General features: G+C 64.7%; 95 protein-coding genes, 1 tRNA gene and 1 pseudogene (1 of these 97 only partly in view). 47 read left to right on the top strand and 50 right to left on the bottom strand.

The annotated features are described in order from the left end of the window. Positions 1-178, top strand: the end of a protein-coding gene (locus FHT02_RS12820) for a class I SAM-dependent methyltransferase (RefSeq protein WP_184088163.1). 551 nt of this gene lie to the left of the window's left edge; 178 of the gene's 729 nt are visible here — the last part of the coding sequence; its start codon lies beyond the left edge, outside the window; its stop codon occupies positions 176-178. 22 nt (positions 179-200) lie between these two features. On the opposite strand, the gene FHT02_RS12815 is transcribed toward FHT02_RS12820, so the two are convergent. Beyond that, a complete protein-coding gene (locus FHT02_RS12815) occupies positions 201-1,226 on the bottom strand; it encodes a glycosyltransferase family 2 protein (RefSeq protein ID WP_184088162.1) in 1,026 nt (341 codons plus the stop codon). A 457-nt stretch (positions 1,227-1,683) separates the two neighbouring features. Here FHT02_RS12815 and FHT02_RS12810 point away from each other — a divergent pair, with 457 nt between their 5' ends. After that, positions 1,684-2,436, top strand: coding sequence for an SDR family oxidoreductase (locus FHT02_RS12810; RefSeq protein ID WP_184088161.1), 753 nt, complete (start codon positions 1,684-1,686; stop codon positions 2,434-2,436). A gap of 208 nt (positions 2,437-2,644) precedes the next feature. Here FHT02_RS12810 and FHT02_RS12805 read toward each other — a convergent pair whose 3' ends face one another. Both FHT02_RS12805 and FHT02_RS12800 read right to left on the bottom strand, forming a co-directional pair. Then, positions 2,645-4,732: a RelA/SpoT family protein gene (locus FHT02_RS12805; protein ID WP_184088160.1), complete on the bottom strand. Its 2,088-nt coding sequence runs from the start codon at positions 4,730-4,732 to the stop codon at positions 2,645-2,647. Positions 4,733-4,926: 194 nt separating this feature from the next. Then, positions 4,927-6,135: an LL-diaminopimelate aminotransferase gene (locus FHT02_RS12800; protein WP_184088159.1), complete on the bottom strand. Its 1,209-nt coding sequence runs from the start codon at positions 6,133-6,135 to the stop codon at positions 4,927-4,929. Between the two features lie 123 nt (positions 6,136-6,258). Here FHT02_RS12800 and FHT02_RS12795 point away from each other — a divergent pair, with 123 nt between their 5' ends. From FHT02_RS12795 to clpS, 3 genes are all read left to right on the top strand, one after another. Next, the gene (locus FHT02_RS12795) at positions 6,259-7,992 is read left to right on the top strand and encodes a PHA/PHB synthase family protein (RefSeq protein ID WP_184088158.1); all 1,734 of its coding nucleotides are present in this window, start codon (positions 6,259-6,261) and stop codon (positions 7,990-7,992) included. 115 nt (positions 7,993-8,107) lie between these two features. Continuing rightward, complete coding sequence (locus FHT02_RS12790; RefSeq protein WP_184088157.1) at positions 8,108-8,839, top strand: phasin family protein; 732 nt, start codon at positions 8,108-8,110, stop codon at positions 8,837-8,839. Positions 8,840-9,024: 185 nt separating this feature from the next. Next, entirely contained in the window at positions 9,025-9,363 is a 339-nt protein-coding gene (clpS, locus tag FHT02_RS12785; RefSeq protein WP_184088281.1) for an ATP-dependent Clp protease adapter ClpS, read from the top strand. A gap of 377 nt (positions 9,364-9,740) precedes the next feature. Here the strand turns inward: clpS and FHT02_RS12780 are convergent, their stop codons facing one another. After that, positions 9,741-10,445 (bottom strand): Crp/Fnr family transcriptional regulator, encoded by a 705-nt coding sequence (locus tag FHT02_RS12780; protein WP_184088155.1) that lies wholly within the window; start codon positions 10,443-10,445, stop codon positions 9,741-9,743. A 148-nt stretch (positions 10,446-10,593) separates the two neighbouring features. On the opposite strand from FHT02_RS12780, the gene murA reads away from it, so the two are divergent. After that, positions 10,594-11,877 (top strand): UDP-N-acetylglucosamine 1-carboxyvinyltransferase, encoded by a 1,284-nt coding sequence (gene murA / locus FHT02_RS12775; RefSeq protein WP_184088153.1) that lies wholly within the window; start codon positions 10,594-10,596, stop codon positions 11,875-11,877. 171 nt (positions 11,878-12,048) lie between these two features. On the opposite strand, the gene FHT02_RS12770 is transcribed toward murA, so the two are convergent. Further along, positions 12,049-14,385, bottom strand: a complete 2,337-nt coding sequence (locus FHT02_RS12770; RefSeq protein ID WP_184088151.1) for a GH92 family glycosyl hydrolase — start codon at positions 14,383-14,385, stop codon at positions 12,049-12,051. 148 nt (positions 14,386-14,533) lie between these two features. Between FHT02_RS12770 and FHT02_RS12765 the strand changes: the two genes are divergently transcribed. Further along, positions 14,534-15,430, top strand: coding sequence for an iron-containing redox enzyme family protein (locus tag FHT02_RS12765; protein ID WP_184088149.1), 897 nt, complete (start codon positions 14,534-14,536; stop codon positions 15,428-15,430). Positions 15,431-15,493: 63 nt separating this feature from the next. Here the strand turns inward: FHT02_RS12765 and FHT02_RS12760 are convergent, their stop codons facing one another. From FHT02_RS12760 to lgt, 5 genes are all read right to left on the bottom strand, one after another. Then, positions 15,494-16,810: a cystathionine gamma-synthase family protein gene (locus FHT02_RS12760; protein WP_184088147.1), complete on the bottom strand. Its 1,317-nt coding sequence runs from the start codon at positions 16,808-16,810 to the stop codon at positions 15,494-15,496. A gap of 303 nt (positions 16,811-17,113) precedes the next feature. After that, a complete protein-coding gene (gene pgeF, locus FHT02_RS12755; RefSeq protein WP_343056940.1) occupies positions 17,114-17,875 on the bottom strand; it encodes a peptidoglycan editing factor PgeF in 762 nt (253 codons plus the stop codon). Continuing rightward, positions 17,872-18,378 (bottom strand): GNAT family N-acetyltransferase, encoded by a 507-nt coding sequence (locus FHT02_RS12750; RefSeq protein WP_184088145.1) that lies wholly within the window; start codon positions 18,376-18,378, stop codon positions 17,872-17,874. The genes pgeF and FHT02_RS12750 overlap by 4 nt, the downstream gene beginning before the upstream one ends. After that, entirely contained in the window at positions 18,375-19,439 is a 1,065-nt protein-coding gene (locus FHT02_RS12745; RefSeq protein WP_184088143.1) for a class I SAM-dependent methyltransferase, read from the bottom strand. Before FHT02_RS12745 ends, FHT02_RS12750 begins: the two co-directional genes overlap by 4 nt. A gap of 14 nt (positions 19,440-19,453) precedes the next feature. Then, positions 19,454-20,338, bottom strand: coding sequence for a prolipoprotein diacylglyceryl transferase (lgt, locus tag FHT02_RS12740; RefSeq protein ID WP_343056939.1), 885 nt, complete (start codon positions 20,336-20,338; stop codon positions 19,454-19,456). A 109-nt stretch (positions 20,339-20,447) separates the two neighbouring features. Between lgt and FHT02_RS12735 the strand changes: the two genes are divergently transcribed. From FHT02_RS12735 to FHT02_RS12720, 4 genes are all read left to right on the top strand, one after another. Continuing rightward, the gene (locus tag FHT02_RS12735; RefSeq protein WP_184088139.1) at positions 20,448-22,685 is read left to right on the top strand and encodes a xanthine dehydrogenase family protein molybdopterin-binding subunit; all 2,238 of its coding nucleotides are present in this window, start codon (positions 20,448-20,450) and stop codon (positions 22,683-22,685) included. Further along, entirely contained in the window at positions 22,682-23,680 is a 999-nt protein-coding gene (gene hemH / locus FHT02_RS12730) for a ferrochelatase (RefSeq protein WP_184088137.1), read from the top strand. The genes FHT02_RS12735 and hemH overlap by 4 nt, the downstream gene beginning before the upstream one ends. Positions 23,681-23,717: 37 nt before the next feature. Beyond that, a complete protein-coding gene (gene phbB / locus FHT02_RS12725) occupies positions 23,718-24,440 on the top strand; it encodes an acetoacetyl-CoA reductase (RefSeq protein ID WP_184088135.1) in 723 nt (240 codons plus the stop codon). Positions 24,441-24,668: 228 nt separating this feature from the next. Next, entirely contained in the window at positions 24,669-25,655 is a 987-nt protein-coding gene (locus tag FHT02_RS12720; RefSeq protein ID WP_246352384.1) for an esterase-like activity of phytase family protein, read from the top strand. 151 nt (positions 25,656-25,806) lie between these two features. Here FHT02_RS12720 and rpmB read toward each other — a convergent pair whose 3' ends face one another. Then, positions 25,807-26,106, bottom strand: a complete 300-nt coding sequence (gene rpmB / locus FHT02_RS12715; RefSeq protein ID WP_184088131.1) for a 50S ribosomal protein L28 — start codon at positions 26,104-26,106, stop codon at positions 25,807-25,809. A gap of 201 nt (positions 26,107-26,307) precedes the next feature. Here rpmB and FHT02_RS12710 point away from each other — a divergent pair, with 201 nt between their 5' ends. Genes FHT02_RS12710 through FHT02_RS12700 form a run of 3 tightly spaced genes read left to right on the top strand, consistent with a single transcriptional unit; the run spans position 26,308 to position 27,247 of the window. Continuing rightward, positions 26,308-26,571 carry a hypothetical protein gene (locus FHT02_RS12710; protein ID WP_184088129.1) on the top strand — a complete coding sequence of 88 codons (264 nt, stop codon included), beginning with the start codon at positions 26,308-26,310 and terminating at the stop codon, positions 26,569-26,571. Continuing rightward, entirely contained in the window at positions 26,568-26,759 is a 192-nt protein-coding gene (locus FHT02_RS12705) for a YqaE/Pmp3 family membrane protein (RefSeq protein ID WP_343056938.1), read from the top strand. The genes FHT02_RS12710 and FHT02_RS12705 overlap by 4 nt, the downstream gene beginning before the upstream one ends. Positions 26,760-26,818: 59 nt before the next feature. After that, positions 26,819-27,247 carry a nucleoside deaminase gene (locus tag FHT02_RS12700; RefSeq protein WP_184088127.1) on the top strand — a complete coding sequence of 143 codons (429 nt, stop codon included), beginning with the start codon at positions 26,819-26,821 and terminating at the stop codon, positions 27,245-27,247. A gap of 44 nt (positions 27,248-27,291) precedes the next feature. Here the strand turns inward: FHT02_RS12700 and FHT02_RS12695 are convergent, their stop codons facing one another. Then, entirely contained in the window at positions 27,292-27,942 is a 651-nt protein-coding gene (locus tag FHT02_RS12695; protein WP_184088125.1) for a YiaD family glycine zipper/OmpA-like lipoprotein, read from the bottom strand. 156 nt (positions 27,943-28,098) lie between these two features. Here FHT02_RS12695 and FHT02_RS12690 point away from each other — a divergent pair, with 156 nt between their 5' ends. Further along, positions 28,099-29,397 carry a hemolysin family protein gene (locus tag FHT02_RS12690; protein ID WP_184088123.1) on the top strand — a complete coding sequence of 433 codons (1,299 nt, stop codon included), beginning with the start codon at positions 28,099-28,101 and terminating at the stop codon, positions 29,395-29,397. 17 nt (positions 29,398-29,414) lie between these two features. Here the strand turns inward: FHT02_RS12690 and FHT02_RS12685 are convergent, their stop codons facing one another. Continuing rightward, the gene (locus FHT02_RS12685) at positions 29,415-30,056 is read right to left on the bottom strand and encodes a hypothetical protein (protein ID WP_343056937.1); all 642 of its coding nucleotides are present in this window, start codon (positions 30,054-30,056) and stop codon (positions 29,415-29,417) included. A gap of 179 nt (positions 30,057-30,235) precedes the next feature. Here FHT02_RS12685 and FHT02_RS12680 point away from each other — a divergent pair, with 179 nt between their 5' ends. Beyond that, entirely contained in the window at positions 30,236-30,820 is a 585-nt protein-coding gene (locus tag FHT02_RS12680; protein WP_184088121.1) for a DUF4142 domain-containing protein, read from the top strand. A gap of 10 nt (positions 30,821-30,830) precedes the next feature. After that, positions 30,831-32,174 (top strand): L,D-transpeptidase scaffold domain-containing protein, encoded by a 1,344-nt coding sequence (locus FHT02_RS12675; protein WP_184088119.1) that lies wholly within the window; start codon positions 30,831-30,833, stop codon positions 32,172-32,174. Between the two features lie 60 nt (positions 32,175-32,234). Here the strand turns inward: FHT02_RS12675 and FHT02_RS12670 are convergent. Further along, a pseudogene (locus FHT02_RS12670) lies at positions 32,235-33,003 on the bottom strand (SDR family NAD(P)-dependent oxidoreductase). A gap of 164 nt (positions 33,004-33,167) precedes the next feature. Then, positions 33,168-34,433: a phosphoribosylamine--glycine ligase gene (gene purD, locus FHT02_RS12665; protein ID WP_184088117.1), complete on the bottom strand. Its 1,266-nt coding sequence runs from the start codon at positions 34,431-34,433 to the stop codon at positions 33,168-33,170. Here purD and xseA point away from each other — a divergent pair. The 3 genes from xseA to FHT02_RS12650 are packed head-to-tail and all read left to right on the top strand — an operon-like array spanning position 34,432 to position 36,865. Beyond that, positions 34,432-35,811: an exodeoxyribonuclease VII large subunit gene (gene xseA / locus FHT02_RS12660; protein ID WP_184088115.1), complete on the top strand. Its 1,380-nt coding sequence runs from the start codon at positions 34,432-34,434 to the stop codon at positions 35,809-35,811. The genes purD and xseA overlap by 2 nt on opposite strands. Before the next feature lie 17 nt (positions 35,812-35,828). Continuing rightward, positions 35,829-36,026: a DUF2093 domain-containing protein gene (locus FHT02_RS12655; protein ID WP_184088113.1), complete on the top strand. Its 198-nt coding sequence runs from the start codon at positions 35,829-35,831 to the stop codon at positions 36,024-36,026. Continuing rightward, complete coding sequence (locus FHT02_RS12650) at positions 36,023-36,865, top strand: M23 family metallopeptidase (protein WP_184088111.1); 843 nt, start codon at positions 36,023-36,025, stop codon at positions 36,863-36,865. Before FHT02_RS12655 ends, FHT02_RS12650 begins: the two co-directional genes overlap by 4 nt. Here the strand turns inward: FHT02_RS12650 and FHT02_RS12645 are convergent. Next, positions 36,862-37,404 (bottom strand): hypothetical protein, encoded by a 543-nt coding sequence (locus FHT02_RS12645; RefSeq protein WP_184088109.1) that lies wholly within the window; start codon positions 37,402-37,404, stop codon positions 36,862-36,864. The genes FHT02_RS12650 and FHT02_RS12645 overlap by 4 nt on opposite strands. 197 nt (positions 37,405-37,601) lie before the next feature. On the opposite strand from FHT02_RS12645, the gene FHT02_RS12640 reads away from it, so the two are divergent. From FHT02_RS12640 to FHT02_RS12630, 3 genes are all read left to right on the top strand, one after another. Next, positions 37,602-40,751 carry a TonB-dependent receptor plug domain-containing protein gene (locus FHT02_RS12640; RefSeq protein WP_184088107.1) on the top strand — a complete coding sequence of 1,050 codons (3,150 nt, stop codon included), beginning with the start codon at positions 37,602-37,604 and terminating at the stop codon, positions 40,749-40,751. A 177-nt stretch (positions 40,752-40,928) separates the two neighbouring features. Further along, positions 40,929-42,389, top strand: a complete 1,461-nt coding sequence (locus FHT02_RS12635; protein ID WP_184088105.1) for a putative 2OG-Fe(II) oxygenase — start codon at positions 40,929-40,931, stop codon at positions 42,387-42,389. A 9-nt stretch (positions 42,390-42,398) separates the two neighbouring features. Further along, positions 42,399-44,273 carry a tetratricopeptide repeat-containing sulfotransferase family protein gene (locus FHT02_RS12630; RefSeq protein ID WP_184088102.1) on the top strand — a complete coding sequence of 625 codons (1,875 nt, stop codon included), beginning with the start codon at positions 42,399-42,401 and terminating at the stop codon, positions 44,271-44,273. Between the two features lie 42 nt (positions 44,274-44,315). On the opposite strand, the gene clpB is transcribed toward FHT02_RS12630, so the two are convergent. From clpB to FHT02_RS12615, 3 genes are all read right to left on the bottom strand, one after another. Beyond that, a complete protein-coding gene (gene clpB, locus FHT02_RS12625; protein ID WP_184088100.1) occupies positions 44,316-46,895 on the bottom strand; it encodes an ATP-dependent chaperone ClpB in 2,580 nt (859 codons plus the stop codon). Positions 46,896-46,969: 74 nt separating this feature from the next. Then, positions 46,970-47,869 (bottom strand): poly(ADP-ribose) polymerase family protein, encoded by a 900-nt coding sequence (locus tag FHT02_RS12620; protein WP_184088098.1) that lies wholly within the window; start codon positions 47,867-47,869, stop codon positions 46,970-46,972. Next, positions 47,866-48,546, bottom strand: coding sequence for an eCIS core domain-containing protein (locus FHT02_RS12615; protein WP_184088096.1), 681 nt, complete (start codon positions 48,544-48,546; stop codon positions 47,866-47,868). The genes FHT02_RS12620 and FHT02_RS12615 overlap by 4 nt, the downstream gene beginning before the upstream one ends. 174 nt (positions 48,547-48,720) lie before the next feature. Between FHT02_RS12615 and FHT02_RS12610 the strand changes: the two genes are divergently transcribed. The 3 genes from FHT02_RS12610 to FHT02_RS12600 all read left to right on the top strand — a co-directional run bounded on the left by FHT02_RS12610 (position 48,721) and on the right by FHT02_RS12600 (position 52,394). Then, on the top strand, positions 48,721-51,579 hold the full coding sequence (locus tag FHT02_RS12610; protein WP_184088094.1) for a M16 family metallopeptidase: 2,859 nt from the start codon (positions 48,721-48,723) through the stop codon (positions 51,577-51,579). 14 nt (positions 51,580-51,593) lie between these two features. After that, on the top strand, positions 51,594-51,893 hold the full coding sequence (locus FHT02_RS12605; protein ID WP_184088092.1) for a hypothetical protein: 300 nt from the start codon (positions 51,594-51,596) through the stop codon (positions 51,891-51,893). Between the two features lie 294 nt (positions 51,894-52,187). Beyond that, positions 52,188-52,394, top strand: coding sequence for a hypothetical protein (locus tag FHT02_RS12600; protein ID WP_184088090.1), 207 nt, complete (start codon positions 52,188-52,190; stop codon positions 52,392-52,394). A gap of 247 nt (positions 52,395-52,641) precedes the next feature. Here FHT02_RS12600 and FHT02_RS12595 read toward each other — a convergent pair whose 3' ends face one another. The 3 genes from FHT02_RS12595 to gpmA all read right to left on the bottom strand — a co-directional run bounded on the left by FHT02_RS12595 (position 52,642) and on the right by gpmA (position 55,098). Further along, complete coding sequence (locus tag FHT02_RS12595; protein ID WP_184088088.1) at positions 52,642-53,727, bottom strand: 5-(carboxyamino)imidazole ribonucleotide synthase; 1,086 nt, start codon at positions 53,725-53,727, stop codon at positions 52,642-52,644. After that, positions 53,724-54,209: a 5-(carboxyamino)imidazole ribonucleotide mutase gene (purE, locus tag FHT02_RS12590; RefSeq protein ID WP_184088086.1), complete on the bottom strand. Its 486-nt coding sequence runs from the start codon at positions 54,207-54,209 to the stop codon at positions 53,724-53,726. Before purE ends, FHT02_RS12595 begins: the two co-directional genes overlap by 4 nt. Positions 54,210-54,411: 202 nt before the next feature. After that, positions 54,412-55,098 carry a 2,3-diphosphoglycerate-dependent phosphoglycerate mutase gene (gene gpmA, locus FHT02_RS12585; protein WP_184088084.1) on the bottom strand — a complete coding sequence of 229 codons (687 nt, stop codon included), beginning with the start codon at positions 55,096-55,098 and terminating at the stop codon, positions 54,412-54,414. Positions 55,099-55,172: 74 nt separating this feature from the next. Between gpmA and FHT02_RS12580 the strand changes: the two genes are divergently transcribed. Beyond that, entirely contained in the window at positions 55,173-55,898 is a 726-nt protein-coding gene (locus FHT02_RS12580) for a dienelactone hydrolase family protein (RefSeq protein WP_184088082.1), read from the top strand. Positions 55,899-55,910: 12 nt separating this feature from the next. Here FHT02_RS12580 and FHT02_RS12575 read toward each other — a convergent pair whose 3' ends face one another. Further along, positions 55,911-56,159: a glutaredoxin domain-containing protein gene (locus FHT02_RS12575; RefSeq protein WP_184088080.1), complete on the bottom strand. Its 249-nt coding sequence runs from the start codon at positions 56,157-56,159 to the stop codon at positions 55,911-55,913. 75 nt (positions 56,160-56,234) lie between these two features. Here FHT02_RS12575 and FHT02_RS12570 point away from each other — a divergent pair, with 75 nt between their 5' ends. Further along, complete coding sequence (locus tag FHT02_RS12570; protein WP_184088078.1) at positions 56,235-57,089, top strand: type 1 glutamine amidotransferase; 855 nt, start codon at positions 56,235-56,237, stop codon at positions 57,087-57,089. Here the strand turns inward: FHT02_RS12570 and FHT02_RS12565 are convergent. The 3 genes from FHT02_RS12565 to FHT02_RS12555 are packed head-to-tail and all read right to left on the bottom strand — an operon-like array spanning position 57,086 to position 59,279. Next, positions 57,086-57,544, bottom strand: a complete 459-nt coding sequence (locus FHT02_RS12565) for a GNAT family N-acetyltransferase (RefSeq protein WP_184088076.1) — start codon at positions 57,542-57,544, stop codon at positions 57,086-57,088. The two genes, FHT02_RS12570 and FHT02_RS12565, sit on opposite strands and share 4 nt — an antisense overlap. Further along, positions 57,544-58,662: a M14 family metallopeptidase gene (locus tag FHT02_RS12560; RefSeq protein ID WP_184088074.1), complete on the bottom strand. Its 1,119-nt coding sequence runs from the start codon at positions 58,660-58,662 to the stop codon at positions 57,544-57,546. Before FHT02_RS12560 ends, FHT02_RS12565 begins: the two co-directional genes overlap by 1 nt. Beyond that, a complete protein-coding gene (locus tag FHT02_RS12555; protein WP_343056936.1) occupies positions 58,659-59,279 on the bottom strand; it encodes a DUF4136 domain-containing protein in 621 nt (206 codons plus the stop codon). The genes FHT02_RS12560 and FHT02_RS12555 overlap by 4 nt, the downstream gene beginning before the upstream one ends. 177 nt (positions 59,280-59,456) lie before the next feature. On the opposite strand from FHT02_RS12555, the gene ykgO reads away from it, so the two are divergent. Beyond that, positions 59,457-59,582, top strand: a complete 126-nt coding sequence (gene ykgO / locus FHT02_RS12550) for a type B 50S ribosomal protein L36 (RefSeq protein WP_010543750.1) — start codon at positions 59,457-59,459, stop codon at positions 59,580-59,582. 5 nt (positions 59,583-59,587) lie between these two features. Next, the gene (locus FHT02_RS12545; protein ID WP_184088072.1) at positions 59,588-60,202 is read left to right on the top strand and encodes an HAD family hydrolase; all 615 of its coding nucleotides are present in this window, start codon (positions 59,588-59,590) and stop codon (positions 60,200-60,202) included. Between the two features lie 90 nt (positions 60,203-60,292). Here FHT02_RS12545 and pyk read toward each other — a convergent pair whose 3' ends face one another. After that, positions 60,293-61,759, bottom strand: a complete 1,467-nt coding sequence (gene pyk, locus FHT02_RS12540) for a pyruvate kinase (protein ID WP_184088070.1) — start codon at positions 61,757-61,759, stop codon at positions 60,293-60,295. A 72-nt stretch (positions 61,760-61,831) separates the two neighbouring features. On the opposite strand from pyk, the gene FHT02_RS12535 reads away from it, so the two are divergent. From FHT02_RS12535 to ruvC, 4 genes are all read left to right on the top strand, one after another. Continuing rightward, on the top strand, positions 61,832-62,203 hold the full coding sequence (locus FHT02_RS12535; RefSeq protein ID WP_184088068.1) for a DUF1244 domain-containing protein: 372 nt from the start codon (positions 61,832-61,834) through the stop codon (positions 62,201-62,203). 130 nt (positions 62,204-62,333) lie between these two features. Next, positions 62,334-62,570, top strand: a complete 237-nt coding sequence (locus tag FHT02_RS12530) for a DUF2312 domain-containing protein (RefSeq protein WP_184088066.1) — start codon at positions 62,334-62,336, stop codon at positions 62,568-62,570. 119 nt (positions 62,571-62,689) lie between these two features. Further along, positions 62,690-63,433 carry a YebC/PmpR family DNA-binding transcriptional regulator gene (locus FHT02_RS12525; protein WP_184088064.1) on the top strand — a complete coding sequence of 248 codons (744 nt, stop codon included), beginning with the start codon at positions 62,690-62,692 and terminating at the stop codon, positions 63,431-63,433. 244 nt (positions 63,434-63,677) lie between these two features. Further along, entirely contained in the window at positions 63,678-64,163 is a 486-nt protein-coding gene (ruvC, locus tag FHT02_RS12520) for a crossover junction endodeoxyribonuclease RuvC (protein WP_184088274.1), read from the top strand. 36 nt (positions 64,164-64,199) lie between these two features. Here the strand turns inward: ruvC and FHT02_RS12515 are convergent, their stop codons facing one another. Further along, positions 64,200-66,722, bottom strand: coding sequence for a family 20 glycosylhydrolase (locus FHT02_RS12515; protein WP_184088062.1), 2,523 nt, complete (start codon positions 66,720-66,722; stop codon positions 64,200-64,202). A 142-nt stretch (positions 66,723-66,864) separates the two neighbouring features. Between FHT02_RS12515 and FHT02_RS12510 the strand changes: the two genes are divergently transcribed. From FHT02_RS12510 to FHT02_RS12500, 3 genes are all read left to right on the top strand, one after another. Next, on the top strand, positions 66,865-68,022 hold the full coding sequence (locus FHT02_RS12510; RefSeq protein WP_184088060.1) for an acyltransferase family protein: 1,158 nt from the start codon (positions 66,865-66,867) through the stop codon (positions 68,020-68,022). A gap of 230 nt (positions 68,023-68,252) precedes the next feature. Next, a complete protein-coding gene (locus FHT02_RS12505; RefSeq protein WP_184088058.1) occupies positions 68,253-71,414 on the top strand; it encodes a TonB-dependent receptor in 3,162 nt (1,053 codons plus the stop codon). Between the two features lie 95 nt (positions 71,415-71,509). Then, positions 71,510-73,012, top strand: a complete 1,503-nt coding sequence (locus tag FHT02_RS12500) for a tryptophan halogenase family protein (RefSeq protein WP_184088056.1) — start codon at positions 71,510-71,512, stop codon at positions 73,010-73,012. A 25-nt stretch (positions 73,013-73,037) separates the two neighbouring features. On the opposite strand, the gene FHT02_RS12495 is transcribed toward FHT02_RS12500, so the two are convergent. Together FHT02_RS12495 and FHT02_RS12490 are read right to left on the bottom strand one after the other, a co-directional pair. After that, complete coding sequence (locus tag FHT02_RS12495; RefSeq protein WP_184088054.1) at positions 73,038-76,448, bottom strand: glycosyl hydrolase 2 galactose-binding domain-containing protein; 3,411 nt, start codon at positions 76,446-76,448, stop codon at positions 73,038-73,040. 137 nt (positions 76,449-76,585) lie between these two features. After that, positions 76,586-76,676: transfer RNA gene (locus tag FHT02_RS12490), tRNA-Ser, on the bottom strand. A gap of 77 nt (positions 76,677-76,753) precedes the next feature. Between FHT02_RS12490 and FHT02_RS12485 the strand changes: the two genes are divergently transcribed. Continuing rightward, positions 76,754-77,629, top strand: coding sequence for a peptidylprolyl isomerase (locus FHT02_RS12485; RefSeq protein ID WP_184088052.1), 876 nt, complete (start codon positions 76,754-76,756; stop codon positions 77,627-77,629). A 173-nt stretch (positions 77,630-77,802) separates the two neighbouring features. Here FHT02_RS12485 and FHT02_RS12480 read toward each other — a convergent pair whose 3' ends face one another. Genes FHT02_RS12480 through FHT02_RS12465 form a run of 4 tightly spaced genes read right to left on the bottom strand, consistent with a single transcriptional unit; the run spans position 77,803 to position 81,294 of the window. Beyond that, positions 77,803-78,396, bottom strand: coding sequence for an ABC-type transport auxiliary lipoprotein family protein (locus FHT02_RS12480; protein ID WP_184088050.1), 594 nt, complete (start codon positions 78,394-78,396; stop codon positions 77,803-77,805). Positions 78,397-78,404: 8 nt separating this feature from the next. After that, positions 78,405-79,373 (bottom strand): MlaD family protein, encoded by a 969-nt coding sequence (locus FHT02_RS12475; RefSeq protein WP_184088048.1) that lies wholly within the window; start codon positions 79,371-79,373, stop codon positions 78,405-78,407. Next, on the bottom strand, positions 79,373-80,188 hold the full coding sequence (locus FHT02_RS12470) for an ABC transporter ATP-binding protein (protein ID WP_184088046.1): 816 nt from the start codon (positions 80,186-80,188) through the stop codon (positions 79,373-79,375). Before FHT02_RS12470 ends, FHT02_RS12475 begins: the two co-directional genes overlap by 1 nt. Continuing rightward, on the bottom strand, positions 80,188-81,294 hold the full coding sequence (locus FHT02_RS12465; protein ID WP_184088272.1) for an ABC transporter permease: 1,107 nt from the start codon (positions 81,292-81,294) through the stop codon (positions 80,188-80,190). The genes FHT02_RS12470 and FHT02_RS12465 overlap by 1 nt, the downstream gene beginning before the upstream one ends. Positions 81,295-81,376: 82 nt before the next feature. Here FHT02_RS12465 and FHT02_RS12460 point away from each other — a divergent pair, with 82 nt between their 5' ends. Together FHT02_RS12460 and FHT02_RS12455 are read left to right on the top strand one after the other, a co-directional pair. Further along, a complete protein-coding gene (locus FHT02_RS12460; RefSeq protein ID WP_184088044.1) occupies positions 81,377-82,048 on the top strand; it encodes an HAD family hydrolase in 672 nt (223 codons plus the stop codon). A gap of 52 nt (positions 82,049-82,100) precedes the next feature. Continuing rightward, positions 82,101-82,571, top strand: a complete 471-nt coding sequence (locus FHT02_RS12455; protein ID WP_184088042.1) for a pyridoxamine 5'-phosphate oxidase family protein — start codon at positions 82,101-82,103, stop codon at positions 82,569-82,571. A gap of 74 nt (positions 82,572-82,645) precedes the next feature. Here the strand turns inward: FHT02_RS12455 and FHT02_RS12450 are convergent, their stop codons facing one another. The 3 genes from FHT02_RS12450 to FHT02_RS12440 form a co-directional block, all read right to left on the bottom strand. Then, a complete protein-coding gene (locus FHT02_RS12450) occupies positions 82,646-83,851 on the bottom strand; it encodes a DUF445 domain-containing protein (RefSeq protein WP_184088270.1) in 1,206 nt (401 codons plus the stop codon). An 88-nt stretch (positions 83,852-83,939) separates the two neighbouring features. Continuing rightward, positions 83,940-87,083, bottom strand: a complete 3,144-nt coding sequence (locus FHT02_RS12445; RefSeq protein WP_184088040.1) for an efflux RND transporter permease subunit — start codon at positions 87,081-87,083, stop codon at positions 83,940-83,942. A gap of 13 nt (positions 87,084-87,096) precedes the next feature. After that, on the bottom strand, positions 87,097-88,299 hold the full coding sequence (locus tag FHT02_RS12440) for an efflux RND transporter periplasmic adaptor subunit (protein WP_184088038.1): 1,203 nt from the start codon (positions 88,297-88,299) through the stop codon (positions 87,097-87,099). A 303-nt stretch (positions 88,300-88,602) separates the two neighbouring features. On the opposite strand from FHT02_RS12440, the gene FHT02_RS12435 reads away from it, so the two are divergent. After that, complete coding sequence (locus FHT02_RS12435) at positions 88,603-89,319, top strand: SIMPL domain-containing protein (RefSeq protein ID WP_184088036.1); 717 nt, start codon at positions 88,603-88,605, stop codon at positions 89,317-89,319. Positions 89,320-89,434: 115 nt separating this feature from the next. Here the strand turns inward: FHT02_RS12435 and FHT02_RS12430 are convergent, their stop codons facing one another. The 3 genes from FHT02_RS12430 to FHT02_RS12420 form a co-directional block, all read right to left on the bottom strand. Then, positions 89,435-89,686 (bottom strand): GlsB/YeaQ/YmgE family stress response membrane protein, encoded by a 252-nt coding sequence (locus tag FHT02_RS12430; RefSeq protein WP_184088034.1) that lies wholly within the window; start codon positions 89,684-89,686, stop codon positions 89,435-89,437. Positions 89,687-89,886: 200 nt separating this feature from the next. Beyond that, a complete protein-coding gene (sciP, locus tag FHT02_RS12425) occupies positions 89,887-90,186 on the bottom strand; it encodes a CtrA inhibitor SciP (protein WP_184088032.1) in 300 nt (99 codons plus the stop codon). Positions 90,187-90,216: 30 nt separating this feature from the next. Further along, complete coding sequence (locus tag FHT02_RS12420; protein WP_184088303.1) at positions 90,217-90,468, bottom strand: hypothetical protein; 252 nt, start codon at positions 90,466-90,468, stop codon at positions 90,217-90,219. Between the two features lie 210 nt (positions 90,469-90,678). Here FHT02_RS12420 and mnmA point away from each other — a divergent pair, with 210 nt between their 5' ends. Continuing rightward, the gene (gene mnmA, locus FHT02_RS12415) at positions 90,679-91,788 is read left to right on the top strand and encodes a tRNA 2-thiouridine(34) synthase MnmA (RefSeq protein WP_184088030.1); all 1,110 of its coding nucleotides are present in this window, start codon (positions 90,679-90,681) and stop codon (positions 91,786-91,788) included. A 28-nt stretch (positions 91,789-91,816) separates the two neighbouring features. On the opposite strand, the gene FHT02_RS12410 is transcribed toward mnmA, so the two are convergent. From FHT02_RS12410 to pdxH, 3 genes are read right to left on the bottom strand one after another with little or no spacing between them, the layout of a single operon-like run. Next, positions 91,817-92,611, bottom strand: coding sequence for a PhzF family phenazine biosynthesis protein (locus FHT02_RS12410; protein WP_184088028.1), 795 nt, complete (start codon positions 92,609-92,611; stop codon positions 91,817-91,819). After that, positions 92,611-93,531: a cation diffusion facilitator family transporter gene (locus FHT02_RS12405; RefSeq protein WP_425506439.1), complete on the bottom strand. Its 921-nt coding sequence runs from the start codon at positions 93,529-93,531 to the stop codon at positions 92,611-92,613. The genes FHT02_RS12410 and FHT02_RS12405 overlap by 1 nt, the downstream gene beginning before the upstream one ends. Positions 93,532-93,575: 44 nt before the next feature. After that, positions 93,576-94,151 (bottom strand): pyridoxamine 5'-phosphate oxidase, encoded by a 576-nt coding sequence (pdxH, locus tag FHT02_RS12400; protein ID WP_184088026.1) that lies wholly within the window; start codon positions 94,149-94,151, stop codon positions 93,576-93,578. A 134-nt stretch (positions 94,152-94,285) separates the two neighbouring features. On the opposite strand from pdxH, the gene ku reads away from it, so the two are divergent. The 3 genes from ku (at position 94,286) to FHT02_RS12385 (ending at position 100,389) form a co-directional block, all read left to right on the top strand. Further along, the gene (gene ku, locus FHT02_RS12395; protein WP_184088024.1) at positions 94,286-95,215 is read left to right on the top strand and encodes a non-homologous end joining protein Ku; all 930 of its coding nucleotides are present in this window, start codon (positions 94,286-94,288) and stop codon (positions 95,213-95,215) included. Positions 95,216-95,220: 5 nt separating this feature from the next. Further along, the gene (ligD, locus tag FHT02_RS12390) at positions 95,221-97,755 is read left to right on the top strand and encodes a DNA ligase D (protein WP_184088022.1); all 2,535 of its coding nucleotides are present in this window, start codon (positions 95,221-95,223) and stop codon (positions 97,753-97,755) included. Between the two features lie 111 nt (positions 97,756-97,866). Beyond that, positions 97,867-100,389, top strand: a complete 2,523-nt coding sequence (locus FHT02_RS12385; RefSeq protein WP_184088020.1) for a response regulator — start codon at positions 97,867-97,869, stop codon at positions 100,387-100,389. A 65-nt stretch (positions 100,390-100,454) separates the two neighbouring features. Here the strand turns inward: FHT02_RS12385 and FHT02_RS12380 are convergent, their stop codons facing one another. From FHT02_RS12380 to FHT02_RS12360, 5 genes are all read right to left on the bottom strand, one after another. Beyond that, entirely contained in the window at positions 100,455-101,420 is a 966-nt protein-coding gene (locus FHT02_RS12380) for a 2-hydroxyacid dehydrogenase (protein ID WP_184088018.1), read from the bottom strand. A 296-nt stretch (positions 101,421-101,716) separates the two neighbouring features. Beyond that, positions 101,717-103,306: a TniQ family protein gene (locus FHT02_RS22235; RefSeq protein ID WP_425506437.1), complete on the bottom strand. Its 1,590-nt coding sequence runs from the start codon at positions 103,304-103,306 to the stop codon at positions 101,717-101,719. Then, complete coding sequence (locus FHT02_RS22230) at positions 103,219-104,961, bottom strand: TniQ family protein (RefSeq protein WP_425506438.1); 1,743 nt, start codon at positions 104,959-104,961, stop codon at positions 103,219-103,221. Before FHT02_RS22230 ends, FHT02_RS22235 begins: the two co-directional genes overlap by 88 nt. 109 nt (positions 104,962-105,070) lie before the next feature. Beyond that, the gene (locus tag FHT02_RS12365) at positions 105,071-106,261 is read right to left on the bottom strand and encodes a TniB family NTP-binding protein (protein WP_184088012.1); all 1,191 of its coding nucleotides are present in this window, start codon (positions 106,259-106,261) and stop codon (positions 105,071-105,073) included. Further along, complete coding sequence (locus FHT02_RS12360; RefSeq protein ID WP_184088010.1) at positions 106,248-106,751, bottom strand: hypothetical protein; 504 nt, start codon at positions 106,749-106,751, stop codon at positions 106,248-106,250. The genes FHT02_RS12365 and FHT02_RS12360 overlap by 14 nt, the downstream gene beginning before the upstream one ends. 2,272 nt (positions 106,752-109,023) lie before the next feature. Between FHT02_RS12360 and FHT02_RS12355 the strand changes: the two genes are divergently transcribed. Next, positions 109,024-109,716, top strand: a complete 693-nt coding sequence (locus FHT02_RS12355) for a hypothetical protein (RefSeq protein ID WP_184088008.1) — start codon at positions 109,024-109,026, stop codon at positions 109,714-109,716. Positions 109,717-110,127: 411 nt separating this feature from the next. On the opposite strand, the gene FHT02_RS12350 is transcribed toward FHT02_RS12355, so the two are convergent. Further along, positions 110,128-111,036 carry a LysR family transcriptional regulator gene (locus FHT02_RS12350; protein ID WP_184088006.1) on the bottom strand — a complete coding sequence of 303 codons (909 nt, stop codon included), beginning with the start codon at positions 111,034-111,036 and terminating at the stop codon, positions 110,128-110,130. On the opposite strand from FHT02_RS12350, the gene FHT02_RS12345 reads away from it, so the two are divergent. Beyond that, positions 111,029-112,108 carry a nitrilase-related carbon-nitrogen hydrolase gene (locus FHT02_RS12345; RefSeq protein WP_425506436.1) on the top strand — a complete coding sequence of 360 codons (1,080 nt, stop codon included), beginning with the start codon at positions 111,029-111,031 and terminating at the stop codon, positions 112,106-112,108. The genes FHT02_RS12350 and FHT02_RS12345 overlap by 8 nt on opposite strands. A 303-nt stretch (positions 112,109-112,411) precedes the next feature. Here the strand turns inward: FHT02_RS12345 and FHT02_RS12340 are convergent, their stop codons facing one another. Further along, a complete protein-coding gene (locus tag FHT02_RS12340) occupies positions 112,412-113,644 on the bottom strand; it encodes a S41 family peptidase (RefSeq protein WP_184088002.1) in 1,233 nt (410 codons plus the stop codon). Between the last annotated feature and the right edge of the window lie 302 nt (positions 113,645-113,946).

Below are 113,946 nucleotides of genomic sequence, written 5' to 3'. Positions count from 1 at the left end.
GGCGGTCGCGGCGCGCTTTGCCGGCAAGCTGATGGGCAAGGACGACAGCGACGATTCGCCGCCGCCCAAGCCGCTCAATGCGCTGTTTCAAACGATCTTCGGCCTGGAGCGGCACTTGGTCGGCCGCGTGCCGCTGACGCCGGGCCTGTCGCTGATCGTATTGGCGACGCCGAAGTAACGTCCCCCTTCTTGGACTGCGCTTACTCGGCAGTTTCGCTTCGCACCGACTGCGGCGAAACCCGCACCTCGCCTGAATCCTCGAAGCGATAGCCGAGTGAGGCGTGGCCTTTAACCGGCCCGGCGACGTCAGCGACTAGGTAAAGCGGCCGCCGCTTCGATTCGACGTACAGCCGCCCAAGATACTCGCCGATCATCCCCAGCACGAACATCTGCACGGCGCCTAAGAACACCACCACCAGCATGGTCGATGTCCAGCCCTGCACGGCATTGCCCATCAGCCAGCCGACCAGGATGTAGAGCATCAGCAGCAGCGACGCCCCGGTCAGCAGCAATCCGACATGGCTGGCAAAGCGCAGCGGCGCAGTGGAAAAGCCAGTGATCGCGTCGAGCGCGAAACGCACCATCTTGCCCAGCGGATATTTGGTCTCGCCGGCATGCCGCTCATGCCGGTCATACACGAACGGCAGCTGGCGAAAGCCGACCCATGCGACCATTCCGCGAATGAAGCGCGCCTGCTCAGGCAGCGACAGGAATGCGTCGAGCGCACGCCGGGTCATCAGGCGGAAATCGCCGGTGTCGAGCGGGATAGGGGTGTCGGTGATCCGGTCAAGCATGCGGTAGAACACGGCCGCGGTCAGCTTCTTGAACAGGCTCTCGCCTTCGCGCTTGCGGCGCACGGCGTAGATCACATCCGCGCCTTGGGCATGCATCAACTCGCGCATTGGCCCCAGCAGCTCGGGCGGATCCTGGAGGTCGGCGTCGATGATCAGGATTTCTTCGCCGGCGCACAGGTCCAGCCCGGCGGTCAGTGCCAGCTGGTGACCATGGTTGCGCGACAGGTTGATCGCCACCAGGTGCGGGTCCGCCGCGGACAACCGCTGCATCACGCTCCAGCTCCCATCGCGCGACCCATCGTTGATCAGGACGATCTCGTAATCCTCGCCCACGACGTCGCGCGCAGCCGCCGAGATCCGGGCGTGTAACATGTCGAGACACCCTTCTTCATTGTAGCAGGGTACGACGACGGAAAGTTTGGGCCGCTTCATGGGCGCGCTGTCTAGCGGCTCACACCGGCCCCGTCGATTCCGAAGCGGCGGTGGCGGCATGTCGGGGACCGGCTGATGCGACGCTCGCTGTGCTGCACGGGGGCGTTGTTATCGGAGTAGCTGCACGTTCAGGAAGCCCGATACCGCTGTGGATGCATAACTCCAGGTGGTCGCTTCCACCCAATTGCGGACGTTCAAGCGGGCAATTCAAGCCGCTAATGAGCGGTCAACCGCCCACCGGAGACTTGGACGCTTCTTTCTGTCCCGATGGCGGTTTGGGGAAAACGGATTGCGCTTGTCGCTTCCAGCCTGATTGGCAGGGCCGATTTCCTGCTGAGCGTTTCGTTTTTGGGGCGTCGACCTCGCACCGGGTCCAAAAGCAGTTAGAAGACAGGGAACGGGACGAACGCAACGGCAAGGCTCGCTAGCTGTGCGGCTTCAACAAAGGAGCCGATGAATGAAACTGCTGGGCGGTAAGGTAGCCATCATCACGGGGGCCAGTTCGGGCATTGGGAAAGCGGCCGCGCTGCTGTTCGCCGCAAACGGTGCGTCCGTGGTGCTCGTTGCCCGGCGGCGAGCGCCACTGGACGCCGCCGTCGATGAGATCAAGGACCGCGGTGGTCGTGCGCTCGCGGTCGTTGGAGACGTCACGGAAGAGCGAACACATGATGAGGCTGTCGCTGCCGCACGAGCGACGTTTGGCGGTTTGCACATCGCCTTTAACAATGCGGGACTGGTGGGAGCGTTGGCACCGCTGGCAGAAATCGAACCGCAACAATGGTCAGAGGTCCTGGCTGCAAATTTGACTGCAGCGTTTCTCGGCACCCGATCACAGATCCCCGCCATGATCGAGCAGGGGGGCGGCGCGCTCGTTTTCACGAGCAGCTTCGTCGGCAACAGTGTAGGATTGCCCGGCATGGGTGCCTATGGAGCAGCGAAGGCAGGCCTTCTTGGCTTGGTCCGAGGCATAGCGGCCGATTATGCATCAACCGGCATCCGCGCAAATGCACTACTGCCTGGTGGCACGGCTACCGACATGGCCGGGGATGATGCCCAACGCGATTGGGCTGCCGGTCTCCATGCAATGAAGCGGATCGCTCAACCCGAAGAAATTGCCCAGGCAGCACTGTTCCTAGCCTGCGACATGTCCAGCTTCGTTACAGGATCAGCGCTCTGGGCTGACGGCGGCAACGCAGCGGTTAAACTGTAACCATCCTCCAGAACCGCAGCTTCCAAGCGTGACTGCTTGGATGCCATCCGGTCTCGCCATCGCTTGCGGTGACCTGGCATCGGCGCGGGTCGCCTCTCATCGCACCGCAAACATGGCCTCAGGAAACTGATACTGGCTTGACACATCATCCTTTTCCGGACGGCCCGCAATTCACCCGGACACCGACCTTTTCAGGGAGGTGCGCCAGTTAAATCCGCTCAGCCTCGCTGACTGCGTCGGCTGCCCGCAGGCCCGCCAGCAGCCGCATCAGATGTGCGGCGTTGCGGACTTCCAAGTCGAGGGTGTTGGTGTGAAAGGTCGTGTCGCGGCTATCCATGCGCAGACCGAGGATATTGGCCTTGTGCTGGCCGATCAGTGTGGCGACCGCGCCCAGCGCGCCGGGCTCGTTCTTGAGCGTGATCGAGATGGTGGCTGTGCCGCCTTCGGCCTTGTCGCCCCATGTCAGGTCGACCCAGTCCTCTTCCTCAGTGTCAGCAAGGGCCGCGCAGTCGATGCGGTGCACCTCGATCGGCTGGCCTGCGCGGCGGACGCCGATAATCCGGTCACCCGGCACCGGACGGCACCCGTCGGAAAAGCGGAACGCGACACCGGGGGTCAGCCCCTTGATGTCGATCGCATGACTTTGTGGCGGCATTGCGTGGTCGGCACCTTCAGCCGATCCCGGCATCACTGCGTCCATGACCTGCGCGTCGGTCACCTGGCGCTTGGCGATCGCCTCCATCAACGCGCCCTCATCGGCACATTTCAACCGCTTCAGCGCGTCGCCGAGTGCACTCTCCCCAGGCGGGGTGGGTAGGCGCTGGACGATTTCGTCGTAAAGCTTGCGGCCGAGTGCGAGCGTCTCGTCGCGCTCCCTGTGGCGGATGTGCCGCCGGATCGCCGCGCGGGCCTTGCCGGTAATCGCAAAGTTCAGCCAATTGGGCTGCGGCTCCTGTGCCTTGGACCGCAGGATCGAAACCTGATCGCCTTGGGCGATCTCGGTACGCAGCGGGACGACCTTGCCGTTGATCTTCGCGCCGACTGCCTGATCGCCCAGATCGGTGTGCACCGCATAGGCAAAGTCGATCGGGGTCGCGCCCTTGGGCAGCTGGATCAGCTCGCCCTTTGGCGTAAATGCGAAGATCCGATCCTGGTACATCGCCATGCGTGTATGCTCGAGCAGCTCTTCGGGGCTCTCGGCATGTTCCAGGATCTCGATCAGGTCTCGGATCCAGCTGACCTGCGTATCGGGGCGCACTGCGCCCTGCTTGTAAGCCCAGTGCGACGCGACGCCGAATTCGGCCTGCGCGTGCATGTCGCGGGTGCGGATCTGGATTTCCACGCGCGTATCGCCGGCGTGCATGATTGTGGTGTGCAGCGATCGGTAGCCGTTGCGCTTGGGGGTCGAGATGTAGTCCTTGAACCGCCCCGGCACCATCGGCCAGCGGCGGTGGATCACGCCGAGAGCGCGATAGCATTCCTCTTCGGTATCGACGATCGCGCGGAACGCCATAAGGTCGCTCAACTGCTCCAGGCTGACATGCCGCTCCGACATCTTCTTCCAGATGGAAAAAGGATGCTTTTCGCGTCCGCTGACGTCGGCTTCGATGCCGCCGCGGGCAAGAAGCTGGTTTACGCCGGCCGCGATCGTGGTGATGCGGTCTTCACCTTCGACCCGCAGCGACTCCAGTCGCTTGGTAATCGACTCATAGGCTTCAGGCTCGAGCACCTTGAAGGCGAGCGTCTGCATCTCCTTCATGAACTCGTACATGCCGATCCGCTCCGCGAGCGGGGCGTAAATATCCATCGTCTCGCGTGCGATGCGTCGCCGCTTGTCCTCCTTTTTGATGAAGTGCAGCGTGCGCATGTTGTGCAGCCGGTCGGCGAGCTTGACCAGCAGCACGCGGATATCGTCCGACATCGCCAGCAGGAACTTGCGCAGATTCTCCGCGGCGCGCTCGCTCTCGGTCTGCGCCTCGATCTTGCTGAGCTTGGTCACGCCATCGACCATGCGCGCGACATTCGCACCGAACAGCCGCTGGACTTCCTCCGGCGTCGCAACCGTATCTTCGATCGTGTCGTGCAGGATCGCCGTGGCGATCGTCTCGTCGTCCAGATGCAGGTCGGTCAGGATGCCTGCGACTTCGATGGGGTGGCTGAAATAAGGGTCGCCATTGGCCCGCTTCTGTGTCCCATGCGCGTTGACCGAGAAGACATAAGCTCGGTTGAGCAATGCCTCATCGGCGTCGGGGTCATAGGACAGGACCCGGTCTACAAGTTCATACTGGCGCAGCACGGTATCTAAATGGGGCCGCGAGCGGCTGATTTGCAATGAAATAGCGCGCGCTTCAGCCGCTTAGTGCCACCAATCGCGCGCGCACCGCGTCCGACACCGGTCTGGATCGCTGGCCGGTGGAGTCGATAGGGACGTTCACGATCTCCACTTTCGCGTGCAGATCGCCGGTCCGGGCGATCACACGACGTTGATCGTCACCCCGCCTTGCTGGACGGGACGTTGACGCCCATTGACTGGAGATACTTCTTCACGTTGCGCGCCGCCTGGCGCAGGCGCTGCTCGTTCTCGACCATGGCGATGCGGACATAGCCTTCGCCATTCTCGCCATAGCCGACACCCGGCGCCACGGCGACTTTGGCATGGGTCAGCAACTGCTTGGAGAACTCCAGCGACCCAAGATGCGCCAGTGCTGGCGGCAGCGGCGCCCAGGCGAACATCGACGCTTGGGGGGAGGGAATGTCCCAGCCCGAACGGCCAAAGCTCTCCACCAGCACGTCGCGGCGCTTGTGATAGAGTTCGCGGTTCTTCTCGACGATGTCCTGGGGGCCGTTGAGCGCCGCCACCGCCGCGGCCTGCACGGGCGTGAAGGCACCGTAATCGAGATAGGATTTCACCCGCGTCATCGCGGCGATCAGATGCTTGTTGCCTACCGCGAAGCCGATCCGCCACCCCGCCATCGAATAGGTTTTGCTGAGCGACGTGAACTCGATCGCCACGTCCTTGGCGCCCTCTACCTGCAGGATTGAGGGCGTCGGCTTCCCGTCATAATAAAGCTCGGAATAAGCGAGGTCGGAGATGATCCAGACCTTGTTCTCACGCGCCCAGGCGACCAGGCGCTCGTAAAAGGCAAGGTCCACCGTCTCCGCGGTCGGATTCGACGGATAGTTGATCACCAGGATGCTCGGCCGCGGCACGGTGAAGTTCATCGCCCGCTCTAGACTCTCGAAATAGGCGTCGTCGGGCGTGGTCGGCACCGCGCGGATCGTCGCGCCGGCGATGATGAAGCCGAAGGTATGGATCGGATAGCTTGGGTTCGGCGCCAGGATCACGTCGCCCGGCGCGGTGATCGCGGTGGCGAGGCTCGCCAGCCCTTCCTTGGAGCCCATGGTGACGACGACTTCGCTCTCTGGGTCGACGTCGACGCCGAAGCGGCGGCCATAATAATTCGCCTGCGCGCGGCGCAGCCCCGGAATGCCCTTAGACTGCGAATAGCCATGCGCGTCGGGCTTGGCCGCGACTTCGCACAATTTGTCGATCACGTGCTGCGGCGGCGGCAGGTCCGGATTGCCCATGCCCAGGTCGATGATGTCCTCGCCGCCTGCGCGCGCCGCGGCCCGCATCCCGTTCACTTCGGCGATGACGTAAGGCGGCAGGCGCTTGATGCGGTAGAACTCTTCGGACATGTCCATCTCTTCGCTGGAGGGCGGCACCCGAACGCGCCGCCCTTGCGTTGATACGGCATATGCACAGTTTCGGGAACGCCGAGTTGCACGGGCTGTCACGAAAGCGACGCGGGAGACAAACGCATGGCCGATACCATCACGCCGACGCCAAGCCTGGAGGAACTCCAGCACTGGACCTGGGTGCTCGGCCGCGCGCAGCAGATGATGCTGGAAAACGGCTTCGACCTGGCCACGGCCAAGCCCGCCGACAATCCCTACGCCGCGATGTTTGACCCCAGCGCCGCGATGCGCGCGGGCGCGGATTTCTGGGCCGACACCATGCAGCTGTGGCAGCGCTTTCTGGACCCTGCCCACGCGCAGCCGTTCGAGGAGACCCCCGAGCAGGCGAGGGACAGGCGGTTCAAGGCGCCGCAGTGGCGCGAGCAGCCGGTGTTCGATTTTCTGCGCCAGAGCTACTTCACGCTCGCCGACCACCTGTTGAAGGGCGTCGATGCGCTGGAAGGTGTGGATCCGCACCAGAAGGAGCAAATCCGTTTTGCGACCAGGGGCTTCATCGACGCGATGAGCCCGACCAACTTCCCGGCCACCAACCCCGAAGTGTTGGAGCATCTGGTCGACACAAACGGAGAGAGTCTGCTCAAGGGCCTGGGCAACATGCTGAACGACTTGGCCAAGGGGCAGCTGACCCAGGTCGACCCGCACGCCTTTGAGATCGGACGAAATTTGGCGGTCACGCCGGGCAAGGTGGTGAAGCGGACTCCCTTATACGAGCTGATCCAGTACACCCCGGTCACCGCCCAGGTCTTTCGCACTCCGCTGATCATCTTTCCGCCCTGGATCAACCGCTTCTACATCCTGGACCTATCGCCCGAGAAGAGCCTGATCCGCTGGGCGGTGGAGCAGGGGATCACCGTGTTCGTCGTGTCGTGGAAGTCGGCCGACGCGACCATGAAGGACGTGGTGTGGGACGATTATGTCGAGCATGGTCAGATCGACGCGATCGACACCGTGCGCGGGCTGCTTGGCGTCGAGGGAGTTCACGCGGTGGGCTACTGCGTCGCCGGCACCACGCTTGCCGCCACGCTGGCGGTGCTGGCGGCGCGCGGCCAGGCGGACAGGGTCAAGAGCGCGACCTTCCTCACCGCGCAGGTGGACTTCTCCGAATCGGGCGACCTGCGCCTGTTCGTCGACGACGATCAACTGGCGATGATCCGCAGCCTAGGCGCCGAAGGGTTCCTGGACGGGCGCTACATGGCGGCGACCTTCAACCTGCTGCGGGGGCGCGACCTGATCTGGAACTATGTCACCAACAATTACCTGATGGGCCGGGATTATGTGCCGTTCGACCTGCTTCACTGGAACTCGGACGTCACCAACCTCCCGGCTAAGTGGCATCTGAGCTACCTCACCGACTTCTATCGCGACAACAAGCTGGTGAACCCCGGGGCAATGGCGATCGGCGGCACGCCCATCGATCTGGGGCAGGTGACCACGCCCACCTATGTCCAGGCGGGCCGTGAGGACCACATCGCTCCGGCGCAATCGGTGTGGAAAATCACCCACCACTTCAAGGGACCGCTACGTTTCGTGCTCGCCGGGTCGGGTCACATCGCGGGCGTGGTGAACCCTCCCTCGTCAGGGAAGTATCAATATTGGACCAATGACGCGCAGGCCGGCTCGCTCAGCGAGTTCCTGGCTGGGGCGCAAGAGAACAAGGGAAGCTGGTGGCCGGACTGGGCAGGCTGGATCGCCGCGCGCGATCCGCACAAGGTAGATGCATCGGGCGCACGCATCCCGGGCGAGGGCGCGCTCCCCGCGATTGAGGATGCGCCGGGAGCTTATGTACGAACCCGCTGAAAAGCCGCGATTTTCACAAGTAAAATAGTGTTGCTGCGCCGCACAACGCACTTGCGGAACATGCACGCGAATAGTACATGTTGCGACGCAGCATTCATCCAGAGGACCGAGTCGCATGGCTACCAACGGACCAAAGGCGGGCAAAGGCGCGCGCACCAGCAAGCCGATCCTCTCCGTGGCAGAGGCTGCCGTTCCCATTGCCGAGAAGTCCGCGCCGGATTCGGTGATCGAGGCAGCCGCCCCGATCAACCGTTCAGGACCGGTCCCGGCAGTGGCTGCGTCGCAGGAAGTACCCGAAACTGTTGAAGCCACGGCAATGCAGGCTCAGCCCGCCGCCGTGCAGACCATCAACGAAGTCGTGGCCGCCGAGGGGCTGGTGCGCGACAGCATCGTCAAGGAAGTCAGCACCATGGACACCACCGTCGAGAACAACGGCGCGAAGGCGCACGCACTTTTCACCGATTTCAACGACCGCACCCGCGCGGCCGTTGAGAAGTCGACTAAGCTCGCCGAAGAAGCCGGTGAGTTCGCCAAGGGCAATCTGGAGGCGCTGGTCGAGTCGAGCCGGATCGCCGCCAAGGGTCTGGAGAGCTTCGGCCAGGACGCCGCCGACTATGGCCGCAAGTCGTTCGAGAACGCCACCTCGGCGATGAAGACGCTGTCGACGATCAAGTCGCCGACCGAGTTCTTCAAGTTCCAGAGCGATTTCATGCGCGGCATGTTCGACGCGTATGTCGCCGAGACCTCCAAGAACACCGAAGCGATGATCAAGCTCGCCGGTGACGCGGCGCAGCCGCTGTCGAACCGCGTTGCGGTCGCCGTCGAAAAGGTGAAGACTGCGGCCTGAGCCGTTCACGTCCGAACACGAAAGGGCGGTTGCCACTCGGCGGCCGCCCTTTTCCGTAATGGATCCGCGCAGCACGCTCATCGGGCGACGACACACGCACTTAAGCGCGCCGCCGCCTTGCCTCTGTCCCATCGACGCCATATTTTCACAGCGTGATGATCGAACCAGAAAATTCCGTGATCAAAATGGCCGAGGACGGCGATCATGACGATGGCCGCGACGGCCGTGACCCCTCGGTGGGCCTCGCGACTCGCACCCGCAGCCGCACCAAAAAGCCTACGCCATACCGCGTGCTGATGCTCAACGACGATTATACGCCGATGGAGTTCGTCGTGCTGGTGCTTCAGCGGTTTTTCCGCATGACGATGGAGGAAGCGACGCAGGTCATGCTCCATGTCCACCAGCGCGGCGTCGGTGTGTGCGGCGTGTTCAGCTATGAGGTGGCGGAGACCAAGGTGACGCAGGTGATGGACTTCGCCCGGCAGAACCAGCACCCCCTGCAATGCACGCTGGAAAAGGCGTGAGCACTTAGGGTTTCGCGTGGGCGGCGGTTGCGATGGTTCGCGCCGTACCTTGAACGTCGACACCCGCAGGCATTGAGCTGGTTTGCAGCACCCCTGTTCACCGGCGAAGGCCGGGGCCCAGCTACGATGCGGTTTGCGAGGGCTGCCTCTGCTTCCTGGCTTGGCGAAGCTGGACCTCGGCCCCCTCCAGGGAACTGCTTCCGTTCGGGCTGCTGGCGGCAAGTGCGCCTGTTTCGCGCGCGAAGGAGGAGTGATCCTTCCTTTGTCTCCCGGGCTTGAGCCGGGATCCCGCTTCTTCTTCTGTTTGCCCAAGGCAGCGGGACCCCGGCTCAAGGCCGGAGTGAAGTAGGAGACAATATGACGTTAGGTCTGCACCCTCAGGCCGCTGGTAGCCAGCTGAGATCCAGCCCCTCATACCGGTTCACATAGTTGGCCGCACGCGCCAGGGCGCGTTCGTCGACCAGCGTCACCTTGCCGGCCTCGCGCGCGATCAGCCCGTCTTCTTCCAGCTGGCGCAGCATGCGGTTGACGTGCACCGCAGTCAGGCCGGTAGCGTCGCCCACCTCTTCCTGCGTCAGGCCCAGGGCGAACACATTGGCGATGCTCTTGTCCGACACGCGTAGTCGGTTACGCAGCTCTAGCAACAACGCAGCCACGCGCGCCTTCGCGCTGGTGCGGCCCAACGCTGCCAGACGGTCGGTCAGGGCCACGCGTTCGATCTGCGCATGCACCATGATCATTGCCGACAGACGCGGGTGCGCAGTCATGATTCCGGCCAGCGCCGTGCGGTCGAACGGCGCGACGGTGCAATCCGACAACGCTGCCAAAGTCTCGGGCGCTTCTCGATAGATCGCGCTGGACATGCCGAGCATGTCGCCCGGGAACAGAAAGCGCAGGATTTGCCGGCTGCCATCGTCCAGCAGGACGTAGCTCATCATCAGGCCCTTGCGGAGGATGAACATCTCGCCGCAGGGCTCGTTTTCACGCTGAAGCACCGCCCCGCGACGCACTTGCCGCTGGCGTGACTCGAGCTTTTCCAACGTCGAACGCTCGTCGGACGTCAGTTCAACAAGCTCGCTCAATATCTCAGCGAAACAACTAATCGCCACGCTCTTCGCTTCCCCCACCGCCGATGCAAAGCAGTACCTTGGAATCAATGCATTAAAGTCGATCAATGCCCATCAACGGCCTGCCGCTTGCACCGCGCTCGGGAGCGAGTAGAAGCTCGGCATGGACCGAATTCTCATCCGCGGCGGCAACCGCCTTTCCGGCAAGATCACCATCTCCGGCGCGAAGAACGCTGCGCTCACGCTGATGCCCTGTGCCTTGCTGACCGATGAACCGCTGACACTGCGGAACCTGCCACGCCTTGCAGACGTGGACAGCTTCGGACATCTACTGAATGTCCTAGGTGCGTCGACGGCAATCGAAGGTACCCGGCCCAATGAATTCGGTCGCGTGATGACCGCGCGCGCGGGCAATCTCAGCTCCACCGTCGCCCCCTACGACATCGTCCGGAAAATGCGCGCTTCGATCCTGGTGCTCGGCCCGCTGGTAGGCCGCGCGGGCGTGGCGACAGTGTCGCTGCCTGGCGGCTGTGCGATCGGCAACCGCCCGATCGACCTGCACCTCAAGGCCCTGGAAGCAATCGGGGCCGAGATCGAACTGGCGGCCGGTTATGTGAAGGCGACGGCGCCGGGCGGGAGGTTGCGGGGTGGCGAGTATCGCTTCCCGGTGGTGTCGGTTGGCGCAACCGAGAATGTGCTGATGGCGGCGGTTACCGCCCGGGGCACCACGGTGCTCGACAACGCCGCGCGCGAGCCCGAGATCGTCGACCTGTGCAACCTGCTGGTCGCGATGGGCGCCTCGATCGACGGCATCGGCACCGAGCGGCTGGTGATCGAAGGACGTGAGCGGCTGCACGGCGCGACCTACAGCGTCATGCCCGACCGGATCGAGGCGGGCAGCTATGCTTGCGCTGCGGCGATCACCGGCGGCGACCTGGAACTGGTCGGGGCGGCGGCGGGCGACATGCGCGCGACGCTGGACGCCTTGGTCGAAGCCGGCATCACCGTCGAGGAGCGCGCCGATGCGATCCGCGTCGCCGCGCCGGACGGCATCCAGCCGCTGACGCTGTCGACCGCGCCGTTCCCAGGTTTCGCCACCGACATGCAGGCGCAGTTCATGGCGATGCTGTGCATGGCGCAGGGGACGAGCACCCTCACCGAGACGATCTTTGAAAACCGCTACATGCATGTGCCCGAACTGGCGCGCATGGGCGCCGACATCGCCGTCAATGGCCGCACCGCAGAAGTGCACGGCGTCAAGAAGCTGACCGGGGCTCAGGTCATGGCAACCGATCTGCGCGCGTCGATGAGCCTGATCCTGGCCGGCCTCGCCGCCGAGGGCGAAACGCAGGTCAACCGAGTCTATCACCTCGACCGTGGCTATGAAGGGCTCGAAGAGAAGCTTCAGCAGGTCGGCGCCGACATCGAGCGCGTAGGCGACGGCTAACGAAACAAACACCTTCCCCTCCCTGTAAGGGAGGGGATCAGAGGGGTGGGTACAGAAAAGGCCGAGGCTCGATGCCTCGGCCTTTTCTTTTGTCTCGCGCTGTTGGAGAGCGCTGCGCGCGCGCACCCCCAGCCCCTCCTTCCTCCCCCGGCAGGGAGGAAGCGCATTTGCTCAGCGTGCCGTACTCATCGAATAAGGCCGCGCCGCCTGACTGGTGCCCCAACTCTTGTTCGGGATCGCCTGCATGGTGAAGCGCAGTTCGCCGCCGGTCATTAGCTCCTCATGCCGCAGAAAGCTGCGCTCCAGCGGCTTTCCATTCAGCGTCACACGCCCGACATAGTGGTTCGCGTCGGACAGTCCGTCTGCCACGACAGTGAAGCGCCGGCCATTGGGCAGGTTCAGCGCCGCGCGTGAAACAAACGGTCGGCCGATCACATACTCGTTGGACCCCGGCGCGACGGGATAAAAGCCCAGCGACGTGAACACGAGCCAAGCCGACATCTGTCCAAGATCGTCATTGCCCGACAACCCGTCGGGCGTCGGCTTGTATTGGCTCTCAACGATCTGCTTCAGCCGCTCCTGCGTCCGCCAGGGCTGGCCGGCATAGCTGTACAGATACGCCACATGGTGGCTCGGTTCGTTGCCGTGGATATATTGGCCAATCAGTCCTGCAATGTCCTCGGCATGGCTGTAGTCGACTTTGGAATTGTCGAACTCGAACATCGCGTCGAGCTTCTTCACCGCCGCCGCGTCGCCGCCCAGAAGCTTGAACATCGCCGCCTGGTCCTGCGGCACGAACCAGGAATATTGCCAGGCATTTCCCTCGGTATAGTCGCTGCCATAGTTGATCGCGGTGGGATCGAACGGCACGCGGAAGCTGCCATCGGTCTTGCGTGCGCGCAGGAAGCCGGTTTTCGCGTCGAAGCTGTTGCGCCAATTGCCAGCACGCTTCTCGAACTCTGCCGCCACGTCGCTTTTGCCTAATGCGCGCGCCATCCGGGCAATGGTCCAGTCGTCATAGGCATATTCGACCGTCTTCGACGCCGCCTCGGGCTCGCGGTCGATCGGTACGTAGCCAAGCTTCATATAGTCGCCCAGACCGCCATAAGGCGCGTAGCGCGCGCTGGCGGTCATCGCGTCGAGCGCCTTGGCGGGATCGAAGCCGCGCACGCCCTTCAGATACGCGTCGGCGATCACCGGCACCGCGTGATAGCCGATCATCGTCCAGGTCTCGCGCCCCTGGAACTGCCACACCGGCAGGATACCGAACGGGCTCGCCTGCTGGCTTGCGATCAGCGAGTTGACGAAGTCGGCGTTGCGCTGCTCGGGCTGGACCAGCAGCAGCAGCGGGTGCTCGGCGCGGAACGTGTCCCACAGCGAAAAGGTGGAATGAAAGGTGAAGCCCTTCGCCTGGTGCACCTGATCGTCCGGGCCGCGATAGCGTCCGTCCGCGTCCGACAGCACGCTCGGTGCGACGAGGGTGTGGTAGAGCGCCGAGTAGAAGGTCTTGCGCATCGGCGCGGGGGCGTCGACCTCAACGGCGCCAAGTGCCTGTTCCCAGGCCTTGCGCGTCGTGGTGCGGACCGTGTCGAACCCGCCGACTTCGCTGTCCAGATTGGCGACCGCGCCGTCCTCGTCGACGCTGGAGATCGCCACCTTCACTTCGAGCGGCCGGTCGAGCACGCCGAAGTCGAGCCGGGCGACAAGCGCAGTGCCGTGGAGTTGGGCGGCATCGTCGGCGCCCCGGCTGGGTCCCTGAAAGCCCTTATACGGCACCTGTTCTTCGCGATTCAGAAAGGCGTGGCCGGTCAGCGGAGCGGAAGGGCGGATCGCGAAGTAGAGCTTGCGCCCCGGTGCCCAGCCGCGCGTCTCGCGCATGCCGGTGATCGTGCCGTCGGGGCGCAGCCTTACGGTCGACCACAGGATTTTCCCGGGATAATTGTACAGCGAACTGCGCAGGTCGAGCAGCAGGTGCGCCGCCTTGCCCGCCGGAAAGGCGTAGCGCTGGACGCCCACCCGCGTGCCGGCGGTCATCTCCGCCCGCACGCCGCTATCCGCCAGGGTGACGGCGTAATAGCCCGGCTGCGCGGTTTCGCTGGCATGGTCGAAGCGCGAGCGATAGCCCGACCCCGGCTGCTTGGCGTCGCCCGGCTCTAGCACCACCGTGTCGCCAGCGACCGGCATCATCAGGAAGTCGCCCAGGTCCGAATGCCCCGCACCCGAAAAGTGCGTCATCGAAAACCCCTGGATCGTCGGATCGTCATAGCGATACCCCGCGGCGTGCCCGTAGCATTCGCGGATCAGGCAGCCGGTGTCGGTGTCGGGGCTGAGTTGCACCATGCCAAAGGGGGCGACGGCGCCGGGAAAGGTGTGCCCCTCGCCGCCCGTGCCGACGAACGGATCCGCCGCTGCATAAGGCGTGCCCCCGGTCTCCTGCGCAGCCAAGGGCGTGGTGGCGAAGGCGAGGGCGGCGAGCGCCGTGGCGGCGCAGCGGAACTGGTGGCTCATGCGTACGTTAGAGCATGACGGCGACTCTGTTCCAAGCGTGTCATATTGCGCTTGCGTTACAGGTACTTGGTTCATGCTGCTTCCTTGGCCCCCGGAACCAACCGCGCCTTCTGCCGGTTCTGACCGTTAGCAGGAGAGAGACTTCACCATGGCTACACGTATTCGCGATCTCCGAGACGCATCGGGTTCGCAGTTCCTGACCGACAGTTTTCAACGCGGGCTCGCCCATTGGAATCGCGAGCGGCTCGAGCCCGGCTTCCCGAGCGACGACTGGCAGCGCACGTTCGATCGCGACCTGCGCATGCAGCGGCTGGAAGGCGCGTTCCTTGAGGAACTGCGCGCCGAAGTCGCCGACGAAGCCGCTGCCGCCCCGACCGACGTCGAAGGGTTCATCGCTTGGTTCGAGGATCTGAAGCAGGTCGGCCCCGGTCAAGGCGACCCGCTCTTCCCCTGGCTGGCGGAGACAGCAGACAAGGAAGAACTGCGCTGGTTCTTTGAACAGGAAGCAGCAGGCGAGGCAGGCTTTGACGATCTCGTGGCGATGACGCAGGTCAAGCTGCCCACCCGCCCCAAGCTCGAGCTCGCCCGCAACTATTGGGACGAGATGGGCCACGGCACCGAAAAGGGCATGCACGGCCCGATGCTCGACGCGCTGGTCGACACGCTCCAGGTCGAGCCGGTGATCGAGAACACCGTGTGGGAAAGCCTGTCGCTTGCCAATGCAATGACGGCGATGGCGACCAACCGCCGCTATGCGTGGCATTCGGTCGGCGCACTCGGCGTGATCGAGCTCACTGCCCCGATCCGCGCGGACCTCGTTGCTAAGGGTCTCAAGCGCGTCGGCCTGACGCCGAAGGAGGCGCGCTACTTCACCCTTCACGCCGTGCTCGACGTCAAGCACAGTGAGGACTGGAACCGCGAAGCCATCCGCCCCGCAGTGGAGGAAGACCCCCGCCGCGCCACCGCCATGGCCGAAGGCGCGCTGATCCGCCTGAAGTGCGGCGAGCGCTGTTTCGAGGCGTACCGCGCTCACCTTTGGGGCTGAACGCTCGCTTCAGCGCTGAACAAAACACCCCGTAGCTTGCCGCTCCGGGGTGTTTTTCCATCTTCAAACCGCCTTCAGTGCCTCCTCGAAGTCGGCGATCAGGTCGTCGGCATCCTCTACGCCGATCGAGATGCGCACGAGGTTGTCGGTGATCCCCAGCGCCTGCTTGCGCGCTTCGGGCACCGACAGGTGCGTCATCCCCGCCGGGTGGCTCGCCAGCGTTTCGGTGCCGCCCAGCGACACGGCGAGCTTGGCGATCTTGAGAGCGTCCAAGAACGCGAAGGCCTCGGCCTCGCCACCCTTCAAATAGAGCGAGAAGGTCGATCCCGCGCCGGTGCAGTGCCGGCGATAGATATCGGCCTGGCGCGCATCGTCGCCGCGCTCCAGGAAGCCTAGATAGCCGACCTTCTCGACCTTCTCATGCCCGGCCAGGAACTCGCACACCTTGGCGGCATTCTCGCCCGCCCGGCTCATCCGAAGCTCCAGCGTTTCCAGGCTGCGCAGCAGCATCCAGGCGGTGTTGGGATCGCAGATCGTGCCGATCGTGTTGCGCATCGAACGAATCGTGTTGATGTGCTCCTTCGATCCCAGCACGCCGCCTGCGACCAGGTCCGAATGCCCGCCGGCATATTTGGTCAGCGAGTACACGACGATGTCGGCGCCCTGGTCGAGCGGCTTGGCCCAGAGTGGACCCAGAAACGTGTTGTCGATCGCGATCGGCGGCTTGTTGGCGCCGGTGAAGATCGCGTCGCGGCTGGCCGCCACGGCTTCGACGTCGACCAGCGCGTTGGTCGGGTTTGCCGGGCTTTCCAGATAGATCAGCGCGACATTGCCGCTCGCCGCCTTGCCCAGCACCGCGTCTATCTCCTCGCGGGTGGCGCCTGCCGGGAAGTCGAGCCAGTGGATGCCGAAGCGGCCCAGGATGCGCGCGATCAGCGTCTCGGTCGCCGCATAAAGCGGCCCGGAATGGACGATCGTGTCACCGGGCTTGACCATCGACAGGAACAGCGTCGCAATGGCCGACATGCCGCTGGAAAAGGCCAGCGCGTCCTCGGCCTCTTCCCACAGCGCCAGGCGGTCCTCCAGGATCTCCTGGTTCGGTCCATTGAAGCGCGAATAGACCAGCCCCTCGGCGCCGCCCGGGCGCTTGCCGGTTACGCCCTCGAAGTGGCGCTTGCCCGCCGCGGCATTGGGGAACACGAAGGTCGAGGTAAGGAAGATCGGCGGCTTAAGCGATCCCTCGGAAAGTACGGGATCATAGCCATGCCCCATCATCAGCGTCGATGGCTTCAACTTGCGTCCGCCGACGTGCTCGACATTGGCCTTGGGCCGGCGCCGGGGGGTGCCGCCGGTCAGGTCGGCTTCGGTTTCGTCGGTCATGATGCTCTCCGCTATTCTGGATCGTGACAAGTGTAACGATCACCGACGCGGTTTCTACCCACCTGATCTCGGATCAGCGGGGCACGGTGTCGTGCGCAGGTTCAAATCCTCCCCTGCTAGGGGGAGGGGGCGCGCATAGCGCGACGGAGGGGTGTCCTCGGTTCGGCTGAAGCCGGACGCGCAAGCGGGGATGCCCCCATCAGCCCTGCGGGCTGCCACCGCTCCGCCGGGAGAGGATTTCAGTGCTTCCTCGGTTCCCCGGCCCTCGCCGGGAAACTTGGATGTGCGGCAGCTTCTTAAGCCTCAGCCCAGTCCGATGATCGAAATCTGGCGGCCATAATCCGGCTCGCCCCGATGCGTCGCGCGGCGGTAGCTGAAGAAGCGGTCGGCATCGCCATAGGTGTCGAGCCCCAGCATCTCGACCGTCTTGACCCCCGCCGCTGCCAGGCGGTGGGCGACATAGGCTTCCAGATCGAACCGAAAGTGCCCGGGCTTGCCGTCGGCGAAGAAGCGTTCGTTCTCCGGCTCGGCGTCGGCAAAGCGTCGGAAAAAGCTTTCGTCCACTTCATAGCTCGCTCGGGCGATGCAGGGGCCGATCGCCGCCGCCACGCGTTCACGCCGCGCGCCCAGCGCTTCCATCGCGGCCAGCGTCGAATCGGTCACCCCGCCGATCGCGCCCTTCCACCCGGCATGCGCCGCGCCGATCACGCCGGCCTGCCTGTCGGCGAACAGCACCGGCGCGCAATCGGCGGTGAGGATGCCCAGCGCGAGGCCTGGCCGATTGGTCACCAGCGAGTCGGCGCGGGGCCGCAGCCGCTCTTCAAAGGGGCTGAGCACCGTCACGGCGTCCGCCGAATGCACCTGGTACAGCGTCACCAGCGTCGAACCCGGCAGCACCGCGTCCCGTGCGCGCCGGCGATTCTCCTCGACCACCGCCGGATCGTCCTGCGACCCTGTCCCGACGTTCAGCCCGGCGTGCACGCCCTCCGAAACACCGCCACGCCGCCCGAGAAAACCATGCGCCACGCCGTCCAGCGCCCGTGCGCGGATCACCTTGACGTTCACAGCGTCAGGCTCATGAGGCGGTCGTCATCGATATGGTTGCCGACGCGAAACTCGTAACGGCCGATTTCTACGAAGCCGTGCCGTTCGTAGAAGCGCCGTGCGCGATGATTGTCGACGTACACGCTCAGCACCAGCCGCGCTCCGCCTTGCGTCCGCGCCTTGCCGATCGCCCAGTCCATCAGCGCCTGCGCCGCGCCGGTGCCTTGGCCGCGTTCGAGAAGATACAGCTGGCGCAGTTCGATCGTCGGCGGGCCGGGCTCGACCGGCAGCGACACCGGCCCGATTTTGCAAAAGCCGATGGCCCCGGCTTCGTCCTCGGCCAGCCGGGCGGCCATCCCTGGCCTCGCCAGCTCCGCCGCCCACGCCTCGGGCGTGAACCCGCCCAGAAAAGCTGCCAGATCGTCCGGCTTGTAGAGGCTTCCAAAGGTTGCGACGAAACTCGTGCGGAAAATCGCGTCGATCGCGGGCAGATCGGCCGCGCTGGCATCGCGGTACCGGATCATGCGAACCCCGCCGGCACCGGCCAGCCCGGCGCGGTCAGCGCCATGACCTTGAACAAGTCGCCCATCGCTTCGTCGCCGATCAGCCTGTCGCGGTCCGCCGCCAGTTGCTCGGCACGCTCCGGCGCGGCCCGCGACAAAGCCTCGGTCCGTGCTTCGATGCCCAGCGCCTTTAGGAACGCGCCCTGCGTCACCGCGCCATGGACCACCATCCCCTCGGCCTCCGCGGCTTCCTTCAACGTGCCGAAATCGACATGCGCGGTCAGGTCGGCTTCGCCTGGCGCGTCGAAGGGATTGGCATATTGATGGCCGCGAACGGCCTGCAACGTGTCGCCGATCGCCGGCCCTTCATAGCCATAGTCGATGATCAGCGCCGCGCCGCCCTGCTTCTCCAGCCGCGCCGCCAGCCCGCGCAGTATCGCGACGCTGGCCGGTGAGGTCTCCAGGATCGAGCCGGCTGCCGCCTCGCGCAGGGGTTTCGGAATGATCATGTCGAAGCTGCGGTCGCCCGCGATCGGCAGGAACAGCGTGTCCTGGCACGCCACCAGCCGCTCGCGCCAGCCATCGGCGGTCGCCACCAGCTGGCGGATCGGCAGTGCGTCGAAGAACTCGTTGGCGACGACCAGCAGCGGCGCGTCCTCGGGCACGCCGAGCAGATCGAGATGCCATTCGGCGCCGGGCACGCGCTCCGCCTGGGCGGTGCGCAGCGTCGGGCTGTTCTCGATAAGGTGCACCGGCGGCTGCATGCCGGCCTTGCCCAGCACCCGCAGCGCGTCGGCGGCCAGCGTGCCGCGGCCGGGGCCGAACTCGACATAGCGGTGGCTCTGCGCCCCGGCGCGTGCGGCAAGGTCCGCCAGCCACGCACCGATCAGCTCGCCGAACATCTGGCTGATCTCGGGCGCGGTGGTGAAGTCGCCGCGTGCGCCCAGCGGATCGCGCGTGCCGTAATAATGCGCGTTCGCGGCGCCCATGAACTGCGACAGCGGGATCGGCCCGCCCAGCGTGATCGCGCGGGCAAGGCGTTCGGGCAGCAGCGGCTCGGGCGCGGCGGTTGAGTCGATCATCGGCTCGGCTCGGCTCAGGCCACGCTCTCCGATCCCGCGATCGGCTCCACGCGTTGGCGCCGGCGCTTGGACGTACCGATCAGGTACACCCCGCCTGCGATCATGGGCAAGCACAGCCACTGGCCCATGTGCAGCCCGGTCTGCTCCACCAGCCACACCAGCTGCCGGTCGGGCTCACGGAAGAATTCGACGAAGAAGCGGCACAGCCCATAGCCCAGCAAGAAGATGCCGGTGAGCTTGCCCGGCTGGTAGCGCGAATCGCTGCGCCAGAAGAAGAACCACAGCACCACGAACAGCAGGATGCCCTCCAACCCGGCTTCGTACAGCTGGCTAGGGTGCCGCGCGGGCTCGATCATGCCCGGCTCCACCGTGTTGCGGAACACGATTGCCCAGGGGAGGTCGGCGGGTTTGCCCCAAAGCTCACCGTTTACGAAATTTGCGAGCCGGCCGAAGAACAGCCCGAACGGCACGCAGCACGCGACATAATCATGCACGCGAAGCCAGTTGAGCCCGTGCCGGCGCGCCAGCAGGATGATCGCGATGGTGGTACCGATCACCCCGCCATGGAACGACATGCCGCCGTCCCATAGCTTCAGCACCTGGATCGGGCGCGTCAGCATGTCGGGGGCGTAGAACAGTACATAGCCCAGCCGCCCGCCCAGGATGATGCCCAGCGTCGCATAGAATACCAGGTCGTCGGCATGGCGCCGCGCCATTGGCGCGCCCGGCTGATCGAGCAGCTTGAGCAGGTACCACCAGCCGATCAGGATGCCGGCGATGTACGCCAGCGAATACCATTTGATCGTGAAGAAGCCGAGCGACAGCGCGACCGGGTCGAGCCCCAGGTCCTGAAAGCGGATATGGCTGCCGGCAGCGGCGGCGAGTAAGGTCGAAAGCACGATCGTCGGTTCCCCGGCTATGGGTGTCGCGCACCGATAGAACAGCCGCGTGGCAAACCCAAGGCCGAAGCGCTGGCCAGCGCATGGCGAGCGCGATAGAGCGTGCTGCATGGCTCCAGACCATGGCACCTCGGGGAGGATCGACCGCCGCACGCTGCTGATCGGCGGCGGGTTGGGGGCAGGGCTGTTGGTCGCCTGGGCGGCATGGCCACGCACCTATCTTCCGAACCTGACCGCGGCGCAGGGGGAGACGCTGTTCGGCGCCTGGATCAAGATCGGTACCGACGGGCATGTCACCGTCGCCGTGCCGCAGCTGGAAGAAGGGCAGGGCGTCTATACCGCGCTCCCTCAGATCGTTGCCGACGAGCTGGGCGCCGAATGGAAGATGGTCGGGGTCGAGCCCGCGCCGCTCAATCCGCTCTATGCCAACCCGCTTGCCGCCGAGACCTTGTTCGAAGCCGCGTTCGCGCGCGTGCCGGCGTCGCTCCGCCGCAGCTACGCGACGCGCAACGCGCTGGTGCTGACCGGCGCCTCGACGTCGATCCGCACCTTTGAGGATCAGCTGCGCCAGGCCGGTGCCGCCGCCCGCGTGCTGTTGCAAAAGGCTGCGGCGCGTCGATGGGGTGCCGACTGGCAGACGCTGACCACCAGCCGCAGTTTCGTGGTAAACGGCACGCAAAAGCTCGGTTTCGGCGCGCTTGCCGCCGATGCGGTGGGTGAAAGCCTGCCCGATCTGCTGCCGCTGCGGGTGGGTGAGGACCGGCTGACCGGCCGTGCGGTGCCCCGGCTCGACGTGCCGGCCAAGGTGGACGGCACTGCGCTTTTCGCCGCCGATATCCGCCTGCCCGACATGCTCCACGCCTCGATTCGGATGGGCCCGGCCGGCGACACTGCGCTGGTGAAGCTCGATCGCGCCGCCGCCGACCGCATTCCCGGCATGCGTGCGGTGGTCACGGCGGAGAATTGGGTGGCGGCGGCCGCGGATCATTGGTGGGCGGCCGACCGCGCGCTCGACGCGATGCGCCCGCGCTTCCGCGCCCCCGCGCAGGTGGTGAACACCGATTCGATCGAAGACGCGCTGTCCTCCGCCCTCGACGGTGCGGGCACCCGCATCGCCCAGGGCGGCGATCTTGCCGCCACCTTCCGCGGGGCCCGGCTGATCACTGCCGAATACCGCGTCGGCCTTGCCCTTCACGCCACGCTTGAGCCAATGACCTGCACCGCCCAGTGGAAGGACGGGCGGCTCAGGCTCTGGCTCCCGGCCCAGGCCCCCGTCCTCGCCCGCGCCGCTGCCGCGCATGAAATCGACGTCGACCAGAACGTCGTCACCGTGCACCCGACGCTTGCCGGAGGGTCGTTCGGCGCCAAGCTGGAAGTGGAGATCGCCCGCCAAGCCGCGCGGCTCGCCAAGGATCTGGGCCGCCCGGTTCAGCTGACCTGGCCGCGCGGTGAAGACTTCCGCCACGACCGCTACCGTCCCGCCGCCGCCGGCCGCATGGCCGCAAAGCTAGACGCGGCAAACCGCATCACCGGCTGGCTCGCCAAGATCGCCGCGCCGGAGACCAGCCGCGAACTCTCGGAGCGATTGCTCGAGGGACAGCTGCTCGCGGCCGCATCGCTCAAGCTTCATTCGGGCGACCCTGCCGCGGCCGCCGGCGCCGTGCCGCCCTACGCCATTCCCAATATCGCAGTGGACCATCACGTCGCCGCGATCGGCGTGCCGACCGGCTATTGGCGCTCGGGCGCGCATAGCTACACCTGCTTCTTCACCGAAAGCTTCCTTGATGAACTCGCGCACGTCGCGGGGCAGGAAGCGGTGTCGTTCCGCATGGGCATGCTCGGGCAGCAGCCCCGACTTGCGCGCTGCCTGCAAATGGCCGCGCAGCTCGGCGGATGGCAAGGCGGGCAGCCCGGCAGCGGCCAGGGAATTGCGTGCCACAGCTTCCGCGGCTCGCACATCGCGGTGATGGCCGAGGCGCACCTTGCCAGCGACCGCCGCGTGAAGGTCGACCGGCTGGTCGCGGCTGTCGACTGCGGCCGCGTGGTCAATCCCGATCTGGTCACGCAGCAGATCGAAGGTGGACTGATCTTCGGCGTGGCCGCAGCGACGGGCTGTTCGACGGGCTTCAGCGAGAATGTCGCTGATATCGGCGATTTTTCGGAACTCCGCCTGCCCACGCTCGCTGACGCGCCGGAGATCACCGTCGAGATCGTGCCCAGCGTCGAGAATGCCGGTGGGGTCAGCGAACTTGGCGTTCCTCCGGTGGCACCCGCAATCGCCAACGCCTTGCAAGCGGCTACCGGCGTGCGCTTCCGCCGCCTTCCTTTGCTTTCGGACGTAGAATGAACCACCCCGCCGATCACCCGCCCGTGCCGAGCCCGCGCATCGGCGTGCTCCTCGTCAACCTGGGTACTCCTGACGCCGCGGAGCCCCGCGCGGTGCGCCGCTATCTTGCCGAGTTCCTCTCCGACCGACGCGTCGTGGAAATCCCGCAGATCCTGTGGCAACCGATCCTGCGCGGCATCATCCTCACCACGCGTCCCAAGAAGTCCGCCCATGCCTATGCGCAGGTCTGGAGCGAGCAAGGCTCCCCGCTTGCTGCGATCACCCGCGAGCAGGCGGCCAAGCTGCAAGGCGCGTTCGGCGAGGGCGTGATCGTCGACTATGCGATGCGCTACGGCAATCCCGCCATTCAGGAACGATTGGCTGCGCTGAAGGCGAGCGGCTGCGAACGAATTCTGGTGGCGCCGCTCTATCCGCAATATTGCGCGGCGACGACGGCTACCGCGAACGACATGGCGTATGCCGGCCTAGCCAAGATGCGCTGGCAGCCGGCGCTACGGACCTTGCCGCCCTATCATGACGATCCCGCCTATATCGATGCGCTTGCCGGGTCGTTGAACGAATCGCTGTCACGGCTCGATTTCGTTCCAGACGCGATCCTCGCCAGCTTTCACGGCATGCCGGAGCGCACCCTGCGCCTTGGCGATCCCTATCACTGCCATTGCCGCAAAACAGGGCGGCTCCTTGCAGAAGCGCTTGGGCGCGAACTGCTGGTTACGTTCCAATCGCGCTTCGGCCGCGCGAAATGGCTTGAGCCCGCGACTGACGTGGTGCTCGCCGGATTGCCTGCCAAAGGCATCAAGCGTGTCGCTCTGGTCGCCCCGGGCTTTTCGGCCGACTGTGTGGAAACGCTTGAGGAACTGTCGATCCGCGGGCGCGAAACCTTCCTAGAGGCGGGCGGCACGGACTTCGCCTCGCTTCCCTGCTTGAACGCCAGCGAGCGCGGTATCGACATGCTGAAGATAATCTTGCGCCGCGAACTTGCCGGCTGGGTCTAGGGTGCCCTAGCGTCACATGATTGAGGGAGAGGAAGATATGGCACGGGTAGCGATCGTCACCGGCGGCACGCGCGGCATCGGCGAAGCGATCAGCCTGGCGCTGAAGGACCTCGGCGTCACGGTTGCCGCCAATTATGCCGGCAATGTCGAAAAGGCGCAGGCCTTCACCGAGCGGACCGGCATCCAGGCCTATCAATGGGACGTGGGCGATTTCGATGCGTGTGCGCAGGGCGTGGCGCGCGTCGCCGCGGAACTCGGACCGATCGACATCGTCGTCAACAATGCCGGGGTCACGCGCGACGGCACCATCCTCAAGATGGACCGCGAGATGTGGGAGGATGTGATCCGCATCAATCTTGGCGGCTGCTTCAACATGGCGCACGCGGCCTTCCCGGGCATGCGCGACCGGAAATGGGGCCGCATCGTTAATATTGGATCGATCAACGGTCAGGCAGGCCAATATGGCCAGGTGAACTATGCCGCCGCCAAATCGGGCATTCACGGCTTCACCAAGGCGCTGGCGCAAGAAGGTGCGCGGTTCGGCGTAACCGTGAACGCTATCGCGCCAGGCTATATCGACACCGACATGGTCGCCGCGGTGCCTGCCGATGTGCTGGACAAGATTGTCGCCAGGATTCCGGTCGGCCGCCTTGGGCAGGCGAGCGAAATCGCGCGTGGCGTGGCGTTCCTGTGTTCGGAAGAGGCAGGTTTCGTGACTGGATCGACATTGTCGATCAACGGCGGCCAGCACATGTACTGAGGTTCGCACGAGGACCTGCGGCTTACAGCGGTCCGCAACGGAAAAGGGGCCGGCTCCGATCGGAGCCGACCCCTGATCCCTCGATACGCTACGCGAGGGAAACTGTCCGATCGAACAATGCATGATGGTATGGGTTAGTTGCCTTGACCCATTGCTGAACAGCTTTGTTATCGCCCGTTCATCTTCAAAGCGCTGGCTCCGCACCAGCAAAGGGCTATGACCGCGCCGATGCGTGGCGTTCTTCCGCTCCTGGCCGTTGCCTTTCTGCTCACCCAGACGAGTTCCACGCCGAGCATTCGTCAGATCCTGGGCGATCGCCCGAACATCGCCGTGCAGCCCGTGCAACTCGATGCCCGCCATTCTGGCCACATACGGGTGGGGGCGCTTACCTGGCTCGGCGGGGTACGGCTGACGAGCCAGGACCCCGCGTTCGGCAGCTTTTCGGCCATGCTGCTCGACGGTGACCGATTCACTCTGCTGAGCGACTACGGCAACGTCGTGCGCTTTCGCATGGGGGCGGACTGGCGCCCACGCGAAATTCGCTTTGCCGATCTGCCTGGTGGTCCGGGCACCGGCTGGGAGAAGCATGACCGCGACGCGGAGTCGATGACTGTCGATCCGGCGAGTGGCCGCATCTGGGTCGGTTTCGAATGGGCGAACGCGATCTGGCGGTTCGACGGCGGATTCAGCCGCACCCAATCGCATGCCGAGCCCAAAGCGATGCGCGACTGGCCTACGGGCGGCGGGGCCGAGGCGATGCTGCGGCGGCGCGACGGCACTTTCCTCATCATCAGCGAGGATGCGCGGCCCAAGGACGACGAACATTTTCCTGCGCGGCGCGGCCTGCACTTCTCAGGCGACCCCACCGACAAGGATCGGCAGCCGATGCCCTTCCTGTACGTTCCGCCCGCGGGCTATGATCCGGTCGACATGGCCGAGCTGTCCGATGGGCGCGTGCTTGTGCTCAACCGGCGCTTCTCCATCCCCGATCTGTTTACCGCCAAGCTGACGCTGATCGATCCGCGCGGCCTAGGCGCTGGCCAGGTGCTGCGGGGACGCGAACTCGCGACGCTAGCGCCGCCGCTTCTGCACGACAATTACGAGGCACTAGCTGTCGGTCAGGAGGGCGCTGATACGATCGTCTGGATTGCATCGGACGATAACGGCGAAGTGTGGGAGCAGTCGCTGCTCCTGAAGTTCAAGCTGAGCCTGTAGCTGAACGCAGCCAAACGACGAAAGCCTCGGCCGCTGCTTTGAACGCCGAGGCATCACAAACGCCTACGCCCCCGCAGTGGCGAGGGCGCAAGATCCGACGCCATCTCGGCATCGGGCAAGGAAGGAAGGGCGCCGGCCGGCGCCCCGCCGCTCAGGCCGCTTCGGCGGTCTGGGTCGACGCCTTGCGCACTTCGCGCTTCAGGCGGCGTGCGCGCAGCGAGAGGTCCTCGTCGCGAGTCTTGAGCAGCCAGTTGTCCAGGCCACCGTTATGCTCGACCGAGCGCAGGCCGTGCGTCGACACGCGCAGGCGGATGCTGCGGCCCAGCGAATCGGAGATCAGCGTGACGTTCTGCAGGTTGGGCAGGAAGGTACGCTTGGTCTTGTTGTTGGCGTGGGAGACGTTGTGTCCCACCTGCCGGCCCTTGCCGGTCAGCTCGCAAATGCGCGACATCGCTTCAGATCCTGAGTTGCGGCCTAAGCCGGAAAGGCCGCGCCAGTACCGCCAAAGCAGTGGGGCGTCAACCGATTCTCCACGCGGGCATGCCGCCGGAGCACGTGATCGGGCGGTGAAATACAGGTACCAGGATGCGCAGGCAACCAGGGCAGGAGCCGTGCGTTAGTTACGCGACCGATTTCAAAGGGAACCCGAATCATGCGCTTGATCCTTGTGCTGCTGGGGCTGGCGGCCCTGGTCGTGGTGGGCTTGCTGGCCACCGGCATGATCAGCCTTGACGCCTATGGCGGCCGTCTTCCCACCATCTCCGCGGAAACCGGCAAGGTTGCGGTCGGCAGCAGCAACCGCACTGTCGAAGTGCCCACGGTTGAGATGCGCAACACGACCGTGTCGCTGCCGACGATTGAAGTGCAGCAGGCGCCGCCCGCCACTACCGCACCGACGCCGGTTCCCGCGCAGTGAGCGGCGCCACTCCCGCGCGAACCGCGGCAGCGGTGCTGTTGCCGCCGCTTGGCGTGTATCTGGCGCGAGGTGCGGGACGCGATTTCGCGGTAGCCTGCGCGCTCACGGTGCTTGGCTACCTTCCCGGCGTTGTGTTTGCACTGTGGAGCGTGTTTCGTGGGGAGGCGCCTCGCCCCGGCATTGCCTGAAGCGTGACGCGCGGCGGCAATCGCGATAGGCCGCGGCCATGTTTCCCTTGCCTGAACCAATGCGCTTGGCGCTCGCCGCCGCCGCCAATGCCGCTGCGGGCGGCGAGGTGCCGGTGGGCGCCGCGCTGGTACGAGGCGGCCAGGTGATCGCAGTAGCGGCAAATGCGCCGCGAAGGCTCCACGATCCGACCGCGCACGCGGAGATGCTTGCCATTCGGGAGGCTGCGCGCGTCCTCGGGCGCGATCGGCTCGAGGATTGCGATCTGTGGGTGACGCTGGAGCCGTGTGCGATGTGCGCCGGGGCGATCGCCCTGGCCCGGATCGCGCGGCTATATTGGGGCGCTGGCGATCCCAAGGGCGGCGCTGTGGAGCACGGGCCGCGCTTTTTCACCCAGCCGACCTGCCATCATCGTCCCGAACTTTATTCAGGCATCGGCGAAGGCGAGGCCGGCGAACTGTTGAAGGGCTTCTTCCAGGCGCGTCGTTAACGGCTGGGCATGCTTGTCCGGCCGCCAAAGGCACCTGGATCGGATCAGCCCAGATTACCCTGGGTCACCGGCACCAGCTTGATCTCGACGCGCCGATTCGCGGCTTTGCCGTCCTCGGTCTCGTTGCTTGCGATCGGCTGAGTTTCGCCAAAGCCGCGAGTGGCGAGGCGGGCCGTCTCTACGCCACGCCCAACCAGGTAATCGGCCACTGCCGTCGCACGCTGCTCCGACAGGCTGAGGTTATAGGCGTCGCTGCCCGTCGAATCGGTATGCCCGTACACATCGACATAGGTCTGGCGATACTCGCGCAGCACGTCGGCCACTTGATCCAGCGTCGGGCGGAACTGCGGCTGGACGCTCGCCTGATTGGTGGCGAAGGTGATGCCCGACGGCATGCTCAGCACCAGATCATCGCCCTGACGAATCACCTGCACGTCGGTGCCAGCTGTACGGCGGCGCAGTTCCTGCTCCTGTCGGTCCATATACGCGCCGATCCCGGCACCGGCGAGCGCGCCAATGCCGGCGCCCAGGATCTTCTCGGTACGGTCGCGGCGCCCGCCGACCAGATCGCCCAGCAAATAGCCGCCGACCGCGCCCACGCCGCCGCCGATCGCCGCACTCGACACCCGCCGCTCGCCGGTGACCGGATCGGTTACGCACGCTGAGGTAAGCGTCGCTGCCGCCAACCCTGCCATCAACCACGCCCTGCGCACTATCAATCTTCCTTCTTCTGTTCGGGTTTGCCCCAACCAACCCGCTGCTCGGGACGCTTGTTCCAGTGCCGCAATCAACAAGAGCGCGACAAGCGGTTGTGAACCCCCGGCTTGTGCCTGTATGGCGTGCGGCACATCATGTACGCTCCCTTCCCCTGGATCGACGTTGCGATCATCCTCGTGCTGATCGCCGTGAATGGCCTCTTTTCGATGTCGGAGCTGGCGATTGTTTCCGCTCGGCCCGCGCGATTGGAGGGGTTGGCACGCACCAGCCGCGGCGCTGCCACGGCGCTGCGGCTCGCCGCCGACCCGGGCAAGTTCCTATCCACCGTGCAGATCGGCATCACGCTGATCGGCATCGTCGCAGGCGCCTATTCCGGGTCGAGCCTAGGCACGCCGGTCGCGCAGCGGCTTCAGGGGCTGTTCGGGCTCGAGGCGGAGACGGCGCAGACCGCGGGCATCGCGCTGGTGATTGCCCTAACCACCTATGGCTCGCTGATCGTCGGCGAACTGGTGCCCAAGCAGTTCGCGCTCCGCTCGCCCGAGCCGATCGCTGCAACCATGGCGCTGCCGATGCTGTGGCTCAGCCGCGTCACTGCGCCGATTGTATGGCTGCTCGACCGATCCAGCGCGCTTGTTTTCCGCATGATCGGCCTCAAGCGTGAATCGGAGAACCGCGTAACCGCTGAGGAGCTTCACCTGCTCGTCGCCGAGGCGTCCAAGTCGGGCGTGATCGAGGAGCATGAACGCTCGATCATCTCTGGCGTGGTGCGCCTGGCCGACCGGCCGGTACGCGAAGTGATGACGCCGCGTACCGATGTTGACTGGCTCGACGTCGATCTCGATGCCGCGGGCATCCGCGAGGCGCTGTTGCAGACGCCGCATACCCGCCTTCCGGTGGCGGAAGGATCGATCGACTCTGTGATCGGCGTGGTTCAGGCGCGCGACATCGCCGCCGCGCTGTTTCGTGGCGAGGAACTCGATCTGCGCCGCTTGATGCGCGCGGCTCCGGTGCTGCCCGATCAGGTCGACGCCATGGATGCGCTCGGCGCACTTCGTAAAGCGGAGGTGCCCATGGGCCTCGTCCATGACGAATATGGCCATTTCGAAGGACTGGTAACGCCCGCAAACCTCCTGGCCGCGATCGCGGGCGAGTTCGCCTCGGATGCCGAGCCTGGCGAAAACCCCAACCTGATCGTTCGCGAAGACGGTTCGTTTCTGGTCTCGGGCCAGATGCCGGCCGACGCCCTCGCCGAGCGCATCGGCCTCGAACTCCCCGAAGACCGCGATTACGCCACGGTGGCCGGCCTAGCGCTCGCGGTTCTCAAGCACCTGCCAAATGAAGGCGAGACCTTCACCGAGCAGGGATGGATCTTCGAGATCGTCGACATGGACGGGCGCAAGATCGACAAGCTGCTGGTGCGCGAGGAGGACTGAGACGGTCCCGGCCGGCGTTATAGCCGGCCGAACTGCGCCTCATATCCGGCGGTGTCGCCGGCCGCCAGGAAGCGGGCCTGCTCGATCCAGCGGTCGCGCTGCAACCGTCCCTGAAAATCGCCAAGCTGCGCGTCCAGCGCCGCCGCTTCTTCCGGGGACATTGCCGCCAGCTGCGAAAAGCGCGTGATGCCTAGCGCGCGAAGCCGCTCGACCAGCTTGGGACCGACCCCCTTCATGCGGGTGAAATCGTCCGCTTCGTCGATGGGCGACGGCGCTGGGGCCGATGCAGCCACGCTGGCCGGCGCCGCGTCCATCGGTGCCGCCGCGGGGATTGGCTCGTCGGCGAGCGGTGCCGGCTCGCGTACGGGGTCTGCGGCGGGCGGACTCGCCGGCAGTTCGGCGTCGCCGAGCGGCGGCGGGGAGGGGGCTGCCGGCGGCGCGGCGGGCGTTGGTTTGCGCGTGTCGGCGTAATGGACGTCACCATGCGCTTCCAGTTCCGCGCGTCCCTGCTTGCGCCGGGTAGCCAGCCGGGCGCCCCACCACAGGATCAGCAGCGCCGCGATCACTCCGAGGCCGATCAGCACGAACGGCAGCGTGAGCCAGTCCTGCCCGGCATTCAGGATCGCCGCCGGCGTCGGCGAGGCCATCTGGTCGTTCACGCACACACTCCAACTCTGTCCAATTCCGTAGCGTCACAACTGCATAGCGCCGCAAAGGAGCCGCCGAACGCGGCAAATTCCTTGCGACGGCCCTTAGTCCAGGGCTGTCTTGAGCGGAACCACTGTCCTGTCGAGCGCGTATTCAGGCCGCGGGTGGGAACGCAGGGAGAATAGATCACATGAAAGCCCTTATGGTAGCGGCCGGTGCCGCAATGTTGCTGGCCGGCTGCACGTCGGCCACCGAAGCCGACGTGCCGGTAGCCGCCGCCGATCCGATGTCGCCGCTCAGCGCGCCGGGCTATATGGCCATGGCAGCCAGCAGCGACCTGTTCGAGATCGAGTCGAGCCGTCTCGCGCTTCAGCGCTCGCGCAACCCGCAGGTACGTCAGTTCGCGCAGATGATGATCGATCATCACACCCGCACTTCTGCCGACCTGATGGCGGTCGCGCGTCAGACCGGCATGAACCCGCCGCCGCCGCAGATGCTCCCGCCGCAGATGGATGCCATGGCGCGCCTTCAGTCAGCGGGCCCGATGGACTTTGACGCGGCCTATAAGCGTGAGCAGATCGCCGCCCACCAGCAGGCACTGATGCTGCATCAGAACTATGCTGCACAGGGTGACATGGAGCCGTTCCGCATGGCGGCGTCGCGTACCGTGCCGATCATCCAGAGCCATCTCGACCAGGCGCAGATGCTTCCCGACTATGCGCCCGCACCGGCTCCCATGCCTGCTCCCGCTGGTTCGGGCGAGCGGGGCCGTTAAAGATCCCGGCATGACCAACCCCAACTTCGCGCGCGCCCGGTTTCCCCGGGTGCGCGCACCATTGCTCGCCCTCGTGCTCGCCGTGGCGTTGCCGATGGCGCCTGCCGCCGCGCAGACATCGCCCGCGCTGATCGATGCGTTGGAGGGAGCCGACGCGTCGTCGCGCGAGATCCGCGCCTTTTACCGCGCCCGCGCCTTTGAGCCGCTCTGGATCCGCGACGACATGGTCGGGCCGGAGGCGGCCACGCTGCTGACCCTGATCGAGACCGCCGAGCTGGACGGCCTCGATCCCGACACCTATCGCCCGCGCACGATCGCCAAGTCGCTCGACCGCGCCATGGACGGCTCGCCGCGCGATTTGGCCAAGGCCGAGATGCTGTTGTCCCGCGCCTTTGTCGCGCTCGCCCGCGACATGCTGCGCCCGCGCGACATCGGCATGCTCTACAACGATGCCGAGCTTGCCCCGCGCCGCGTGGAAGCCGACGCGCTGCTCGCCCAGGCCGCCACTGCGCCCTCGCTGCGCCAGCATCTTGAGAGCATCGGCTGGATGAATCCGGTCTATGCACGGCTGCGCAACGCCGCCGCCGCCGAGTATAATGGTGACTCGCCCGAAGCGGACCTGCGCCTGGTCCGCCTAAACCTCGATCGCGCCCGGGCGCTACCCGCCAATCTCGGCAAACGCTACGTGCTCGTCGACGCCGCCGCTGCACGCTTGTGGATGTACGAAGACGGTCGCGTCGCCGGTACGATGAAAGTGGTGGTCGGCCGTCCCGATCAGCAGACTCCGATGATGGCCGCGCTGATTCGCTATGCCAGCGTGAACCCTTATTGGAACGTCCCGCCCGATCTGGTGGCAGAGCGGATTGCGCCCAATGTTCTTCAGGAAGGCGTGCCGTACCTGAAGGCCAAGGGCTACCAGGTGCTTTCCGACTGGTCGGACTATGCCAAGGTCGTTCCCGCCGACCAGGTCGACTGGAACGCGGCTGCCAGCAACGTCGTGCAGTTGCGCGTCCGCCAGCTGCCGGGGCCGGCAAATGCGATGGGCCGCGTCAAGTTCATGTTCCCCAACAAGCTGGGCATCTATCTTCACGACACACCGCAAAAGACGCTGTTGAAGGAAGAAGCCCGCATGTTCAGCGCCGGCTGCGTGCGGTTGGAAGATGCGCCGCGTCTCGCTCGCTGGTTGTTCGGCAAGCCCGTGCCGATGGGCACCGGCAAGCCCGAACGCCGCGTCGACCTAAGCGATCCGGTGCCGGTGTACATCACCTATCTGACCACCGGCGTTGAAGGCGGGCGGCTGGTCTTGCGCGACGACGTATACAACCGCGACGAGGTACAGCTCGCCAGCCGCTGACCCCGCCATGCATCAGAGGCGCGCGGGTGTGGGCAGGTGGCGGACGGAGCGGCGCAGCAGTCAACCCGGAGCCGCGGCGGAGCCGTCGAGCAGGCCGCCACCGATGTTGATCTCGGTTCCCGTGACGTAGGCCGCCTCGTCGGACGCAAGCGTGGCCGCCAGCGCGGCCACCTCATCGGGCAGTCCGAAGCGCCGCAGCGGCGTGTCGGCCACCAGCGCCTGCATCTGCCCCTCGCGTTCCGGGCCGGTGCCCAGCATCGGCTCCCACATCGGCGTGAGGATCGCCGCCGGGTGAATCGAGTTGCAGCGAATTTTCCACCCCTGCTGCGCGCATTAAAGCGCGACCGTTTTGCTGTGGTTGCGGATCGCCGCCTTGGACGACGCATAGGCGGCACAGCGCGGAATGCCGACCAGCTCCGAACGCGAGGATATGTTGATGATCGAGCCCGTTCCGCGCGCCTTCATCGCTCGGATTGTATAGCGGCAGCCGAGAAACGTGCCGTCCAGGTTGACGCGGTGCACCGTCCGCCAGTCGTCCAGGCTCGCATGTTCGGGATCATGCGCCACCATGCCGCCTTCGAAGCCAGTCACGCCGGCATTGTTGACCACCACATCGACGGCAGGAATGCGTTCAGCCAGGCGCTGCCAAGCGGCTTCGTCGGCGACGTCGAGTGGTTCGAAGCGGCATCCGATCTCGTCAGCTGCCCAGCGCTAGCCGTCTGATCAACGTCGGTCAGGATGACGATCCCGCCAAGCGCGCTGCAATAGCGTGGCCGATGCCACGCGCCGCGCCGGTAACGACGCACGTCTTGTTCTTCAGTCTTTGTATGATGTTCTCGAAGCCAGCGTCCAGGCGCACGGATGTGCGCCTCGGGGATTACCGTGCCGCTTCAGCGGTGGCGCTGGATCATGTCGAGAACTCCTTGGATGGCCTATTTCTAGGGACGTTCAGGCCTGTCCGGCAAGCGCGTAGCCTTGCCGGACGCTCCAGCCTCACTTGTGCTCACGCGCCACTTCGCGCCAGCCGATGTCGCGGCGGCAGAAGCCGGTGGGGAAGTCCAGCGCGTCCACCGCACGGTATGCCGCCGCCTGCGCTTCCGCCACACTTGCGCCGGTCGCGGTCACGTTGAGAACGCGCCCGCCGCTCGCCACCAACTGCCCGTCGTCCAGGCGGGTGCCCGCCTGGAACACGCGCGCGCCGGTCGCCTCGGCCTGTGCGATGCCGCCAATGGCGCCGCCGGTCTCTGGCGTGCCGGGATAGCCCTTGGCCGCCATCACCACGGTGAGCGCGGTTGCATCGGCAAAGCGCGGGGCAGGGCGGCCAGCCAGTTCGCCCTTCGCTGCGGCGACCATCACGTCGAGCAAGTCGTCCTCCAGCCGCATCATCAGCACCTGGCATTCGGGATCGCCGAAGCGCGCATTATATTCGATCAGCTTGGAACCCTGTTTTGTCAGCATCAGCCCCGCATACAGCACCCCGACATAGGGGGAACCCATCCGCGCCAGCGCCTCCACCGTCGGCCGCACGATCTCGTCAATCGCCTGGCGCTCCAGCGCTGCGGTCAGCACCGGCGCGGGGCTGTACGCGCCCATGCCGCCGGTGTTCGGGCCGGTATCGCCATCGCCGACGCGCTTATGGTCCTGTGCCGAACCGAAGGGCATCAGGTGCGTGCCGTCGGTGAGCACGAACAGGCTGGCTTCCTCGCCCTCCAGGAACTCCTCGATGACCGCGCTACCGCCCGGTACCGTAAAGATGCCGCGCACTGCCTCTTCGGCCTCCTCGCGACTGAACGCGACCGTCACGCCCTTGCCAGCCGCCAGGCCATCGGCCTTGATCACTACCGGCAGCGGAAAATCCTCCAGGCTCGCCAGCGCGCCGTCGCGCGATTGCACCCGCACATAGCCGGCCGTCGGGATCTTCTCGCGCTTGCACAAATCCTTGGTGAAGCCCTTGGACCCCTCCAGCTGGGCCGCCGCCCGGCTCGGCCCGAACACGCCGATCCCCATGGTGCGCAGATTGTCGGCCAATCCGTCGACTAGCGGCGCTTCGGGCCCGATCACTACGAAGCCGATCGAATTGCGCAGGCAGAAGTCGATCACCGCGCGTTGATCGCCCACCGCGATGTCGACCAGCGCTGCGTGCTGCGCTATTCCCGGATTGCCCGGCGCGGCGTATAGCTTCTCCAGGAGTGGCGACTGCGCCAGCTTCCAGGCGAGCGCATGTTCGCGGCCCCCCGATCCCAATAGCAGGACGTTCATGCCCGACCCCTTTGTTGATACGTCATTCGGGCGGCTCGTAGCCGAGCCGGTCGCCGGGGACAACGCACCCGCCATGAGCGTGTCCGAACTCTCGCAGCGGCTGAAGCGCGTGGTGGAGGGTGAGTTCGGCCATGTCCGGCTGCGCGGCGAGATTTCGGGGTGGAAGCGCGCCGCTTCGGGGCATGCCTATCTCTGCCTCAAGGATGCCGATGCGATCATCGACGGCGTGATGTGGCGCGGCGCCGCCGCCGCCATTTCCTTTGCGGCGCAAGATGGGCTTGAGGTCGTCGCCACCGGCAAGCTCACCACTTACCCCGGCCGCTCGAAATACCAGGTGGTGATCGAACGGCTCGAGCTGGCGGGCGAAGGCGCGCTGATGGCGCTGTTCGAGAAGCTCAAGGCCAGGCTGGCGGGCGAGGGGCTGTTCGACGCGCAGACCAAGAAGCCATTGCCCTACATGCCGCGCACCATCGGCGTGGTGACTTCGCCCACCGGCGCGGTGATCCGCGACATCCTTCACCGCCTGGCCGACCGCTTTCCCAGCCATGTCCTGGTCTGGCCGGTGAAAGTGCAGGGCGAGGGCGCCGCCGCCGAAGTCGCCCGCGCCGTCCGCGGCTTCGACGCGATGCCCGTCGACGGTCCGGTGCGCCGCCCCGACCTGCTGATCGTCGCGCGCGGCGGCGGCTCGATCGAGGATCTGTGGGCCTTCAACGAGGAAGTGGTGGTCCGCGCCGTCGCCGACTGCACCATCCCGGTGATTTCGGCGGTGGGGCATGAGACCGACACGAGTCTGTGCGATTATGCCGCCGACCTGCGCGCGCCGACGCCAACCGCCGCCGCCGAAATGGCGGTGCCGGTGCTCGCCGACGTGCGCCATACCGTCTCCACGCTTGCCCACCGTACCGATCGCTGCGTGCGGCGCTATCACGAACGCGCCTCCGAACGGCTTGCCGCGCTGATCCGCGTGCTGCCGCGCCGCGACGCGCTGCTCGGTCCCCAGCGCCAGCGGATGGACGATCTCGGCGCCCGGCTCGGCCGTGCGCTGGAGCGGCGCGTCACCGTCGCCCGCTCGCAGCTCGAGCGTTCGGCCGGCGCGCTGCGCCCGGCGATGCTCGACCAGCGGCTGCGCGCCGCGACCGAGCGGCTGTCCGGCATCGCCCGCCACTTGGAACTAGTGCATCCCGAGCTGCCGCTTAAGAAGGGCTATGCTTGGGTGGAAGCACGCGGCAGCGGCAAGGTGATCGGCACGGCCGAAGGCGCCCGCGCCGCCCAGGCCGTGACGCTCCACTTCCAGGACGGCCCGATCGACGCGCGGGTTGAGCGCGCCGGCGGCAAATCCTACGCTGCGGCCAAGCCCGAACAGCCGAACCTGCTGTAGACCGAACGGAGCCTTCCATGCTGATGTCCAACGCGCGCCCGGCGCGCCTTCATTATCTCGCAAACAGTTTCCGCGTGCTGAGCCCGGGCGATCATGTTCCTTGCGCGGTCAGCGGCGAGCGCATTCCGCTCGACGAGCTGCGCTATTGGAGCGTGGAGCATCAGCAAGCCTATCTCGACGCGCAGCGGGCCGCACAGGTGCTAGCAGCGGGATGAGGGGACGTCGCGCCGCGCTCGCCGTCCTGCTCCTCGCGCCTGCCACGACGCCCATGTTCACGCCTGCGGTTGCGCAGGCGGTTAGCCGCTTCGGCCTGCCTTCGTCGCTCACCCAGGGCGCGCTCGTGCTCGGCACCGCACCCGCCGGCGCTGTCCAGATCACGCTCGACGGCCAGCCCATTCCGATCGCCACCGATGGCCGCTTCGCCATCGCATTCGACCGCGACGCCGCTCCGGTTGCGACGCTTGCCGCCCGTCTGCGCGACGGGCGCGAAGTCCGCGAGCAGCTGATCATCGCGCCGCGCGGCTGGAACATCTCGCGGTTAAACCGTCTGCCTAAATATCCGGTGCCCCGGCCCGAGTTCGAGCGCGTCCGCCCCGGCGAACTCGCCCGGATCAAGGCCGCGCGCGCGCAGCACACCGATGCGCAGGGGTGGCGCCAGCCATTCCTGTGGCCGACCACCGGCCGCATCTCGACGCTGTTCGGCTCGCAGCGCATCTATGCCGGCGAGCCCGGTGCCTTCCATTCCGGGATCGACATCGCCCGCGCCATCGGAACGCCAATCGTGGCGCCCGCCGATGGCGTGGTGATCCTGGCTGCTGATCACCCCTTCACGCTAGAAGGTAACTTGTTGATGATCGACCACGGCATGGGTCTCAACAGCGCCTTCCTTCACCTATCGCGCATAGACGTGAAGCCGGGCGATCATGTTCGGCAAGGGCAATTGATCGGTGCCATCGGGGTCAGCGGTCGCGCCACCGGCCCGCACCTTCACTGGGGAATGAGGTGGCGCAATACCCGCATCGACCCGCTGCTCGTCACCGGGCCGATGCCCTAATTCAGGCGCTTGGCGCGGAAGCTGGGCCGACCGTCAAGCTTGGCGAAATAGCTGCCGAATGCGGCACGGCGCAGCGTCACCTTGCTGCCCGGCTTGACGCTGCCGATGATCGTGCGGCTGTCGCTCTGCGTCCAGCGCGCGCCCTCGGCGGTTGTGAAGGACACCCCACCTTCGCCGCTGCGCCCGAATGACGTGATCGTTGTCTCAAGCTCGATCGCGTCGTCTGCGCCGTCCTTATTATCGCCGTCAAAGATCGCGATCTTAGGGAGTTGGATACCGAACAGCGAGCGCTTGGCCGCGCGTATTTGCTTTTGGTCAACGATCACCACTTCCTTCCGAGACTCCGCTTGCTGCAGCGCATCAACTTCGCGCTCGAAACACGCCAAACGTTGCTGCGGATCGGCGATCGACCGGCACCGCACCACGCGGTCGAACGCAGCCGCCCGCTGGGACGCCGCGTCCTGACCGAAGGCCGCTGTTCCGAGAAAAGTGACGCAGGCGCACAGCGCAGCTGCAAGGAAGAAGGGTCGCACGAACATGGTTTTCTCCAACGCGCACGGATCGAGCGAAGGCCGCGCCGTGTTGCAACAAAGCTACATGGCGTGGGCGTTCCGCGTTTTTTTGTGCTGCCTACGTTTACAAACCTGAAACGCGCATGCAACTGTTCTTCCTTGATCAAAATGGCCGCACGGCGCGCGTAAATGAAACGCCGGCTGCCAAAGGGGAAAGTACAGCAATGATCAAAAGTTTCCGGACCACCTTGAAGATGGGGGCAGCGCCGCTTGTCCTCAGCGCCGCGTTGCTTGCGTCGCCGGCATTCGCACAGGACGCCGCCGACCAGTCGACCAACTCGCAGCCGACCACGACCGAAGCGCCGGTGACCCCGGCAGAGGGTCTCGACGTTAGTGCACAGGCCGGCGGAACCGAAGCCTCGGCACCCGAAGGTGAAATCGTCGTCACCGGTTCGCGCATTCCGCAGCCGAACCTAACCTCGGTCAGCCCGGTCACCGTGATCAACAACGAAGAGTTCAAGCTTTCGGGAACGACTCGCGTCGAGGATCTGCTCAACACCCTGCCGCAGGTTTTTGCCGACCAGGGTGGCCAGGTCTCGAATGCCGCGACCGGCACCTCGACTGTCAACCTGCGCAACCTGGGCAGCCAGCGCACGCTTGTGCTGATCAACGGCCGCCGTCTCGTTCCCGGCGATCCCAGCGACTCGGCTGCCGACATCAACTTCATCCCGGCGAACCTGCTGAAGCGCGTCGATGTGCTGACCGGCGGCGCTTCGTCGACCTATGGCGCGGACGCCGTCGGCGGCGTTGTCAACTTCATCATGGACACCGAATTCACCGGTTTCCGCATCGACAGCCAGTACAGCCTTTACCAGCACAAGAACGATGCTCGCAGCGGCGTTCGCGATGCGCTGAATGCACGCGGCTTCGGCTATCCGGATGGTGTAGTGGTGGACGGGGGCACGATCGATGCGACGGCGACGATTGGCGCGGCGTTCGACGACAATCGCGGCCATGTCGTTGCTTATGCTGGCTATCGCCGCATCAACGCAGTGACTCAGGCACGTCGCGATTATAGCGCCTGCTCGCTCAATTCGACGGCTGCCGGCGCGCTCTCGTGCGGTGGCTCGGCTACGTCCGCCAACGGCACCTTCTTCGCCTATAGCGGCGGCGCACTGAGTGATGTGGACGAGACGGGTGCTTCTACCCCTTATGCGAATGGCGCCTCTAACACCTTCCAGATCGGTCCGAACCGGACGCTAATCCCTGGTTCCACTGCTTACAACTTCGGGCCAACCAACTACTACCAGCGCCCGGACGAGCGCTACACCGCCGGCAACTTCGGCAACACGTTTTCGATCAATTGTGACAATCCGCTGCTTTCCGCACAGCAGCGCGGGATCATCTGCGCCACCGGGAACCTTGTTGCCCCTACGGTTACAGAAAACCCCGACGTTCCGGGCAGCTTCTTCCTGACTGCGCCTCCCTATTCGGCAACCGGTACGGTCTCCTCGCTCACTTACAATTATCAGAACTTTTTTAACAACCCGGCGGTGGGCGCGGCTGCGTTCTCGCCGTTCAACTTTATCGATCCAGCGACCGGGCTGACGTACAATCGAGGTTCGGCTCAGATCCTTCGCCGTAACGTTGAAGGCGCTCCACGCCAGGACGATCTGCAGCATACCAGCTTCCGCCTAGTGGCCGGCGCGAAGGGTGATCTTGGCAGCGCTTTCACCTATGACGCGTACTATCAGTTTGCCCGGACCAACTATTCCGAAACCTATCTGAACGACTTCTCGATCTCACGCCTTGGCCGTGCGCTTGACGTCGTGTCGGTGAACGGCGTCGCAACCTGCCGGTCGGTCGTCGATGGAAGCGACCCGAACTGCATCCCCTACGACATTTTCGGCACGGGAACCGTATCGCAAGCTTCCGTCAACTACCTTGCGACGCCGGGCTTCCAACGTGGTCAGGTTGAGGAGCAGGTCGCTTCGGCCTCTTTCACCGGCCAGCTCGGAAAATACGGTATCCAGTCTCCTTGGGCGAATGATGGCCTTGGCGTTGCAGTTGGTGCCGAGTATCGGAAAGAATCGCTGAACCTGGACACGGACGTGGCGTTCCAGACCGGCGACCTGGCCGGTCAGGGTGCCGCGTCGCTGCCGGTCAACGGTTCGTTCTCCGTTTATGAAGCCTTTGGTGAAGCCCGTCTGCCGATTGCACAGCAGAGCTGGGTCTACGACTTCTCGGTGGAAGGTGGTTACCGCTATTCCAGTTATGAAGTGGGTGCCCGGACCTTCTCGACGGATACCTATAAGGTCGGTGCCGATTTCGCGCCGGTTCGAGCACTCCGCATTCGAGGAGCGTACAACCGGGCCGTTCGCTCGCCGAACATTCAGGAGTTCTTCGCGCCTCAGCGTATCGCTCTCAACGGATCGACTGATCCGTGCGCCGATCGTGTGCTGACAGCGGCCGATGCCGGCTGTCTGGCACAAGGGCTTAGCGTCGGTCAGCGAGTTGCAAGCAATCCTTCGGCGCAGTATAACGGCTTGATCGGCGGCAATCCGAACCTGACGCCGGAGACTGCCAACACCTACACCGCTGGTGTGGTGCTGCAGCCGACTTTCCTGCCGTTCTTCCGCAACCTTGCGATCACGGTCGACTACTTCAACATCCAGGTCGAGAACGTCGTCCAGGGCATCGGCCAGGATACGATCCTGGCGGATTGCACCGCGAACGCGGCATCGCCCTATTGCGCCCTGATCAATCGCGACGCTTCAGGTTCGCTATGGCGTTCGCCCGCCGGCTTCGTGACCGACACCGACCAGAATATCGGCAGCCTGCAAACCTCGGGTATCGACATCGGCGCGAGCTTCTCGCAGGCGATCGGTGGGCTTGGCCAGATCGCGCTGAACTTTAACGGCACCTGGCTTAACAAGTTCGAGACCGACAATGGCGTTTCGGAGCCTTATGATTGCGCCGGACTGTTCGGCAACATCTGCGGCACCCCGGCTCCTGAGTGGCGGCACAAGGCGCGCATGACCTTCACGTTGCCGGATGGCATCGGCATCTCGGGTCAGTGGCGTTATTTTGGCCCGGTTGGCCTTGACGCGGCCAGCGGGCAGAGTTCGCTTGCGGGCACCGTTTCGGAGTTCAACCGCCGAATCGGCTCCCAAAGCTATTTCGACCTGAACATGACGGCGAATGTGGGTGACCACTACACCTTCCGTCTAGGCGTTCAGAACCTGCTCGACCGTGACCCGCCGCTTATCAGCAGCTCCGCGTGCCCGGCCGGCTTCTGCAACGGCAACACCTTCCCGGTCGTTTACGATGCCCTCGGCCGGTACCTGTACGCAGGCATCACGCTGGATTTCTGATCCGACGCGATGTTCGGACAAAAGAGCTGGCGGGTCCGTCCTGCCAGCTCTCTTTGTATGTGCTAGGGGTGCGGCTCGCCTTGCACGCTGCGTGTCCCTTCCTCCCGTGCTACCCTTTTGCTGATGCCTCTGACTCCACTCCCTAAGGCTAACGATTCCCGCTCTCGTGCCGCGGTGATGGGCCGCGCCAGCGCTGCGCTGGCCAACGGCAGCGAGGTCGCGAGCCTCTCCGAAGTCGAAACCCTGCTTCCCTCCAACCGCCGCGATGCGCGGCTATGGCAGTGGCACGGCCTACTGCTCCGATCGCTCGACCGTCGGGAGGAGGCGATTTCCTCCTTCCAAACCGCAGCGCGGCTGCTGCCGTCGGACCTCTCCATCGCCCACGGACATGCTCGGGTGGTGCTCGAAGCTGGTCTCGACGCAGTCGGGCTGTTTGAGCGTGCCCGCAGCCTCAACCCGGTCGAGGGCGACGTATTGCTGGGACTGGCCGCAGCCCGCTTTGCCAGCGGCGACGCCACGACGGCCATGCGCGAGCTTCAGGATATGCTCGATTTGGAGCCGCGCTGGATCTCAGGGCATCAGACGCTGGCTCAACTGCGCAGCCTCCTTCGTGAGGGGCCCGCCTTCACTGCCTCGTTCGACAGGGCTCTGCAGGCGCGACCGCAGGAACCCGCTTTATGGCAGGCTTATCTAGCTACGCTCATCCGCGCCAATCATCACGAGCGCGCGCTGAAGCTGCTCGCCGATGCTCGCCAGGCGCTCGGCGCGCAGCCATTTCTCGATCAACTCGAGGTCATAGCTCGTTCCGAAGCGGGCGACTCTGCTGGTGCTGACCGGCTTTATGCGCGTCTGCCGGCGGATGCCGATGCAAGCGCGGCGATGCACCGCGTGCGTCACTTACTGCGGTTCGGCCGCGCCGACGCCACCCTGCCGATCCTCGACCGCTGGATTCACGCAGGCGAGGGTGCCGAACTCTGGCCCTATGCCTCAATCGCCTGGCGTCTTATTGGCGACTCCCGCGCTGCCTGGCTAGAGGGCGACTCCCGGCTGGTCTCGATCATCGACCTCGCCGAACGACTCCCGCCGCTCGACTGCTTGGCCGAGATGCTGCGTGAACTTCACCGCGCCCAGGCGCCGCATTTCGATCAGTCGGTCCGTGGGGGCACCCAGACAGACGGAGCCCTGTTCGCCCGTATTGAGCCCGAACTGATAGCCGTGCGCCAGGTAGTTCTCGACGCCGTCGCCGGGCACATCGCCCAACTTCCGGCACCTGACCCTCGCCATCCGACCCTCGCCCCCCGCCGCGACGGTGCGCCGCGGCTCGCCGGGTCCTGGTCGGTACGCCTGCGCGGGGGCGGCAGCCATGCGGCGCATGTCCATACCCATGGCTGGATAAGTTCGGCATTGTACATCGCCTCACCCACGCGCGCACCCGACGACCAGACCCGGGCCGGTCACTTGATGCTCGGCATCCCTCAGGCCGAGCTCGGCATCGACTTGCCGGCATATCACACCGTTGAGCCCAAGCCCGGCCGCCTCGTCCTCTTCCCGTCCACCTTGTGGCATGGCACCATTCCCTTCGCCGCCGGCGAGCGCCTAACCATCGCGTTCGACGTTGCCCGCCCGGCCATTGTTTGAGGTAATGACATGCACGAAGACATTTTGGCGCGCGCTGGCGGACGTCTGCGCGCCGGCGACCTCGCCGCCGCCCGGGTCATCGTCGAGCAAGGCCTGGCCGCCGCACCCGATGCGCATTCGCTCCACGCCTTTGCCGGCCTGCTCGCCGCCCGCGACCACGCGCCCGAGGCGGCAGCCACGCACCTTCGCGAGGCGCTGGCGCTTCGCCCGGACGATCAGCCGACCCGGACCAACCTCGCGCTCGTTCTCACCGACCTCGGCCAAACCAACGAAGCGCTCGCCGCCTGCGGGTCCGAAGCGGTAGTTTCGCCCCAGCTTGCGCGAATCCGCGCCTATCTTCGCCATCGTGCCGGCGAGCACGATGGCGCAGTGACCGACTATCGCCAGGTCGTAACCGCCTTTCCTGACGACTTCGAAAGCTGGAACAATCTCGGCAACGCGCTGACCGCCTCGGGCGCGACCCGAGAAGCCGGCAAGGCCTTCAACCGCGCCATCCTGCTGCGGCCGGCGATCCCGGAGCTGCGCATCAACGCCGCCAAGATGCTTTCGGAGGCGGGCCGCCACGCCGATCAGCGCGCCTTGATCCGCTCCGCTGCCCAGCAGTTTCCCGGCCAGGCAGACATCCACTACGAACTTGGCCTAGCCGAGAGCGCGATGCGCGACCCCGATCTCGCGGAGCTCGCATTTCGCCGCGCGCTGTCGATCGATCCGAACCACCTTGCGGCTACGCTGGAACTCGGCATGCTGCTCGAGAACCTCAACCGCCTCGACGATCTCCAGCAGTTGATCGCCCAGGTCGAGCGGTCCGACGGCGATGCGCCTGAGCTGGACTTCCTCCGCGCATCCGCGCTGCGTCGCGAGGGCGACTTCGCGGCCGCGCATGCGCTCGTCGTGCAGGTGCCCGAGACTATCGACCCTGTTCGCCGCGAGCATCTGCTCGGTGAAGTGCTCGACCGTCTCAACGATCCGGAGGGAGCCTTTGCCGCGTTTACCCGGATGAAGCAGCATACCCGCGCCCGCACCTCGCCCGCGCTGATGGCGGATGCCGATCGCTATCTGGCGAAGATCCGCGCCGAAGCCGCTCACATCTCCAATTCTCAGCCCCGCGAATCCGCGCCCGCTCCTCGGGCGTCAGGCACGCCGATCTTCCTCGCAGGCTTCCCGCGCTCGGGCACCACGCTGCTCGACACGCTGCTGATGGGCGTTCCCGGCGCGCACGTGCTCGAGGAACTGCCCGTGTTGGCCGCGGTGGAGGCCGAACTCGGAGACTTCACCCAGCTCGACTCGTTGAACCAAGACGAACTCGCCGCGCTCCGCGATACTTACTTTCAGGAACTGGACGGCATTGCTCCGCCGCTGCCAGGCGCGCTGATCATCGACAAGTTCCCCCTGCACATGACGCGGATGCGGCTCATCCATCGGTTGTTCCCCGACGCGCCCATCCTGTTCGCCGAGCGCCACCCCTGCGATGTGCTGCTCAGTTGCTTTATCTCGAACTTTCAGCCCAATCGCGCGATGGCGCACTTCTTCACGCTAGAAGGTGCAGCTGCGCTATACGACGCGGCGTTCACGGCCTGGACCCACGCGACTCAGGTCCTGCCGCTGCGCGTCCACCGCGTGCGCTATGAACGCGTGGTCGAGGACGTCGAGGGAGAGATGCGCAGCCTGCTCGACTTCCTCGGCCTGGCCTGGAACCCAGACGTGATTGATAATCAGGCGAGCGCCGCTAAACGCGGCCAAATCCGCACTGCCAGCTATGCGCAAGTGGGCCAGCCGATCTACCGCCGCTCGGCCGGCCGCTGGGAACGTTACCGCGAGCAGCTCGAACCCGTACTGCCGATCCTCGCGCCTTGGGTCGAACGGATGGGATACTCCATGGCCTGATACACAAAGCGGCCCGACCAATGGATCGGGTCCACCGCATGCTTACCCGACGCTAAGCTTCAGCGCACCGTCGCCTTCATCCACCTGCACGCTGGACCCATCCTTCACGTCGCCACGCAGGATCAAGTCGGCGAGCGGATCCTGGAGGTAGCGCTGCACCGCCCGTTTGAGGGGCCGGGCGCCATAGACTGGATCATAACCGACCCGCCCCAGCCACGCGCGCGCCGCGTCGCTCAGCGTGATGCCGATCTTGCGGTCCTTGAGCAGCTTGGCAACGCGGCCGACCTGGATGTCGACGATCGGCGCCATGTGCTCGGCGGCCAGCCGGTGGAACAGGATGATCTCGTCGAGCCGGTTGAGGAACTCGGGACGGAAATGCGCGCGGACGATCTCCATCACCTGCGGCTCGACATCCTCCACCTTCTGACCGTCGGCCAGATTGGTCAGATGTTGCGAGCCGAGATTGGACGTCAGGATGATGATGGTGTTCGAGAAATCCACCGTGCGGCCCTGGCCATCGGTAAGCCGTCCGTCGTCGAGCATCTGGAGCAGCACGTTGAACACGTCACCATGCGCCTTCTCGACCTCGTCGAACAACACCACCTGATAGGGTCGCCGCCGGACCGCTTCGGTTAGAACGCCACCTTCCTCATAACCGACATAGCCGGGAGGTGCGCCGAGCAGCCGTGCGACCGAATGCTTCTCCATGAACTCGCTCATGTCGATCCGCACCATCGCGTTGGGATCGTCGAACAGGAACTCGGCCAGCGCCTTGGTTAGCTCGGTCTTGCCGACCCCGGTTGGCCCGAGGAACAGGAACGACCCCAAGGGCCGGTTCGGGTCCTGCAAGCCGGCCCGCGAGCGCCGCACCGCGGTTGCGACCGCCTTCACGGCATCGGCCTGGCCGATCACCCGCTTGCCTAGCTGGGCTTCCATCTGGAGCAGCTTCTCGCGCTCGCCTTCCAGCATCTTGTCGACCGGAATGCCCGTCCAGCGCGCTACGATGGACGCGATGTCCTCAGACGTCACTTCCTCGCGCAGCATCGCGCCCTTGGTGGTCGCCTCCGCTTCCTCCAACTGGCGGGTGAGGGCAGGGATGGTACCGTAGTTCAGCTCGGCCATCTTGCCAAGATCGCCGGCACGCTGCGCCTGTTCCAGCTCGATGCGCGCGGCATCCAGCTGTTCCTTGATCCGCGATTCGGCGTTGATCTTGTCCTTTTCCGCCTGCCAGCGGCCGGTCAGCTCCGCCGACTGCGCCTCCAGGCTGACCAATTCGGCTTCGAGCGCTGAGAGCCGGTCCTTGGATGCGGCATCGGTTTCCTTCTTCAGCGCCTCGCGCTCGATCTTGAGCTGGATGATCCGCCGGTCGAGGTTCTCGATTTCCTCGGGCTTGGATTCCACTTCCATGCGAATGCGGCTGGCGGCCTCGTCCATCAGATCGATCGCCTTGTCGGGCAGGAAGCGGTCGGTGATGTAGCGGTTCGACAGGGTCGCCGCGCTCACGATCGACGCATCGGTGATGCGCACGCCGTGGTGCAGCTCGTATTTCTCCTTCAGCCCGCGCAGGATCGAGATCGTGTCCTCGACGGTCGGTTCGCCGACGAACACCGGCTGGAAGCGCCGCTGGAGCGCGGGGTCCTTTTCGACATATTTGCGGTACTCGTCGAGCGTGGTCGCGCCGATGCAATGCAACTCGCCGCGCGCCAGTGCGGGCTTGAGCAGATTGCCCGCGTCCATCGCACCCTCGCCTTTGCCCGCGCCGATCAGCTGGTGCATCTCGTCGATGAACAGGACGATGTCGCCTTCGCCCGCCTTCACTTCATCGAGCACGCCCTTCAGCCGCTCCTCGAACTCGCCGCGATACTTCGCGCCGGCGATCAGCGAACCCATGTCGAGTGACATCAGTGTGCGGTTCTTCAAATTGTCCGGCACGTCGCCATTGGCGATGCGCAGCGCAAGCCCCTCGGCGATGGCGGTCTTGCCGACGCCGGGCTCGCCGATCAGGACGGGATTGTTCTTGGTGCGCCGCGCCAGGATCTGGATGGTGCGGCGGATCTCCTCGTCGCGACCGATCACCGGATCGAGCTTGCCGTCGCGCGCCGCCTGCGTCAGGTCGCGGGCGAATTTCTTGAGCGCATCATAGCGGTCCTCGGCGCCCGCGCTGTCGGCGGTCTTGCCCTTGCGCAGCGCGTTGATCGCGGCGTTGAGACCTTCAGGCGTCACCCCCGCGGCGGCAAGCGCCTTGCCCGCGGCGGTCGTCGTCGCCAGCGTCAGCGCGAGCAGCATCCGCTCCACCGTGACAAAGCTGTCGCCGGCTTTCTGCGCAACCTGCTCGGCCTGGTCGAGCACGCGCACCAGATCATTGTCGAGTCCGGGCTGCTGCTGCGCGCCGCTGCCCGACACCGCCGGGATCCTGGCCAGTGCGGCGTCGGTGACAAGGAGCGCCTGCCTGGCATCACCGCCGGCCGCCTGGATAAGCCCCGAAGCCATGCCCTGCTCATCCTCGAGCAGCGCCTTCAAAAGATGCTCGGGCGAGATCCGCTGATGACTCATCCGGATCGCCACGGTCAGCGCCGACTGGAGAAACCCCTTGGCGCGATCAGAAAATTTCTCGAGGTTCATGCGTCCCCCTGTTGGTTACGGGGGTAAGGTAGTGTTGCTTTTGGGCAACACAAGGGCTCTGAGGAGTTGTGGCCTCAGTCCTCCTTCTCCTTCCTGGCCCGCTCCTCGAGTTCCGGCAATGTGTAGAAAATCCTAGCTTTGGGGAGTATCTGATCGGGATTACGAATAAGAAACTCGTTTGAGTCGAATTGTTTGCTGTGCGCGATAGTGCCGGGAACTCCGGCCCCAGGGGTCGAGCTCTTTACCCCCTTTATCGAGTCAACCGTCCGCCAGTATTCCGCTTCCTCACGAGGCGCGGAAATGCCCTCCTCGACTGCCTTGCCAAACGGGGGCCGGACCAGCTCGTTGTGGTGGCGGTGGCGGAGTTCGCCGCGGTCGGTAGTCTCATGAGTCTTTCCCAAGGCCACATCATATTGCAGGATTGAACGCTCCTCGCCCGCCTTCTGACCGCCACTTCCATACGTCACCGCTTTGTTCACTTGGTCGGACGCGTAGGTGCCCCTACCCAGCGCGCCATGCCCTTTGGCGAGAACGCCGAAGATTCCCGAATGATATTGCCCATAAGCAGGGTCGTGACCGCTTCTGGCGATATGTTCGGTACCGGAGGGGCCATGGCCCGAGTAGAGCGTCGTGACATTCGGATTTTGACCAGATTCTTCCATTTGCCTGGCGCGCGCCTTGAAGTTCTTCGAAAGTTCCGGGTTCTTCAACAGGTCGATGTTGGTAACGTTGATCGAAGGCGTATTCTTCGGATCGGTGCCCTGCCACGTCTTGCGACTGAACAGTGAGCCCATGGCGGTCCATAGGTTTCCCAAAGTTGGGTTCATCGCGGATTGCATCAGCGGCTGGGTCTCGTGGAGCGCGTCGCGCACATAGGGGCGCTCTCGGTGATTGCGCATCACTTCGTCATACTTTTCCCGATACAGCGGGTCTCGCTTGTGGAGCCTATAATTAGTCGGACTGTCGGGGCTCATATCTTCTTGCCCTGCTTGCGCGGGCCCACGATCTTGTTCCGGTCATGCTGTTGATACTGATCGTAGCCGAGGAGACCGGTGCCGAAGGTAATCGCGGTCTGCACTAGCCGGCGGCGCAATCGGCCCCCGGTGCACTGTGCGACGGGCTCGGCATATGGGGTTGCTCTGCGCGCTTCCGCAGGTTTGGACTCGACGCGCACAAGCGCCCGCGCTCCCATCACATCCGCCTCATTTTCCAGGTGCGGATCGTCATTCACCCCGACGCCGCGCGCCATCTGCAAGGTGGGCCGAACTCGCCCCTGCTTCTGCTGCACCACATGCCACGCCTCATGCGGCAGGTGCCTATCTTGTCCCGGCGCCAGATGGATGTCCGTCCCCTGCGCATAGGCATGGGCCTGCATCTGCGCCGGCTCGTCCGAATTGCGGTGCACGGTCACATCATCCAGCGCGATGCCGGATATCGCTTCCATGCTGGTGCGCAGCGGCTCGGGGAGGCCTTCGCTGCGGCTGGGCTTGCGGTGCACAGTTTCCGCCCGCGCGTTCAGTCGTGCCGCGGTCGCTGTGGCTTGCGTCACCGCGCTTCGGGCGTTCAGGCCATCGTGAACGGCGAGGTCCGAGGAGGACTCCGCCACCGGTGCCGCAACTCGGTCTGCCTTGCGCTGCGCATATGCCGCCATGCCATGCTCCCTCAACGGCAAGCATGCCCCAGCGGCCCCGCGGATCAAGCCAGGCGGGCGGGAGCCGCCTCCATAACGGAGCGGTCTCCTCCGCAAGTGCCCGCGATCACGAAGGTCGCTTGCGGGCGGGTACTCGCCTGTTATGCTCGGCCATCACACATCTCGGGGGATCCGATGAAGCCGTTCCTGATGTTCTGCAGCGCCGCCACCTGCGCGCTCGCCACTGCCACGCTCACGCCCGCCGCCACCGCCCAGACTCAGGCGAGCACCGCCAAGCCCGTACCCGTCGCCACGCTGGTGAAGCAGGTTGACATCCCCTATCAGAGCTTCACGCTCGACAATGGCCTCAAGGTGCTGGTCCATACCGACCGCAAGGCGCCGATCGTCGCGGTGTCCACCTGGTACGATGTCGGTTCCAAGCATGAGCCCAAGGGCAAGACCGGCTTCGCGCACTTGTTCGAGCATCTGATGTTCAACGGGTCGGAAAATGCGCCGGGCGACTTCTTCGAACCGCTTAAGCAGGTCGGCGCCACCGACTTCAACGGCACCACAAGCTTTGATCGCACCAACTATTTCGAGACCGTGCCAAAGCAAGCGCTCGACCGCGCGCTGTTCCTCGAAAGCGACCGCATGGGCTACCTGCTCGGCGCGATCACCCAAGGGGTGCTCGATGAACAGCGCGGCGTGGTTCAGAACGAGAAGCGCCAGGGCGACAACCAGCCTTATGGACTGGTCTATTACAAGGTGCTCGAAGAGCTGCTCGGCGGTACGCCTTATGGCCACAACGTCATCGGCTCGATGGAGGATCTCGACGCCGCCAGCCTTGAGGATGTGAAGAACTGGTTCCGCTCGCACTACGGTCCCAACAACGCGGTGCTGGTGCTCGCCGGTGACATCGACGTCGCAACCGCGCGGCCGCTGGTCGAAAAGTATTTCGGCGGCATCAAGGCGGGTCCCGAAAGCCGTCTGCCGGCGGTAACCGTGCCCACCCTGGCCCAGCCCAAGACGGTCACCATGAAGGACCGCGTCGCCGCCACCATGATCCTCAAGACCTGGGCGGTGCCCGGGCTCAACGACGCCGACGCCGTCCCGCTCGACGTGTTCGGCGAAGTGCTGGGCGGCCTTGCCAGCTCGCGGCTCGACAACGCGCTGGTCCGCAGGGAAAAGAGCGTGGTGCAGGTGTCCGCCGGCGTCCAGTCGATGGCGCAGCTCGGCATGTTCACCGTGCAGGCGATCGTGAAGCCCGGCGTCGACGCCGCCAGCGTGTCCCAGCGCCTGGACGCGATCATGACCGACCTGATCCGCAACGGCCCCACCGCAGACGAGGTCCAGCGTGTCGCCACCACCAACGTCGCCCAGCGCATCGCCGGGCTGGAATCGGTTGGCGGCTTTGGCGGAAAGGCCGTCGCGCTTGCCTCGGGCGAACTCTATTCGAACGATCCGCTGTTCTTCAAAAAGCAGCTTGAGGCGATGGCGCGCGTGACGCCGGCGCAGGTCAAGGCCGCCGGCGCCAAGTGGCTCACGCGCCCGGCGCTGACCATCATCGTCGAGCCCGGCCAGCGCGACGCCTATCAGGAAGCTCAAGGCGTCGCTGCCGCCAAGCCCGCCGCTGCCGCCCCCCAGGCCGAACCGGCCAAGGGCACCCGCGGCGCGCTGCCCGGCGTGGCGGCGGTCACCGACCTGGACTTCCCCGATGTCAGCCGCACCAAGCTGTCGAACGGGATCGACCTAGTCTACGCCCAGCGCAAGGCCGTGCCGATCACGCAGGTCGCGATGAGCTTCGATGCAGGCGCGGTTGCCGATCCGGACACCAAGCTGGGCACCCAGGGGCTGACCCTGTCGCTGCTCGACGAAGGAACCACCACCAAGGATTCGATCGCGATCGCCGAGGCGCGCGAGCGGCTGGGCGCGGTCATTGGCACCGGCAGCAGCGCCGACCGCACGTATCTGACCCTCGCCACGCCCAGTGCCAACCTCGCTGGCTCTGTCGATCTCTTTGCCGACGTGGTTCGTAACCCCGCCTTCGCCCCGGCCGAGGTCGAGCGCGTCCGCACCCAGATGCTGACCGGCATCGCCCAGGAGTTGACCAGCCCCCAGGGCCTCGCCAATCGCGCGCTGCCGACGCTGATCTATGGCAAGGGCAACCCCTACGCCAAGCTCGCGGCCGGCTCGGGCGAACCTGCTGCGGTAAAGGCACTGACCCGCGACGATCTGGTCGCGTTCCATCGCGCCTGGATCCGTCCGGACAAGGCGACGGTGTATGTCGTCAGCGACCGTCCGCTTGCCGAGGTGAGGGCTGCGCTCGACGCCCGTTTCGGCACCTGGCAGGGCCAGGGCACGGCAGGCACCAAGGCGTTCACCGTCGCGCCGCAACAGTCCGCGCCCAAGATCCTGCTGGTCGATCGTCCGGATTCGCCCCAGTCGCTGATCATGGCGGGGCAGATGACGTCGCTCGATCCCGCCACGGAATTGCTGCCGCAGCTCACCGCCAACCAGGTGCTGGGCAGCGGCTTCCTGTCGCGGATCAACATGGAGCTGCGCGAGAACAAGCATTGGTCGTACGGCGCGCGCGGCGGCTATAGCTGGATGGAGCGGGCGGTGCCCTACATGATCAGCGCCCCGGTCCAGGCCGATCGCACCGGTGACTCGATCAAGGCGATCCAGCAGCAGGTCCGCGATTTCCTGACCACCAAGGGCGTCACCCAGGCTGAGCTCACGCGGGAGGTCAACGGCACGACTCGCGAGCTTGCCGGTCGCTTCGAAACCAGCGGCGCGGTGCTCGGTGCGCTCCAGGAAAATGACCTGCGCCACCGTCCCGATAACTTCTATGACACCGTGGCGCAAAAATATCGCACCATGACCGTGCAGCAGCTCGACGCTGCGGCACGCGGCGCTCTGGACCCGAACCGGTTCGTCTACGTTGTGGTGGGCGACGCATCGAAGGTCCGGCCTCAGCTTGACAGCCTGGGCCTCCCTGTCGAGGTGGTTCCCGCAGCGGCGCTGGCGACTTCCGCCACCACCGCATCGAAGTAAACGGAGAGAGTGTAATGGCGAACGTTGACGGCAACTGGAACACGGTGACCAAGTCGCCGATGGGCGACCAGCAGGCAACGCTGAGCGTCCAGAGCAACGGCGACACCTTCACCGGCACCTTCTCGGGCGGCCTGGGCACGACCGACATCAAGGACGGCAAGGTCAGCGGCGACACGCTGACCTTCACGCTCGACATCACCGTGCCGATGCCGATGAGCCTCACCGTCGAAGCGACGGCCGAAGGTGACAATCTGAACGGCACCGTGACCGCCGGCGCGTTCGGCAGCTTCCCGATCACCGGCACCCGCGCCTGAGTCTTTCTCAGCGCTGAAACGAACAGGCCCGCTTCCGAAAGGAGGCGGGCCTGTTCGTTAAGAGTAGAAACGGCGAGAGCCGTCTCGCTTCCGACGCGCGCTGTCGAACGGATGTTGACCGCCGACGCCGTTTTGCGACAGCCTAGCTGGGCAGGGAGGACGCATGCATGCTTTGAATATCGGTCTGTCGCTAGCTTGGTGCTTGAGGCTTGCGCGTCTGCGGCCGCGGACACCGAACGGCGCAACCGTGCGCTTCATGGAGCTGGATTAGCTCGATCTGCGCGACGGCGCGGCTTGTACAAGTCGAGCCGCGATGGCGTCACGGTCGAGGTGCGATTCGAGGTCGACGTCGCCAAGCTCAATCCCGCGCGCCAACACGACAGCGAACGGATCGGCCAAACGGACAATGGAGTCATTGTGCTGCTCGCCCCTGACAGCTTCCAGGTCGGCAGCGACGCTATGCCATCCCGGGGGCAAGAGGCCGTGGCGCTGCAGCCGTAATCAAGAGACGGGGGAAGTATGCAGGATCAGCAGGTCTACGTTCTCGATCGGGACGAATGATGCGATTGTGGCTTTCCACAAAGGTGGCAGCAACAACCTGACCCAGGCTGACCAACTCCGGCGACGGTCTCAGACCCAAAGCCGGTTCGTGCTGAACTATTTCACCACCCCGAACACAAGGAAGGCCAAAGGGGCTGAACAGCTTTTCCGCCTCAAGCAGTTGTCGCGCTCTGTCGGCCCGGCCGCTTCACCCCCGCACCACCCGCGTCCAATGCCCCATCTTGCGGCCCGGCCGCACATCGCCCTTGCCATACAGATGCAGGTGCACCCCTGGCTCGGCGAGCAGCTTCGCCCAGTCCTCGGCTTCGTCGCCGATCAGATTGCCCATTTCCACCGACAGGCCCGTCAGCGCGGTCGATCCCAGCGGCAGCCCACAGATCGCGCGGATATGGTTTTCGAACTGCGATGTCTCGGCGCCCTCGATGGTCCAGTGCCCCGAATTGTGCACCCGCGGCGCCATTTCGTTGAACACCGGCCCTTCGTCGGTTGCAAAGAACTCCAGGGTCAGCACGCCAACATGGCCCAGCGCTTCGGCCACGCGCCCGGCCAGCGCCGCCGCCTCGGTCCAATGCCGCGCGATCTCCGCCGGCGCCGGCAGCGAGGATCGCGCCAGGATGCCCTCGCGGTGCTCGTTCCACGGCGGTGGATAGCTGGTCAGCGATCCATCCAGCCCGCGCACGGTGATGATCGAGAATTCGTGGCTGAACGTCACGAAACCTTCCAGTACGGCCGGCCGCTCGCCGATCTCGGCCCAGGCGGCCTCCGCCTGCGCGGCGTCGTGGATGCGCACCTGCCCCTTGCCGTCATAGCCCAGCCGCAGCGTCTTCAGGACCGCCGGAGCGCCGATCTTCGCGACGGCGTCCAGCAGCTCCTCGCGCGTCGTCACCAGCGCCCAGGGCGCGGTGCGCCCGCCCAGATCGCCGACGAATGCCTTTTCATGCGCGCGGTCCTGCGCGATCTCCAGGCTCTTGGCGCCGGGGCGCACCGGCACCTTGCCCGCCAGATAGGTGACCGGGGCCAGCGCGATATTCTCGAACTCGTAGGTCACGACATCGGCCTGCGCGGCCATTTCGTCGAGCACGATGCGGCTGTGATAATCGGCGCGGGTGAAGCTCGACGCGGTCTGCGCCGCGACGCTTTCGTCATCGGGTGCCAGGATGTGGGTGCGATAGCCAAGCTGCGCCGCCGCCACCGCGAGCATTCGACCCAGCTGGCCCCCGCCCAGGATGCCGATCGTCGAACCGGGCGCCAGAACGTCTGCGGGCGTGCTCATTGCGGGTCCACCGCGACGCTCTCGGTCTGTGCTGCGCGCCAGGCCTTGAGCCGCTCGGCCAGCGCGTCGTCGCTCGTCGCCAGGATCGCCGCGGCCAGCAGCCCGGCGTTGATCGCGCCGGGCTTGCCGATCGCCAGTGTGCCCACCGGAATACCGCCGGGCATCTGCACGATCGAATACAGGCTATCCATGCCCTTCAGTGCCTTGGACTCCACCGGCACGCCCAGCACCGGCAAGTGGGTCATCGCCGCCGCCATCCCCGGCAGATGCGCCGCGCCGCCCGCGCCGGCGATCACGACCTTCAGCCCGCGATCGGCCGCGCCGTGCGCGTAATCGTACAGCCGTTGCGGGGTACGATGCGCGGACACCACCTTGGTTTCATGCGCGACACCCAGCGCGTCGAGCGTCTCGCTGGCATGGCGCATCGTCTCCCAATCAGAGGTGCTGCCCATGATGATGCCAACTAAAGCTGCGTCCGACATGCTGTCCCCATGCTTGCGGAAGCGTGGCTTGTTAGTGGGGGAGGGGGGGGAGGGCAACCTCTGTCTCCCCTCCCTTGCAGGGAGGGGCTGGGGGTGGGTGGCGTGTTCGCGCTACTTGCCCTTTCAGGAAGCACGCGATCCGTATCGCCTGGACGCAACCCACCCCTTGATCCCCTCCCTGGAAGGAAGGGGATTGCCGTTGTCAACGCTCGTTCAAATAATAGCGATCCACCGCCTTTAGCGCGCCGTCCAGCTCATACACGATCGGCTGCCCAGTCGGGATCTCGAGCCCCGTGATCTCGTCGTCCGAGATCCCTGACAGATGCTTCACCAGCGCCCGCAACGAATTGCCATGCGCGGAAATCAGCACGCGCTTGCCCGCCTTGATCTCGGGCACGATTCGCGCCTCCCAATACGGCAGCACCCGCGCAATCGTGTCCTTTAGGCTTTCGGTCTGCGGGATCGCGACGCCCCTGTACCGCTCATCCTTGGCCAGATCCCATGCCGAACCTTCTTCGGGCAGCGGCGGCGGCACGTCGAAGCTGCGGCGCCAGATCTTCACCTGGTCGTCGCCGTGCAGCGCCGCGGTCTCGGCCTTGTTGAGGCCGGTAAGCCCGCCATAATGCCGCTCGTTCAGCCGCCAATCCTTTTCGGTTGGCAGCCACAGTCGGCCCATCGCCTCCAGCGCCAGGTTCAGCGTCTTGATGGCGCGGGTTTGGAAGCTGGTAAAGGTCAGGTCGAAATCGAGCCCCTTTTCCTTCATCAGCTCGCCCGCGGCCCATGCTTCCTTCTCGCCCTGCTCGGTCAGGTTCACGTCCCACCAGCCGGTGAAGCGGTTCTCCAAATTCCACGACGACTGGCCGTGGCGGATCAGGACGAGCTTGGGCATGGGACCTCCTTGCAACTGGTTGGGCAGGTCCTTAGCGGCTGGGGCGGGGCGGGCAAGCTGGTGGAGTGGTGACAATGGCGATCGTGCGGCAGACCCTGGTCTATGACGGCCCAGGCGGCCCCTTCGAAGGCGTGGCGGCGTGGGATGACGCCGTTGCGGGAGAGCGTCCCGCGGTGCTGGTCGTGCCCAACATCCTGGGGCAGAAGGAAGCCGACAATCTGAAGGCCGAGGCGCTGGCGCGGCTGGGCTATGTCGCGCTCGCCGCCGACGTCTTCGGCCAGGGCCGGCGCAAGACGGGAGCGTCCGAAAACGTCGCGGAGTATATGAACGAACTGAACGCCGACCGCGCGCTGCTGCGCGACCGGCTGTTCGCATCGCTGCACGCGCTGACCGAACTTTCTGTCGCCGATCCGGCCAGAACTGCCGCGATTGGCTTCTGTTTCGGCGGAAAATGCGTGCTCGACATGGCGCGCGCCGGGCTGCCGATCCTCGGCGGCGTGTCGTTCCACGGCGTCTATGACCGCCCCGATTACGCCAATGTGGCGCCGATCACTGCCCGGCTGCTGATCTGCCATGGCTGGGACGATCCGCTCTGCCCGCCTGACGTGACAGTAGGTCTGGCGCAGGAAATGACGCAAAGCGGCGCCGATTGGCAGCTCCACGCTTATGGCCATGCCGGCCATGCCTTCACCGACTTCGATCGCAAGCGCGGCGACAATCCCGCGATCGCCTATGAACCGCGTGCCGACCGCCGGAGCTGGCAGGCGATGGCGAACTTCCTGGAAGAGCTGTTCGCCTAGATCGCTCGCCGCCTATCGCTGGCCGAGATAGGATTGCAGATCGTCGCACCCGCCGATCCGCTCGTCGCCGATGAACACCAGCGGCGTCGTGCGCAGCCCATGTTCTTCCTTGAACGCTTCCACCTCGTCGCGGGTGGTCAGGTGGCGGTCGTCCACGGCATAGCCATGCTCTTCGAGCAATGCCTTGGCCTTCACGCCAAAGGGGCAAACATGGTCGGAAAGCACCATCCGGTGCAGCGTCGCGCTTCGTTCGTCGGTCATGGGTTGCGCAACTTCCAGGCCGGTGCAGGCGTTCCGTCCAACCCTGCCTACGCCACGAATTCAGGAACTTAGCCGATGCGTTTCCTTGTCGCCGAATGCGAGCCCCCGCAAGCGCGCGAAAAGCGGCGGGAGAGCGTCGGCCGCAGTTCGGGCGAAACCTATCTTGAGGTACTGCACAAACTCGCCCCCGGCGCCGAGTGCGACCGGATCAAGCCGACGGACAGCTGCGCCGAAATCCCCGGCCGCGAGGCGCTGACGGAGTATGACGCGGTTTTCCTCACCGGCTCGCCGCTTCACCTCTGGCAGGACAGCCCCGAGGCGCGTCGCCAGATCGACTTCATGCACAGGGTATTCGCCTCGGGCACGCCGTCCTTCGGCTCCTGCGCCGGCCTCCAGGTCGCCTGTGTCGCGGCGGGCGGCAAGGTGCGTCCGATGGGTGACCGCCGTGAGGCTGGGTTCGCCCGCCGCTTAGTCGCTACGGAGCGCGGGCGCGCCCATCCCTTGCTTGACGGGCGCCCTGCGAGCTATGACGCGCCCGCGATCCACACCGACGAAGTGGAGGCGCTGCCCGAAGGCGCCACCCTGCTCGCCAGCAACCGCGTCACGCGGGTGCAGGCTGCCGAGATCCGCTGCGGCGAAGGGGTGTTCTGGGGCGTGCAATATCATCCCGAGATATCGCTCCGCGAAGTTGCCGCCGCGCTGCGCCGTCAATCGGACGACTTGCTCGAACACGGCCTGGCGCGGAGCAACGCCGATGTCGAGCAATTGGCGCAGCAGGTCGACGCGCTGCATGCTGAGCCGAACCGCGCCGACCTCGCCTGGCAGCTCGGCCTGGACGATCAGGTCACTGTCCCCGAGTATCGTACCCGCGAGCTGCGCAACTTCATCGAACATCTGGTGAAGCCCACGCGCGCAAAGCGGGGCCGCTAGAGCACTCGCGACAGGAATCGGCTGAACGGATCGTCGGCAGGATAACCGGCAAGTGGGCCGCAGTCGGTAAAGCCGAACTGGCGATATAGCCCATGCGCCGCCTCGAACGCAGGGCCCGTGCCGGTCTCCAGGCTTAGCCGGCGATAGCCCCGCCCACGAGCCACCTCTAGGATGTGCCGCAACAGGGCTGCGCCGGTGCCGCGGCGCAGCTGACCGGGATCGGTGCGCATCGACTTGATCTCGCCATGCGTCGGATCGATCTCGCGCAGGGCCGCACAACCCAGCAGCCGGTCATCTTCCCAAGCAGTCCAGAAGCTGATTTCCGGCCGCTTCAGATGCCCAACATCAAGAGCATGGACGCTTTCGGGAGGAGAGTGCGCGTGCATGCTCTCCAGATGCAGCTGCAACAGCGCCAAGACCTGCGGATCGTCGAGCCCTCCCTCCCGGATCTGCATCAGATTTCGTCGATCATGCAGGCCAGCGTGTCGAGCGACGCATGCGCCAGCACCTTGCAGCGCGCCGGGGACCAGGCGAACTCGGGATCGGCGTTGGCGTCATGATCCTTGAACGGCATCTCTAGCGTCATCGCCACTGCGCTGAACCGCTCGGCGACCTGATTGGTCGACATCGACAGATTGGCCGTGCCCGGCGCCGACTTCGGATACCCCAACTCGGTCTGGAACTCGGGCGTTTGTGCAGCCAGTCGCTGCGCATAGTCATAGAACTTCTTGCCATGTGCGTCGGTCCAGCTGGGAATGCCCTCGAAGCCTGCCAGGAAGTTCGCCGGGATCGCCTCATCGCCATGCACGTCCATCGCGAAGTCGACACCGGTCTCGTCCATGCGGCCGCGGACGCACAGCACTTCGGGGCTGCGCTCGAGCGTGGGCGTGTGCCATTCGCGGTTGAGGTTCACGCCCGCGGCGTTCGTGCGCAGATGCCCGCGCCGTGAACCGTCCGGGTTCATGTTGGGAACGAGGTGGAAAGTCGCCCTCTCGCGCAGCGCCTGCGCCGTCGCATCGCCAGCGTCGGTTAGCTTTTCCAGCAGTCCTTCCATGAACCACTCGGCCATGGTCTCGCCAGGGTGCTGGCGGGCATAGAACCACACCTGCTTTGGTCCATTGCCAAGGCTCAGATAGTCGATCGGCTGGCCGTCCAGCGTCGTGCCGAGCTGAAGGTGCATAACGCCCGGCTGGGTGGCCATGCGCGCAATCAGATCGTGATGCCGCTCCATCGAATAGGGTGCGAAATAGGCGAACCAAGTCACGTCGCTGTCGATGGTTCGCGTGAATTCCAACACGCCGTTCGCGTAACTCGTCTCGGTTGTCCGCCAGTTCCCGCGGTCGCTGCTCCAACGCGCGCGGTAGCCCGGCCAGCCGAACGCATAGGCCGCTCCGCCCGCGTTCAAAATGCGGAAGGTCAGCGTCCGCCCCTTCGCGCCGGCAACGCGAAAGTGGAACCATTGGAAGAAGTCGGAAAGGTGATCCGCGACGATCTCCAGATCGATGCGGTCACCCTCGATGCCCACCAGACGGATATTGCCGCTGTCGAAGCCGGCGTTGATGTGAACGGTCATTTGACCGTGGTAGTCACCCCGGACTCGCCTGGGAAGTCCCTGAACAGCGCGCGCGAAAGGCGCACTGCCTGGTCGCGGGGGTCGCTGCCCTTGGTGCCGCTTACGGTCTCGGTGATCGCGCGACCTTCCCAGATCGTGCTGTTGTCGGCGCGCCGCCGCAGCTGCACCCACAATTCGGTGCCGACCACCTCGCGGGTCTTGCCGCCGCCCAAGCCGAAGTTCAGCCCGCCGCCCAGGCCGACGCCGCCCCCACGGCGCCCGCCGCCGAAGCCGCCCCCGCCCAGGCCGATCGACACAGGCGACTGCTCGCGTATCGTGCCACGCGGCCCGCGGCGGAAAGACACCACCCCGATATAGGCCGAGGGCATCGAACTGGTGGATTGGACATAACCCAGCCGCGCGAGTTCGGCCGCCACCGCGTCAGCATAGGTCTGGAATCCCGGTCCCATCACGATGCCTGCGCCGGTCAGCGGCTCGATCGCCACGGTGGTGCGCTCCATCGGCTGCCCAAGATGATAGCGCGTGACGTCCACCGGCGCCTGGCGGTAGGTGGTGGCGCACCCCGCGAGCAGCGTCGCGGCAATGGCGGCAACGGCAAGGCGGATCGGCTTGGACACGGGCGAAATCTCCTGTTTCGAGAGCGGAACGTCTCGCCAGAGTCCAACCCCGCCCGCGCCGACTCGTTCCAACGCGGCGCCTTGTGCCACGGGCGTGCACCTTGACTTCGCCGGGCCCTGACTATAGGCGGGCGCCTCTTTTTCGGCATTCCTTATAGTTTGAGAAGCGAATCGGTCATGAAGATCGTGAATTCATTGAAGTCGCTCAAGGGGCGGCACCGCGACAACCGCGTGATCCGCCGCCGTGGCCGGATTTACGTGATCAACAAGACGCAGAAGCGCTTCAAGGCCCGCCAGGGCTGATCCGCATGGGAAAGCCCAAGGCTGTCATCTTCGATGTCGGCAATGTGCTTTTTTCCTGGGATCCGCGCTTCTTGTACGAGCGTCTGATCGAGGATGATCAGGCGCTCGACGCGTTTCTGAAGGACGTGGTCACCAAGGAGTGGCATTTCCAGCATGACGCTGGACGCCCCTTCGCCGAGACATCGGCGGAGCTTACCGCGCTGTATCCGCATCATGGCGAGCTGATCGCCGCCTGGGGGCCGCGCTTCAACGAAAGCGTCGGGCCGGCGATTCCCGGCATGGCCGAGATCGTCGAGGAACTCGACGGTGCGCGCGTGCCCTTGTTCGCGATCACCAACTTCTCCGGCGAGTTCTGGCGCGAGTGGGTGCCGAACCACCGCGAACTGTTCGACCGCTTCCGCGACATCGTTGTCTCGGGAGACGAGAAGCTGGTGAAGCCCGATCCGGCGATCTACCGCCTCGCCTTAGACCGCTTTGGTCTTGAGGCGGCCGACGCCGTGTTCGTCGACGACAATGCCGCGAATATCGGCGCCGCCGCTTCGATGGGTATCCATGCGGTGCAATTCACCGACGCTGCGGCGTTCCGCGCCGAGCTGGTCAGCCTCGGGTTGCTCCACTAGCTATCGTCATCCCGGCCTTGAGCCGGGGTCCCGCTTCGTCTGTCGCTGCAATCCAGCAGGACCCGCTATGATGCGTAGCGGGGCGGAGGCTTACGCCTCGCGCCCCTCGTAATTCTTCAATTCGTCGCCCACGATGGTGACCACGTGCAGCACGTTGGTCGAACCCGGCGTTCCGAACGGCACGCCGGCAGTGACGATGATGCGGTCGCCCGCGCCCGCCAGATTGTGGCGCAGCGCCATGCGCTTGGCTTTGGCCACCATCTCTTCGAAAGAGCCGACGTCGCGGGTGTTCACCGCATGGGTGCCCCAGAGCAGCCCCGCGCGGCGCGCAGTTTCCAGCCTTGGCGTCAGCACCAGGATCGGCACGGTCGGCCGCTCGCGGGCGATGCGCCGCGCGGTCGAGCCCGAACTGGTGAAGCACACGATCGCCGCCGCCGAAACGGTGCAGGCGATGTTCTTTGCCGATTCGGCGAGCGCGTCGGCGGTGGTCGGGTCCGGCTTGGTTACGGTGAAGTGCACGCGGTCCCCATGAGCGGGATCGCGCTCCACGGCGTCGGCGATCGAATCCATCATCGTCACCGATTCGATCGGCCACTTGCCCGCGGCGCTTTCGGCGGACAGCATGATCGCGTCGGCGCCGTCATACACCGCGGTCGCCACGTCCGACACTTCGGCGCGGGTAGGCGAGGGCGATTCGATCATCGATTCGAGCATCTGCGTCGCCACGATCACGGGGCGGCCCAGGCGGCGCGCGGTCTCGACGATACGCTTCTGGAGCGGCGGCACTGATTGCGGCGGCAGCTCGACGCCCAGGTCGCCGCGGGCGACCATCACGCCGTCGCATTGCTCCACGATTTCCTCCAGCCGCGTGATCGCGCTGGGCTTTTCGATCTTGGCGAGCAGCGCGGCCTTGCCCCCGATCAGGCGGCGCGCTTCCATCAGGTCTTCGGGGCGCTGCACGAAGGAAAGCGCGATCCAGTCTACGTTCTGGTCGACGGCGAAAGCGAGGTCGCTACGGTCCTTTTCGGTCAGCGCGGCAAGCGGCAGGACCATGTCAGGAACGTTCAACCCCTTGGAATTGGACAGATATCCGCCGACCTCGACGCGGGTGACAAGCCGATCGGGGCTGGCGGAGAGCAGGCGCAGCACCATCTTGCCGTCGTCGAGCAGCAGGCGCGCATCGGCATGCGCGGCTTCGAAGATCTCACGGTGGGGAAGCTGGACCCGGGTGGCGTCGCCCGGCGTTGCATCACGGTCGAGCACGAACTCGCTGCCGGTTTCCAGCAGCACCTTGCCCTCGGCGAACTTGCCGACGCGCAGCTTGGGTCCCTGAAGGTCGGCGAGGATCGTGGTGGGACGCCCGCGCGTCTTTTCCAGCATGCGGATCGCCTGGATCACCGGAACCTTAGATTCCTGGTCGCCATGGCTCATGTTGACACGGAACGCGTCGGCGCCAGCGTCGAACAGGCGCTCGATCATCTCGGGCGAGTTGCTGGCAGGACCCAGGGTCGCGAGCACGCGGACCTTGCGGGATCGGGGGCTTACTGCCTGTGTCATATAAATGCTCCTCGCCTTGTGCGCGCTCGCCTCTAACCGCTATTGCTGAAGGATCAACTATGGAGACTTCCCTTGGCGACGCTCGACACGCTGGATGATGCAACCGCCGCGGCGGCCTTCCGCCGGCTGGTGCGGCATCTCCAGCACCGCAAGGACGCCGAGAACATCGACCTCATGGGGCTCGCGGGTTTCTGCCGCAACTGCCTGGCCGACTGGGTGATGGAGGCCGATGGCGCGATCACCCGCGACGAAGCGCGCGAACTGATCCACGGCATGCCCGCCGCGGAGTGGAAGGCGAAGCATCAGGGCGCAGCCACGCCCGAGCAGTTGGCCCGCATGAAGGCGAGCGTGGAGAAGAACCACCGCGAAGGCGCACTGGACGAGGCGCTCGACGAAAGCTTTCCGGCCAGTGACCCGCCCGCGATGAGCGAACCGGGCCGCTGACACGCGGGGCTTGAGCGGCGCGCAGGCGTCGATTAAGCGCGCGGCTTCCATCTTCATCGCCGCCCGCCCGAGCTCCGCGCGATTCGCGCAGGCCGTCCGCGATGCGGCGCCAGACCCACGGAGTACTTCCATGTCCGATTCGATTTCCGCCGAACAGCTCCGCCTCCTCATCGAGCGTATCGAGCGGCTGGAGGAAGAGAAGAAGGGCATCGCCGACGACATCAAGGACGTGTACGGCGAGGCCAAGTCGACCGGGTTCGACGTGAAGACGATGCGTTCGATCATCCGCCTGCGCCGCATGGAAAAGCACCATCGCGACGAGGCGGACATGCTGCTGGAAACCTACAAGCAGGCGCTGGGCATCTGATTTGCGCGCATGGGCTGATTTTTAGTTCACGCGAAGGCGCGAAGGCGCAAAGAACCGACCATTGCCCGCAGCCCCGCGCCTGGCTTAGAGACGCAGCACCGAATTCAGACGAGAGCGCAATGGCAGGCCATTCCAAGTTCAAGAACATCATGCACCGCAAGGGCGCGCAGGATAAGAAGCGCTCTGGCATGTTTTCCAAGCTCAGCCGCGAAATCACCGTGGCGGCGAAGATGGGGATGCCCGATCCCGACATGAACCCGCGCCTGCGCGCGGCGGTGAACGCCGCCAAGGCGCAGTCGATGCCCAAGGACAATATCCAGCGGGCGATCGACAAGGCGTCGAAGGGCGACATGGAGAATTACGAGGAAATCCGCTACGAAGGCTTTGGCCCGGGTGGTGTGTCCTTGATCATCGAGGCGCTGACCGACAATCGCAACCGCACTGCGACCAATGTGCGCGTCGCGGTGTCCAAGAATGGCGGCAATTTGGGCGCCAGCGGATCGGTGAGCCACGGCTTCGATCGGATGGGACTGATCAACTATCCCGCCAACGTTGGCGACGCGGAAAAGGTCTTCGAAGCCGCGCTGGAAGCCGGGGCCGAGGATGTGACCAGTTCCGAGGACGGGCACGAGATCTGGACCGCGCAGGAGTCGCTCCACGAAGTCGCCAAGGCGCTGGAGCCAGTGCTGGGGGAGGCGGAGGGCGCAAAGCTCGCCTGGAAGCCGCAGACCATGGTCGCGGTCGACGCCGAGGATGCCGCCACGCTGTTCAAGCTGATCGATGCGCTGGACGATGACGACGACGTCCAGACCGTGTGGGGCAATTACGAAGTTTCCGACGACGTGATGGAGAAATTGGGCTGATCTTCAGTCACGCGAAGACGCCACGGCGCAAGGTAGTTCTGGGGCCGCTATGCGGCCGAGGCGCAGAGGCGCGGAGACTTTCCGCTGCCGCGCACGCGGCCCCCTATTTCGATCCACCGCCAAGCCTGTGGGTTGCCGTGAGGTGGCTGACGCCGCAGAGGAACGCGGCTACTCTGCGCCTCCGCGCCTCGGCCGCGAAGCGGCCCTTAAGCGCTTTGTCCTCGCACCTTCGCGTAAACCGAATATGATCCTCCTCGGCCTCGATCCCGGCCTCGGCACCACCGGCTGGGGGCTCATCCGCGCCGAGGGGAACCGGCTCAGCCACCTCGCCAACGGCCAGCTCAAGACGGACACCAAGGCGCCGCTTGCCCGCCGGCTGGCGCATCTCGACGCGATGCTCGCCGCGCTGATCGCCGATCACGCGCCACAGGCCGCGGCGTGTGAGGAAGTGTTCGTCAACAGCAACGCGCAATCGACACTGAAGCTCGGCCAGGCACGCGGCGTCGTGATCTGCGCCGCCGCCCGGGCGGGGCTGGACGTCGGCGAGTACACGCCCAGCATCGTCAAAAAGGCCGTGGTCGGCACCGGCGCCGCCGACAAAGTTCAGGTTCACGCGATGGTGTCGCGCTTGCTGCCCGGCGTGAAAATCGCCGGGGCCGATGCGGCGGACGCGCTGGCGGTGGCGATCTGTCACGCCCATCACCTGGCTTCCGCACGGCGGCACGGCTGAAGCGTCGGTTGATCTAGCCGGCGATCGCCGGCTGGATCATCGATTCTCCACCAGCACCGTTCGCCCAGGGCGACGCCGATCGGGGGAGCGGGTGCGGACGGAAACGGGCCCGCGAACAGCCACCGGACCGGCATATGGCTGCCAGGGCCCATCGCCGTCGCGATACTCGATCGGCACGCCCGGCAGCTCGCTGTTTGCTTCCAGTCGCCCGTGAACGATCCGCGCACCGGGGGGCGCGAGCCGATAGTCGACGCCGTCGCGGTCGAGCTCGGCGAGCGCGGCGGCGGCACGGCCGGCGAACTCACGCCAGCCGGCCTCCACGGCGCGCAAGTCCACCTTGCCGTCGCCATTTGCGAAGCTCGTCCCTGCCACATAGGCTGGCTCCCAAGCGGGCTTGGGCGCCCATGCGCGTTCGGCGAAACCGAGCAAGCGCGGGAAGAGCATGTAATCGACTTGTGCGTCGCTGCGCACTGTCTCGCTCCACAGCTGCGCCTGCATGCCGGCAACGGCGCGCCCCGCCTGGCGCGGCTTGTCGTCCCGCAGGGTAACCGGTTGGTTGAGGATGTTGGTGCGCAGCGACGCGTTGGCGGGAAGGTTGTCGGGCATGAAGGCGAAGATCTGGAACAGCTCCACCTCGCGCGCGGCCCAGTCATATCCCGGCTCCTCGGGATCCGGCGCGTAGGGCATGTCAAGATAGCCGATGTCGGGGATGGACAGCACCACGCGCCAGCCGCGGTTCAGCTGGTCGTGCGCCTCCGCGACGCCGCCGGTGAACAGCCCGCCCCAAATATTGGACTGGACCGCGCGCGGCATGCGCTGTGTCGCGGTGTGGCCCATTCCGTCGCTCCAGCCGGCGACCCGGATGCGTTTGGCGGCGAGATCCTTCGACACGCGCTCGATGAAATGCGCACCAAGCTGCTTGGGTGTGAGTCCGGTCTTTGCCATCATGACCTGACAGGAGGGCGACTGCGACCAGGCTCCGGCGGTTTCGTCCGCGCCGATATGATAGGTGGTGAGCGGCGTGCCCGCGCGGCGATGCAGCGCCGCGAGTTCGTCCACGACGGTGCCAAGGAAGCGGTAGGTTTGCTCGCGGCAGACGTTCAGCGTGTTGTCGTCATAATTCTGGATGCTGCGATATCGGGTCGTGTCGTCTGGCTCGCGCAGGCGGAAACGCTCCGCTTCCGCCATTCGCCCAGCGGCGCGAAGCCGATCGTAGCGCACCTCCATCGATCGGATCGCGGCACGCGAGTGGCCGGGCATGTCCAAGGATGGAATGACCTCGATCTGCCGCGCCTTGGCCGCCGCGAGGATCTCTAGATAGTCGTCCTGACTGAAGAAGCCGTTCACGGGCGCATTGCGGGCGGGATCCGCGCCGAGCTGCGGTTGCAGGCAGGTGCGTTCCGACGGGTCGAGGCAGCGGAACCCGCCGATCTCGGCCAGTTCGGGAAGCGCCTTCACTTCCAGGCGCCACCCCTCATCGTCGCCCAGGTGAAGGTGTAGCTTGTTGAGCTTATACGCGGCCATCTGCTCGATGAGCTTGAGCATCTCGGCCTTGGAGTGGAAGTTGCGGGCGACATCGACGTGCAGCCCGCGAAAGCCCAGCCGGGGGGCATCCTGGACGGTCAGCGGGCGGAGCCGCCCACCTTCATGACGTGCCTGTTGCGCGAGCGAGCGTAGCGCATGGTTCGCGCCGGCCGCATCGCTCGCCTCGATGCGCACCGCGCCATCGCCGACATGCAGGCGATATCCCTCCGGCGGGCGACCGCGCCCTTTAACGATGCGAACGGGTACGCCGCCTTGGGCAACCTCCCCGGCGACCGCAGCCAGGGCCGGAGCGAGCTGTGCGCGGCCAAAGCCTTGCAGCGTCACCCGCATGCCGCGGGTCAGGTCGGTTGTCGCGCCGGCAGGACGCTGCACGGACAGGGGCTTGGGCAGGATCACAATGTCGGGCGTGGTTGCCGGGCCGCGCGTGGCATAGCGCTCAAACGCGCGTTCGGGCGTAAGCCAGCGGGTCCGGTCGGCGCTGTTGCCCGTCGCGAGAGCGGGATCGCGCATCGGAGACACGAACGGCAGCGTCTCCAGCCCGGTCTCCGCATCGATGCCGGTGCGTGTCGCGGCGATCACGCGCGGTGCCAGGCCCGGCGCGACCAGATACGCGTTGGGCATAACAAAGTTGCGCGAAAAGAAATGTCCCGAGCCGATGATTCGCACCCGGTAGGTGCGGCCCGCCTCCAGCCGCTTGCCCGGCTTGAGCGTAAGTGCGTTCAAGTCGCCGTTTATGAGACGGCTGTCGAACACGTCGCTGTCCACCGATAGGATGCGGCTGACATAGCCGAACCGGATCTCCAACTGATCGGTCTCGGCGGATAGCGCCGCAGGCACCGTGACCGCTATCTCAGAAAGAAAGCACCCGCCGCCGCCCGGGCAGCTTTTCGGCTGGTTGTCGACGATCGTGAAGCGATAGCCCAGGTCCGCCGCAAGCTGGTCGAGCGCCGCCTGGTCCTGCGCTGCGGCTGGCGCGGCAATGCCGAGCATCACGCCAAAAGCCAGTCGCCGCATGTTCGCCTCTCCTTGATTTGCGCCGAACCTGTCATCGCCGCGGCGGGTGGTCAACGGCGATGCCTGACCGGTGATTGCGCGCTTTGGCGTGGACGCCGGCGCGTTTTCCTGTTTCTTTCGCCACAAGGGGAGGCGAAAAGCCATGATAGCGCATCGTTCGACGGTACAAGGCGACGCACAGGCGGCGGGACGCTTATCTTCGGCGCCCAGGCCGCGGCTGGTGTCGCTGGACCTGCTGCGTGGGCTCGCAGTCATGGGGATGATCCTGGTCAACGCCGCCGCCGGCATGTTCTATTCGGTCAAGGCGCCGGTGTTTCCGCTGCTGCTGCATGCCTCATGGAGCGGGCTGACGCTCGCCGATCTGGTGTTTCCGGCCTTTTTGATGATGGTCGGCGTTGCCATTCCGTTCTCGATCGCGCGCGGCAGGGCCGACACCGTCGGGCGGATCGGATGGCGTACGCTGCGCCTGCTCCTGATCGGGTTCGTGCTGTCGAACCTGTACTGGTTCGCCGATTTCGGCTCGGGCGCATGGCGGCTGTTTGGCGTGCTTCAGCGGATCGGGCTCGTTTATGGCGCCTGCGCGCTGTTGTATCTGTGGCTGTCGCCGCGGGTGCTGGCGATCGTCGCGGCCGCGACCCTGCTGCTTTATTGGCCGATGACCTTGCTGCCCGCGGCCGACGGATTGCCCAACGACCTGTGGGTGCGTGGCCACAATTTCGTCGCGTCGGTCGACCGGGTGCTACTGGGCGCGGGAAACCATAATTATGTGAAGGGGCCCGAGGGCTATGACCCCGAAGGGCTGTTGGGCACGCTTCCGGCGATCGCACACGGCCTGATCGGCGTCTTGATCGGCATCTTCCTGCGCACCCGGCCCGAGCGGGGGGCGAGTGTGCCACTGGCCGCTGCGGGCGCCGCAATGCTGGTGGTGGGGCTTGCCTGCAGCATCGGCTTCCCGATCGTGAAGGACATCTGGTCGTCCAGCTTCGTACTGGTGACCTGCGGCCTGACCAGCCTCGCCCTGGCGGCGCTGCATTGGGCAGTGGACGGGCGCGACCATGTGCCCGGCGGCTGGCCGGCAGCCGTCGCGCTGGCATTCGGCTCGAACGCGATCGCCGCTTATGTGCTGCACATGGTGACGTCGGACATGATCGGGTGGGACCTGATGCTGCTTCCATACCGCGCGACCTTGGGCATCTTGCCGGGTCAGGTCGCGTCTTTGCTCCCGGTCCTCATCTACATGGCGCTGATCGCCTGGGCGATGATGTGGCTGCGCCGCAAGGGGTGGTTCATCAAGGTTTGAACGCCTACCCTGCTGGACGGACGTGTCTTATGCCCGCATGTTGCATGGACGACACTATTGCAGTTTGAATTTTCGGCGCGCCGCGAGGTGCTTGACAGCTTTTCCAATTCAACGAATACATCAAAATAATAGCGGAAATCGGGGATAACGCCCGGCTGCTCAGGGAGAGATCTATGCTTGCAGAACAGGTACGTTTGCGCCGATTTGCGCTTCTGGCATCCTCTGCGCTTGTGCTTAGCGCCGCCTATGCAAGTGCTGCCAGCGCGCAGGATGCGTCGGCAGCCACCGATCCCGACGCAAGCACCCGGCCACAGGACTCCGTAGCGGCGCCTACTCAGGCTGATGATGAGGGCACCGAAGTCGTCGTCACGGGCATCCGCGCCGCGCAGGCCCGTGCGATCGAAGTCAAGCGCGAAGCTGACAGCGTTGTCGACGCGATCAGCGCTCAGGATATCGGCAAGCTTCCCGACGTTACCATCGCCGATTCCTTGCAGCGCATTCCCGGCGTGCAGATCCGGCGCGAGGCCGGCGAGGGCGGGGCGATCAACATTCGCGGCCTGCCGCAGGTGACGACGCTGATGAACGGCGAGCAGTTCCTGGGTGCCAACTCGGTTACCACGGTGCAGCCGAACTTCACTGACATTCCCTCCCAGCTCTTTTCGGGTGCGACCGTGTTCAAGTCGCCCACGGCCTCGCTGCAGAATGCCGGCCTCTCCGGCACCGTGGACCTGCTCACCCGGCGCCCGTTCGACCTGAAGAACGGGCTGACGGTCTCGGCCGCCGCCGAAGCGCAATATGGCGACAAGACCAAGAAGTGGAATCCGTCGGCCAACGGGCTGATCGCGTATAATTCGGGCCGCTTTGGCGTGCTGGTCTCGGCCGCCTATAGCGATCTGACCCTGTCGAACAGCTTCCGCGGCATCCAGGATTATGGCGTGGCGCTGCGCAACGAGGGCGGCAGCGCGACCAATCCCGGCGATTTCGCGGTCGGCAACTACCAGCGCGATGCAAGCGGCGCGGTCCTGTACAACACGGCGCCGAATTTCGACGGCGATCCGACCACCTCATGCATCACCCCGGCCGCGTTCGCCACACCGCCCGCGGTGGGCGGCACGCGTTGCTCGGCGCTGACGGCGAGCCGCGGCACGCCGGTGCGCAACGCCGCGGGCGCGATTGTCGGCTTCGACGTGAATGGCGATGGCGACGCCAACGACGCGTTCATCACGCCGCAGTCGCATACCGCGTGGAATCGGATCACCAGCCGCGAGCGGCTCGGCGCCAATGCGTCCTTGCAGTTCGAATTTTCGGACGCGCTCCGGCTCACGGCGGACGGCTTCTATACCAAGCAGACGCAATATGACCGCACTGCGGGCTTCCAGTTCCAGGTGGTGGATTGGCAGTCCTCACCCTATCTGCCCACCAATTCGCGCGACACCGGGGCAGTCGTCGGCGGGTACAACCTCAACACCGTCCAGACCTACGCTTATGATCTGCCGAACTTCGACAGCTATTCCGAGACGTTCCGCATTCGCTCGGAATCGCAGAACTACAATCTTCAGCTCGACTGGAAGCCCAGCGACCAGTTCAAGGCGACGGTGCGCGGCGTCTATGGCAAGGCAAGCCGGAAGCTCGACCAGTCCTATGCGCAGTTCAACCTGACCGACGGCGCACAATGGGCCTATGACGGTGTCGGCAACTATCCCGCCTCGCTGGGCGGCGATGTCCGCTTCAACCCGACCGGCTACCGCGCCTACAGCCAGGACGCGACGGTCGACTATTCCAGCGGCGTACCCGTCTTCGCCTTCTCGCAAGCGTTCCTGGATCAGACGCAGGATCCGTCGCGCTATGGCCTGAAGACCATTTCGTCCGAGAACAATGTCTACCAGAATGGCGATTTGTGGGCCTTGCGTGGCGACGGTGAGTGGAACCCGAACGACACGATGCGCGTGAAGTTCGGCGCCCGCTATGGCGAACGCAGCGTCGATCAGTTCACCTTTGAACGCGTGTCGCCCTTCTATGCCGGCAACACCGACAATCCGAGCAATCCGGCCGCGGGCTGCCTGGTCAAGTGGAAGGCGTTCGACGTAAATCTGGGCGACGGCGCCTGTGCCGTGCGCGACGCTGCGGGCGTCCCGTACACGGCTGGCTTCACGCGCCTCGCCACCGATCCGATCTTCCAGGGGCAGGTGAAGCAGTACACGCTGCCGGCCGCCGGCACGCCGAACCTGTACGTGCTCGACCCCAAGGCGATGGACGACTCTGAGGCGTTCCAGAACAAATTCTATCCCGGCAGCATCAACAATGTGAATCCGGCGGACTCGTTCAGCATGAATCTGCGCCAGATCTCGGGCTATGCCGAAGTCGCGGGTCAGGGTGAGATGTTGGGCATGCCGTTCAAGATCAACGGCGGCGTGCGGGTGGTGAACACCCGTTTCACCGTGCGTCAAAACATCGTCGGCGTGCCGCAGCCTTACGGGGTGTCGGGCGTCGATGCCGGCGATCTCCTCACCACGCGTGAGTTCACCGACTTTCTGCCGGCGTTCAACCTGGCCGTGGACCTGACCGAAGGGCTCCGCTTCCGGGCCGCCTACGCCAACACCATGACGCTGCTCGACTTCCTGCAATGGGGCGGTGGCTTGAACGTCAATTATGCAATCAACACCGCGACCAACCTGTTCGAGGCGCGTGGTGCCAACGCGCGCGGCAATCCGCAGCTTGATCCGTGGCGCGCGGACAATATCGAAGCGAGCCTGGAATACTATACCGGCCGCTCCAGCCTAGTCGCGCTGGGCGCCTTCTACATCGATGTCGCCAGCTTCATCGAGAATAGAACCGTTATCCGCAATGACATCCCCGACAATGATGGCGTGATCCGCCGCGAGGTGCCGGTCGGTACGACGGCGCAGGGCAGGGGCGGTACGCTCAAGGGCCTCGAAGTGTCGGCACGCCAAGCTCTGGCGGATTATGGCGTCGATGGCTTCTTCGGCGGGTTCGGTGTCGACGCGAACTACACGCTTTCCCTCGGCGATGCCGGGCGCGTCGATCTTGCAGGCAACGACCAGCCGTTCCAGGACAATTCCAAGCACCAGGTCAACGCCGCGCTTTGGTTCGAGAAGTACGGGCTCCAGGCGCGCGTCGCCTATAACTACCGCTCAAAGCGGCTGGTGTCGTCCGACTATGGCGGCATCGCCGGGCTGGCGCAGTATCAGCGGCCGACCAACTATCTGGACGCGTCGATCTCCTTTGACGTGACGCCGAACCTGACGCTCTACGGCCAGGCGTCCAATCTGACCGCCGAGACCGAGCGCTATTATCTGACCTATGCGGATCAGGTGCTGTTCGAGAACATCTACGAGCGGCGCTTCATCGCGGGCGTCCGCGCCCGGTTCTGATCTCGATCCTTGCCATCGCCTATCGCCGCCGCGCTTGTTTCGACGAGTGCGGCGGTTCCGCTTTGGGCGGCTGATCCGATGCGTGGAGAAAAAGCATGGCGGAACCGATAGCCAGCATCGTGATCGTCGGCGGCGGCACCGCCGGCTGGATGGCCGCTGCCTATCTGTCCCGGCGGCTGGCTCACCTGAACATCGCCATCACGCTGGTGGAGAGTTCGGCGATCGGCACGGTGGGAGTGGGCGAGGCGACCGTGCCGGCGATCCGCGACTTCTTCGCCGCAGTGGGCCTGCGCGATGCCGATGTGCTGCGTGACACCGAAGGTACGGTCAAATACGGCATTCGCTTCGATGGCTGGAACACGCCGCAGGACAGTTTCTTCCATCCCTTTGGCCTGTATGGCGCGCCGGCGCGGGGAGTCGCCTTTCATCATTTCTGGCTAAAGCTTCGCCAAGCAGGCGACCCCACACCGCTGTCGGCCTATTGCCTCGCGACCCAACTCGCGCAGCACGGGCGATTCCTTCAACCCGCAGCACAGCCCGCGAACGATCTGGGCGTGTTCGACTTTGCCGTGCATTTCGACGCCTCGCGCTTCGCCGCACTGCTGCGCAGCCGCGCCACCGCCGCCGGAGTCACGCGCATTGATGCGCGCATCGACGAGGTCGAGTGCGATGGCGAGCGCGGTGGCGTAACCGGAATCACGCTCGAAGATGGTCGGCGGATCACGGGCGATTTGTGGATTGATTGTTCGGGGTTCGGCAGCCTGTTGCTGGGCAAGGCGTTGGCCGTCCCGTACGTTGACTGGCGCCGCTGGTTGCCGTGCGACCGCGCCATCGCGCTGCCATGCCGGGCGGCGAGCCCCGAGCCGGAGCCCTTCACTATCGCCAGCGCACGGCCAGCCGGATGGCAGTGGCGCATCCCGCTGCGCCACCGGATCGGCAACGGCCATGTCTATTGTTCGGACTTCATCAGCGACGACGCGGCGGAGGCGATGCTGCTGGACAGCGTGGAAGGGGAGCCGCTTGCCGCCCCTATCCGGCTGCGCTTCACCACCGGCCATCGCGCGCGCTTCTGGCACCGCAACGTCGTGGGGCTGGGGCTGGCGTCGGGATTTCTCGAGCCCTTGGAGTCGACCAGCATCACGCTGATCCAGTCGGGGCTCGAACGGCTGGTCCGTTTCTTCCCCGACACGAACTTCGACCCACGGCTCGCCGATATCTATAACCGCCAATCGGTTCTGGAGTTCGAACGGATTCGCGACTTTCTGCTGCTTCACTATTGGGCGAATGGCCGCGCCGGTGAGCCTTTCTGGGACCATATGCGGTCGGTCGAGTTGCCCGAGGGACTCCAGGTGAAGCTCGATACCTGGCGCGCCGGGGGCGAGTTCGTCCGCAACGAATGGGACACCTTCCAGGACCCGAGTTGGCTCAGCATGTACGCCGGGTTCCGGGATCTGCCCGCGCGCTATTCGCCGCTTGCCGACCAGTTCAGCACCGCTGATCTGTCGGAGACGCTGGCTCGCATGCGCGCGGCGATCGGGACGACGGTGGCGCAGGCTGAGCCGCATGAGGCCTATCTCGAGCGGGTCGCCGGCGACTGACCGGCAACCCGCCCGGGGTGCGGCGCTAGCGCGCCACCGCTACCGGCACCTCGGGCACGTTCCACCCGCGCAGCGTCAGCGACGGCGCCGCCGTCACGCTTACGGGATAGCGAATCTCGATCTGCTTGCGCTCGCCAGGCAGCAGCGCGACATAATTGTCGCTGTAAAAAGCGGGCAGGATACGCTTGCCCTGTCCGTCCACCAGCGTCAGCTTGGCATTGAGCGCCGGCACGGCGCTGGTGTTGGCAAGCGTCACCGCGATCACGCGATCTTCGCCGGCGACCAGGGGCGCCGCTGCGCTCGCGTCCAGCCGCACCGGCGCCAGATCGCTGAGCGCGCGATAAGCGGCGGTGTCGCGCCCGCGCCAATAGAAGTTCTCCGACACCAGCTGGCCTTGCGCGTCGTGCAGCTGCAGGCTGACGAGCACCATGGGGTGCTGCACGAAAATCGTGTCCAGCGGGATTGCCGACAGCGGCGTCGCGCGATTGGCCTCCGCGTCCACCTGGTCGCTGCGGGTGAAAAGCTCGCGGTTGTCGAGCCCCACCACCCGCGTGCGCGCGGTCAGCCCGCGCGCCGCGCTCTGCGTGGTGTTGAGCGCCACCAGTTCGTTGCCTGGCAGGTTCAGCTGTACGTGCAGCGGCTCGGCTGCCTTCTTGGCGCCGTAATAAGCCGCGTGCGTGTCATAGTCCCAGCTATAGATCTGCCACGCGTTGGAGGGCCAGGCCGGGTGCGTCATCCACAGCAGCCGGCCCGAATTCTTGGTCCACAAATGGCCCAGGAACCCCTCGTACATCGCCTTGTGGGTTTCGAGGTTCATCAGCTGCGCCTTGCGTTCGAAATCGGCAAAGCTGGTCGCGCCGCCGAACATCGTGTTCAGCGTCTGCATGAACGTCTTGGTGTCGCCATTCCCGGCAAAGTGCCAGTCGTGATAGGCCAGCGTGTCGCTGAGCGGCCACAGATCCTTCTCCGGCACCGATGCGCGCACGGATTCCAGCGTCGACAGCGACGGCGTGCCCGTTTCCACTGAGAACCCCGTCGCCAGATCGGTGAAATAGCCCGCCGGCGGACGGTAATTATAGGGGCCCGACCCTTGCAGGTTCACCACGTTGGAGCTGCCGGTGAACCAGCGCGTGCCGTCATGCTCGGCGACCACATCGTCCAGTCCTTCGTTGAGCGCCGGATAGGGTACGCCTTCGTTTCGGCCGAACCACAGGATGATCGACGGGTGGTTGCGGTAACGCTTCACCGTGTCGACGGCATTGGTGAGGAACAGCTGCGGGTCCTGCGGCTCCACTTGGAAGTTCTGCGTCGATTGCCAGAAATCGTTGAGCACCATCATGCCGTTCTCGTCGGCAAGCTCGAAGAACTCGTCTTCGTTGTTGTTGCCCATCCAGTTGCGGATGACGTTCATGTGCGCCTCTTTTTGGAGGCGGAAATAGGGTGCAAGCCGCGCGCGGCTGACCTGCTTCATCGCGTCGTCCATGCCCCAATTGCCGCCTCGCGCCGCGATCGGCACACCGTTCACGCGGATCGTCAGATGCGGCTCAGGCATCCGCTGCGGCACCGGCGTCACGGCAGGCGAGCGCTCGCCTGCCGGAGTCAGCGATTCCGCCCAGCCGTTCGGGCTCTGCTTGATGCCTTCATGCGTGACGTCGATCAGCTTGGTGCCGGCCAGCTTGCCATCGGTGGTCTGCACATTGACGCGGCGAAGCGCCCCGGCGCTGTCGAACAGCGACAGGTCGTAGCTGACCTCCCGGATGCCGAAGCGCTGCGTCTTGGCGTCGGACAGTTGTCCGCCCGCCAATGCCTCCAGCGACAATTGGTACAGCGCCGCCTCGCCATAGCCATTGGGCCACCATAGCCGCGGATTGCGCACGCGCAGCGCCGGGAACTCGGCGGGCGTGAAGGCGACGGCGGTGTCCCCCGGTTGCACGGTGACGCGCTTCTCCACCCGCACGTCGCCAAACGCGGCGCGCACCGTCACGTCCCGCGCAGCCGAACCCGAGTTCCGCACCGGCACCGTCACATATACGTCTGCGCTGTCGTTGCGCGGCAGCGGCAGGTCGGTGATTACCTGGGGGTCGAGGATGCGGACATCACCATGCGCCAGCAGCTCTACGGGACGCCAAAGTCCGGTATTGCGGTCACGGATGCCGGGGATCCAATCCCAGCCCTCCGTCGCGACGAAGGTCGGTCCATCAATGGCGAGCTGCCCGCCATTCTCCCCTACGCCGCCGGCGATCGACTGCTCGTGCGGGATGCCGGGGTGGGGCGGGGGCGACACATGCACCGCCAGCATGTTCTCGCCGGCCACGGGCACGAAATCGAACTGCCCGCGGATGAACGCGCCCTTGGTGGTGCCCAGCCGCTCGCCGTTCGCCCAGATCTCCGAGGCATAGTTGATGCCCCCGAACATCAGCGTCAGCTTCTTGCCGGCCGTTTCGGCGGGCACAGTGAAGCTGGTGCGATACCAATAATCCTGCCGCGCCAGCCGTTCCGGAATCGCGAGGTTGTTCAGCCCGTAATAGGGATGGGGATAGACGCCGCGGTCGACCAAGGTGGTCAGCACGGTGCCCGGCACCGTCGCCTCGCGCCAGGTGCCGCTCGCTCGCCCCGGGCGGGACAGCGCTGCGCCGTCCTCTTTCACCTCCGGTGCGGCGGCGAGTTGCCACCCGTTGATCGTCCAGCGCCCGTCCGCGCGCCGATCGAGTGTGGGCGCGTTCTCCACCGGCTTTGCGACCGCCGCCGTGCTCGTCTCGCCCCGGGCCTGGGGAAGCGTCCACGGGTCCTGCTGGCGCCACAATCCGGTGTTCGCCTGCTTCTGCCACTCCCAGCCGACGCCGACCCGCCAGATCTGCACCAGGTCGAAGTCCGGACGCTTGCGAACCGCCGCCGCGATCGCCTCGGGTGGCAGCGCGGCGGGCGTGAAGGTCGCGTGCACCAACGTCCCGCCGAAATGCCCGTCGGCACCAACCGGGGCGATTGCCAGCCGCGGTGCCACTGCCGACGACCGGGCGGAGACCGCGCCCGCACGCCTGCCGTTGACGTAGAGCGTCAGGGTTTGCCCGTCCGACACCGCCGCGACATGCGTCCATTCGCCTGCGCGCGGCGCGGCAGTGGCGGAAACGCTGCGCCCGCCGTCCACCGCCACCAGCCGTCCGCCACGCAGTTCGATGCCGCGCACCGGTCCGCCGCTGCCACCCAGCGCAAGCAACGCCGCGTTCTGGCGCGCGTCCTCGGGCCGGACCCAGCCCGACAACGACCATGCCGCACCTTGCGCCAGCGCGGCGTCGGCACCCGCCACGTCGCGCTCGATCCCGATCCCGCCCTTCAGGAACGCGGCGTTATACGGGCCGGCATTGTCCGGAACCTGGGCCAGGCTCGGCCCCGCAGCACCGGCAAGCAGCAACCCGGCGGCAAAGGATAGCGCACGCATTCAGTCTCTCCCTGTCGGCGCGGCGTCTGATGCTCCGCTGTCCCGACGATCAATGGCGTTGCGCCGAATGCATACAGAAAACGCCGCCGGACGATAGTGCCACGGCGCGTGCGGCCACGAAGGTGCGAGGATGCAAGTGGCGGAGCGGGAGGGATTCGAACCCTCGATACGGTTTTGCCGTATACTCACTTTCCAGGCGAGCGCCTTCGACCACTCGGCCACCGCTCCGCATGCTCTGGAACGCGCGGCCCTAGCCCGTGCGGGCGGGCTAGGCAAGCCGGCTTCGCCATGTCAGTCTCGCGCCCATGCTGAAACCCAGTCTCGCGCTCGCCGCGTTCGCCCTCGCGTCGCCGCTCTCGGCCCAGACCGCCGCACCTGCGCCCGGCGCGGCGGACGCAGCCGACGCCGATTGGCGCGCGATCCCCGATGACGAGATCCTGGTCATCACGCTTCAGGGCGGGCACCAGACCTTCCTCCGTCTCGCCCCCCGCTACGCCCCCGCGCACGTTGCCAACATCCGCAAGCTCGCCCAGGCGCATTGGTGGGACGGCACCAGCGTGTACCGCGTCCAGGACAATTACGTCACGCAATGGGGCGACGCGACCGAGAGCAAGCCGCTCCCGCCAACCGTTATCGCCAATCCGCCCGCCGAATATGACTGGTCCCGCTTCGACGGCGTCACCACGCTGGCCAAGCCCGACAGCTATGCCCAGCGCACCGGTCACAGCGCCGATGGCTGGCCGCTTGCCACCGATGGCAAGGCGGCCTGGCTCACCCATTGCTATGGCATGGTCGGCGTTGCCCGCGATCTCGCGCCCAGCACTGGCAGCGGCGCTGAACTCTACACCGTGATCGGCCACGCCCCGCGCCATCTCGACCGCAACATCGCGGTGGTGGGCCGGGTGATCGAGGGAATGCAATGGCTCTCCAGCCTGCCGCGCGGCACCGGCGCGCTCGGCGTCTATGAGAATGCCGCCGAACGTACGGCGATCCTGTCGGTTCGCCTGGCCACCCAGCTGCCCGAGGACGAGCGCCCGCGCTTCCAATACCGCGCGACCGATAATCCGCGCTTCGCCGCCTGGATTCGCAGCCGCGAGAACCGCGAGCCGCCCTTCTTCACCGTGCCGATGGGCGGCGCCGACATCTGCAACGCCCAGGCCTCCATCCGCCGCGCACAGTGACGGCGTTGACACACGGGTCCTTGAAGCCGGGGTAGGTGCTCCCCGGCAAAAGCGGGGCCCCCGTTAGAGATGCTGGCGAGTTGTAGCCTGCCGGTCGAAGGGCAGGGCAACTGGACCCCAGCCTCCGCCCGGGACGTCATCCTACTGCACTGGATTCGCGCCGCGTCAGGCGCTCAGCGCCCAACCCACTCCGCGACTTGGGTGGCCACCTGGTTCGCGGCCTGGTTCAGTGCAACACCCACGGCCGCCGACTCCACCACCGCCACCGGCGCCCGCGCTTCGAAGCGCCGCTTCTCGATCACCGTTTCGGGCCCGCGGGTCAGCGCCGCGTCATAGGTCACCACCGCTTCGCCCGTATCGGCGTTGATCCCGAACGCGCGCAGCTCGCCCTGAAGATAGGCGCCGGGATCGAGCTGCGACTGGCGCGTGCTCAGCACCAGCCGGCCGGTCTGCGCTGAAATCGTGTCGCCCAGCAGCCGCGCGAACAGCTGCGATGGGCGCTCCACCCACTGTGCATCCTTGACGTACGCGATTGCCGTCCCGCCGGTATGCACCGGTATGCGCGACGCGGCGAGTTCCTGCGGCACCGACGGGACCGACACGGTGATCGTCGCGGCGATATTGGAACGCTGCGATTCCCCCACCGGCAGCTGCACCGCCGGGTTCAGCGTCAGCAGCGATTCCGGCGTCTTGGCCCCGAAAGAGACGCAGCCGGCCAGCGGCAGGGTCAGCAAGGGAAGGGCGAGGATCAGGGCGCGCGTCTTCATGGGAGTCCTCACTTCTTCTTGGGCTCGTAATCGGGCAGCTTGGGCGATCCGATCAGGCTCGATGCACCGCCCTGGTCCAGCTTCTCGGCAACCGAGGCGAGCGAGGTCGACATGACCCGCAGATCCTGGATCAACTGACCTATCTCGGGGATGGTCTTCTTGGAAAACGCCTGCAGCCCCGGCCGGGCGTCGCCGATCGTGGAGTCCAGCGTCTCGACGCTGCGCCCGGCGGCCTGGATCGTTTTGTTCAGGTTGGCGATGGTCGGCTTCACGTCTTCGGCAAGCACGCCGTTGGTGGTTGCCGCTAATTCGCCGATCTGTTGCGACGCGATGCCCGCCTTTTGGATGGCGATGCGCGTTTCGGCCAGCGTCGCGGCGATTTCGGGTCCGCGGTCGGCCAGCGCGCGGGTGAGCCGGTTGGTGTTGGCCAGGATGCCGGCGATCGAATTCTGGTTGCGGTCACCAAGCAGCTCGGACAGCCGCTCGGTCAGCGTTGAAATGCGCTCGAGCAGCCGTGGCGCGGAGTTCAGCAGCGCGCCCAGCCCGCCCTGCTTGGTCGGGATGATCGGCACGCCCAGTGGACACGCCGCCTTGGGGTTCTGCTCGGGGCAGCGGATCGGCGACGCGCCCTTGGTCGCCCCGTCCAGCTGCACCGTGCTCGGGCCGGTGAAGCTGCCCTGGATCGACGCGGTGGTCCCTTCCAGGATCGGCACTTCGGGCTTCACGCTGACGCGCACCCGCACCAGGCTCGGGTCGGGCGCCCAGAAGGATATTTCCTTCACCTGGCCCGATGGCACGCCCGAAAAGTTGACCGCGGAACCCGCGCTCAGCCCGTCGACCGCCTGCTTGAAGAAGATGTCATATTGCCGCTCGTCGCCGCCGCTCAGCCGCGCCAGCCAGACGATGAACAAGGCCAGCATCGCCAACAGGATCAGCACGACGCTGCCGACCAGCACATGGTTCGAACGCGTTTCCATCAGAGCCTCTTGTCCTCGGGCGCCGGCTTGTTCCCGGCACTGGCGACCGCGGCGCGACCGCGCGGACCGTTGAAATATTCCTGGATCCACGGATGATCCAGCGCGAGCAGTTCGTCGATCGTGCCAACCGCGATCACTCTCTTGTCGGCCAGCACCGCCACGCGGTCGCAGATCGCATAGAGCGAATCCAGATCATGGGTGATCAGGAACACGGTCAGCCCCAATGTCTTCTGAAGCGACAAGGTCAGCTCGTCGAACGCCGCCGCGCCGATCGGGTCGAGCCCTGCAGTCGGCTCGTCGAGGAACAGCAATTCGGGATCGAGCGCCAGCGCGCGGGCAAGCCCGGCACGCTTCTTCATGCCGCCCGACAGTTCGGACGGGTATTTGGGCGCGGCATTGGCCGGCAATCCGGTCATCACCACCTTGTACGCGGCGATCTCCTGCAACAGCGCGGCGTCCAGCCCGGGATAGAACTCCTTGATCGGCAGCTGGACATTCTCGGACACGGTCAGCGTCGAGAACAACGCGCCACCCTGGAACAGCACGCCCCAGCGCTTGCGGATATTGATCGAATCGGTTTCCTCGCGGCCGATCGTGTTCTCGCCGAACACCTCGATCGTACCTTCCATCGGGGTCTGCAGCCCGACGACCGAGCGCATCAGCACCGACTTGCCGGTACCCGATCCACCGACAACGCCCAGGATCTCGCCGCGGCGCACGTCCAGGTCCAGTCCGTCATGGACGATCTGTTCGCCGAAACCGTTTCTCAGGCCCCGCACGCGGATGATCGTGTCTTCCTGTTCGCGGCGCGCCATCAGATCCAGCCGATCTCACTGAAGAATACCGCGAAGAACGCGTCGACCACGATCACCAGGAAGATCGCCTGCACCACCGCGGTGGTGGTGCGGCTGCCGACCTGCTCGGCGTCGCCCTCCACCTGCATGCCCTGGAAACAGCCCGAAACCGCAATGATCAGCCCGAACACCGGCGCCTTGACCAGCCCGACCCACAAATCGGTCAGCGGCACCACTTCGCGGATACGCTCGATAAAGGTGACGAACGGAATGCCCAATGTCGCCCAGGATAGCAGCGCGCCGCCGATGATCGCCACGACCGAGGCATAGAAGCCGAGCAGCGGCATCATCAGCACCACCGCCAGCGTCCGCGGCACCACCAGCGCCTCCATCGGCGACACGCCGATCGTGCGCATCGCGTCGATCTCTTCGGTCAGCTTCATCGTGCCCAGCTGGGCCGCGAACGCCGATCCCGAACGTCCCGCGACCATGATCGCGGTCATCAGCACACCCAGCTCGCGCAAGGTGATGCGCCCGACCAGGTTGATCGTATAAACCTCGGCACCGAACTGGCGCAGCTGCACCGCGCCTTGTTGGGCGATGACGATGCCGATCAGGAAGCTCATCAGCCCGATGATGCCCAGCGCGGAGACGCCGACCACCTCGAAGCGCTGGATCGTCGCGTTGAAGCGGAAGCGCTTGGGATGGGTGAACACGTTCCAGAATGCAATCAGCGTCGCGCCCAGGAAACCGAGCAGGCCGAGCATCGTCCCAGCCGACTTGGTCACTGCTTCGCCGATCTCGCCGACAACGCGGATCAGCGGACTGGCGGGCCGCGGTGGAAGCTCGACGGGTTGCTCCGCGGCGGCGACCTGCTCCAGCAGATGCTGCTCATCGGGCTCCAGCCCCCGCACTTCGCTCTGGTGATCGCGGGCGAAACGGTGGATCAGCCAGGCGCCGACCGTGTCGAGCCGCTCGACCCCGCTCAGGTCCAGCATCGCCACCGGTCCTTCGATGGCGTTCAGCCGGTCGGGCAGGTCGCGCAGGCACGCGAGCGAAAGATTGCCGGTGAAGCGGAGCGTGCCGCCACCGTCCTCGATTCGTTCAAAATCGGCGCTACCCCTCATCATCTGCACCTTTCGGCGATTTGTTCTCGCACGGCAAGCGGAAGCGCTGGCATGGGGAAGGGGCCTGCGCCTAGATGCGGCAATGCAGCACCTTGCGATCTATGACATGGACAAGACCATCACCGCCGCGCCCACCTGGACGCGGTTCCTGGTGAAGGCCGCGCGCCGGCACGCGCCCTGGCGGCTCGGCCTTCTGCCCGTGGTCGGATTGGCCGGGGGCGCCTATCTGCTGAAGCGGCTCGATCGCGCGGCACTGAAGCAAGTGTCTCACCGGCTGCTGCTCGGTCACAGCCTGGGCGCTGCCGACCTGGAGCGGGTTGCCGACGGCTTTGCCGCGCACGAGGCCGAGCATGGCGTGCTGCACGGCGCGCGGGCGCGCATCGCGGAGGATCGTGCGGCGGGGTACCGGCTGGTGATGGCGACGGCATCGCACGGCTTTTATGCCGCTGGCATTGCGCGCCGCCTCGGCTTTGACGACGTGATCGCCACCCAGGCGCAGCGCAATGCCAGCGGCCATATTCTCTCCCTGCTTGAAGGGGAGAACTGTTACGGGCCCGTAAAGCTCCGCATGGTTGAAGATTGGCTGGCGGGGCAGGGGATCGACCGTGACGGCTGTCATGTCCGCGCCTATTCCGACCATGTCTCCGACGCGCCCCTGCTCGCCTGGGCCGACGAACCCTTCGCAGTGAACGCGCATGCGCCGCTCCGGACGCTGGCGGCGGCCAAGGGATGGCCGCTGCTCGACTGGCGCTAGAACCAAGCGGCGCGGCGGTGCGTTCTCCTCCACACCCTTGAAGGAGTTGCGCATGCCCAAGACCCTTGGCGAACTGGCCGGCATCATGAAGGATATCGACTTCGCGATGCTCTCCACTCACTCGGACGGCGGCACCATCGCCGGACGCCCGATGAGCAATAATCGCGACGTCGATTATGACGGCGACAGCTGGTATTTCGCCTGCGAGGATACCCGAGTGGTGCGCGAATTGCGCGCCGATCCCAAGGTCGGGCTTGGCTTCCACGGCAAAAGCGGGATGCTCGGCATGAAGCCGGTCTTCATCCATATCGAAGGCGACGTGCACATCATCCAGGACAAGGCGCGGTTCGAGGAACACTGGACCTCGGACCTGGATCGCTGGTTCAAGGACGGCATCGACACGCCGGGGCTGGTGCTCATCAACGTCCGCGGCACGCGCCTGCATTATTGGGACGGAGAGGAGCAGGGCGAACTGGTCCTGACCGGCGCCACCCCGGATACGGTCGCCACCGCGACAAGCTGAATGATTGCAAAGAGATAGGGGTAAGGGGCGGCGGCGTCGCCCCTTGTTTTCCGCGTCGACAAGATAGTGGCCGCCTAGATCAGCACGTCCAGGGCATGGATGCCGACTCCCACCAACCCGCCAACCACCGTGCCGTTGATCCGGATGTACTGAAGGTCGCGTCCCACCACATTCTCCAGCCGCCCGGTAACCGTCTGTGCGTCCCATCCGCGAATGGTGTCCGACACCAGCCGTACGATCCCATCGCCATAGTCCGAAGCCGCCCCCACCGCGGCTCTTCGCGCAAACCGGTTGATCGTGCCGGCCAGCCGCGCATCGTGCTGCAACGTCTCGCCCAATTGCCGCATCGCCCCGGCGAATTCGCCCTTCAGCATCGCATCGGGATTGCGCGCGATCCGCAGCATCGCTGCTCGCCCGGATTCCCAAATGCCCAGCCACCAGTCTGCAAGTGCCGGATTGTCGAGCAACTCGTTCTTGAATGCCTCCACTCGGGCCCGCTTGTCCGCATCATTCTGCAGGGCATAAGCGAACTGCGCCAGCCCTTCCTCGGCCTTGGTCCGCAACGGGTGATCGGGCTCCTCTGCCATGGCCGCGATCAGCTTGCTCAACCCATCGATGATCTTGTTGGCCAGCGTCTCGTCCAGCCCGGTCCAGCGCATCACCGCGCCCGAGCGCTCGTGTACCATCGCTCGGATCAGGTGCTCATTGGCTTCCAGCACCTTGGCTGCCCAACGGATTGCCCCATCGAGCAGCGGACGGTGGCGGTCCCCTGCCATCGCCGCTTCCAGCGCGCGGCCGAGCAGCGGCGCGATCTCCAGCGCGCGCAGCCGGTTAGCAAGCGCCTGTTTGGCCATGCCGCCCAGCCGCTCCTGATCCAGCGACTCCAGCATGTCCGCCGCCAATCGCCCGATCCCTGCACGCAGCCGCCCGCGGCCTTCGCCTGGGTTCGCCAGCCACCGCCCGGCGGCGGCCGCTAGGTCCAGCCGCTGCATCCGCCGTGCCACGACCTTGGGGATCAGGAAATTGTCGCGCAGGAACACGCCCATCGTGTCAGCGATGCGATCCTTGTTGCGCGGGATGATCGCGGTGTGCGGGATGGGGAGGTGGAGCGGGTGGCGGAACAGCGCCGTCACCGCGAACCAATCGGCTAGCCCGCCCACCATCGCCGCCTCGGCAAAGGCGCGGACGAAACCGATCGCCGGATGCACCTCCTCATATTGCCGGCTGGCCAGGAACACGCCGGCCATCAGCACCAGCAGCCCGGTGGCGAGCATCCGCATCCGCCGCAGCGCGGGCGGCACGGCATCAACGGAAAGGGGAGCGGATGATGGTCTCACCCGCTCCCCAATACGCGAACTGCCGGCAAGTTCATTCCGCAGGTTGCGGCGCGTCCCCCGGCTTGTGGTCGATCAAGCCGCCATGGGTGCCGATCAGCTTGCCGTCGTCGCCGGGGCGGTAGGTCAGCAGCCGCTTGCCCAACCGTGGTCCCAGCCACTGCTCCAGGCCCACCGCTAGGCTGAAGATGCCCGGCACGATCACCAGCGTCAGGATGGTTGACACGATCAGCCCGCCGATCACGACGATGCCCATCGGCGCGCGCCAGCTGCTATCGCCGTCAAGTGACAAGGCGGTGGGCACCATGCCCGCGACCATCGCCACAGTCGTCATAACGATTGGCTGGGCGCGCTTGTGACCAGCGTCCAGGATCGCGTCGAACTTGCGCACGCCCTTCTCCATCTCTTCCAGGGCGAAATCGATGAGCAGGATCGAGTTTTTGGCGACGATGCCGAACAGCATCAGGATGCCGATGAACACCGGCAGCGACAGCGGGTTGCCCGTCATCATCAGCGCGATCAGCCCGCCCAGCGGCGCCAGCAGCAGCGATCCCATGTTCACCAGCGGTGACATGAAGCGGCGATACAGCAGCACCAGCACCGCAAAGACCAGGAAGATGCCCGAGGCGAGCGCGACGAAGAAATTGTTGAGCATCTCCGCCTGCCATTTGGCCTGGCCCACCGTCATCTGCCCGACGCCGACCGGCAGGTTCTTCATGGTCGGCAGTTGGTTGATCTTCTGCATCACTTCGTTGTTGACGTACGGCTTGCCCGTTTCCGGGTTCATCGCCAGGTCAGCGCCAACCACCAGCCGGCGTTGCAGGTTCAGCCGCTCGACCTTGGTCGGCCCCGCGCCAAAGCTGATATCTGCAACCACCGACAGTGGCACCGAACCGCCGGTCTGGGTCTGCACCGGCATGTTCTGGATCGTCGACAGCCGGGCTCGAGCATCCTGGTTGAGGGCGACACGGATTGGGATCTGCCGATCGGACAGGGAGAACTTTGCGCTGTTCTGGTCGATGTCGCCCAGAGTCGCGATACGTATCGCGCTCGACAGCGCCGCCGTCGTCACGCCCAGGTTGGCCGCCAGGTCGAGGCGCGGCTTGATCACGATTTCCGGGCGCTGAAGGTCGCCGGCGACGCGCGGCGCCACCACTTCCTTCATGCCGCCCATTTCCTTGACCAGCTTGTTGGCGGTCTCGTTGAGCAGCGCGGGATCCTCGCCGCCCAGCGTCACGGTCAAGTCACGGCCCGACGATCCCCAGCCAAACTGCGAGCGGAAGTTCACCCGCGCGTCGGGAATGGCGACTAGCTTGGGCGCCAGCCGCTTCTCGAACGCGGTGGAGGTCTCTGTGCGGTCTTCCTTAAGGTTCGCGGTCACCCGGCCATTGCCCACAAAGCTGCGGGCATAGACACTGGTGACGCCAGGCTCGGCCTTGAGCAGGTCGGCGACCTGAGTCACCACCCGGTGCGTGTCGGCCAGCGGCGTGCCCGGCACCATCTCGATAGTCGCCGTCACGCTTTCCTGGTCCTGCGCGGGCTGGAACGTCATGGGCAGCATCGCAAAGCAGGCGATGGTCGCGCCGAATGCCACGATGAATGCCACCACCACTGACCAGCGGTGCAGCAACGTCCAGCGCAGCAGCTTGATGTACCCGTTCATCAGCATGCCTTCGCCGTGGGTCGCCTCTCCATGAGCCTTGAGGAAATACGCCGCGATCATCGGCGTCAGTAATCGCGCCACCGCCAAACTCATCAGCACCGAGGCGACGACCGTCAGCCCGAAGTTCTTGAAGAACTGACCCGAAATGCCCGGCATCAGCCCGACCGGCAGGAACACCGCGACGATGGACATCGTGGTGGCCAGCACGGCGACGCCGATCTCGTCCGCCGCGTCTATCGAGGCCTGGTAGGCCGATTTGCCCATGCGCATGTGGCGCACGATGTTCTCGATCTCCACGATGGCGTCGTCGACCAGCACGCCCGCCACCAGGCTTAATGCCAGCAGCGTCATCTGGTTCAGCGTGAAGCCGAGCATGTCCATGAACCAGAAGCTGGGGATCGCCGATAGCGGGATGGCGAGCGCCGAGATCAGCGTCGCGCGCCAGTCGCGCAGGAACAGGAATACGACGATGACCGCCAGCACCGCGCCTTCCACCATTGCCATCATGGCAGTGTGGAACTGCTCCTCGGCATATTTTGAATTGTTGTTGAGCAGCTCGAACTTCACCTTCGGATTGCGCTTCTGCAGCTCCTCCAGCTTCTTCTCAGCGGCGTGAAACACTTCGACGTCCGACGCACCCTTTGCGCGCTTGATGTCGAACGAGATCACCGGCTGACTGTTATACTCGGCGGCGCTGCGTTGCTCGGCATAGGCGTCCTTGACGGTCGCAATGTCAGCCAACCGCACGGTACGGCCGGCGCCCGTCGAAATTTGCGACTGGCTGAGCGCATAGGCGCTGGTCGCATTGCCGATCACGCGTACCGATTGCTCAAAGCCCGAAATCTCGGCACGGCCGCCGGCGGCGTTCATGTTCACTTGGCGCAGCTGCTGGTTGACCTGGCTGGCGGTCAGCCCGACGCCCTGCAGTTTGGCCGGGTCCAGAATCACGCGGATCTCGCGGTTAACGCCGCCATTGCGATCGACCGAGCTCAGCCCGGCGACCGACAGCAGCTCCTTTGCCACTTGATTGTCGATGTACCAGCTGAGCTCCTCCACCGTCATGTCGGTGGCGAGCGCGGTGAAGCTGGCGATGTCGTTGTCGCTGGCGGTGTCGACGCGGCCGACCTGGGGTTCCAGAATGCCGTCGGGCAAATCGCCCCGGATTTGCTGGATGGCTGAGCGCACATCCTCCACTGCCCGGTCGATAGGGGTGCCGATCGCCAGCTGGACGACGGTCTGGGTGCTGCCTTCCTGCACGGTGGAATTGATCTCGTCGATGCCCTGAAGGCTGCGGACCGCCGATTCCACTTTTTGCGTGATCTGGTTCTCCAGCTCGCTTGGCGCTGCGCCTGGCTGGCCGATCTGGATCCACACGATCGGAAAGTCGATGTCGGGGTCGTTGTTCACATCCATCCGCGCGAAGCTGACCAGCCCTGCGATGGTCAGGGCGATGAACAGCACAATGGGCGGCACCGGGTTGCGGATCGCCCAGGCCGAGATGTTCCGGAAGCTCATGGCAGCGTCGCCTTTAGTTCAGCTTCTGAAGGTTCGGGATCACCTTCTGGCCGGGGTTGAGGAAGGCGCCAGCGGTCAGCACCACGCGTTCATTGCCCGAAAGGCCGCCCGTAATCGCCACGCCCTGCTCGGTCACGTCGCCGGTGGTGACCGGAACCCGCACCGCCGCGTTGTCGGCGTTCAGCGTGTACACGTAATTGCCCTGATTGTCGCTCTGCACCGCCGACTGCGGCAGCACGACGGCAGTTACGCCACCGGCGATTATGCGCGCACTGGCGAAGCCGCCCGGACGCAGCGCCGGATCATATTTCAGTGCGATCCGCGCGATGCCTTGGCGCGTCTGCGGATCAATGACGGGCGACACCTGCCATACTTCCCCGGGGAAGGTCTTGGTGGTGCCGGTCGGCGTCACTTCGGCACGTACACCCGCGTGGAGCTTCTGGAGATCGGTCTCGGCGAGTTGCGTGCGCAGTTCCATCTGTCCGCCCATCGCCATGCGGAACAGGACGCCCGAGCCGGAGCTGACGATCTGGCCAGGCTCGACTTGGCGCGTCAGCACCAGCCCGGCGGCCGGCGCACGAATGTCGAGACGGCGGTTGCGCGCCTGGGTTTCAGAGAACTGTGCCTGCGACACGCGAAGCCGGGCCTGGGCCTGGTCGCGCGCGGCGGTCTTTCGGTCGATATCGGCCTTGGAAATAAAACCGTTGGCGACCAGCCGCTGGGCGCGGTCGAGTTCGGCCTGGGCAAGCCGAAGGTCCGCCTGCGCGACGCGTATCGATGCGGCCAGCGAGTCCGCGGTCTGGGTCTGCACCGACCGGTCAACGGTCGCCAGCACTTGGCCTGCGCCGACCCAGCTGCCCGGCTCCACCAGCACGCGCGTGACGATGCCGCCTTCGCCGGCGACGCCCACCGGCATTTCGCGGCGCGCGGCGAGGCTGCCGGTACCGGTCACCACCGTCTGCAGGGTGGTCTTGCCCGGCACAGCTACGGTCACGGTAGGGTTCTGCGATCCGCCCTTGGGCGCGGCGGCTGCCTGGGAGGCGTCCTTCTTCGCGGCGTCGCCGCCTCGAACCATGGCAAAGGCGGCAATCGCTCCGATCACCAGGATCGTGATGCCCAGGATCCAGATCCACCGTCGGCTGCGCCGCGGCGTCTCTTCGCCCGTATACTCCAGCTGATCCTGCTGCCGTCCGAACATCCTACCCTCATAGTTCATGTGCGCACCCACACGGCCACAGGCCGCCCCCGCTTATGCAGAACTGTATTATCTGAATAAGGCACCACCTACAAGTGCCGTTTGTCGCCCCGTGCATGGCTTGCCTCCAACGGTGGTTTTCCGCAAGTGCCCGCGTCGCTGTATGCAATAATGGAGTGACGGAGCGGCCGCAGACGCAAGTTGATGCTGCGCTCTACGCGTCGCTGGATTGGCAGGGCTTTACAAGCTGAAGCCGTTCATCCTCCATTCGGTTCGGCCCCGGCACGAACCATGCAACATCAAATTCTACAGGGAGATTGCCGCATGATTCGCCACTTACTGCTCGCAACCGCACTTGCCGGCGCGTCGGCGCTTCCAGCTGCCGCCCAGGAAATTCGTCCCGTCATCCTGCCCGATGGCACACTGCTCGACATCGCGGCGGAGGGCAGCGCGACGCGCGTGCCCGATCTGGCGGTAATCCAAGCCGGCGTGATCACCCAGGCCGCGACCGCCGCAGCGGCAATGCAGGCGAACGGCGCGCGCATGGCGAATGTGATCGCCGCGCTTCGTAGTTCGGGGATTGCGGAGCGCGACCTTCAGACCGCAGTCGTTTCGCTGAACCCGGTCTACCGCAATGAAGATAACCAGCCCCCGGTGATTACGGGCTATCAAGCATCCAACCAGCTCACCGTCCGCTTCCGCGACGTGGCGAAAAGCGGTACGATTCTCGACACGCTGGTGCTTCAGGGGGCTAACAATGTCTCTGGCCCTAACCTTACGGTGGAAAAGCCCGAGGCAGCGACGGATGAGGCGCGAACGGACGCCGTAAAGAAGGCGCGCGCGCGCGCGGAACTCTATGCCCGTGCCGCCGGGCTGCGGGTCGATCGAATTCTTTCCATCGCGGAGAGCGGTGCAGGCGTAGCGCCGGAAATCGTCGTCAGCGGTGTGCGCCGCATGACCTTTGCGCCCGCAGATACGCAGGTTCTGCCGGGCGAGCGGGAGATCACGGCCAACGTGTCGGTGCGCTTCCTGTTGAAATAGCCGGCGTCACCTGCCGCGTTGCTGTCGCTGGGCCGCGCTGCTGCCCAGCAAACGACTACGGGCACGAAAAAGGGGCCGCCCACCGGGACGGCCCCTTTTTCTTTGGTGTCCGTGCTTAGCGGACTGCGCCGCGACGCACCAGATTGACGATCGCCAGGAGGATGATCGCACCCACCAGCGAGGTCAGGAACGTCATCAGGGTGACGCCCTCGTTGATGCCGGAACCGAACAACAGGCTGGCAATGAACGCGCCAACGATGCCGACAACCACGTTCAGGAAAATGCCCTGCGACGCGTCGGTACGCATGACGATACTCGCGAGCCAACCGACAACACCGCCGATGACGAGCCAAACAATAAGACCCATGACTAGTCCCTCCTTTATGAGCCCGGCGGGCCGGGCAGACGTAAGGGAAAATTCGCGGATACTCATATTGGTTCCGTCACGATATTTCAGCGCACGCGCGGAACTTTCCGCTTGTCAACCTGTGACGCAAAGAAAAGCAGCCCGCCTCTGTGAGAGGCGAGCCGCTTGGGCCCACAAGGTAAGGGACGGCAGCGGCCGCTTCAGAACTTCTGTTGGCGGTCGTACAGCGAGCGGTAGTGCTGAATGCGCGTTACGCGAAGCCCGGGCATGCCCGAACGGTCGATTGCGCGTTGCCATCCGGCGAATTCCTCCACGGTCAGGCTATAGCGTTCGCAGACTTCGTCCACGCTCAGCAATCCGCCATTAACGGCCGCGACGACTTCGGCCTTGCGCCGCACGACCCAACGGGTCGTGGAGGGCGGGGGCAGCGTGTCGAGGGTCAGCGGCTCGCCGAGCGGCCCGATGACCTTTGCCGGACGGATCTTCTGGTTCTCAATCATTTCTGTGCCTCTTCGGGGCTTCTGCCCCAGCTACGCAACTCGCGATGCCTTGCTATCCGCCGGTGCTTGAACATCGGCTAAAACGCCAAGGTTAACGCCGTCTTCATTCTTGCTTTCGGCCCTTAGCGCCCACGCCGCTGCACGGTGAAAGCACCCATGGCGGGGGGCGAGCAGCGTCACGGCCGCCGCTGCCATGCCGATCCGCGCCTGCACCCGTGCCGTGGGGCTTGCCGCCTGCCGCGCCGCCATGCCCACCAGCAGCACCGCCAACTGGGTCGGCATGGCTGTGACCGCCACGTCTCGATCCATTCTGGCAAAGCTTAGGTCCAAGGGGATGGGTTTCCGGTGCGACGTCGTTGGGCAGTCGGCTTTAGCGCCAGGGCATGAAAGTGCCGTAAAGATGATGCACACCGTCGCTTAACCTGAGTTTCGAATTGGTGGAGGACGGCTGCGGCTGGATCATTCCGGCACAAAAGCTTATGGAAGCCGGCAATGACCCCCGCCGATTTCCAGCTTTCGCAGCCGCTTAAGGCGCGGCGCATCGTGGTCGCCATGTCTGGCGGCGTCGATTCCTCGGTTGTTGCCGGGCTCGCCGCGGCGAGCGGTGCGGAGACCATCGGTGTCACCCTTCAGCTATATGATCATGGCGAGGCGGTGGGCCGCGTCGGCTCGTGCTGCGCCGGCCGCGACATCCGCGACGCGCGCGCGGTGTGCGATAAGCTGGGCATCGCGCATTATGTCTTCGACCACGCGTCGAGCTTCCGCGAGACGGTGATCGACGATTTCGCCGACGAATATCTCGCCGGGCGCACCCCGATCCCTTGCGTAAAGTGCAACATGGGGCCCAAATTCACGGACCTGTTCGCGCTCGCTCGCGATCTGGGTGCCGATTGCCTGGCCACTGGCCATTATGTCCGCCGGGTCGAAGGCGCATATGGCCCCGAGCTGCACCGCGCGATCGATCCGGCGCGGGACCAGAGCTATTTCCTTTTCGCCACCACGGCCGCACAGCTCGATTTCCTGCGCTTCCCCTTGGGTGGCATGCCCAAGGCGCAGGTGCGCGAACTCGCCGCCGAGCTCGGCCTGGGCGTCGCCGCGAAGCCCGACAGCCAAGATATCTGCTTCGTTCCCGACCGGGACTATGCCAGCTTGGTCAAGAAGCTGCGCCCTGAGGTGGAAACCAGCGGCGATATCGTAGATGAGGCGGGCCGAGTGCTCGGCCAGCACAAGGGGCTGATCCACTTCACCGTCGGCCAACGCCGCGGCCTGGAGATAGGCGGCGCCGCCGAGCCTTACTACGTCCTCCGCTTAGACTCGGCGTCGCGCCAGGTGATCGTGGGCCCCAAGCGCGCGCTTGCCGTGCGCACCGCGCGCATCGACAACATCAACTGGCTCGCGGGAGACTATCACGGCGAAATGACCGTCAAAGTCCGCAGCCTCGCCAAGCCCGTGCCCGCGCGCCTTGAGCATGACCGCGTGACCTTCGAACTCCCCGAATATGGCGTCGCCCCTGGGCAGGCTGCGGTGCTCTACGCCGGCGATCGCGTGCTCGGCGGTGGCTGGATCCAGCAAACCGAGCGCGCGGAACTGGCGCTGGCCTGAATGCATCCGCCTTCGGCGGAGGATGTATTCACAAGAACAACCGGCCTTCGATCACCGTCACGCACGTCCCGCCCAGCACCACGCGCTCGTCCTCGATACGGCACTCGACACGGCCGCCGCGCGCGCTTGCCTGGAACGCCGAGAACCGTTCCCGCCCTAGCCGCTTCGCCCAATACGGCGCGAGCACCGCATGCGCTGATCCGGTGACCGGATCCTCGTCCAGCCCCACCGCCGGCGCGAACACGCGGCTGACGACGTCCACTCCGCCATCACCGGGCGCAGTGACGATGTTGAGCGTGTCTCCCAGCGCCGCCAGTGCGGCGAAATCGGGCGCCAGCCCGCGCACGATGGTGGCGTTTTCCACCACGGTTAGGTCATATCCGCGCGGGTGGCGCAACGTCTCGCCCTCCACGCCCAGCGCTGCGAGCAGCCCAGGCATCTCGGCAGGGGCGGGTGGATAGGCTGGCAGCGCCATGGAATAGCCCTCGCCATCGCGCGCGACTTCCAGCATCCCTGACTGGCGGGTCCGAAACGTTACCCGCTCACGCGCGCCGTCGGCCGACAGCAGGTAGTGGCCGCTCGCCAGTGTCGCATGCCCGCATAGTTTCACTTCCACCGCCGGCGTGAACCAGCGCAGCTCGAAATCGGTTTGCCCGCTGGAGTCTGGCACGAAGAAGGCGGTCTCCGACAGGTTGTTCTCTGCCGCTATGGCCTGGAGCACGGCATCGTCCAGCCACGTGTCGAGCGGCACCACCGCTGCGGGATTGCCGGCGAAAGGCCGGTCGGCAAATGCATCGATCTGGGCAAAGGGCAGGGTAGGCATCAGCGCTTCCGGAACCAGTGGGGAGTGACGTCCTGTTCGACCAGCGGGTTGTCGGTATCGACATGGCCTTCGGGATCAAGATGGATCAGCACTTCGGTGCGCGGGAAGGCGGCGTGTAACGCATCCTCCACCTCCTCGACAACGTCGTGCGCCTCGGCGACGCTCATGTCGCGCGCCACCACCATGTGGAACTGCGCAAAGGCGTGATCGCCCGATCGCCGGGTGCGGAAGTCGTGGATGCCCCGCACATCTGGATTGCCGATTGCCACTTCGATGAAACGCGACCGCTCCGCTTCGGGCCATTCCTTGTCCATCAATTGGTCGATCGCCTCGGCCGAAGCCTTGAATGCGCCCCAGCCGAGCCAAAGCGCGATGACAATGCCGAACACTGCGTCCGCCCCGGCAAGCGCCAGATAGCGCTCCAGCACCAGCGCCAGGATGACCGACAGGTTAAGCAGGATATCACCCTGATAATGGAGGCTGTCCGCCTGGATCGCCACCGATCCGGTCTCAGCGATGATGCGCTTCTGGTACGATACCAAAATCAGCGTCGCGACGATCGCCACCACCGACACCGCAATACCTAGCCCCGGATCGGACACCGGCGTGTCGCGCTCCAGCGACTGCACTGCGCGCCAGGCGATCGCCAGGGCAGAGGCAGTTATCAACGCCACCTGGAACAGCGCGGCCAACGCCTCGGCCTTGCCATGGCCAAAGCGGTGGTCATGGTCCGCCGGCGTCGCCGCCAACCGCACGCCATATAGCGTCACCAGCGACGCCAGCACGTCCAGGCTCGAGTCCGCCAGACTGCCCAGCAGCGCGACCGAACTCGTTTGCCACGCGGCAATGGCTTTCATGATCAGCAACAGGATGGCGGTGGTTGCGCTTGCGATCGCGGCGCGCGCGGTCGTCTCGCTCAGCAGGCTCCGCTTGCGGGTGGGCGCGTTGATCTGGACGGGCGCGTTCACGGGAATAGCAGCCCTTCGCGCCACCCTGCGTTGCTGCGCACGAACAGCCGCCGCTCATGCAGACGGTGCGCGCGGTCCTGCCACAGTTCGATCTGCTCCGGGTTCACACGCCAACCGCCCCAATGCGGGGGACGTGGCACGTCGGCGCCGTCGAACCGCGCCTGCGTCTCGGCAAAGCGCGCTTCGAATCTCTCGCGTGCATCCAGCGGCCGGGACTGGTCCGAAGCCCAGGCGCCTAGCTGAGAGTCGCGGCCGCGGCTGGCGAAATAGGCGTCCGACTCGGCGTCGCTGACCTGCGACACGGGCCCCTCGATGCGCACCTGCCGCCGCAGCGACTTCCAGTGGAAAAGCAGCGCCGCACGCGGGCTGGCGGCAAGGTCCGCGGCCTTGCGGCTCTCGCCGTTGGTGTAGAATACGAAGCCGTCCGGGCCATGGCCCTTTAGCAGCACCATCCGCACGGAAGGCTGCCCACGCCCGTCCACCGTCGCCAATGCCATAGCGTTCGGGTCATTGGGTTCGCTCGCCTGCGCCTCGGCAAACCAGGCGTCGAACAGGCTGATGGGGTCGGTCATGGCACGCCCATACACAATCCTCTTTGGAACGGGGAGGGGCGTCGTCAATCCTCCTCCGTCAGGGCGAGGATCAGCAGTGGGAACGACTCCCTTCCTCGCGCTTTGAATCGGCCTCGCAACGATGGAGAGCGATCATGGCCGCGCGCGCCTATTGGCAAGGACAGATACGGCTGGCGCTGGTCTCGATCCCGGTCGAAATCTATTCCGCCACCAAATCCGGCGCGCAGATCAGCTTCCACCAGATCCACGAACCCAGCGGCAAGCGCATCAAATATGAAAAGGTCGCGCCCGGCATCGGCGCAGTCGACGTCGATGAGATCGTCAAGGGCTTCGAGGTCGAGAAGGGCGAATATGTCCTGCTCGAACAGGAAGAGATCGACGCAGTGAAACTCGAGTCCAAGAAGACCCTGGAACTCACGCAGTTCGTCGACGCCGACGAAATCGATGTGCTCTATTACGAAAAGCCCTATTTCGTCGTGCCCGCCGACGACCTCGCCGAAGAAGCCTTCATCGTCCTTCGCGAAGCACTACGCCGCAGCCGCAAGGTCGGGCTCGGCCAGCTTGCCATGCGCGGCCGCGAATATGTGGTCAGCCTGAAGCCGTGCGGGCGTGGGTTGGTGCTCGAAACCCTGCGCTACGCTGATGAGGTCAACAAGGCGCAGGGCTATTTTCGCGACATCCCCGATGCCGAACCCGACCCGGAGCTACTCGATCTCGCAACCACGCTCATCGACAAGAAGGCGTCGAAGTTCGATCCGCAGGAGTTCCACGATCGCTATGTCGACGCCCTCAAGGACCTGATCGAGCGAAAGAAAAAAGCCAAGGGCAAGAAGATCCTTGAGGATGAGAGCGACGCTGCGCCAAGCCGCGGCTCCAACGTGGTCGACCTGATGGCCGCGCTCAAGAAGTCGCTCGAGAAGCCCGGCGCCGCCAAGGACCCGGACGTCAAGAAGACCCCGGCCAAGAAGAGCACGCCCAAAGCTGCCAATGACAAGCCCGCTGCACCACGTGCCGGCAGCCGCAGCAGCGCGGCCAAAAAAGCGCCGGCCCGCAAGCGCGCGTAACTTGGATGGCCAAGCTCGACCCCCTCGCCAAATACAACGCCAAGCGCGACTTCGCGAAGACCGCCGAACCCGCTGGCACGGTCGCACCCACCGGTGGCAACCGCTTCATCGTCCAGAAGCACGACGCTACGCGCCTGCATTGGGACTTCCGCCTCGAAGTCGACGGCGTCCTGAAAAGCTGGGCCGTCACTCGCGGCCCTAGCCTCGATCCCAATGAAAAGCGCCTGGCCGTCCGTACCGAGGATCATCCGCTGTCCTATGCCGATTTCGAGGGCACGATCCCCAAGGGCGAATATGGTGGCGGCACGGTCATGCTATGGGACGATGGCTTCTGGGAGCCGATCGAGGGCAAGTCGGCTAAAGACCTGGAACAGGGCCACCTGCATTTCCGCCTCGATGGAGAGCGGATGAAGGGCGAATGGCTCCTCATCCGCCTCAAGCCTCGCGCGAAGGAAAAGAACGAAAACTGGCTGCTCCGCAAAATAAACGATGGCTTCGCCGGGGCCACCGACCTCCTTGTTGAAACCGGTCTGACCAGCGTCCACACCGGCCGCACCATGCAGGAAATCGCCGAGGCGAAGAAAGTCCTCAAAAAGAACCTCCCTCAGAGGGGGAGGGCACGCGCCGGCGCCGCGGGTGGTGGAGGGGTAATCGCCCCAAGCGAATCACCTATGGCGGATTTCCATCCACGGTCCTCCGGACGGTCTCCCACCCCCTCCGGGGGAGGTTCTAAGAAGGCGAAAGCCCCCCCCTTTAGCGCTCCTCAACTCGCCACCCTGGTCGACACCGTTCCCACCGGCACCGCTTGGCTCCACGAGGTGAAATATGACGGCTACCGCGCCCTGGTGGCCACCGGCACCAACGCTGTTAAAATTTACACCCGCTCCGGGCTAGATTGGACCGAGAAGTTCCCCGGCATTGCCGAAGCCGCCGCCACGCTCCCACCTGGCACGCTGCTCGATGGTGAGATTGTCGCATTCAAGAACGGCAAGCCTGACTTTTCGACGCTTCAGGAAGCGATCTCCGCCGGGGGCCACGACCTGACACTGTTCGCCTTCGATTTGCTCGCCGGGGGCGGCGACGTCACCGCGCTTCCGCAACTCGCACGCAAGGAGCGGCTGCGGGCCGTCGTCGAGGGGGCAGATCCACGCATCCAATTCTCCGAGCACATCATCGGCAACGGCGAGAAGCTCTTCAAGACGATGTGCGACCAAGGATATGAGGGCATCGTTTCCAAGCGTGCCGACGCGCCTTATCGCGGCACCCGCACCAAGTCCTGGCTCAAGGTGAAGTGCATCCAGCGCCAGGAATTCGTGATCATCGGCTGGACGCCCTCGACCGCCAAAGGCCGCGGCTTCCGTTCGCTGCTGCTCGGCCTCAATGGGACCGACGGCCTGCGGTACGCCGGCAAGGTCGGCACGGGCTTCAGCACGCAAACGCTTCACGACTTGCGCGAGCGCTTCGACCGGATCAAGGCGGACGAGCCAGCAACCGCCGTTCCCAAGGCCGAAGCACGCGGCGCGCATTGGCTCAAGCCGCAGCTTGTCGCCGAAGTCGCCTTTACCGAGTTCACCGCCGAAAATGTTGTGCGCCACGGCAGCTTCCTTGGCCTGCGCGAAGACAAACAGGCCAAGGACGTGGTGCCGGAAACGCCCACGGCGCTGCCAGCCGCGCCCGAAACGCACATCAAGATCAGCAGCCGCGAACGCGTGATCTACCCCGAGTCCGGCCTCACCAAGGGCGAGCTCGCGGACTACTACCAGGCCATAGCCCCCGCTGCGCTGCGCTGGCTCGGCAACCGCCCGATCAGCCTCGTCCGCTGTCCCCAGGGCCGGGCGAAACATTGCTTCTTCCAGAAGCATGACGCCGGCAGCTTTGGCGACGACGTCCACCATGTCCAAGTTCGTGAAAAGGACGGCAGCACGCAGCCCTATCTCTATGTCGACGACGTCGACGGTATGATGGCTTGCGTGCAGATGGGCACGATCGAGTTCCACGGCTGGGGGGCGCCGGTAGCCGACATCGAGCGGCCTGATCGCCTCGTGTTCGATCTTGATCCCGACGAGGGGCTCGACTTCACGCAGGTCAAGAAGGCTGCTGAGGAACTGAAGGGCCACCTTGCCGATATCGGCCTCACCAGCTGGCCGCTGCTCTCCGGCGGCAAGGGTGTTCACGTCGTCGTCCCGCTGGTGCCTCAGGCCGATTGGCCCGCAGTCCGCTCCTTTGCCGAACGCTTCGCCCGAGCGCTCGCCCAGGCCGAGCCCGACCGGTACACCGCCAACCTCAAGAAAGTCACCCGCAAGGGTAAAATCTTCATCGACTATCTGCGCAACCAGCGTGGCGCGACTGCAGTGCTCCCTTATGTCGCCCGGGCGCGGGAAGATGCGCCGGTCGCCGCTCCGGTAACCTGGAGCGAGTTGCGCGATTTGGAGAGTGCGAAGCGCTACACCATTCGGGACGCCGCTGAACTGCTCGACCGTGCCGCCTCACGCGCGCTCACCGGCTGGGGCGAGGCCGACCAGTCTCTACCCGATCTGTAGTCGACGTTCCAAAAGCGGCTTGAAGTTAAAGCTTTTTCCACGGTAGCGCGGCATCAAGCATTTGCGCTGTGGGCTGCTGCTCGGCGCCGCAACTGGAAGTCCGCTCGCTCCATGCCGCAATCCGTTGATTTTGAAGCTGTCTTCGCCCGTTCCGCCAATCCTTATGTGCTTATGGACCTTCAGTTCACGCTGATGGCGATGAACGACGCCTATTGTCGCGCCACCGGCCGCACTCGCGAGGAACTGGTCGGCCGCAACATGTTCGAGGCATTCCCAAGTGATCCGAGGTCGGACAGCTACCGCCTGCTTCATGGCTCGCTCAATCGAGTGGCGGCAACGGGCGTGCCTGACCACCTGCCGCTCATCCGCTACGATATCCCCCTCGCCAGCGGTGGCGGATTCGAGGAGCGCTATTGGAGCGCCACGCACACGCCGGTGCCGAACCGCGCCGGCAACACGGCCTTCATCCTCCAGCACACGGTCGATGTGACCGAATTGCAGCGTCTGCGCGCGCTCGCCCGCGATTCGGGCTCGGCCAACAACTTGATCGAAGCGGGCATTGTTCAGCGTGCCGAGGCGGTTCAGCAGGACAATCTCCAGCTCGAACAAGAGCGTTCCTTCCTGCGGAGCCTTTTTGTTCAGACGCCGGGCTTCATTGCGGTCCTGAGCGGTCCGGATCACGTTTTCACTCTGGCCAACGATGCGTATCACCGCGTTGTCGGTCGCGAGAATGTCGTCGGCCAAAGTGTGCGCGAGGCGCTGCCCGAAGTGGTGGGGCAGGGCTTTATCGACTTGCTCGACCGAGTTTATCAAAAGGGGCAGCCGTTTGTCGGCCGCGACGTCCGGCTGCTCGTCGCCGATGCGGCGGACAAGATGGACGAGCGCTTCATCGACCTCATCTACCAGCCGATCCTCGACGCTGGCGGCGCCGTTACCGGTATCTTCGTTCAAGGCAACGACGTTACCGAACAGCACCAGACCTCCGAACAACTGCGCCGTCTCAACGAAACGCTCGAAGCCCGCATCGTCACGGCGATCGAGGAGCGCCGCCAAGCCGAGGTTGCGCTGCAACAGGCGCAAAAGATGGAATCGATCGGCAAGCTGACCGGCGGCGTCGCCCACGATTTCAATAATCTGCTCCAGGTCGTTTCGGGCAATCTGCAATTGCTCGCAAAGGACGTAGCCGGCAACGCGCGTGCTGAGCGTCGCGTAACCAACGCGCTCGCGGGGGTCAGCCGTGGCGCCAAGCTCGCCGCGCAGCTGCTGGCATTCGGCCGGCGCCAGCCGCTAGAGCCAAAGGTCGTGAACATCGGTCGCTTTGTCTACGGCATGGAGGATATGCTTCGGCGCGCGATCGGCGATGCCGTCGAGGTCGAGACGATCGTGTCCGGGGGCCTCTGGAACACCTTCGCCGACCCTAGTCAGGTCGAGAATGCGCTGCTTAACCTGGCGATCAACGCGCGCGACGCGATGAGCGGCGACGGCAAGCTTACTATCGAGGTCGGCAACGCGCATCTCGACGACAACTATGCCCGTACCCATGCCGAAGTGACGCCAGGGCAATATGTCATGCTTGCCGTAACCGACACCGGGTCGGGGATGACGCCCGAAGTTTTGGCGCAAGTCTTCGAGCCGTTCTTCTCGACTAAGCCGGAAGGTAAGGGTACGGGCCTTGGGCTGTCGATGGTGTATGGCTTCGTCAAACAGTCTGGCGGCCATGTGAAGATCTATTCGGAGGTCGGCCAGGGCACTACCGTCAAGCTTTACCTTCCCCGCGCGCTTCAGGCCGAAGAAGCCGGCGAGCCTATCGATACAGGACCGGTGGTCGGCGGCACCGAAACGATCCTGATCGCTGAAGATGACGACGAAGTCCGCGCCACCGCGATCGAATTGCTGAACGAACTCGGCTACCGCGTGCTGAAAGCGCGGGACGCCGCCGGGGCGCTCGCCATCGTCGAAAGCGGTGTGCCGATCGACTTGCTCTTCACCGACGTGGTGATGCCGGGCACGTTGAAAAGCCCCGAACTCGCCCGCATGACGCGTGAGCGCCACCCCGACATCGCCGTTCTCTTCACCTCGGGCTACACCGAGAATTCTATCGTTCATGCCGGACGCCTCGATGAAGGGGTCGACCTGCTGTCCAAGCCTTATACCCGCGAGATGCTCGCGCGGAAGGTGCGCTATGTGCTTGCCAATCAGCGCCAGCGCAGAGCCAATGTGCCGGATCAGAAACAGGCGCTTACCGCAATGCCCACGCCGCAATGTGCCCTGGCTGCGCTCAGCATCCTGCTGGTCGAGGATGATGCGTTGATCCGCGCCAACACGGCCGAACTGCTACAGCATCTTGGCCACACCGTTGTCGTAGCGGGTAGCGCCGAAGAAGCGACCACTGCGCTCCAGACGGTTCCGATCGACATTCTTTTCACCGATGTCGAGTTGCCCGGCGCGTCGGGGGCTAGCCTGGCAGCCCGCGCCCGCGAACTCCGCCCGTCGGTGGGCGTGGTGTTCGCGACCGGTAACGACCATGTCCCCGGCGTGGAAGAAGGCGCAGGCGTCGTCCTGCTTGCCAAGCCCTATGACGGCGCTGCCATTGCCGACGCATTGGCAACGGCGTTCAACCGAGTCATCGCCTGATCGCGTTCGCCGCTCCCGGGGCATCGCTCCGGAAGATATTGTCGTGCGAGGACTGGCTGCCGCGACTAGCCGGCAATCAGATGCGCTGTCTCCGGCACGCTCGTCACCGGTTTGCCATCCCGGAACCACTGCACCAAGTTGTCGGACAGCAACTGCCCCATGGCATTGCGCGTCTGAACCGATCCCGATCCGATATGGGGCAGCAGCACCAAGTTCGGCAGATCGAGTAGCGCCTGCGGCACGCGCGGCTCGTCGGCATAGACATCCAGTCCTGCGCTCAGGATCATGTCCGATTGCAGCGCTTCAATCAGGGCGGCCTCATCGACTACGCTGCCGCGTGCGACGTTGATCAGCACCCCGTCCGACCCCAGCGCCGCCAGCACCTCGCGGTCGATCAAGTGCCGGGTTTCCGCGCCGCCCGGAACGATCACCACCAGCACGTCGGATGCGTCGGCTAAACCCGTCACCGTGGGATGATAGTCGAACGGTACGTCCTGCCTGGTCCGCCCATGATAGGCGATCGCCACATCGAAGCCCTGCAAGCGGCGCGCCACTGCCTTCCCGATATTGCCCAACCCGACGATCCCGACCCGACGCCCGCGCAGGGTTGGCGACAAGGGGAACGCACCCTCCCGCCACTTTCCATCGCGCAGGAAACGCTCGGCCTGGGGAATTTGGCGCAGCGTCGAGAGCAGCAGCGCAACCGTCAGGTCCGCGACTTCCTCGTCCAGCACGCCAGGCGTGTTGGTGACCACCACCTCTCGCGCGGCGGCCGCGGCCACGTCGACATTGTCATAGCCTACGCCGAAACTCGCGATGATCTCCAAGGCTGGCAATCGCGCCAGGAAAGCATCGTCGATCCGCCCGTGATAGGTGCTGGTAGCGACGCCACGAATGCGGGCACCGACAGCCTTCAGGAAGGCGTCCGGATCGGGCTGCTCCCACAACTTGTGCAGCGTGAAGGCGGATTCCAGTTGCGCGACCACGATGGGCAGCAACGGCGCGGTCATCAGGATTTGGATGGGTTGCATGAGAGCGCCTTAGCGAAATGAGGGGTGGCAGAAGCCATTCACGGACAAAGCGGGCGCGGTTTGTCCCTCCACTTCTGATCTTTTCGGCCTGAGCGCCAAGAGCGTGAAAGTAGACCCGGATACGGTCCGGCCGGGCCTACTCCCACAGTTGTGCAGGAAACGATAATCCTGAAAATCTGATCACGCCTTTCCAATGGGTTAGGTCCGGTCTGCGGCTTATAAAGCTAAAAAGAGAAACGATAAATTTGGCAAAATCCTTCGAAAGGAGCTAATAACTTTAGTTCAAACCATGACCCTCACCGGTAGGGCGTTGCGAACACGGCCGTCACGTCTATTAAGATCGAGCCAAATCCTACCGAACCTTGCAGTCGAGCCGCTGGGCGCAGATCGCCTCCCAAAATTGCAGTTACCACCCGATGAAGAGGGCGATTGGTGGCTCGACTCGCTCTAACCAGCGGAAGGGTATTCGGGGGCGGTTCCACGGTAGACGGGGCACCCCGGGAACATTCTATGATCAGTTGGTCGAGAACCTCGACGTCGTAAAGCGGCACGACCAGCCCGGATATAGGAAGTAGGATCTTCTCGCGCCGAAGCTGCTTGAAGGTGTCGAGAGTGAGCCCAAGCCGGGCAGCAGCTGCAGGTGCTTTCACGGCCCGAGAAAGCAGAGCGCGGACTCTCTGCGCCTCTTCGACTGAGACCCGAGGTGGTCCGTGCGCACGTATCACGGTTGCGCCCAGACCAGCAGCGACCTGTTCTATACGTTCGCGCGCAAAGCCGGTTTCAAGTGCGAGCGACCAAACTGTGACCGCCGATTGCTGAACGTCGCTTATGAGCGGGTGCCGGGTCTTTGCTCCTGTAGCTGAGTAGTGGTTCGCGAGTTCAGATGCGAGAGCGGGAAACTGGGAACCGCCACCGTGTTGCAACCACCTGGTCAAACTTCCGTAGACGCGCTCAGGGCCGCCCTTGGACCCCCCGCTATTTCGCTCCCGGAGTTCGTCCAGCAGGTGCCAAAGTTCGTTGGGCCAGTTTGCCAGCGTTTCGAAGCCGGCGCTGCTTGCGGCCACGAGGTCGTCGACGGTGCAGCGTTCGACTGCAGACCACTCTCGGCCAAATAGCCTCGAGCGGCCGACCGCCTGCATAACCCGTCCGGCATCGTTCACAGGCAGATCATCAAGGAAGCGTCCACCTCCACCCGGTTCACCTGAAAGTCGACGGAACAGATAATTCTGGCCCGACAATGATGCGGTGGCAGTTGCACCGGGCTGTATCAGGTGACCGGCGCCACATCTGCGAGGGTCGATCTGCCTTCGGTTGCCACCAACTTTGCATGAGTTACAACAGTTTGTGAGAGCGACACTATGGATCGGACAGATCACAAGGTGGGGCACGTCCCAGAAGCCCCTTCGAAAGGGACGGCATAAGTCCGGTCCCTCCTTCGAATCGAGGTCTTCTTCGAGGCAGCGCGGGCACACCCGTCCAAATAGCGCTCCGGAGATTGAGTCACTCGACAGCTGTATGGAGCCGAGATGGAAGCCTTTGTCCGAGAGCGAGATCGAACTCGCTTCCAGACTTGTCCGATCAGCGCCACTCAATGACGACAGGATGTCGAGGCAACGGCCAAGCGATACTTCCCGTGCAAAGTTCAATCCGCGAACGCCAATCATCTCGGACAACTCGTATGCTTCGGAGCAGCCGTGTCGCAGCGCCATGCGGTTGTAGAGTCCGTATCCCGGCTCCAGCAGATTCGTTCGAACCCTGAGCGGGAGCGCAGAGAGGTATCCGCGGCTGCGCGCGCGCGTCACTGAGCGCCGCTCAACGCACGCGAGGCACCCTCTCTCCAGTAGATCACCTGTCGGCAGGAGGGAGGGCCAAATGCTGGCCGGCATCCCCTCGCTTCAAGATAGCTGGACAAAGCTCGGGTGGACATTTGAGCATCCCGCGCCAGTTCGGTAGCTGTCGCGAAAGTCGCGGCAAACGCGTCTATCGCGCCAGGTGTGATCCCCACGACCTCGTGGCGCCTCAAATGATGGTGCCGGACAAGCCACCGAACCGCTTCGTGATGTATGCCAAGACGGCGCGCCGCGCGCTCGATACTAACCGGCCGCGTAGATAGCGCCCGGAGGTCTGAAGTCTGCACCGCTATCCCGCCTAGCCCGGCGCGATCCGGATCCACACTGCAAGCTTTGATCTCGCCCTTTATGAGCGCTGCACACGCGAGCTCGAGAGGCACTCCGACCGCCTGGCACGCATTTGGCAAAGGTCGGGCTCCCGAGACAAGGACGCTTGTAGAGCATCCCGCAGCGCAGCTTTCGATCAGTCGCAGCACCCAGCCGGGTCCTGTCGAGCCAAAGGTTGCTCTGAGGCGACGCGCCTGCTGCCGGCCCACCCCTAAGTCGGCTTGCTCATGCTTCAGTGAAAAGCAAATCGTGCGCTTCTCCTGCGAAGCGATCTCTTCAATTTGAACCGGGTCCAAAGGAAATGCGACACCTCGTCTCGTTCCACTCGGCAGCGCACCAGCGTCCGCAACCAGCTGCCGCGCGCGCTTGTACCCGATCGCCAGCCTACCGGCTGCCGTTGTCATGTGGATCGTTCCACCACCGCGGAAATCGTACAGAGGCTCGCCGGCCGCTACGAACCCGCTTTGAATAGCGTGCTCACGAACCTCGCGCCGCACCTGCCGGTCAAGTTCGGTTCTCGGCGGGAATGTCGCCCATTCGGAATGGATCCACCCATATGCCCCGATGAGACCTCGTGGTCGAAGGTCTGTCCCCGTTCCTGCGGCCACCTCGTCCAATCGTCGCCTGAAACTGGCGGGCCAATTTGAGATGGCAGTCATGGCAGCTTCGCGTGCAGTCGCCCGCGTCACATCATCCGCTCGCGGGCGCGACAGACTCCACGGTTGAAGCAACGAGGTTCCAAGCCGTTCAACGGCCGGGAGAAGCTCTCGAAGCGGATCGCAGCCAAGGAGCGCTCGCGATTCGTCGCCGGCAAGCCGATCGCTGACGAACGTCTCCCAACTTGCCACCGAGGCCGGGATAGTCTCATCCGTCGCGAGGATGGCGCCGCAATGACAGCGATCGACTGCGGGACCGTGCCATCGCTGAGGCGCGCTGCAGCCATAGCAACGCTCGATTAATGCGCACGCGTGGTGCGAGCAGTTAAGATAGGAGCGAACCGCCCACTCCGGCCTCCACCACGCTGCTGACTCAATCGGCTCTCCGTTCTGTAGCGCGCGTGTGCGATCATCGAGCAGGCACGCTGGGCACCAACGTCGAAATGTCGGGCACCAGTCATCTAGCAGGAGCGCATGGCCCCTGACCCAAACCGTGCGCGTCTTGACGTCTGGGGCAAGCTCGCCTCCTGGCCACTTGTCTTCGCTAAACCCTGCAGCATTGCAAAGACGCTTTGACCCTCGGCCATTTAGCATGTCCGTGGCCGTCAAACCGAGGTTAGCGGCCAGTCTCAAAGAGCTTTGTAGCTTCAGTCGACATGCAAGCCGGAGGCCTAAGCCGAATGGCGGTTCCGTTGGCTTTAGTCGCACTCGAAGGGGCAGTTGCGCGAGGGCTTGTAGCCGCGGATCGCCTAAGGGGGCTCCCGATTTGTGTCCCGACACTTGCGACCTCCGGACGAGGAAGATGGCACGATCGATGCTAAGAGTAATCAGGTCGTAGCCTTGTGCGGCGCGATCTCGGCTGCAACAGTTTCTCCAATTCCTTACGTTCTCGCTCGACGCGGCCCATTAACTCCTGCCAAATCCTTGGAAGCTCCGTCGCGGCGCAATCCAGGGGATTTGAGGACGCGCCTGCCGAGGCCGCGTCCTCGAGCATCGACTGCTCATCCAGGAAGTTGGGAGTCCCTTCGACATCGTCGTCGGACGAGCGAAGACTCAGCAATTGATACGCCTCCGCAAGGCGCTCCTTCGAGATGCACTCCTCGCCTGCGTCAATCGCCCTTTGGCCCGCCTCGCTTAGCAGTCGTCGGATCAAGCCGATGCGGCCACCGTAAGAAGCAATGTATATTCTTCTCGCAATATCGTGCGTTTCGAAGCCCGAGGATCGGGGCAGGCCGATCAATCTCTCGAACTGCTTCAGCAGTTTGATGAAGAGAATGGTTTCGTTCTTCGTACCCCATAGATAGGGTCTTATTGTGATGGAACCGGAGGTTCTTCCAAGTATCTGTGCGTCTATTGTGAACAGCTTCTCCAATATCGGCAGGCCAGCGATCACAAAGTGACAACCCACCCGATTGATTAACTCCTTGAGGAAGCCAAGAAGGTCCATTGCGTCGTTAACATCGCAACTGTTTAGGAGATTGTGACCCTCATCGATAAAGACGATGTCGGTTTTGAACTCTCTTGCGTAGTAATCGATCATCTGGATTATTTTTGCACTGTCCCAGTAATCACGGGTGACATACCCGAACGCCATCAAAATGGCTGAAACGAAGGAACGTAGATCGACATTCGAAGGCACGCTCGCCGTAACGACGGGCCGGTAATCTGCGTCCTGGAGGGAATGGTCCACACCAGGCGGAAGGGCGCCGGTAGGGACGCCGTCCCTCCAGCTTAGCGAGGGGTAGTCTCCCATATAGTCTTCAAGTGCCCAAGACTTACCCACACGTGCATTCCCCAGCACGAGAGTAGCGCTGGACGGAATCTCGCGATGGATGCCGAGAGCTCGCGATCGTGCCCGCCTATGCAGTCCGCCGATCATCGCCTTCGCCGCCAGGTGAGAGGGGTGTTGAAGTACGGTCGTCTCCAGCCGGACGATGCCTTCCGGCAGTTCGCGGCACAGATTGTTCGGGCCTGTTGTGGCGGGTGCAAGTGGTTCACCAATCGTCATCCATCGACTCCGCTAAATCGACCATGTCATGCCAGCTTGTTCCTCGAGCGCTCTCGCCAGATGAGTTTGTTGGCGCGGGCATGGGTTGATCGTCCTGAGTCACTACGCGTCCGCTCGTCTCTGAGGAGGACGCGCTCAATGCATGATCTTGCGGTGCTGGAGTGTACTCCTCGACTGGCGCGATGGTGCCCGGCGGTGGAAGCACGGAAAAGAGCGTGTCTCCGTATAGCGGAACACAGATTGCCCCGCTGCAGGAGTAGCGTGCCGCAAGGCTGCCCGCGCGAACCGACTGATTGCTGTCGAACGTCGCCTTCAACTCGGCTTCGGCCTCCAGCTTCGCGTTGAGAATGTCCTCCACCGTGACCGTGGAGCTGCCCCTCGCAGCCGCGGCACGCCTTGCGCGGGCGACATGAACTTTGTGCTGATAGAGGCTGACCCCGACGGATATTTCTGGTTCGACGTTCGGCAGTACGATCCAGTCTCCGTTCATGTCGTCGTAGGCGCCACAAGTCTGAGACCATCAATGCTGTTCAGAAGCATCGGTCTGCCAGAGAGGCCGCCGGCTCGCTCTGGCGAGAAAAGCGGCTCGTCGGCTGTCGCCCAATGTCAGACGTTCGTCTATGCGCTTGAGGCAACTGGAAGCGGACGATCGTTCATCTGGCACATGAGCAGCACGAAACGGCCAATTGCACTGGGCGGCGACATCACTGATAATTCAGCCATGACAAGGCGACGCTCGGGATCATCGCTGCGGCAGCGGTGGAAGGCGGTCTGGGCAATTCACGTCCTCTTGCTCCTTCCTCCGTCGATGTTGGCCTATGCCGGCCTGCTGTGGGTCGGCGCCTCCGAACGAGGTTGGCGGACTCAAGTTGCCGCCGCTGCACTGATAGGCGCGTGGCTCCTCTTGGCTCTAGGCGTTTGGCGCACATGGACTAACCCTTACGCCGGCTGGTTGGCGACCAGGCTGCCACGAGCGGCACTCGTGGCAGGCGCTTTGGCTCTGTATGCAATCGCCATTGCATGGGGCGGGCGTATGTTGATTTAGTCCGCTTGCGCCCCATTCCCGGACGTCAATTCACACCTTGCTAGCGCCTCAGGTATAGATCATCTCAGGGAGGCAAAGATGAGGCAAGTGACAGTCAAATCTCTGAAATGGCATTATGCCATCATGGCTACTCTCACGGCAGTGCCGCTACTGCTACCCAGCATCTTGATGGTGATTGCGCCTGGAGTGCCTGACCTCAGGCCCAACGATTTCTGGCTGCTGATCGTAATTCCAACGCCACTGTTTATGATGTGGTTCTGCTTAACTATTGTTCCGATCTTCCGTCCACGCCGCCTAATCCTCACCGGAAATGGTGTAACTTTGGATACTCTTTGGAGGCGGCAGCATTGGACTTGGGATTGTGTCTCAGGCGTATGGCCATTGGGCGGGTACAAGCCTCAACTTGATGTTCATGTCGACGGGAGTAGCCCCAGACGCATCTTTTTAGGTTCTTACTGGCCCGGGGACACGGAGGGACTGGCAAAGGTGATCTCGGACTATCGGGCTTGCCGGGCTACTTTTCAGGCGTCGTGATTGCTTCGACAACGGCGACCGCTTCCGCCCCAATTTGCGACATTCAGACGAGCGAACAAGCTCATCAAAATGCGCCGTTCGTTCCGCTCGTTGCGCCCAACTCGCCGTCTTAGCCGGCCGTCCAGCACGGCACCGTCGCCTGCAGCAAGCCTCGCGTCCAAGCGGCAACCTCACCATCGTTGCTCGACAACGAGAGCGACGCCGGAGCACCGCTGGGCTGCGTCACCCACCCATAGCCGCGCACGGTATATTCAGTGCCGTCCAACACCGGTACACGAACTGATTTTCGGGACTTCGGAGCCTGGCGAATAGGGCCAATGCCGAAGCGGATCGGCAAGCGTTCGAGCCGCTCAAGCCAATCAATGATCGCTGGGCAAGCTGTCGAGTAGGCCCAATGTTCGTCCGGAGCTATGGTAAGATCGTGGCCAACTGACGTCCTGCGTAGCGCCCAATGGAAGTCTTGATCTCGGAACACAGTTACGACAGTCCACCCCATGCAGAACGGCTGTGTGGCCGTAACAATCACAATGCCAGAGTACAGGTGCGACATTTCAGTCTGAGGTGGAGGCTTTGCCGTCGCCGTGTCTAGGCGAGCTTGCATCGTTGCACACCGATCTTCCACAACCTTCTGCGGCGGGCTGGACAACGAGAATATAAGCAGAGCCAGTGATAGCGGCATGACAAACCTCCGGCAAACGCCGCTACACGCCGGCAGTATCAGCGACTAGCGAGATGCATTCACTTTCCGGAGATACCATTGTTTTCGGAGCGGCAGCTATCCTCCAATGCCACACAAAAGCGGACTGTCCGCAAGCGCCCACTAGCAGACGTCGCTACTCCGCTATAGCTAGTGAATGCCTTACGAAGACCGTAGTGCGGCCAAATGGGGATTGGCGACCACTATCCTGGTGTGGTTGCTGATGATCCTTGCCTTCATCGGCTGGGTCGCATGGGTTTTCCGCGACTGGGATTGACCGCCCTTCAACTCAGCGGGTCAGCCTTTTACCAACCCCAGACATTCCGGCCGGCTTACCGACCAACGTCCGCTTCCGGGGGCGATAGCGGACGGGCCGCTTTCCGCGCCGAGTGGCGGCACGCGACGGGGCCCGGCCAAACCCTCCCTGTTGCGACGAACTCTTGAAGCTCTACTGTTCATGATGTTGAACTTCTCCGGAGACATCACATGGCGACGTTAAATCGCATTGCTGCCTACGCGGCCATATGCACGGCGGTCGTGGCGTCAGTCCCCCTGGTTGCTCAGGATACCCTACCGTCTCGCGAAGCCGAGAAGGACCTCGCGGAGTACGCCGACTGCGTCGTCGGGCGGAAGGCTTATCGAAAGTCGGTTGCCGCCTTCCTGCGCGTCGTCCCGAACAGTGGCCCGTTCTTTCCGGCCAGCATGAAGGCGGCAGATATGACATGCTTGAACGATGCGGCTGTTCGTCGGAGAGCCTCCAAGTTGGAGATGCGCCTGCAGCCGTCCACCTTCCGGGGAGCCCTGTACCCGGCTCTATACCGCCGTGACTTCGGCAAGATTGGTCCGCCCGCAGACCTTACATCAGCGGCACCGATAGATGTGACCACTGAATTTGACGGTGACGTGATGACGCTATCGGAGGAGTACGGTTCTGGCCGTGCGTTTGGCGACTGCGTTGCCCGAAAAGCGCCGCAAGACTCTCATCTGATGCTCACCTCCCGACCTTGGTCTGCCAGCGAGGAGGCTGCGATCGAGAAGCTGAAGCCGGCACTTGCGAGCTGCCTCTTCGCCGATCAGACTGCACGTTTTAACCGCGAAGCGCTTCGTGCCTATTTAGGGGAAGCCACGTATAAGCTAGCTCTCGCAGCAGCTGGGCGCACGGCAAAAGAAGCTCGCTGAAGGATTCGAACGCGAGCTTCTCATGAACGACCTGTGAGGAGAGCCAGAACGTGCGGAAACGCGCCGTTCGCACTTATCGGTCGCGAGGTGAACATGGGGTAATCGCGGGAGCGAACGACCGCTTACAGGTTTCACTGCGTCAGTCTTAAACGGTCAGATTTGGGGCGGTAGCGGATGGACTGCTTCCAGCGTCCGCTTCGCTGGCTCGGAACGTCGCAACCTGGTGAATAGCGGGCTGGCTGGCTCAAGGTTCTAGATTGTTGTTTCCTGCCTCTCGCTCAGTTGCAGCTACCGTGCGCACACTACCGCGTCGCATCATCAAGACACGGGTTAGGACCTCAACAGGTCAGAGAGTCTGCCCACCGTTCCAGCCCATTTCAGGCGGTCGAGTCGGAGAGCATCAGGTAGCGACTAAACCTGGAGCAGAGGGATCTTGAGATCTCCGGTATCAGGCTCAGCCCAAGCCCGGATTATTTCAATCGCACGCGCCAGTGCGCCGGTGTTACGCGCTGGCATCCAGGCGGCACCCACTCGCCAGACTGCGTCGCTACCAGGTAGCAGGAACAACTTGAGCCTTCCCGGAAGCAGAGCTCTGGAGCTCGCCGGTACGATCGCGCACCCCAAGCCAGCCGCGACGAGTGCAAGCACCGTCTGAATATCATCTGCTTGCTGGCCTATCCGTGGATGGAAGGAATTAGCGTGGCACCAGGTCCGGATCTGACCTGCAAGACCAGGCCCTCGTGCATCACGTAGCGCGATGAACTCTCGACTCTGCAGCTGGTGCGGACGATCGTCATCCTCAAGCTGGAGGTCCGCCGGAACAGCAATGGCCAACTGATCGGTCGCAAGCGGGAAGGAGGCGAGGTCGTCCGAAACGGGAAACCTGACGAAGCCTAAATCCAGTTCATCCCGACGGATAAGGTCGATCATCTCCCGTGACGAAAAGTCGTCCATCGTCACCGCGACGTTGGGAGCAACAGAGCGGCACCTGTTGATGATGCGCGGAGCGAGGGTGATTGTTGAAAGCCCGAACCCGACTGCGAGCGTTCCGGTCTCTCCTGCGGCTGTGCGTCGAGCCTCGAGGAGGAATCCTTCTGCTTCGCGCAGCAGTCGTTGTGCGCTTGGGAGTAGCTGCCGCCCAAGTTGCGTCAGGACAACGGGCTGCCGGCCCCGATCAAAGAGCAGGCCCCCGAGCGTGTGTTCCAACCCGCGGATCCGTTTGGTCAATCCTGGCTGTGTGATGTGCAGATGCTCCGCCGCACGGCCGAAGTTGCCATGATCCGCGAGGGTGCAGAAGGCTCGGAGACGCTCAATGTCCATTCCCGGCAGTTATCACATCCCTTCCAACCTTTCATTGGAGTTACTGCGCAAGATTCGTGATCATCGGGCTCAAAGGAGTACGTCAATGAGCAGAAGCTTCCGCGTGGCCACCGTCCAGTTTCAGCACCGGGCTGGAGACAAGGACCACAATCTAGGTCGGATTGAGCACTTTGCCGAAGCTGCCGCCGCCGCAGGAGCGCAGATTGCGTGCCTGCCGGAGATGTGCATCAGTGGCTACTGGCACTTGCCCCGGCTGGATCGGGGCGGACTCTACGAGCTCGCCGAACCGGTGGATGGGCCAAGCGTCTCGAGAGTGGCGACGCTCGCAGAAAATTTGGGGATCGGCATTGGCGTCGGCTGGCTGGAGCGCGACGCGCACGACAGGCTCTACAACGCCTACCGCCTTTGCCTGCCAAATGGCGGGGGGCATACCCATCGCAAGCTCCATGCCTTCGAGCATCCGCTTATCTCCTCCGGTCAGGACTACACCGTGTTCGACACTCCATGGGGTGTGCGCATGAGTATCCTCATCTGCTGGGACAACAACCTTGTCGAGAACCCCCGCGTAGCCGCGCTTCGCGGTGCCGAGGTGCTATTAGCCCCGCATCAGACCGGCGGCACCAAGTCGCTCAGTCCCAAGGGCATGAAGCACATCCCCCTGAGATACTGGGAAGAACGCGGGCAGAATCCCGAACGTCTAAGGCGTGAGTTCCAAGGCCCGAACGGTCGGGGCTGGTTGATGCGGTGGCTCCCCGCGCGAGCTCATGACAACGGGCTCTTCATCGTCTTCAGCAATGGTGTCGGGCGCGACGAGGACGAATTGAGAACTGGCAATGCCATGATTCTCGATCCGTACGGAGACGTACTCTCCGAGTCGAACTCTATAGGGGACGATATAGTGACGGCCGATCTCGACATAGAGGAGGTGGCAACTAGCAGCGGTCGCAGATGGATGTGCGGGCGCCGACCCAACCTCTACGGATCGCTCGCGCAGCGCCTGGGAACGGAGCTCTCGCCTCACGCCACGCGTTTTGGACTTTCGAGGGTCGGAGACGTCGAGTTTCCAATTTGATCATGCATCGTCTGCTAGCCCTTGATGAGCCAGCCGCTTTAGAAGCAGTTACCGCATGATGTTACCGAGGCCGCCGCTTGGCTTTCGCCGATGCGAACCGGAATCAGAAGCGGAATAAGCGGCGGGTTTGGAGAAGCGGGGCTGAAAGCTCGAATGTCGCATCTTGGGCGGTTGCGAACTGGTGGCTTGCTGCGCCCGGTGTGCCGCAACTTCGAATCGCCTAGCGGAGCCAGCTCCCGCACCGCTGCCAGAGAATCTCGTAATAGATCGGCCGTTCGGCTCAGACACCATGATGGCGCGTGATCACTGGCGGATCGCTGCGAGCACTGGATCATGCGCCCCGTCACCCTCGGCTTGTCTGATGAAGATCTGAGGGTGGTATGCTTCCCGTGGGAGGCCCGTGACTGTGAATAGCTGTTCGGTGCCTATGTCGACCTTGGCGGCCGAGCCTACGATCGTCTCGTTGCTCAGGGCTCCTAACAGATGGGCAAGGTCGCTCCCGAGCGTCGTGGCCCCGATCGCGTCGAACCCGATCATCATTCCCTCGCCCATGCTACCGGTCCAGCGCCCCCCCGCCACATACACCTTGCCAGAGTAGCGCAGGCCAAAGGGTGCCACGAACTCCATAAACTTGCGCGTTGGTCCAAGCACCCGCGTCTCGTATGGCACAACGTGCACCTGGTAGGGCCGATCGTGGTCAACGAAATGCCCCAAGATGCCCCGGGCTACGCTGGTATTGCCGCCGCTTGGCGTATTGCGCAGATCAATCAGTAGGTTGGGTGCGTCCTGAACGGAGGCTAAAGCCTCAGAAAACTTCGTAACTAGTGCCTGCTCACCGAGCGAATTGTTGATGCGGATGATGCCGAGCGCTCCTTGGCGCTCGACGCTCAGAAGTGGACCATCTTGGACGCGTTTGGCCTGATCTGCAGTTGGCGCTAATGTAAAGGATCTTCGCCGACTGCCGTCGATCACCTCCACCGTGCGAGATCGCCGGCGATGCCCTGCCAAAGCTATGTTGAAGGCGAAATTCACCTGAAGGGAAGTCAGTGCCTTAAGCGAACGCCCGGTGATTTCCTCGACGGCGGCGCGAGGCGGCTGCCCATCGATCGTCAACACCGTCATGCCAACTCGCATTCCCCTTATCAAGGCGTCGCTCTCTGCTCGAACCTGTTCAATCCGGAATCGGGAGCCATCGTAAACGCCGAACAGGTCCGACGCCGTAGGAATGATCGCCCAGTCGTCGCTATCGAAAGGACCTACAATGAAGTGCGGGTCGGCGAAGTTGTGCGAGACGAGCTGGAGGATATCGATGAACTCTTTGTCTGAACGCGCAGCCTTCGCACGCGGCTCGAACGCGGAGAGAATGGCCTTTCCGTCAACTCCCGGTCGGTCGAAATAACCGTATTGCTCCTGTAGCAACCTTTCGAAGGAGACCCAGGCAGTCGGCGCATCGAAGATCGGAGCGGACGATCCAGTCACCTGCGCCCTGGTCGGCGTAGCCGACGCCAGCAGGAATGCCCCGATTGGGATGATCAAGTACCTGCCTCTCATCCGCACTCTCATCCATCAGGAGGAGCACGCTTGCAATCGCGGAAGGGGTGACTGCTTTGAGGTGCAGCCAGAAACTCGTTCAACGGCGAGAACTGGGGCGCTTGCCGACAGTCTGCTTCTGGGCGCGGGAGCAGAGAAGCGGACCTTAAGCCGGCGCCGGATGGAATGTCTGTTATCGTGCATGTCGTCCCAAAAGATGGTGTATCGCGGCGGCTGCGTTTCGAAAGCAGATGGAATGGCAGCCCCTTCACGTACGATGCCTGGATCGGGGTCGAACCTGACCTCGT

Source organism: Sphingomonas xinjiangensis, from assembly GCF_014199255.1.
Taxonomy (GTDB): Bacteria; Pseudomonadota; Alphaproteobacteria; order Sphingomonadales; family Sphingomonadaceae; genus Sphingomonas; species Sphingomonas xinjiangensis.
Note: the sequence above shows the minus strand (reverse complement) of the source record. Positions and strands in the feature narration are given on the sequence as shown.

What these genes read in the sequence shown, in the direction of transcription:
- FHT02_RS12800 (WP_184088159.1), bottom strand. Translation starts at nt 6,135, where the DNA reads ATGTCCGAAGAGTTCTACCGCATCAAGCGCCTGCCGCCTTACGTCATC.
- FHT02_RS12475 (WP_184088048.1), bottom strand. Translation starts at nt 79,373, where the DNA reads ATGGAAACGCGTTCGAACCATGTGCTGGTCGGCAGCGTCGTGCTGATC.
- FHT02_RS12655 (WP_184088113.1), top strand. Translation starts at nt 35,829, where the DNA reads ATGCTGATGTCCAACGCGCGCCCGGCGCGCCTTCATTATCTCGCAAAC.
- FHT02_RS12410 (WP_184088028.1), bottom strand. Translation starts at nt 92,611, where the DNA reads ATGCCTACCCTGCCCTTTGCCCAGATCGATGCATTTGCCGACCGGCCT.
- FHT02_RS12575 (WP_184088080.1), bottom strand. Translation starts at nt 56,159, where the DNA reads ATGACCGACGAACGAAGCGCGACGCTGCACCGGATGGTGCTTTCCGAC.
- FHT02_RS12420 (WP_184088303.1), bottom strand. Translation starts at nt 90,468, where the DNA reads ATGCCGACCCAGTTGGCGGTGCTGCTGGTGGGCATGGCGGCGCGGCAG.
- FHT02_RS12470 (WP_184088046.1), bottom strand. Translation starts at nt 80,188, where the DNA reads ATGGCGCGCCGCGAACAGGAAGACACGATCATCCGCGTGCGGGGCCTG.
- FHT02_RS12760 (WP_184088147.1), bottom strand. Translation starts at nt 16,810, where the DNA reads ATGACCGACGAAACCGAAGCCGACCTGACCGGCGGCACCCCCCGGCGC.
- mnmA (WP_184088030.1), top strand. Translation starts at nt 90,679, where the DNA reads ATGACCCCCGCCGATTTCCAGCTTTCGCAGCCGCTTAAGGCGCGGCGC.
- clpS (WP_184088281.1), top strand. Translation starts at nt 9,025, where the DNA reads ATGGCCGAGGACGGCGATCATGACGATGGCCGCGACGGCCGTGACCCC.
- FHT02_RS12465 (WP_184088272.1), bottom strand. Translation starts at nt 81,294, where the DNA reads ATGAGGGGTAGCGCCGATTTTGAACGAATCGAGGACGGTGGCGGCACG.
- FHT02_RS12355 (WP_184088008.1), top strand. Translation starts at nt 109,024, where the DNA reads ATGGCGACGTTAAATCGCATTGCTGCCTACGCGGCCATATGCACGGCG.
- rpmB (WP_184088131.1), bottom strand. Translation starts at nt 26,106, where the DNA reads ATGTCGCGCATTTGCGAGCTGACCGGCAAGGGCCGGCAGGTGGGACAC.
- FHT02_RS12480 (WP_184088050.1), bottom strand. Translation starts at nt 78,396, where the DNA reads ATGAAGACGCGCGCCCTGATCCTCGCCCTTCCCTTGCTGACCCTGCCG.
- sciP (WP_184088032.1), bottom strand. Translation starts at nt 90,186, where the DNA reads ATGATTGAGAACCAGAAGATCCGTCCGGCAAAGGTCATCGGGCCGCTC.
- ku (WP_184088024.1), top strand. Translation starts at nt 94,286, where the DNA reads ATGGCCGCGCGCGCCTATTGGCAAGGACAGATACGGCTGGCGCTGGTC.
- FHT02_RS12565 (WP_184088076.1), bottom strand. Translation starts at nt 57,544, where the DNA reads ATGCAGATCCGGGAGGGAGGGCTCGACGATCCGCAGGTCTTGGCGCTG.
- FHT02_RS12365 (WP_184088012.1), bottom strand. Translation starts at nt 106,261, where the DNA reads ATGACGATTGGTGAACCACTTGCACCCGCCACAACAGGCCCGAACAAT.
- ruvC (WP_184088274.1), top strand. Translation starts at nt 63,678, where the DNA reads ATGATCCTCCTCGGCCTCGATCCCGGCCTCGGCACCACCGGCTGGGGG.
- FHT02_RS12815 (WP_184088162.1), bottom strand. Translation starts at nt 1,226, where the DNA reads ATGAAGCGGCCCAAACTTTCCGTCGTCGTACCCTGCTACAATGAAGAA.
- clpB (WP_184088100.1), bottom strand. Translation starts at nt 46,895, where the DNA reads ATGAACCTCGAGAAATTTTCTGATCGCGCCAAGGGGTTTCTCCAGTCG.
- FHT02_RS12440 (WP_184088038.1), bottom strand. Translation starts at nt 88,299, where the DNA reads ATGAACTATGAGGGTAGGATGTTCGGACGGCAGCAGGATCAGCTGGAG.
- FHT02_RS12695 (WP_184088125.1), bottom strand. Translation starts at nt 27,942, where the DNA reads ATGGCAGGGTTGGCGGCAGCGACGCTTACCTCAGCGTGCGTAACCGAT.
- FHT02_RS12560 (WP_184088074.1), bottom strand. Translation starts at nt 58,662, where the DNA reads ATGACCGTTCACATCAACGCCGGCTTCGACAGCGGCAATATCCGTCTG.
- FHT02_RS12385 (WP_184088020.1), top strand. Translation starts at nt 97,867, where the DNA reads ATGCCGCAATCCGTTGATTTTGAAGCTGTCTTCGCCCGTTCCGCCAAT.
- gpmA (WP_184088084.1), bottom strand. Translation starts at nt 55,098, where the DNA reads ATGCCCAAGCTCGTCCTGATCCGCCACGGCCAGTCGTCGTGGAATTTG.
- FHT02_RS12810 (WP_184088161.1), top strand. Translation starts at nt 1,684, where the DNA reads ATGAAACTGCTGGGCGGTAAGGTAGCCATCATCACGGGGGCCAGTTCG.
- FHT02_RS12460 (WP_184088044.1), top strand. Translation starts at nt 81,377, where the DNA reads ATGCAGCACCTTGCGATCTATGACATGGACAAGACCATCACCGCCGCG.
- FHT02_RS12795 (WP_184088158.1), top strand. Translation starts at nt 6,259, where the DNA reads ATGGCCGATACCATCACGCCGACGCCAAGCCTGGAGGAACTCCAGCAC.
- FHT02_RS12710 (WP_184088129.1), top strand. Translation starts at nt 26,308, where the DNA reads ATGCGCTTGATCCTTGTGCTGCTGGGGCTGGCGGCCCTGGTCGTGGTG.
- FHT02_RS12640 (WP_184088107.1), top strand. Translation starts at nt 37,602, where the DNA reads ATGATCAAAAGTTTCCGGACCACCTTGAAGATGGGGGCAGCGCCGCTT.
- pyk (WP_184088070.1), bottom strand. Translation starts at nt 61,759, where the DNA reads ATGACACAGGCAGTAAGCCCCCGATCCCGCAAGGTCCGCGTGCTCGCG.
- FHT02_RS12570 (WP_184088078.1), top strand. Translation starts at nt 56,235, where the DNA reads ATGCGTTTCCTTGTCGCCGAATGCGAGCCCCCGCAAGCGCGCGAAAAG.
- FHT02_RS12605 (WP_184088092.1), top strand. Translation starts at nt 51,594, where the DNA reads ATGGCGAACGTTGACGGCAACTGGAACACGGTGACCAAGTCGCCGATG.
- murA (WP_184088153.1), top strand. Translation starts at nt 10,594, where the DNA reads ATGGACCGAATTCTCATCCGCGGCGGCAACCGCCTTTCCGGCAAGATC.
- FHT02_RS12750 (WP_184088145.1), bottom strand. Translation starts at nt 18,378, where the DNA reads ATGATCCGGTACCGCGATGCCAGCGCGGCCGATCTGCCCGCGATCGAC.
- FHT02_RS12515 (WP_184088062.1), bottom strand. Translation starts at nt 66,722, where the DNA reads ATGCGGCGACTGGCTTTTGGCGTGATGCTCGGCATTGCCGCGCCAGCC.
- ykgO (WP_010543750.1), top strand. Translation starts at nt 59,457, where the DNA reads ATGAAGATCGTGAATTCATTGAAGTCGCTCAAGGGGCGGCACCGCGAC.
- FHT02_RS12500 (WP_184088056.1), top strand. Translation starts at nt 71,510, where the DNA reads ATGGCGGAACCGATAGCCAGCATCGTGATCGTCGGCGGCGGCACCGCC.
- FHT02_RS12610 (WP_184088094.1), top strand. Translation starts at nt 48,721, where the DNA reads ATGAAGCCGTTCCTGATGTTCTGCAGCGCCGCCACCTGCGCGCTCGCC.
- FHT02_RS12495 (WP_184088054.1), bottom strand. Translation starts at nt 76,448, where the DNA reads ATGCGTGCGCTATCCTTTGCCGCCGGGTTGCTGCTTGCCGGTGCTGCG.
- FHT02_RS22235 (WP_425506437.1), bottom strand. Translation starts at nt 103,306, where the DNA reads ATGCCGGCCAGCATTTGGCCCTCCCTCCTGCCGACAGGTGATCTACTG.
- phbB (WP_184088135.1), top strand. Translation starts at nt 23,718, where the DNA reads ATGGCACGGGTAGCGATCGTCACCGGCGGCACGCGCGGCATCGGCGAA.
- FHT02_RS12615 (WP_184088096.1), bottom strand. Translation starts at nt 48,546, where the DNA reads ATGGCGGCATATGCGCAGCGCAAGGCAGACCGAGTTGCGGCACCGGTG.
- FHT02_RS12700 (WP_184088127.1), top strand. Translation starts at nt 26,819, where the DNA reads ATGCGCTTGGCGCTCGCCGCCGCCGCCAATGCCGCTGCGGGCGGCGAG.
- FHT02_RS12345 (WP_425506436.1), top strand. Translation starts at nt 111,029, where the DNA reads ATGTCCATTCCCGGCAGTTATCACATCCCTTCCAACCTTTCATTGGAG.
- FHT02_RS12720 (WP_246352384.1), top strand. Translation starts at nt 24,669, where the DNA reads ATGCGTGGCGTTCTTCCGCTCCTGGCCGTTGCCTTTCTGCTCACCCAG.
- FHT02_RS12430 (WP_184088034.1), bottom strand. Translation starts at nt 89,686, where the DNA reads ATGGGTCTTATTGTTTGGCTCGTCATCGGCGGTGTTGTCGGTTGGCTC.
- FHT02_RS12525 (WP_184088064.1), top strand. Translation starts at nt 62,690, where the DNA reads ATGGCAGGCCATTCCAAGTTCAAGAACATCATGCACCGCAAGGGCGCG.
- FHT02_RS12635 (WP_184088105.1), top strand. Translation starts at nt 40,929, where the DNA reads ATGGGCCGCGCCAGCGCTGCGCTGGCCAACGGCAGCGAGGTCGCGAGC.
- hemH (WP_184088137.1), top strand. Translation starts at nt 22,682, where the DNA reads ATGAACCACCCCGCCGATCACCCGCCCGTGCCGAGCCCGCGCATCGGC.
- FHT02_RS12790 (WP_184088157.1), top strand. Translation starts at nt 8,108, where the DNA reads ATGGCTACCAACGGACCAAAGGCGGGCAAAGGCGCGCGCACCAGCAAG.
- FHT02_RS12770 (WP_184088151.1), bottom strand. Translation starts at nt 14,385, where the DNA reads ATGAGCCACCAGTTCCGCTGCGCCGCCACGGCGCTCGCCGCCCTCGCC.
- FHT02_RS12680 (WP_184088121.1), top strand. Translation starts at nt 30,236, where the DNA reads ATGAAAGCCCTTATGGTAGCGGCCGGTGCCGCAATGTTGCTGGCCGGC.
- FHT02_RS12765 (WP_184088149.1), top strand. Translation starts at nt 14,534, where the DNA reads ATGGCTACACGTATTCGCGATCTCCGAGACGCATCGGGTTCGCAGTTC.
- FHT02_RS12435 (WP_184088036.1), top strand. Translation starts at nt 88,603, where the DNA reads ATGATTCGCCACTTACTGCTCGCAACCGCACTTGCCGGCGCGTCGGCG.
- purD (WP_184088117.1), bottom strand. Translation starts at nt 34,433, where the DNA reads ATGAACGTCCTGCTATTGGGATCGGGGGGCCGCGAACATGCGCTCGCC.
- FHT02_RS12530 (WP_184088066.1), top strand. Translation starts at nt 62,334, where the DNA reads ATGTCCGATTCGATTTCCGCCGAACAGCTCCGCCTCCTCATCGAGCGT.
- FHT02_RS12545 (WP_184088072.1), top strand. Translation starts at nt 59,588, where the DNA reads ATGGGAAAGCCCAAGGCTGTCATCTTCGATGTCGGCAATGTGCTTTTT.
- FHT02_RS12485 (WP_184088052.1), top strand. Translation starts at nt 76,754, where the DNA reads ATGCTGAAACCCAGTCTCGCGCTCGCCGCGTTCGCCCTCGCGTCGCCG.
- ligD (WP_184088022.1), top strand. Translation starts at nt 95,221, where the DNA reads ATGGCCAAGCTCGACCCCCTCGCCAAATACAACGCCAAGCGCGACTTC.
- purE (WP_184088086.1), bottom strand. Translation starts at nt 54,209, where the DNA reads ATGTCGGACGCAGCTTTAGTTGGCATCATCATGGGCAGCACCTCTGAT.
- FHT02_RS12735 (WP_184088139.1), top strand. Translation starts at nt 20,448, where the DNA reads ATGGCTCCAGACCATGGCACCTCGGGGAGGATCGACCGCCGCACGCTG.
- FHT02_RS12450 (WP_184088270.1), bottom strand. Translation starts at nt 83,851, where the DNA reads ATGCGGATGCTCGCCACCGGGCTGCTGGTGCTGATGGCCGGCGTGTTC.
- FHT02_RS12455 (WP_184088042.1), top strand. Translation starts at nt 82,101, where the DNA reads ATGCCCAAGACCCTTGGCGAACTGGCCGGCATCATGAAGGATATCGAC.
- FHT02_RS12675 (WP_184088119.1), top strand. Translation starts at nt 30,831, where the DNA reads ATGACCAACCCCAACTTCGCGCGCGCCCGGTTTCCCCGGGTGCGCGCA.
- FHT02_RS12350 (WP_184088006.1), bottom strand. Translation starts at nt 111,036, where the DNA reads ATGGACATTGAGCGTCTCCGAGCCTTCTGCACCCTCGCGGATCATGGC.
- FHT02_RS12360 (WP_184088010.1), bottom strand. Translation starts at nt 106,751, where the DNA reads ATGAACGGAGACTGGATCGTACTGCCGAACGTCGAACCAGAAATATCC.
- FHT02_RS12630 (WP_184088102.1), top strand. Translation starts at nt 42,399, where the DNA reads ATGCACGAAGACATTTTGGCGCGCGCTGGCGGACGTCTGCGCGCCGGC.
- FHT02_RS12650 (WP_184088111.1), top strand. Translation starts at nt 36,023, where the DNA reads ATGAGGGGACGTCGCGCCGCGCTCGCCGTCCTGCTCCTCGCGCCTGCC.
- FHT02_RS12690 (WP_184088123.1), top strand. Translation starts at nt 28,099, where the DNA reads ATGTACGCTCCCTTCCCCTGGATCGACGTTGCGATCATCCTCGTGCTG.
- FHT02_RS12580 (WP_184088082.1), top strand. Translation starts at nt 55,173, where the DNA reads ATGGCGATCGTGCGGCAGACCCTGGTCTATGACGGCCCAGGCGGCCCC.
- FHT02_RS12445 (WP_184088040.1), bottom strand. Translation starts at nt 87,083, where the DNA reads ATGAGCTTCCGGAACATCTCGGCCTGGGCGATCCGCAACCCGGTGCCG.
- FHT02_RS12380 (WP_184088018.1), bottom strand. Translation starts at nt 101,420, where the DNA reads ATGCAACCCATCCAAATCCTGATGACCGCGCCGTTGCTGCCCATCGTG.
- FHT02_RS12745 (WP_184088143.1), bottom strand. Translation starts at nt 19,439, where the DNA reads ATGATCGACTCAACCGCCGCGCCCGAGCCGCTGCTGCCCGAACGCCTT.
- FHT02_RS12510 (WP_184088060.1), top strand. Translation starts at nt 66,865, where the DNA reads ATGATAGCGCATCGTTCGACGGTACAAGGCGACGCACAGGCGGCGGGA.
- xseA (WP_184088115.1), top strand. Translation starts at nt 34,432, where the DNA reads ATGCCCGACCCCTTTGTTGATACGTCATTCGGGCGGCTCGTAGCCGAG.
- FHT02_RS12620 (WP_184088098.1), bottom strand. Translation starts at nt 47,869, where the DNA reads ATGAGCCCCGACAGTCCGACTAATTATAGGCTCCACAAGCGAGACCCG.
- pdxH (WP_184088026.1), bottom strand. Translation starts at nt 94,151, where the DNA reads ATGACCGACCCCATCAGCCTGTTCGACGCCTGGTTTGCCGAGGCGCAG.
- FHT02_RS12645 (WP_184088109.1), bottom strand. Translation starts at nt 37,404, where the DNA reads ATGTTCGTGCGACCCTTCTTCCTTGCAGCTGCGCTGTGCGCCTGCGTC.
- FHT02_RS12595 (WP_184088088.1), bottom strand. Translation starts at nt 53,727, where the DNA reads ATGAGCACGCCCGCAGACGTTCTGGCGCCCGGTTCGACGATCGGCATC.